This window comes from Chitinophaga horti, assembly GCF_022867795.2.
Classification (GTDB): domain Bacteria; phylum Bacteroidota; class Bacteroidia; order Chitinophagales; family Chitinophagaceae; genus Chitinophaga; species Chitinophaga horti.
In genome coordinates, this window is record NZ_CP107006.1 from 518,248 (window position 1) to 633,590 (window position 115,343).

General features: G+C 50.2%; 103 protein-coding genes, 3 tRNA genes, 1 pseudogene and 1 riboswitch (2 of these 108 only partly in view). Of the genes and pseudogenes, 58 read left to right on the forward strand and 49 right to left on the reverse strand.

Annotated elements, in window-relative coordinates; all coding sequences use genetic code 11:
- The 9 genes from MKQ68_RS02330 to MKQ68_RS02370 form a co-directional block, all read left to right on the forward strand.
- Positions 1–1,779 carry the 3' portion of a glycoside hydrolase family 95 protein gene (locus MKQ68_RS02330; protein WP_264281911.1) on the forward strand. The gene continues 603 nt to the left of window position 1, outside the view, so only the last 1,779 of its 2,382 coding nucleotides appear in the window; the start codon falls outside the window, past its left edge; the stop codon is at positions 1,777–1,779.
- 10 nt (positions 1,780–1,789) lie between these two features.
- Positions 1,790–3,271 (forward strand): alpha-L-fucosidase, encoded by a 1,482-nt coding sequence (locus tag MKQ68_RS02335; RefSeq protein ID WP_264281912.1) that lies wholly within the window; start codon positions 1,790–1,792, stop codon positions 3,269–3,271.
- A gap of 161 nt (positions 3,272–3,432) precedes the next feature.
- Complete coding sequence (locus MKQ68_RS02340) at positions 3,433–5,106, forward strand: sodium/sugar symporter (RefSeq protein WP_264281913.1); 1,674 nt, start codon at positions 3,433–3,435, stop codon at positions 5,104–5,106.
- Between the two features lie 121 nt (positions 5,107–5,227).
- A complete protein-coding gene (locus MKQ68_RS02345; RefSeq protein ID WP_264281914.1) occupies positions 5,228–6,706 on the forward strand; it encodes a xylulokinase in 1,479 nt (492 codons plus the stop codon).
- A 37-nt stretch (positions 6,707–6,743) separates the two neighbouring features.
- The gene (xylA, locus tag MKQ68_RS02350) at positions 6,744–8,072 is read left to right on the forward strand and encodes a xylose isomerase (RefSeq protein ID WP_264281915.1); all 1,329 of its coding nucleotides are present in this window, start codon (positions 6,744–6,746) and stop codon (positions 8,070–8,072) included.
- Positions 8,073–8,323: 251 nt separating this feature from the next.
- Positions 8,324–9,256: an aldose 1-epimerase gene (locus MKQ68_RS02355; RefSeq protein WP_264281916.1), complete on the forward strand. Its 933-nt coding sequence runs from the start codon at positions 8,324–8,326 to the stop codon at positions 9,254–9,256.
- A 72-nt stretch (positions 9,257–9,328) separates the two neighbouring features.
- Positions 9,329–9,514, forward strand: coding sequence for a CsbD family protein (locus MKQ68_RS02360; protein WP_244836968.1), 186 nt, complete (start codon positions 9,329–9,331; stop codon positions 9,512–9,514).
- A 120-nt stretch (positions 9,515–9,634) separates the two neighbouring features.
- Positions 9,635–10,366: a carboxypeptidase-like regulatory domain-containing protein gene (locus MKQ68_RS02365; protein WP_264281917.1), complete on the forward strand. Its 732-nt coding sequence runs from the start codon at positions 9,635–9,637 to the stop codon at positions 10,364–10,366.
- Positions 10,366–10,743 carry a carboxypeptidase-like regulatory domain-containing protein gene (locus MKQ68_RS02370; protein ID WP_264281918.1) on the forward strand — a complete coding sequence of 126 codons (378 nt, stop codon included), beginning with the start codon at positions 10,366–10,368 and terminating at the stop codon, positions 10,741–10,743. Before MKQ68_RS02365 ends, MKQ68_RS02370 begins: the two co-directional genes overlap by 1 nt.
- A 61-nt stretch (positions 10,744–10,804) precedes the next feature.
- Here MKQ68_RS02370 and MKQ68_RS02375 read toward each other — a convergent pair whose 3' ends face one another.
- Together MKQ68_RS02375 and MKQ68_RS02380 are read right to left on the reverse strand one after the other, a co-directional pair.
- Positions 10,805–11,884, reverse strand: coding sequence for a S1C family serine protease (locus MKQ68_RS02375; RefSeq protein ID WP_264281919.1), 1,080 nt, complete (start codon positions 11,882–11,884; stop codon positions 10,805–10,807).
- Positions 11,885–11,916: 32 nt separating this feature from the next.
- Positions 11,917–12,483 carry an RNA polymerase sigma factor gene (locus MKQ68_RS02380; RefSeq protein WP_264281920.1) on the reverse strand — a complete coding sequence of 189 codons (567 nt, stop codon included), beginning with the start codon at positions 12,481–12,483 and terminating at the stop codon, positions 11,917–11,919.
- A gap of 132 nt (positions 12,484–12,615) precedes the next feature.
- Between MKQ68_RS02380 and MKQ68_RS02385 the strand changes: the two genes are divergently transcribed.
- The 8 genes from MKQ68_RS02385 to MKQ68_RS02420 all read left to right on the forward strand — a co-directional run bounded on the left by MKQ68_RS02385 (position 12,616) and on the right by MKQ68_RS02420 (position 21,096).
- Complete coding sequence (locus tag MKQ68_RS02385; RefSeq protein ID WP_244836963.1) at positions 12,616–12,828, forward strand: hypothetical protein; 213 nt, start codon at positions 12,616–12,618, stop codon at positions 12,826–12,828.
- Positions 12,829–13,744: 916 nt separating this feature from the next.
- The gene (locus MKQ68_RS02390) at positions 13,745–14,572 is read left to right on the forward strand and encodes a prephenate dehydratase (protein WP_244836962.1); all 828 of its coding nucleotides are present in this window, start codon (positions 13,745–13,747) and stop codon (positions 14,570–14,572) included.
- Positions 14,573–14,582: 10 nt separating this feature from the next.
- Complete coding sequence (locus tag MKQ68_RS02395; RefSeq protein ID WP_244836961.1) at positions 14,583–15,743, forward strand: pyridoxal phosphate-dependent aminotransferase; 1,161 nt, start codon at positions 14,583–14,585, stop codon at positions 15,741–15,743.
- A gap of 11 nt (positions 15,744–15,754) precedes the next feature.
- Positions 15,755–16,597, forward strand: a complete 843-nt coding sequence (locus MKQ68_RS02400; RefSeq protein WP_244836960.1) for a prephenate dehydrogenase — start codon at positions 15,755–15,757, stop codon at positions 16,595–16,597.
- Between the two features lie 52 nt (positions 16,598–16,649).
- On the forward strand, positions 16,650–17,738 hold the full coding sequence (locus MKQ68_RS02405) for a bifunctional 3-deoxy-7-phosphoheptulonate synthase/chorismate mutase type II (RefSeq protein ID WP_264281921.1): 1,089 nt from the start codon (positions 16,650–16,652) through the stop codon (positions 17,736–17,738).
- Between the two features lie 8 nt (positions 17,739–17,746).
- Positions 17,747–18,775 (forward strand): 3-dehydroquinate synthase, encoded by a 1,029-nt coding sequence (aroB, locus tag MKQ68_RS02410; protein WP_264281922.1) that lies wholly within the window; start codon positions 17,747–17,749, stop codon positions 18,773–18,775.
- A 22-nt stretch (positions 18,776–18,797) separates the two neighbouring features.
- Positions 18,798–20,084, forward strand: coding sequence for a 3-phosphoshikimate 1-carboxyvinyltransferase (gene aroA / locus MKQ68_RS02415; RefSeq protein WP_264281923.1), 1,287 nt, complete (start codon positions 18,798–18,800; stop codon positions 20,082–20,084).
- 16 nt (positions 20,085–20,100) lie between these two features.
- Positions 20,101–21,096: a chorismate synthase gene (locus MKQ68_RS02420; protein ID WP_264281924.1), complete on the forward strand. Its 996-nt coding sequence runs from the start codon at positions 20,101–20,103 to the stop codon at positions 21,094–21,096.
- Positions 21,097–21,336: 240 nt separating this feature from the next.
- Here MKQ68_RS02420 and bamJ read toward each other — a convergent pair whose 3' ends face one another.
- The 4 genes from bamJ to MKQ68_RS02440 all read right to left on the reverse strand — a co-directional run bounded on the left by bamJ (position 21,337) and on the right by MKQ68_RS02440 (position 25,173).
- On the reverse strand, positions 21,337–22,047 hold the full coding sequence (gene bamJ, locus MKQ68_RS02425) for a BamJ family beta-barrel-assembly machinery protein (RefSeq protein WP_349773805.1): 711 nt from the start codon (positions 22,045–22,047) through the stop codon (positions 21,337–21,339).
- Between the two features lie 55 nt (positions 22,048–22,102).
- Positions 22,103–22,816, reverse strand: a complete 714-nt coding sequence (locus MKQ68_RS02430; RefSeq protein ID WP_264281925.1) for a DUF4488 domain-containing protein — start codon at positions 22,814–22,816, stop codon at positions 22,103–22,105.
- A gap of 102 nt (positions 22,817–22,918) precedes the next feature.
- The gene (locus MKQ68_RS02435) at positions 22,919–24,808 is read right to left on the reverse strand and encodes a CocE/NonD family hydrolase (protein WP_264281926.1); all 1,890 of its coding nucleotides are present in this window, start codon (positions 24,806–24,808) and stop codon (positions 22,919–22,921) included.
- 77 nt (positions 24,809–24,885) lie between these two features.
- Entirely contained in the window at positions 24,886–25,173 is a 288-nt protein-coding gene (locus MKQ68_RS02440) for a hypothetical protein (protein ID WP_264281927.1), read from the reverse strand.
- A 61-nt stretch (positions 25,174–25,234) separates the two neighbouring features.
- Between MKQ68_RS02440 and MKQ68_RS02445 the strand changes: the two genes are divergently transcribed.
- The gene (locus tag MKQ68_RS02445) at positions 25,235–25,741 is read left to right on the forward strand and encodes a DinB family protein (RefSeq protein WP_244836955.1); all 507 of its coding nucleotides are present in this window, start codon (positions 25,235–25,237) and stop codon (positions 25,739–25,741) included.
- Here the strand turns inward: MKQ68_RS02445 and MKQ68_RS02450 are convergent, their stop codons facing one another.
- Positions 25,742–28,579 (reverse strand): TonB-dependent receptor family protein, encoded by a 2,838-nt coding sequence (locus MKQ68_RS02450; protein ID WP_264281928.1) that lies wholly within the window; start codon positions 28,577–28,579, stop codon positions 25,742–25,744.
- Between the two features lie 296 nt (positions 28,580–28,875).
- Between MKQ68_RS02450 and MKQ68_RS02455 the strand changes: the two genes are divergently transcribed.
- Both MKQ68_RS02455 and MKQ68_RS02460 read left to right on the forward strand, forming a co-directional pair.
- Positions 28,876–29,874, forward strand: coding sequence for an SPFH domain-containing protein (locus MKQ68_RS02455; RefSeq protein WP_264281929.1), 999 nt, complete (start codon positions 28,876–28,878; stop codon positions 29,872–29,874).
- A gap of 23 nt (positions 29,875–29,897) precedes the next feature.
- On the forward strand, positions 29,898–30,995 hold the full coding sequence (locus MKQ68_RS02460) for a hypothetical protein (RefSeq protein WP_264281930.1): 1,098 nt from the start codon (positions 29,898–29,900) through the stop codon (positions 30,993–30,995).
- Between the two features lie 76 nt (positions 30,996–31,071).
- Here MKQ68_RS02460 and MKQ68_RS02465 read toward each other — a convergent pair whose 3' ends face one another.
- The 3 genes from MKQ68_RS02465 to gcvP form a co-directional block, all read right to left on the reverse strand.
- Positions 31,072–31,572 carry a hypothetical protein gene (locus tag MKQ68_RS02465; protein WP_244836950.1) on the reverse strand — a complete coding sequence of 167 codons (501 nt, stop codon included), beginning with the start codon at positions 31,570–31,572 and terminating at the stop codon, positions 31,072–31,074.
- A gap of 647 nt (positions 31,573–32,219) precedes the next feature.
- The gene (locus MKQ68_RS02470; protein WP_244836948.1) at positions 32,220–32,954 is read right to left on the reverse strand and encodes a hypothetical protein; all 735 of its coding nucleotides are present in this window, start codon (positions 32,952–32,954) and stop codon (positions 32,220–32,222) included.
- 134 nt (positions 32,955–33,088) lie between these two features.
- A complete protein-coding gene (gcvP, locus tag MKQ68_RS02475) occupies positions 33,089–35,947 on the reverse strand; it encodes an aminomethyl-transferring glycine dehydrogenase (RefSeq protein WP_244836947.1) in 2,859 nt (952 codons plus the stop codon).
- Between the two features lie 1,049 nt (positions 35,948–36,996).
- On the opposite strand from gcvP, the gene MKQ68_RS02480 reads away from it, so the two are divergent.
- Positions 36,997–37,488, forward strand: coding sequence for a YkgJ family cysteine cluster protein (locus tag MKQ68_RS02480; RefSeq protein WP_264281931.1), 492 nt, complete (start codon positions 36,997–36,999; stop codon positions 37,486–37,488).
- On the opposite strand, the gene MKQ68_RS02485 is transcribed toward MKQ68_RS02480, so the two are convergent.
- Positions 37,485–38,744, reverse strand: coding sequence for an MFS transporter (locus tag MKQ68_RS02485; RefSeq protein ID WP_244836945.1), 1,260 nt, complete (start codon positions 38,742–38,744; stop codon positions 37,485–37,487). The genes MKQ68_RS02480 and MKQ68_RS02485 overlap by 4 nt on opposite strands.
- A gap of 349 nt (positions 38,745–39,093) precedes the next feature.
- Between MKQ68_RS02485 and MKQ68_RS02490 the strand changes: the two genes are divergently transcribed.
- Positions 39,094–41,229 (forward strand): carboxy terminal-processing peptidase, encoded by a 2,136-nt coding sequence (locus MKQ68_RS02490; RefSeq protein ID WP_264281932.1) that lies wholly within the window; start codon positions 39,094–39,096, stop codon positions 41,227–41,229.
- 71 nt (positions 41,230–41,300) lie between these two features.
- Here the strand turns inward: MKQ68_RS02490 and MKQ68_RS02495 are convergent, their stop codons facing one another.
- Together MKQ68_RS02495 and MKQ68_RS02500 are read right to left on the reverse strand one after the other, a co-directional pair.
- Complete coding sequence (locus MKQ68_RS02495; protein WP_264281933.1) at positions 41,301–42,248, reverse strand: hydrogen peroxide-inducible genes activator; 948 nt, start codon at positions 42,246–42,248, stop codon at positions 41,301–41,303.
- Positions 42,249–42,351: 103 nt separating this feature from the next.
- Complete coding sequence (locus MKQ68_RS02500; RefSeq protein WP_264281934.1) at positions 42,352–43,476, reverse strand: hypothetical protein; 1,125 nt, start codon at positions 43,474–43,476, stop codon at positions 42,352–42,354.
- A 457-nt stretch (positions 43,477–43,933) separates the two neighbouring features.
- On the opposite strand from MKQ68_RS02500, the gene MKQ68_RS02505 reads away from it, so the two are divergent.
- Entirely contained in the window at positions 43,934–44,674 is a 741-nt protein-coding gene (locus tag MKQ68_RS02505; protein ID WP_264281935.1) for a glycosyltransferase family 2 protein, read from the forward strand.
- 10 nt (positions 44,675–44,684) lie between these two features.
- Positions 44,685–45,479, forward strand: a complete 795-nt coding sequence (locus tag MKQ68_RS02510) for an O-methyltransferase (protein WP_264281936.1) — start codon at positions 44,685–44,687, stop codon at positions 45,477–45,479.
- 146 nt (positions 45,480–45,625) lie between these two features.
- A riboswitch (TPP riboswitch) is annotated at positions 45,626–45,719 on the reverse strand.
- A 24-nt stretch (positions 45,720–45,743) separates the two neighbouring features.
- Here the strand turns inward: MKQ68_RS02510 and MKQ68_RS02515 are convergent.
- Positions 45,744–46,373 carry a DUF4142 domain-containing protein gene (locus tag MKQ68_RS02515; protein ID WP_264281937.1) on the reverse strand — a complete coding sequence of 210 codons (630 nt, stop codon included), beginning with the start codon at positions 46,371–46,373 and terminating at the stop codon, positions 45,744–45,746.
- A gap of 250 nt (positions 46,374–46,623) precedes the next feature.
- On the opposite strand from MKQ68_RS02515, the gene MKQ68_RS02520 reads away from it, so the two are divergent.
- Together MKQ68_RS02520 and MKQ68_RS02525 are read left to right on the forward strand one after the other, a co-directional pair.
- Positions 46,624–47,415 carry a hypothetical protein gene (locus MKQ68_RS02520; protein WP_264281938.1) on the forward strand — a complete coding sequence of 264 codons (792 nt, stop codon included), beginning with the start codon at positions 46,624–46,626 and terminating at the stop codon, positions 47,413–47,415.
- 157 nt (positions 47,416–47,572) lie between these two features.
- Entirely contained in the window at positions 47,573–49,171 is a 1,599-nt protein-coding gene (locus MKQ68_RS02525) for a hypothetical protein (RefSeq protein ID WP_264281939.1), read from the forward strand.
- A gap of 118 nt (positions 49,172–49,289) precedes the next feature.
- On the opposite strand, the gene hemL is transcribed toward MKQ68_RS02525, so the two are convergent.
- The 7 genes and pseudogenes from hemL to hemA form a co-directional block, all read right to left on the reverse strand.
- Positions 49,290–50,576 (reverse strand): glutamate-1-semialdehyde 2,1-aminomutase, encoded by a 1,287-nt coding sequence (hemL, locus tag MKQ68_RS02530; protein WP_264281940.1) that lies wholly within the window; start codon positions 50,574–50,576, stop codon positions 49,290–49,292.
- Between the two features lie 29 nt (positions 50,577–50,605).
- Positions 50,606–51,577, reverse strand: a complete 972-nt coding sequence (gene hemB, locus MKQ68_RS02535) for a porphobilinogen synthase (RefSeq protein ID WP_255859547.1) — start codon at positions 51,575–51,577, stop codon at positions 50,606–50,608.
- A gap of 25 nt (positions 51,578–51,602) precedes the next feature.
- Positions 51,603–52,523, reverse strand: a complete 921-nt coding sequence (gene hemF / locus MKQ68_RS02540) for an oxygen-dependent coproporphyrinogen oxidase (RefSeq protein ID WP_264281941.1) — start codon at positions 52,521–52,523, stop codon at positions 51,603–51,605.
- 2 nt (positions 52,524–52,525) lie between these two features.
- Positions 52,526–53,555 (reverse strand): annotated as a pseudogene (hemE, locus tag MKQ68_RS02545) (uroporphyrinogen decarboxylase).
- 3 nt (positions 53,556–53,558) lie between these two features.
- Positions 53,559–54,269, reverse strand: a complete 711-nt coding sequence (locus tag MKQ68_RS02555; protein WP_264281942.1) for a uroporphyrinogen-III synthase — start codon at positions 54,267–54,269, stop codon at positions 53,559–53,561.
- On the reverse strand, positions 54,253–55,179 hold the full coding sequence (gene hemC / locus MKQ68_RS02560) for a hydroxymethylbilane synthase (protein WP_264281943.1): 927 nt from the start codon (positions 55,177–55,179) through the stop codon (positions 54,253–54,255). Before hemC ends, MKQ68_RS02555 begins: the two co-directional genes overlap by 17 nt.
- 7 nt (positions 55,180–55,186) lie before the next feature.
- On the reverse strand, positions 55,187–56,440 hold the full coding sequence (gene hemA, locus MKQ68_RS02565) for a glutamyl-tRNA reductase (protein WP_264281944.1): 1,254 nt from the start codon (positions 56,438–56,440) through the stop codon (positions 55,187–55,189).
- 292 nt (positions 56,441–56,732) lie between these two features.
- Between hemA and hemH the strand changes: the two genes are divergently transcribed.
- Entirely contained in the window at positions 56,733–57,755 is a 1,023-nt protein-coding gene (hemH, locus tag MKQ68_RS02570; protein ID WP_264281945.1) for a ferrochelatase, read from the forward strand.
- A 58-nt stretch (positions 57,756–57,813) separates the two neighbouring features.
- Here hemH and MKQ68_RS02575 read toward each other — a convergent pair whose 3' ends face one another.
- From MKQ68_RS02575 to MKQ68_RS02590, 4 genes are read right to left on the reverse strand one after another with little or no spacing between them, the layout of a single operon-like run.
- Entirely contained in the window at positions 57,814–59,430 is a 1,617-nt protein-coding gene (locus tag MKQ68_RS02575) for an arylsulfatase (protein WP_264281946.1), read from the reverse strand.
- 24 nt (positions 59,431–59,454) lie between these two features.
- Positions 59,455–61,149, reverse strand: coding sequence for an arylsulfatase (locus MKQ68_RS02580; protein ID WP_264281947.1), 1,695 nt, complete (start codon positions 61,147–61,149; stop codon positions 59,455–59,457).
- Positions 61,150–61,160: 11 nt separating this feature from the next.
- Complete coding sequence (locus MKQ68_RS02585; protein WP_264281948.1) at positions 61,161–62,588, reverse strand: RagB/SusD family nutrient uptake outer membrane protein; 1,428 nt, start codon at positions 62,586–62,588, stop codon at positions 61,161–61,163.
- 10 nt (positions 62,589–62,598) lie between these two features.
- On the reverse strand, positions 62,599–65,661 hold the full coding sequence (locus MKQ68_RS02590; protein ID WP_264281949.1) for a SusC/RagA family TonB-linked outer membrane protein: 3,063 nt from the start codon (positions 65,659–65,661) through the stop codon (positions 62,599–62,601).
- A gap of 597 nt (positions 65,662–66,258) precedes the next feature.
- Between MKQ68_RS02590 and MKQ68_RS02595 the strand changes: the two genes are divergently transcribed.
- Genes MKQ68_RS02595 through MKQ68_RS02615 form a run of 5 tightly spaced genes read left to right on the forward strand, consistent with a single transcriptional unit; the run spans position 66,259 to position 71,795 of the window.
- Positions 66,259–67,377 (forward strand): Re/Si-specific NAD(P)(+) transhydrogenase subunit alpha, encoded by a 1,119-nt coding sequence (locus MKQ68_RS02595; RefSeq protein WP_264281950.1) that lies wholly within the window; start codon positions 66,259–66,261, stop codon positions 67,375–67,377.
- A gap of 2 nt (positions 67,378–67,379) precedes the next feature.
- Entirely contained in the window at positions 67,380–67,697 is a 318-nt protein-coding gene (locus tag MKQ68_RS02600) for an NAD(P) transhydrogenase subunit alpha part 2 (RefSeq protein WP_264281951.1), read from the forward strand.
- 10 nt (positions 67,698–67,707) lie between these two features.
- Positions 67,708–69,261, forward strand: a complete 1,554-nt coding sequence (locus MKQ68_RS02605; RefSeq protein WP_264281952.1) for an NAD(P)(+) transhydrogenase (Re/Si-specific) subunit beta — start codon at positions 67,708–67,710, stop codon at positions 69,259–69,261.
- A gap of 23 nt (positions 69,262–69,284) precedes the next feature.
- Complete coding sequence (locus tag MKQ68_RS02610) at positions 69,285–70,700, forward strand: methyltransferase RsmF C-terminal domain-like protein (protein WP_264281953.1); 1,416 nt, start codon at positions 69,285–69,287, stop codon at positions 70,698–70,700.
- A gap of 51 nt (positions 70,701–70,751) precedes the next feature.
- A complete protein-coding gene (locus MKQ68_RS02615; RefSeq protein ID WP_264281954.1) occupies positions 70,752–71,795 on the forward strand; it encodes a LysM peptidoglycan-binding domain-containing protein in 1,044 nt (347 codons plus the stop codon).
- 235 nt (positions 71,796–72,030) lie between these two features.
- On the opposite strand, the gene fmt is transcribed toward MKQ68_RS02615, so the two are convergent.
- Positions 72,031–72,966 carry a methionyl-tRNA formyltransferase gene (gene fmt, locus MKQ68_RS02620; RefSeq protein ID WP_264281955.1) on the reverse strand — a complete coding sequence of 312 codons (936 nt, stop codon included), beginning with the start codon at positions 72,964–72,966 and terminating at the stop codon, positions 72,031–72,033.
- Positions 72,967–72,998: 32 nt separating this feature from the next.
- On the reverse strand, positions 72,999–74,153 hold the full coding sequence (locus tag MKQ68_RS02625) for an exo-beta-N-acetylmuramidase NamZ family protein (RefSeq protein ID WP_264281956.1): 1,155 nt from the start codon (positions 74,151–74,153) through the stop codon (positions 72,999–73,001).
- Positions 74,154–74,252: 99 nt separating this feature from the next.
- On the opposite strand from MKQ68_RS02625, the gene MKQ68_RS02630 reads away from it, so the two are divergent.
- The 4 genes from MKQ68_RS02630 (at position 74,253) to MKQ68_RS02645 (ending at position 77,307) form a co-directional block, all read left to right on the forward strand.
- Positions 74,253–74,711: an FKBP-type peptidyl-prolyl cis-trans isomerase gene (locus tag MKQ68_RS02630; protein ID WP_349773807.1), complete on the forward strand. Its 459-nt coding sequence runs from the start codon at positions 74,253–74,255 to the stop codon at positions 74,709–74,711.
- 82 nt (positions 74,712–74,793) lie between these two features.
- Positions 74,794–76,047, forward strand: a complete 1,254-nt coding sequence (gene pepT, locus MKQ68_RS02635) for a peptidase T (RefSeq protein WP_264281957.1) — start codon at positions 74,794–74,796, stop codon at positions 76,045–76,047.
- A 101-nt stretch (positions 76,048–76,148) separates the two neighbouring features.
- Positions 76,149–76,868 (forward strand): MotA/TolQ/ExbB proton channel family protein, encoded by a 720-nt coding sequence (locus MKQ68_RS02640; RefSeq protein ID WP_264281958.1) that lies wholly within the window; start codon positions 76,149–76,151, stop codon positions 76,866–76,868.
- Between the two features lie 67 nt (positions 76,869–76,935).
- The gene (locus MKQ68_RS02645) at positions 76,936–77,307 is read left to right on the forward strand and encodes an ExbD/TolR family protein (protein WP_432803731.1); all 372 of its coding nucleotides are present in this window, start codon (positions 76,936–76,938) and stop codon (positions 77,305–77,307) included.
- 81 nt (positions 77,308–77,388) lie between these two features.
- Here MKQ68_RS02645 and MKQ68_RS02650 read toward each other — a convergent pair whose 3' ends face one another.
- From MKQ68_RS02650 to prmC, 3 genes are all read right to left on the reverse strand, one after another.
- Positions 77,389–77,637, reverse strand: coding sequence for a hypothetical protein (locus MKQ68_RS02650; protein ID WP_264281960.1), 249 nt, complete (start codon positions 77,635–77,637; stop codon positions 77,389–77,391).
- 287 nt (positions 77,638–77,924) lie between these two features.
- Positions 77,925–79,037 carry a TlpA disulfide reductase family protein gene (locus tag MKQ68_RS02655; RefSeq protein ID WP_264281961.1) on the reverse strand — a complete coding sequence of 371 codons (1,113 nt, stop codon included), beginning with the start codon at positions 79,035–79,037 and terminating at the stop codon, positions 77,925–77,927.
- Between the two features lie 70 nt (positions 79,038–79,107).
- Positions 79,108–79,959 (reverse strand): peptide chain release factor N(5)-glutamine methyltransferase, encoded by an 852-nt coding sequence (gene prmC, locus MKQ68_RS02660; RefSeq protein ID WP_264281962.1) that lies wholly within the window; start codon positions 79,957–79,959, stop codon positions 79,108–79,110.
- A gap of 54 nt (positions 79,960–80,013) precedes the next feature.
- Here prmC and ribD point away from each other — a divergent pair, with 54 nt between their 5' ends.
- Both ribD and MKQ68_RS02670 read left to right on the forward strand, forming a co-directional pair.
- Positions 80,014–81,048 (forward strand): bifunctional diaminohydroxyphosphoribosylaminopyrimidine deaminase/5-amino-6-(5-phosphoribosylamino)uracil reductase RibD, encoded by a 1,035-nt coding sequence (gene ribD, locus MKQ68_RS02665; RefSeq protein ID WP_264281963.1) that lies wholly within the window; start codon positions 80,014–80,016, stop codon positions 81,046–81,048.
- Between the two features lie 10 nt (positions 81,049–81,058).
- Entirely contained in the window at positions 81,059–81,661 is a 603-nt protein-coding gene (locus MKQ68_RS02670; RefSeq protein ID WP_264281964.1) for an IMPACT family protein, read from the forward strand.
- On the opposite strand, the gene MKQ68_RS02675 is transcribed toward MKQ68_RS02670, so the two are convergent.
- The 3 genes from MKQ68_RS02675 to MKQ68_RS02685 all read right to left on the reverse strand — a co-directional run bounded on the left by MKQ68_RS02675 (position 81,651) and on the right by MKQ68_RS02685 (position 84,319).
- Entirely contained in the window at positions 81,651–82,577 is a 927-nt protein-coding gene (locus MKQ68_RS02675; RefSeq protein ID WP_264281965.1) for a DUF6786 family protein, read from the reverse strand. The two genes, MKQ68_RS02670 and MKQ68_RS02675, sit on opposite strands and share 11 nt — an antisense overlap.
- Before the next feature lie 141 nt (positions 82,578–82,718).
- Complete coding sequence (locus MKQ68_RS02680; RefSeq protein WP_264281966.1) at positions 82,719–83,609, reverse strand: 3-hydroxyacyl-CoA dehydrogenase family protein; 891 nt, start codon at positions 83,607–83,609, stop codon at positions 82,719–82,721.
- A 71-nt stretch (positions 83,610–83,680) separates the two neighbouring features.
- A complete protein-coding gene (locus MKQ68_RS02685; protein ID WP_264281967.1) occupies positions 83,681–84,319 on the reverse strand; it encodes a carboxypeptidase-like regulatory domain-containing protein in 639 nt (212 codons plus the stop codon).
- Positions 84,320–84,402: 83 nt separating this feature from the next.
- Between MKQ68_RS02685 and MKQ68_RS02690 the strand changes: the two genes are divergently transcribed.
- Positions 84,403–85,500 carry an Mrp/NBP35 family ATP-binding protein gene (locus tag MKQ68_RS02690; RefSeq protein WP_244845295.1) on the forward strand — a complete coding sequence of 366 codons (1,098 nt, stop codon included), beginning with the start codon at positions 84,403–84,405 and terminating at the stop codon, positions 85,498–85,500.
- A 218-nt stretch (positions 85,501–85,718) separates the two neighbouring features.
- The gene (locus MKQ68_RS02695; RefSeq protein WP_264281968.1) at positions 85,719–86,339 is read left to right on the forward strand and encodes an FMN-binding negative transcriptional regulator; all 621 of its coding nucleotides are present in this window, start codon (positions 85,719–85,721) and stop codon (positions 86,337–86,339) included.
- Positions 86,340–86,392: 53 nt separating this feature from the next.
- Here MKQ68_RS02695 and MKQ68_RS02700 read toward each other — a convergent pair whose 3' ends face one another.
- Positions 86,393–87,754, reverse strand: a complete 1,362-nt coding sequence (locus tag MKQ68_RS02700; RefSeq protein ID WP_264281969.1) for a Gfo/Idh/MocA family protein — start codon at positions 87,752–87,754, stop codon at positions 86,393–86,395.
- A gap of 5 nt (positions 87,755–87,759) precedes the next feature.
- A complete protein-coding gene (locus MKQ68_RS02705; protein ID WP_264281970.1) occupies positions 87,760–88,620 on the reverse strand; it encodes a sugar phosphate isomerase/epimerase family protein in 861 nt (286 codons plus the stop codon).
- Between the two features lie 166 nt (positions 88,621–88,786).
- Here MKQ68_RS02705 and pyrF point away from each other — a divergent pair, with 166 nt between their 5' ends.
- Entirely contained in the window at positions 88,787–89,596 is an 810-nt protein-coding gene (pyrF, locus tag MKQ68_RS02710; RefSeq protein WP_264281971.1) for an orotidine-5'-phosphate decarboxylase, read from the forward strand.
- 93 nt (positions 89,597–89,689) lie between these two features.
- Here the strand turns inward: pyrF and MKQ68_RS02715 are convergent, their stop codons facing one another.
- A complete protein-coding gene (locus MKQ68_RS02715; RefSeq protein WP_264281972.1) occupies positions 89,690–90,118 on the reverse strand; it encodes a YciI family protein in 429 nt (142 codons plus the stop codon).
- 152 nt (positions 90,119–90,270) lie between these two features.
- Here MKQ68_RS02715 and MKQ68_RS02720 point away from each other — a divergent pair, with 152 nt between their 5' ends.
- The gene (locus tag MKQ68_RS02720; RefSeq protein ID WP_264281974.1) at positions 90,271–91,449 is read left to right on the forward strand and encodes an acyl-CoA dehydrogenase family protein; all 1,179 of its coding nucleotides are present in this window, start codon (positions 90,271–90,273) and stop codon (positions 91,447–91,449) included.
- On the forward strand, positions 91,436–92,449 hold the full coding sequence (locus tag MKQ68_RS02725; RefSeq protein WP_264281975.1) for an FAD:protein FMN transferase: 1,014 nt from the start codon (positions 91,436–91,438) through the stop codon (positions 92,447–92,449). The genes MKQ68_RS02720 and MKQ68_RS02725 overlap by 14 nt, the downstream gene beginning before the upstream one ends.
- A gap of 129 nt (positions 92,450–92,578) precedes the next feature.
- Here MKQ68_RS02725 and MKQ68_RS02730 read toward each other — a convergent pair whose 3' ends face one another.
- From MKQ68_RS02730 to MKQ68_RS02740, 3 genes are all read right to left on the reverse strand, one after another.
- Positions 92,579–93,199, reverse strand: coding sequence for an outer membrane beta-barrel protein (locus MKQ68_RS02730; RefSeq protein ID WP_244845286.1), 621 nt, complete (start codon positions 93,197–93,199; stop codon positions 92,579–92,581).
- A gap of 13 nt (positions 93,200–93,212) precedes the next feature.
- Positions 93,213–93,854, reverse strand: coding sequence for a DUF4136 domain-containing protein (locus tag MKQ68_RS02735; RefSeq protein WP_264281976.1), 642 nt, complete (start codon positions 93,852–93,854; stop codon positions 93,213–93,215).
- Between the two features lie 167 nt (positions 93,855–94,021).
- A complete protein-coding gene (locus MKQ68_RS02740; RefSeq protein WP_244845283.1) occupies positions 94,022–94,888 on the reverse strand; it encodes a dienelactone hydrolase family protein in 867 nt (288 codons plus the stop codon).
- 109 nt (positions 94,889–94,997) lie between these two features.
- Between MKQ68_RS02740 and proB the strand changes: the two genes are divergently transcribed.
- Positions 94,998–96,026: a glutamate 5-kinase gene (gene proB / locus MKQ68_RS02745; protein ID WP_264281977.1), complete on the forward strand. Its 1,029-nt coding sequence runs from the start codon at positions 94,998–95,000 to the stop codon at positions 96,024–96,026.
- Positions 96,027–96,029: 3 nt separating this feature from the next.
- Entirely contained in the window at positions 96,030–97,274 is a 1,245-nt protein-coding gene (locus MKQ68_RS02750; RefSeq protein ID WP_264281978.1) for a glutamate-5-semialdehyde dehydrogenase, read from the forward strand.
- A gap of 123 nt (positions 97,275–97,397) precedes the next feature.
- Here the strand turns inward: MKQ68_RS02750 and MKQ68_RS02755 are convergent, their stop codons facing one another.
- Both MKQ68_RS02755 and MKQ68_RS02760 read right to left on the reverse strand, forming a co-directional pair.
- Positions 97,398–97,595 carry a hypothetical protein gene (locus MKQ68_RS02755; protein ID WP_264281979.1) on the reverse strand — a complete coding sequence of 66 codons (198 nt, stop codon included), beginning with the start codon at positions 97,593–97,595 and terminating at the stop codon, positions 97,398–97,400.
- Between the two features lie 47 nt (positions 97,596–97,642).
- Positions 97,643–98,683: a glycosyltransferase family 2 protein gene (locus MKQ68_RS02760; protein WP_264281980.1), complete on the reverse strand. Its 1,041-nt coding sequence runs from the start codon at positions 98,681–98,683 to the stop codon at positions 97,643–97,645.
- Between the two features lie 140 nt (positions 98,684–98,823).
- Here MKQ68_RS02760 and MKQ68_RS02765 point away from each other — a divergent pair, with 140 nt between their 5' ends.
- Positions 98,824–99,972 carry a sensor histidine kinase gene (locus tag MKQ68_RS02765; protein WP_264281981.1) on the forward strand — a complete coding sequence of 383 codons (1,149 nt, stop codon included), beginning with the start codon at positions 98,824–98,826 and terminating at the stop codon, positions 99,970–99,972.
- Between the two features lie 75 nt (positions 99,973–100,047).
- A tRNA-Leu gene (locus MKQ68_RS02770) sits at positions 100,048–100,131 on the forward strand.
- A 216-nt stretch (positions 100,132–100,347) separates the two neighbouring features.
- On the opposite strand, the gene MKQ68_RS02775 is transcribed toward MKQ68_RS02770, so the two are convergent.
- The 3 genes from MKQ68_RS02775 to MKQ68_RS02785 all read right to left on the reverse strand — a co-directional run bounded on the left by MKQ68_RS02775 (position 100,348) and on the right by MKQ68_RS02785 (position 101,675).
- Complete coding sequence (locus tag MKQ68_RS02775; RefSeq protein WP_244845273.1) at positions 100,348–100,782, reverse strand: hypothetical protein; 435 nt, start codon at positions 100,780–100,782, stop codon at positions 100,348–100,350.
- Positions 100,754–100,972, reverse strand: a complete 219-nt coding sequence (locus MKQ68_RS02780) for a hypothetical protein (protein WP_264281982.1) — start codon at positions 100,970–100,972, stop codon at positions 100,754–100,756. Before MKQ68_RS02780 ends, MKQ68_RS02775 begins: the two co-directional genes overlap by 29 nt.
- Before the next feature lie 151 nt (positions 100,973–101,123).
- On the reverse strand, positions 101,124–101,675 hold the full coding sequence (locus tag MKQ68_RS02785; protein ID WP_264281983.1) for an SHOCT domain-containing protein: 552 nt from the start codon (positions 101,673–101,675) through the stop codon (positions 101,124–101,126).
- A 434-nt stretch (positions 101,676–102,109) separates the two neighbouring features.
- Here MKQ68_RS02785 and MKQ68_RS02790 point away from each other — a divergent pair, with 434 nt between their 5' ends.
- The 4 genes from MKQ68_RS02790 to MKQ68_RS02805 all read left to right on the forward strand — a co-directional run bounded on the left by MKQ68_RS02790 (position 102,110) and on the right by MKQ68_RS02805 (position 104,399).
- Positions 102,110–103,348 carry a DUF2130 domain-containing protein gene (locus tag MKQ68_RS02790; RefSeq protein ID WP_264281984.1) on the forward strand — a complete coding sequence of 413 codons (1,239 nt, stop codon included), beginning with the start codon at positions 102,110–102,112 and terminating at the stop codon, positions 103,346–103,348.
- A 67-nt stretch (positions 103,349–103,415) separates the two neighbouring features.
- On the forward strand, positions 103,416–104,033 hold the full coding sequence (locus tag MKQ68_RS02795; protein ID WP_264281985.1) for an HAD family hydrolase: 618 nt from the start codon (positions 103,416–103,418) through the stop codon (positions 104,031–104,033).
- Between the two features lie 170 nt (positions 104,034–104,203).
- Positions 104,204–104,276 (forward strand) — tRNA-Gly (locus MKQ68_RS02800).
- Between the two features lie 50 nt (positions 104,277–104,326).
- Positions 104,327–104,399 (forward strand) — tRNA-Gly (locus tag MKQ68_RS02805).
- Between the two features lie 194 nt (positions 104,400–104,593).
- Here MKQ68_RS02805 and mgrA read toward each other — a convergent pair.
- From mgrA to MKQ68_RS02820, 3 genes are all read right to left on the reverse strand, one after another.
- Positions 104,594–105,586 carry an L-glyceraldehyde 3-phosphate reductase gene (gene mgrA / locus MKQ68_RS02810; RefSeq protein WP_264281986.1) on the reverse strand — a complete coding sequence of 331 codons (993 nt, stop codon included), beginning with the start codon at positions 105,584–105,586 and terminating at the stop codon, positions 104,594–104,596.
- 154 nt (positions 105,587–105,740) lie between these two features.
- Positions 105,741–106,193, reverse strand: a complete 453-nt coding sequence (locus tag MKQ68_RS02815; RefSeq protein ID WP_244845267.1) for a hypothetical protein — start codon at positions 106,191–106,193, stop codon at positions 105,741–105,743.
- 331 nt (positions 106,194–106,524) lie between these two features.
- On the reverse strand, positions 106,525–107,652 hold the full coding sequence (locus MKQ68_RS02820; RefSeq protein WP_264281987.1) for a glycoside hydrolase family 18 protein: 1,128 nt from the start codon (positions 107,650–107,652) through the stop codon (positions 106,525–106,527).
- 72 nt (positions 107,653–107,724) lie between these two features.
- On the opposite strand from MKQ68_RS02820, the gene MKQ68_RS02825 reads away from it, so the two are divergent.
- Positions 107,725–108,897, forward strand: a complete 1,173-nt coding sequence (locus tag MKQ68_RS02825) for an acetyltransferase domain-containing protein (RefSeq protein WP_264281988.1) — start codon at positions 107,725–107,727, stop codon at positions 108,895–108,897.
- A 158-nt stretch (positions 108,898–109,055) separates the two neighbouring features.
- On the opposite strand, the gene MKQ68_RS02830 is transcribed toward MKQ68_RS02825, so the two are convergent.
- Positions 109,056–109,373 (reverse strand): hypothetical protein, encoded by a 318-nt coding sequence (locus MKQ68_RS02830; RefSeq protein WP_244845265.1) that lies wholly within the window; start codon positions 109,371–109,373, stop codon positions 109,056–109,058.
- Between the two features lie 259 nt (positions 109,374–109,632).
- On the opposite strand from MKQ68_RS02830, the gene MKQ68_RS02835 reads away from it, so the two are divergent.
- On the forward strand, positions 109,633–110,388 hold the full coding sequence (locus MKQ68_RS02835) for a LytR/AlgR family response regulator transcription factor (protein ID WP_264281989.1): 756 nt from the start codon (positions 109,633–109,635) through the stop codon (positions 110,386–110,388).
- Here MKQ68_RS02835 and MKQ68_RS02840 read toward each other — a convergent pair whose 3' ends face one another.
- A complete protein-coding gene (locus tag MKQ68_RS02840; protein ID WP_264281990.1) occupies positions 110,389–111,189 on the reverse strand; it encodes a Cif family virulence factor in 801 nt (266 codons plus the stop codon).
- Positions 111,190–111,303: 114 nt separating this feature from the next.
- On the opposite strand from MKQ68_RS02840, the gene MKQ68_RS02845 reads away from it, so the two are divergent.
- The 5 genes from MKQ68_RS02845 to MKQ68_RS02865 form a co-directional block, all read left to right on the forward strand.
- On the forward strand, positions 111,304–112,164 hold the full coding sequence (locus tag MKQ68_RS02845) for an AraC family transcriptional regulator (RefSeq protein WP_264281991.1): 861 nt from the start codon (positions 111,304–111,306) through the stop codon (positions 112,162–112,164).
- A gap of 449 nt (positions 112,165–112,613) precedes the next feature.
- Positions 112,614–113,189 (forward strand): ankyrin repeat domain-containing protein, encoded by a 576-nt coding sequence (locus MKQ68_RS02850; RefSeq protein WP_264281992.1) that lies wholly within the window; start codon positions 112,614–112,616, stop codon positions 113,187–113,189.
- Between the two features lie 194 nt (positions 113,190–113,383).
- Complete coding sequence (locus MKQ68_RS02855; RefSeq protein WP_264281993.1) at positions 113,384–114,301, forward strand: YheT family hydrolase; 918 nt, start codon at positions 113,384–113,386, stop codon at positions 114,299–114,301.
- A 68-nt stretch (positions 114,302–114,369) separates the two neighbouring features.
- Positions 114,370–114,753, forward strand: coding sequence for a group III truncated hemoglobin (locus tag MKQ68_RS02860; RefSeq protein ID WP_264281994.1), 384 nt, complete (start codon positions 114,370–114,372; stop codon positions 114,751–114,753).
- A gap of 230 nt (positions 114,754–114,983) precedes the next feature.
- Positions 114,984–115,343: the 5' portion of a MerC domain-containing protein gene (locus tag MKQ68_RS02865; protein WP_244845256.1), read on the forward strand. The gene runs 66 nt beyond the window's last position; the window shows 360 of its 426 coding nt (coding positions 1–360); the start codon lies at positions 114,984–114,986; its stop codon lies beyond the right edge, outside the window.

The window sequence follows — 115,343 nt, forward strand, 5'->3', positions numbered from 1 at the left end:
TCCCGCCACTACGTTGACTGTACCACCCGCACACTCAGTCCTAACCTGCTGCTGCTTTCCGGGCAGATCAACGATAAAAATACCACGACCAAACGCGGCCCCGAAGGCTTACATATGAAGTTTGCCGGTGCGGTGTATGCCGTTAACACCGGTGGTAAACTGGTACGCACGAAGGATGCGATCAAAGTTGAACACGCGGAAGCGGTGGTACTGTATATACAAGGTGCAACCAACTACGACTTCGCCCGCCTTGATATGAATCGCGCAGTCGATCCGGTCGCTAAGGTGCAACAACTGGTGAACGCATCCCGCTTAAAACCTTATGCTGCGCTAAAAGCAAAACATGTGGCCGATCATGCAGGCTACATGCAGCGCGTACAGCTTACACTCACCACCACCGCCACCGAAACTCCCACCGACGAGCGCCTGGCGAATGTAAAAAACGGTGCGGAAGACCTGGAACTCATCACCCTCTATTATCAATATGGCCGTTACCTGCTGCTCGGTAGCTCCCGCCGCCCGGGTTTGCTGCCGGCTAACCTGCAAGGCATCTGGAACCATCATATCGATGCACCCTGGAATGCGGACTTCCATACGAACATCAACCTGCAAATGAATTACTGGCCGGCGGAGATGTGTAACCTTACGGAAACCACCGCTCCACTGTTTGCTTTCCTGAATAACCTGCGCGAACAAGGTCGCATCACCGCTAAAAAGATGTACAACGCCCGTGGCTGGCTGGTACACCATTGCACCGATGCTTTCGGCAAAACCGGCGTGCAGGCTAACGCATCCTTCGGAACTTTTCCTTTGGCTACCGCCTGGATGTGCCTCCATTTTTACGACCACTTCGCGTTCACACAGGATTACATGTTCCTGAAGCAGCAGGCATATCCTATTATGAAGGAGCATGCGTTGTTCATTGAAGATTACCTCGTAAAAAGTCCGGAAGGCTACCTGGTCACCGCACCTGGCTCTTCCCCGGAGAATAAATATAAACACCCGGTAACCGGCGAGCCGACCGGCATTTCTTATGGCCCTACGATGGATAACCAGATCGTGCGCGAGTTCCTGACAAAATGCATCGAGGCAGCGACTATCCTGCGTACCGACTCGGCCGCCGTATCTGCCTGGAAAAATATCATTGCACAATTACCGCCCACGAAGCTGACCGTTGATGGCCGCATCATGGAGTGGATAAAAGATTATACAGACGTAGATCCCGGTCACCGGCACATTTCACACCTGTTCGGACTGCACCCAGGTACACAAATCTCGGAGCAAACGCCTTCCTTGTTCGAAGGCGCCCGACGCACACTTGCTGCCCGTTTAAGCAGCGGTGGCGGCCATACTGGCTGGAGCCGCGCGTGGATCATTAACTTTTACGCCCGGTTGAAAGACGGCGCGAAAGTGAGCGAACACCTGCAATTGCTGTTCACGAAATCAACCCTCACCAACCTTTTCGATAATCATCCGCCCTTCCAGATCGATGGTAACTTTGGCAGTACAGCCGGTATTACGGAAGCTTTGCTGCAAAGTCATACCAACTTCCTGGAGCTGCTGCCCGCACTGCCGCCCACCTGGAAAGAAGGTAAGGTGAGTGGGCTGCGTGCCCGCGGGGGCTTCGAAGTGGAAATGGAATGGAAAGAAGGGGAGTTGCAGCTGGCGAAGATCAAAGCGCTGACAGGCAATACCGCGATTATCAAATATAAAGACAGACTTTTCCCGGTGTCGCTGGCAAAAGGCCAGGTGATGGAACTGGGCGATCAATTGAAATAAAAATCCACGCATGAATACAACTATCAGGAATCTCCTGCTTGGCCTGGCCCTGTTACCCGCCACCGCCAACGCACAGCAAAAGTACCAGCCCACCTGGGCGTCTATCGACAGCAGACCCGTACCGGCCTGGTTCGAGAATGCCAAATTCGGCATCTTCATCCACTGGGGTGTATACTCCGTGCCTGCCTGGGCGCCCAAAGGCGTTTACTCGGAATGGTACCAGTACTGGTTGCAGAACCGCCAGGTATCAGGGAACAACAACCCGCAAAAGGATATGGTATACAACTACCATAAAAACCGTTTTGGCGATAACTATTCGTACTACAATTTCGCCGACCAGTTTAAAGCAGAAGATTACGACCCGGCCGCCTGGGCAAATGTGCTGCAAAAGTCTGGCGCAAAATACGTGGTGCTCACCTCCAAACACCACGACGGCTTCGCCCTTTGGCCCAGTAAAGAGGCCAGTAAAGCTTTCGGCCGCCCCTGGAACGCTGTGGATGCTGCCGCCAAACGCGACTTGCTTGGCGATCTGACCACTGCCGTGAAAAAGACCGGCGTGAAGATGGGTTACTATTATTCATTGTACGAGTGGTACAACCCTGTGTATAAAGCGAAAGACTATAATAAGTATGTAGATGAACACATGTTCCCGCAAATAAAAGAACTGGTGAACAACTACAAACCCGATATGATCTGGACTGATGGCGAGTGGGAACAAACCGACACCACCTGGAAGGCCCGCGATATCATTGCCTGGATGTATAATGAAAGCCCGGTAAAAGACAGCATCGTCATCAACGACCGCTGGGGCAAAGGCATCCGTCAGAAGCACGGCGGCTTTTATACCACCGAATACGAGGCAGGTGCCAGCTTTAACCGTCCGTGGGAAGAGTGCCGGGGAATGGGTTTTTCGTTTGGGTATAACCGTAATGAAGACATAGAAGATTACAACTCCGCCCAGGCCCTGGTATTACTATTGGTAGATGTAGTAAGCAGTGGCGGCAACCTGCTGCTGGATATTGGTCCGGATGCGCATGGTAAAATTCCTCCTATCATGCAGGAGCGCCTGTTGCAGATTGGCAAATGGCTGTCTGTAAACGGAGAAGCCATTTACGACACGCGCAAATGGAAACAGGCTGCCCAGTGGACTTCCGGCGACCGCACCTACAAACAGAAAGGTGGTCATATGGCGAGCGGCGAGTACATCATCAAACAAACCATCGATCCCGATCCGGGATTTGCGGTGAAACAGGCGTTTTTCACTACGAAAGGCACCACGCTGTACGCCATCGCCCCCGAAATGCCCGAAGGCAAATGGTTACTGCGGGATGTGATGCCTGCTGCCAACACCACCGTAACCTTGCTCGGTTCCGATAAAAAAATCGGCTGGAAGAAGGTGAAGGACGGCATTGAGCTGGACGTACCCAGGATGACCGCAAAGGAGCTACCGGGCGATTACGCTTACACATTTAAGATCACTTCCGCCAAATAAGCGGCTTACATTAACAAAAAAGGACGGTACTAAAGGGTAACGTCCTTTTTTTTATCTTCCGGGAGAAAAAAACAATAAGGGTATATTATACCTTTAAAATTAAATCCTATCTTGAAAGCCTAAAAATATTTTCCATTTACCACGTTCAATGAAAAAATAAAATGAACAGCTCATTGCACTTTTACGACTACTTAGTATTCCTCTTTTATTTCATCATCGTTGCAGGCTACGGCTTCTTTATTTACCGCCGCAAGAAAAAAGCAACCACCGACACCAAAGATTTCTTTTTGGCTGAAGGTTCCCTTACCTGGTGGGCTATTGGCGCTTCGCTGATCGCTTCCAACATTTCCGCAGAGCAGTTCATAGGCATGTCGGGCAACGGCTTTTCCATCGGGTTGGCCATTTCCACGTACGAATGGATGGCAGCTGCCACACTTATAGTGGTGGCGGTGTTTTTCCTGCCCATCTACCTGAAGAATAAGATTTATACCATGCCGCAGTTTTTGTCGCAACGGTATAATGAAACGGTGAGCCTTATTATGGCGGCCTTCTGGCTGCTGTTGTATGTGGTGGTAAACCTTACTTCTATCCTGTACCTGGGTGCGCTGGCGATTACCACCATTTCCGGGGTTAACTTCTACGCCTGTATGGTGCTGCTGGCAGTATTCGCCATCTTCATTACGCTGGGCGGTATGAAAGTAATCGGTTATACAGATGTGATCCAGGTGTTTTTCCTGATTCTCGGTGGTTTGGCCACTACTTACCTGGCCCTCAACCTGGTGGCAGAAAACTACGGTAGTTCCGGCACTATTGCTGGTTTTAAACAGATTATGTCGCAGGCGCCCGATCACTTCCACATGATTCTCGACAAAGATGATAAGAACTACTTATCGCTACCGGGGCTATCGGTATTGATTGGCGGTATGTGGATCGTGAACCTGAATTACTGGGGCTGTAACCAGTACATTACGCAACGTGCGCTGGGCGCCGATCTCAAAACCGCCCGTAACGGCCTGCTGTTCGCCGGTTTCCTGAAACTGCTGATGCCGATCATCGTAGTATTACCGGGCATCGCTGCTTACGTACTGCACCAGAAAGGCATGCTGCAGGCAGAAATGCTGAAAGAAGGTAAACTGAACCAGGACAATGCCTACCCGGTACTCCTGAACCTGCTGCCCATTGGCCTGAAAGGTTTGTCGTTCGCCGCGTTGACTGCCGCGGTGGTGGCATCACTCGCCGGTAAAGCCAATTCCATTGCTACCATCTATTCCCTGGATATCTATAAAAAACTGATCAAGAAAGACGCGACAGAACAGGATGTGGTGAAGACCGGCCGCATCGTAGTGGTAGTAACTATGTTGTTCGCGATCGTGATCTCCAACTTCCTGGGTATCGATAAAGAAGGTGGCTTCCAGTTCATACAGGAGTACACAGGCTTCGTTTCGCCAGGTGTATTTGCCATGTTTATCCTTGGCTTCTTCTGGAAACGCACCACTTCCCGCGCGGCCATGTTCGCCATGATAGGTGGTTTACTGCTGTCTTTCGTACTGAAGTTCCTGCCAGGATGGATAGATCTTGCACCTTTATACGACATCGCGCTGGCAGTGCCTAACAAAGATGGTGTTTTCGAGATTCCGTTTCTCGATCGTATGGGTATCGTATTTGTATTTTGCCTTATCGGTATGGTGCTTATTTCACTGGCCGACCCAAAGAGCAAAAACAACCCGAAAGGTCTGGAAGTGGATGCTTCGATGTTCAAAACATCACCGGCATTTACCTTTGGCGCCATCGTTACGGTATGTATCCTGATCGCACTTTACACCATATTTTGGTAAATAATAGGGTATGATTCGTTAAATCGTATCCCGATGTTTCTTATTCTGACTGTCCCTTTGTATTTTTTCAAGCGAAATACAAAGGGACTTTCTTTTTTAACTGGATTATAAATTCTGCGAAATGTATTTTTTAGGATTGGATATTGGTTCCTCTTCCATTAAGGCCGCCCTGCTGGATGCAGTTTCTGGTAAGGCGGTGGCCTCGGCCGCCAGCACGGATAAGGAACTGCCTATACACGCCCCTCGCGCCGATTGGGCAGAGCAGGACCCGGAGTCGTGGTGGCAGGAGGTGCAAAAGGCGGTAGCCTTACTTAGACAACAACAACCGTTTGCGCCTGATGATATTAAAGCCATTGGCATCGCTTACCAGATGCATGGTTTGGTATGTGTGGACAAGGACCAGCGCCCGCTGCGCCCTTCTATTATATGGTGCGACAGCCGCGCCGTAGAAGTAGGGGACAGGGCCCTGCAGCATTTAGGGGAGGATTATGCGTTACAGCACCTGTTGAACGCCCCCGGCAACTTCACCGCCTCCAAACTCCGCTGGGTACGCGAGAACGAACCGGAAACTTACGCCCTGATCGATAAGATCATGCTGCCCGGCGACTTCATCGCTATGCGCCTCACCGGCGAAGCCTGCACCACATTGTCGGGCTTGTCCGAAGGTATATTCTGGGATTTTAAAGAACAGGCGATCTCTAAACCCTTGCTCGACTTCTATGGCATCGACGAAAGCCTGCTATCTAAAATAGTTCCTACATTCGGTGAACAAGGCTTCGTAACAAAACAGGCGGCTGAGCTCCTGGGCATCGCCGCCGGCACGCCGGTCACCTATCGTGCGGGCGACCAGCCGAACAACGCCTTCTCCCTGAACGTACTGCAACCCGGCGAAGCAGCCACCACCGCCGGCACATCGGGCGTGGTGTACGCAGTCGGCGATCAACCTGCCTACGATGCGCAAAGCCGGGTGAACTCATTCATTCATGTGAACCATACAAAGGAGCAGGTGCGAAACGGGGTGCTGATGTGCCTGAACGGGACGGGCATCCTCAACAGCTGGCTTAAACACCAGGTGAGCGGCGCCAGCTACGAAGAGATGAATGCCCGTGCCGCCAAAGCTCCGCTGGGCGCCGACGGACTAAGGGTATATCCTTTCGGTAACGGCGTAGAACGTATACTCGCCAACAAACCATTCGGCGGCACCTTCCGCCACCTGAACTTCAACGTTCACGAGCAGGCACACCTGCTGCGTGCCGGCCAGGAAGGCATCGTGTACGCGCTGACGTATGGTATAGATATTATGCGCCAGATGGGGCTGAAGATAGAACGGGTGCGCGCCGGTAAGGCAAACATGTTCCTGAGCCCCCTCTTCCGGGAGGCTTTTGCGAATGCAGGCAACGTCACCATCGAGTTATACAATACGGATGGCGCACTCGGCGCAGCAAGGGCTGCAGGCATAGGTGCTGGTTACTACAAGGAGATGCGTGATGCGTTCAACGGTATGGAATGCCTGTCCACCATCACCCCCGATCCCACCCTGCAGCAGGCTTACGGGAACGTTTACGCAGATTGGAAAGCCGGTCTGGAAGAAATGCTTTAATTTGATTGTCAATAGAACACTAAAAAATAGTAGTATCATGGGTATCACGTTAGGAAATACAGAATACTTTAAAGGTATTGGGCAGGTAAAGTATGAAGGGCCCCAATCCGACAATCCATTTGCTTACAAATGGTACAACCCGGACCACCAGATCAATGGTAAGTCCATGAAAGAGCTGTTCAAATTTGCCGTATCGTACTGGCACACGTTCTGCGGAACAGGCGGCGATCCGTTTGGTCCGGGTACAAAAAACTTCCCCTGGCTGGTATCGCCAGATCCGGCGCAAAGTGCAAAAGATAAGATGGACGCAGCGTTCGAGTTCATCACCAAGCTGGATGTGCCTTACTACTGTTTTCACGATATCGACCTGGTTGACGAAGGCGACAGCCTGGCAGAATACGAAGCGCGTTTGCAGATGATCGTAAATTACGCGAGCCAGAAGCAGGCGGAGAGTGGCGTAAAACTGCTCTGGGGCACTGCAAACGTGTTCAGCAACCCGCGCTACATGAACGGGGCATCTACCAACCCGGACTTCTCTGTTGTAGCCTACGCAGGTACACAGATCAAGAACGCGATGGACGCAACGATCGCACTCGGCGGTGAGAACTACGTGTTCTGGGGCGGCCGCGAAGGCTACATGACACTGTTAAATACAGATATGAAGCGCGAGCAGGAGCACCTGGCCCGTTTCCTCACCATGGCCCGCGACTATGCCCGCAAACAGGGCTTCAAGGGTACCTTCTTCATTGAGCCTAAGCCTTGCGAGCCTACCAAACATCAGTACGATTACGACTGTGCTACGGTAATCGGCTTCCTGCGTCAGCATGGGCTGGACAAAGACTTCAAAATTAATATTGAAGTGAACCACGCTACCCTGGCCGGTCACACCTTCCAGCATGAACTGCAAACCGCTGCCGACGCCGGTATGCTGGGCAGCATCGATGCCAACAGGGGCGATTACCAGAACGGCTGGGATACCGACCAGTTCCCGAACAACCTCAACGAAATGGTAGAAACCATGCTCGTTATTCTGGAAGCAGGTGGGTTTGCAGGAGGCGGTGTTAACTTCGACGCCAAGGCCCGTCGTAACTCTACCGACCTGGAAGATCTGTTCCATGCGCATATCGGTGGTATCGACAACTTTGCCCGCTCGGCCATTATTGCAGACAAAATACTGAGGGAGTCGCCGTACAGGCAGTTCCGCAAAGACCGCTACGCTTCGTTCGACAGCGGCGAGGGAAAAGCCTTTGAAGAAGGTAAACTTACCCTCGAAGACCTGCGCGAGTTCGCGATCGCCCATGGCGAGCCGAAACAAACCAGCGGTCGCCAGGAATGGCTCGAAAACCTGGTGAACAAGTACATCTAAGTAACCGGCATATTTTTAAAGCGGGGAAGAGGGCAACCTTTTTCCCGCTTTTTTGTTGTGCATATCATGGGTTTGGTGGCCGGAAGAAATTTCTTGAAAGGTGATTGTTAATGGTCTTAAATCTATAACTGTCATGGGTTTCGGAGGATTTAGGGGCCGTATTAACTTATTATCTTTTATATATTTATTGCTGCTGTTGCCGAAACTTTCTAAAACAGTTCGTAATTTAACCGCACAATTCAGGAAAGACAATGGGCTTTAGCATTAATCGAAATGAAGAAAACGGTTTCTATGTTATCACGTTAAAGGATAATGTTAACAACACACAGGTAGATATCGTTCCGAATTATGGCGCCATGTTGCATGGTTTTAAAATACAGCACGACGGCAAACTGCTTAACCTGATTGATAATTACGACGGTCTGGACCACTTCAACGAAGACGTGAACACCAGCTTTAAAAACGTAAAACTCAGTCCCTTCGCCTGCAGGCTCAAAGACAGCAGCTATACTTTTAACGGCGCGGAATATACCATTCAAAAATCTCCCATCCACGGTCTTTTATACGATGCGAACTTCGAAGTGATCGAAGAAGAGATCACTGGCCGTTTTGTATCTATCACCCTGGAATACGAATACAACGGAGAAGATCCGGGTTATCCATTTCCTTACACTTGCCATGTGCATTATAAACTGATGCCCTGGAACGAGCTGAAAGTGATCACCCGCTTCACCAACCGCCACGATGGCCCTATTCCCGTAATGGACGGCTGGCACCCTTACTTTACTACCGGCACGCCGGTGGATGAGCTGGAGCTGCAGTTCGCTTCCAATGAAATCGTGGAGTTTGATAGCAGCCTCATTCCTACAGGCCGCCTTGTTCGCTACAACACATACAAAAAACTCACTTCCCTCAAGGATGTGCAGATGGATAATGCGTATACCCTCAACTTCATTCAGCCGCAGCCGCTGTGCCGCCTGTACGACCCGGTGAAAGGTATTACCATTGCACTTTCTCCTGAAGAGAGTTACCCGATATTGCAGGTGTACATTCCACCGCACCGTAACAGCATTGCCATCGAAAACCTGAGCGCACCTCCCGATGCGTTCAACAACGGTATCATGCTCAAAAGACTGGCAGCCGGTAAAAGCACCGATTTTACCACTACCATCAAGGTGAACTGATCCGTTTGGCACGAAATTGGCCATTTGGTAGAAGATTATCCCCTGATTGTTCACGCTTAATCCTGTGCAATTATGGACACTTTAATCATCAGAGGCCAGTGGAATGACATCAAAGGGCAGCTTAAACAACTGTACGCCGAGCTAACAGATGATGACCTCCTTTTCGAAGAAGGTAAGGAGGATCGCCTGATAGGTCGGATACAAATCAAGCTTGGCAAGTCACGCGATGAAGTGATTTCCTTACTGAGATCCTTTTAAAGAACTGCAAAAATCCGGTCCGCTGAAAGTTGGCCGGATTTTTTTATGATACATTTAACACGGTGTTTATTAACCCCGGATGAGCTTTAACTATTTTGTAATGAATTTGTTTAGTTTGGTATGAAATCCTGTTTGTCTTTATTTATCGCCATTTTCGCCCTGCTCCACGCCGGCGGAATACAAGCACAACAACTTAGGCCAGTAACCGTTCGCGGCCAGATGGTAGACAAGGATAGCCGCCTCGTGCTCTATCCCGCATCCGCACGTAATCTTTCCAGCCGGCAGAGCGTATTTACTGATAAAGGCGGTTACTATAAACTGGATGGCCGTCAGAACGATACCATTGTACTTTCGTATATCGGTTACCACGCCGATACGTTTGTAGTTAGGCAGCTGAGTGGTACTGAAGTGCATAATGGCGAACTGCGGATAGAAGAACACTTCCTGCAGGGCGTAGAAATCACCTCGCGATACAACGCTTACCAGCTCGACTCCATCGCCCGCGCCAACGAGTTCCGCCACATCCTGGAACTGCCCGACCGCGACCTCGTCGATAAGTCGAAACGTGCCGAAGGCTTCGGTATCATCTTCAGCCCATTCACCCGCTATTCTCAAAAGGAAAAAGATAAACGGAAATTCAAGGAACAGTTTAGCCAGAACGAAATAGATGAGTACATCGAGTTCCGTTATTCCAAACAATTCGTGAGTAAGGTCACTGGCCTTTCCGGCGATTCGCTGTTGAACTTCATGAATAAAAATACGCCCAGTTACCAGCAATTACGGGTGATGCCTAACGAGGACCTGATTTACTGGACGACCGACCGTTACCGCACCTGGGTGAATAAAAAGTAATGATAAAAGCCTTCGTTCCCTACAGCCTGTTGTTACCTGGTATGCTGTTTTTCGCGCAGCGCACGCAGGCACAACTGCTACGTCCAGTGCTTGCTACCGGGCAGGTGACGGACAGGGAGAGGCACCTCGTGTTATACCCGGCTTCCGTTCGTAATATATCGGCCGGCTTAGGTGTATACACCGACAAGGGCGGTTACTTCCGCATTGGCGCCAGCCGGCGCGATACGATTGTGATTACGTTCCTCGGTTATCATCCTGATACGATGATCGTGAACCAGGCCTCCGGGGAAGCACACGCCGCCGTACGAGGAACTACGGGTGATGAGCAACCTCGATCTCGTTACCTGGACGACCGCACAGTACCGCGACTGGGTTAAGAAATAAAAAAGCATCCCAAGCGGGATGCTTTTTCGTTATTAGCCATGTCGATCGTTATTTTCAGTTGTATACTTTAACCATGTATACATAGTCCTCCAGTTTCTTCAGCTGGTCCTCGCGGCTAAGGCCGTCGAGCGCGCAAACGTTAGACTTAATTTCTTTTTTCGCTTTCTGATTGATGCTTTCTTTAGGCATTTCTTCCAGCAGGCGTTTATTAGCGGATTTGATCGCGAAAGCAATACCATCCGAGGAACGTTGTTTACCGGTAATGATACCGATAATTTGTCCTTTACCGTCGAGCAATGGTGCGCCGCTGTTACCGGGGCTAACCGGGATGGATACCTGGTAGGAGATCGTATCGCCGTTGAAACCTGTTTGGGCGCTGATATAACCTCTGCCATACACCACTTCATCGCGTGGAAAGCCCATGGTGAATACCTCTTCGCCGAGACGGGCTGCTTTTGGTTTAAGCGAGTAGGGAAGTGGAGCGGTGCGGAAGCTTGAGTCTACGATCCGGATCACTGCCAGGTCGCTGGACACATCTTCGAACACGCTGATCGCCTTGAAGGCTTCGCCCCTGTTATTTTGAATATAGATAGAATCTGCATTTGCGATTACGTGGCGGTTCGTCAGCATATAACCGTAACGGTTAATGGCGAAACAAGTACCGCCATAAGTGCCCGGATTGATAGGAGCGCTCCTTTTATCTTTAATGTCACGGATAAGATCGTTCTGAGAACGTTGTATGTTATCCACTTTACGCCTTACATCTTCATATTGCGCTTCATTCGTTTTCTTCGCAGCCTTCTGCATCACTGCGATTGTGCCAAGCGAAGTAACCAACGCTACACACGCCGCTGCAGCAACAGCCACCAGCGTCTTCCTGTTCAGGAAACGGATCTTCGCAGGTTTAGGTGCAAATTCGGCACGCAGACCGGTAAGGTCTGTCTTCGCATGAAGAGCGTTGAGTTTGCCGGTCAACTCCTTCCTTTGGCCGAAAGCCTCCAGGTTTTTAACGAGCAGCTGATGCGCCACCACTTCCTGATCTATTTCAGGATGGCTGCGGCGCTTCGACTCGAAGGCGGCGGCTTCTAACGAGCTCATTTCGCCAGCGAGGTATCGCTCAATTTCTTGTATCAAGTGGATATCGTTCATCACTAATGACCCCCTTCTTATTTATATTGTGCAAAAAATAATTTCTTCAATCGCATCAGGCACTTATACTTCTGGTTCTTGGCGTTCTCCGCATTCGTGTAACCGAACTTTTCCGATATTTCCTGCATGGAGCGTTTATGCAGGTAATAATCTTCGAGAATCGTGCGGCAGGGTTCCCCCATACTGCCCATTGCCTTTTCCATGATAGTGAACTGCTCGTCCCGCTTCTCATGCTCTTCTATCGTGTCTTCCACCGGCGTTACGGCTTCCAGCTCTTCACTGATGGTACCCTGCCAGGCTTGTCCCTGCAATTTTTTCAGCCAAAGGCGGCGGCAAACTGCATAAATGTAGGTTTTAAGCCTGCTCGTGAGTACAAATCCCCCTTCCTGCACCTTTTCATATAATATGATCACCGATTCCTGGAAGAGGTCTTTGGCATCATCTTCTGACCCGTTATTTTGCAAAACCATCCTGTAAATCATGGGGAAGTTCTCTGAGTAGATGATTTCCAATGATTTATCGTCGCTTTTAGCTAAGCCTTGCAATAATTCCTGGTCCCTTTCGATATGTTGATAGTTATTCACTTATTAATACGGTTTACTGCATTTAGTAACCCAAAGTAACCGAAAAAAATATTTTTTCAAATCCTGGGTTACCTTTCTTTTGATCCGGTATAAAGGTTAAATATTATTTCTAAAACACTAAATCTTATTATCATGAAAAACGTACTGAAAGCTTCTTTCTTCGCTCTGGCTCTGGGTCTGTTCGCTGCATCTTGCAACAACGCTTCTAAACCTGCTGAAGATTCTACAGCTGTAGCTCCAATCGACTCTGCTGCTGTAACTCCAGTTCCAGTTGATACTGCTGCTGTTGTTGACACAACTACTGTTGTTGATTCAGCTGCCGCTCCAGCTCCTGCTGCTCACTAATTATCAGCAAGCATAAAGGTTTTATAAAGCCGCTTCCCTCCGGGAGGCGGCTTTCCTTTTTAAGAGATCTTAAAAAGTAGCCGGTTATCCTACTGTTAGTACGTTTAAACGCCTTTTGTTCGCCGTCAGTACCTCTTGGCGTACCCGTCGAAAGTAGCCAGTTATCCTACTGTTATCCTACTGTTAGTGCGTACAAACGCCTTCTGTTCGCCATCGGTACCTCTTGGCATGATCGTCGAAAGTAGCCAGTTATCCTACTGTTATCCTACTATTAGTCCGTACAAACCCCTTGCTTACACCTTCTATCCGCCACTGGCACCCTTGCTTCGAACAAAGACACCCCATCAATCAAGCCTCTGCCCCAAATAATTGATCCCCATCCCATTAGTTGCTGTAACAACTGATGTATTGGCATCAATTTTAATTTAAGGAACCCTGCCATAAATACAAGAGTTTTTGAAATAAATCTATCTATTTGCTGAATCGATTGAATGAAATTTAATTTTTTGGCTAGTGGTTGAAGATTTCAAATCGTGGCTTACATTTGTAACGCAATCAAAAGAAAGCAAACAATCATGCAAACGCAAACGACCTTTGGTTACTTTTACGGTTTTTACTTTTTCTGGTATCAGAAATAGCCGGGGTTCCTTTGCATAAAGCAGATAAAAATATAAGAAAGGGCCTCGGGTAAACCGGAGGCCTTTTTTAATGCACTTTAGCCAATAGATATGTCACACAAGAGCTGCCTTTATTTCTTTTACTTTTTCTTTTACTTCTTTTATCAGGAGAAGCAGGGGACTCTTTTGTAAATATCTGGCTAACATAAAAGCTGAATAACATGAAAGGGTCCCGGCTCAGGGGACCCTTTTCTTTTGTCTTATCCAATACCTATCATTAAACAACAACAAACTAAACAATGCGTATCGCAATCCAGGGATTTGAAGGATGTTTTCATCAGCAGGCCGCCCAGCGGTATTACGGTAAACAAACCGAAATAGAAGCCTGTTCCTCCTTCCCCGAACTCGTTAAAAAGGTGAAGGTGGGCAAAGAGGCAGATGCTGGCATGATGGCCATCGAAAACTCCATCGCCGGCAGCATCCTGCCTAACTACAGCCTGTTAAAAAACTCCGGACTGCACGTAACCGGCGAGGTTTACCTGCAGATCAACCAGCACCTGATGGCGCTGCCCGGCCAACGCATTGAAGATATAAGAGAGGTACACAGTCACCCGATGGCATTGCTGCAATGCGCCACCTTCCTCGAAAAATACCCGAACATCAAACTGGTAGAGTCGGAAGATACGGCCCTCAGTGCGAAGAATGTACACCAGCGTAAATCAAAGACCATTGCCGCCATCGCGAGCAAACTGGCCTCCGAGATCTATGAGCTGGACATCATCGCGCCAAATATTCACACAGCGAAGAACAACTATACGCGCTTCCTCGCCATCTCACGTAATGGGGTGGAGCCGGCGGAAGATGCCAATAAGTCATCTGTATACTTTCAAACACCTAACGAAAGCGGTAGCCTGGCTAAAGTGTTGAGCATGATCGCCGCCGAAGGTATCGGTCTTTCCAAAATTCAGTCTTTTCCGATTCCCGCTAAAGAGTGGACGTACTACTTCCATGCGGATATGGAGTTCGAAGACCTGAAACACTTCCGTAAGGCATTAAAACGAATCGAACCACTAACAGACCAGCTGACGATTTTAGGGATCTACAAAAAAGGATTAACACACGCATAAAGCTTATTACATGCAGATATCAGTAGCCAGCAGATTACAGCATACAGAGGAGTACTACTTCTCTAAAAAGCTGCGGGAAATAGAAATGATGAACAAAGCAGGCGCCAACGTGATCAACCTTGGCATCGGCAGTCCCGACCTGCCACCCCATGCTTCTGTGGTAGCGGCACTCAGCGAACACGCGCAGCTGCCTAACACCCACGCCTACATGGGTTATAAGGGCGTTCCCGCACTGCGCCAGGCGATCGCTGACTGGTATCAGAAGTTTTATGATGTGCAGCTCGATCCTGAAACGGAAGTATTACCGCTGATCGGTTCCAAAGAAGGCATCATGCATATTTGTATGACGTTTCTCGAAAAGGGCGACCAGGCGTTGATTCCTGATCCGGGTTATCCCACGTACCATTCGGCCGTACAGCTGAGCGGCGCGACACCGGTAACTTACAAGCTGTCGGCTGATAACAACTGGGAGCCGGACTTAGCGGCACTCGCCAAAACAGACCTGAGCAAGGTGAAACTGATGTGGGTGAACTACCCGCACATGCCCACCGGCGCACAGGCTACACCCGGCTTCTTCGAAAAGCTGATTGCCTTCGCCAAAGCACATAACATACTGCTGTGCCACGATAATCCGTACAGCTTTATTTTGAACGATCAGCCGAAAAGCCTCCTGTCTGTACCCGGCGCCCGCGAAGTGGTGCTGGAGCTCAACTCGCTCAGCAAATCCTCGAACATGGCAGGCTGGCGCGTAGGTATGCTCGCCGGTAAAGCGGAGTGGATCGCCGACGTGCTGCGTTTCAAGAGCAATATGGACAGCGGCATGTTTCAACCAGTACAAATGGCAGCGGTAAAAGCGCTGGAGCTGGGCAAAGAATGGTATGACGAGCTGAATAAAATATACCGTGGCCGCCGCACCAAGGTGTTCGAACTGCTGGACCTCATCGGCGCAAAGTACGACACCAACCAGGTAGGCATGTTCGTTTGGGCGCAAATCCCGGCGGGTTATGCAGATGGTTACGCGGTGAGCGACGAAGTGCTGCAAAAGGCGAAAGTGTTTATTACGCCGGGCGGCATCTTCGGAGAAAATGGCAAAGGCTACATTCGCGTAAGCCTTTGTAAAGGCGAAAAAGTATTTAGCGAAGCCATTGAGCGTATCAAGGCATCAAAATAAAAGAAAAAGAAATGATCGCAACCGTAGTAGGAGTAGGTTTAATAGGCGGCTCGCTCGCCCTCAGCCTGAAGGAAAAAGGGCTGGCCAACTGGGTGATCGGGGTAGATAACAACGAAGAAAACCTGCGTAAAGCGCGCGAGTTGAACATCGTTGACGAAGCCACCTCACTCGAAGATGCGATGAACCGCTCGCAGCTGATCGTGCTGGCCATTCCGGTGGATGGTTTGCTGAAACTGCTGCCTTCTGTACTCGACAAAGTAAAGCCCGACCATGTAGTGATGGATGTGGGATCCACAAAAGATATTATCCTGCAACTCGTTGCCGGTCATCCCCAGCGTGGCCGCTTTGTAGCCGCTCACCCGATGGCCGGCACCGAGTATAGTGGTCCGGAAGCCGCCGTACGCAACCTTTTCACCAACAAAACCATGGTACTGTGCGATGTGAAGAACAGCGCAGAAGATGCCCTGGAGGTGATCGAAAATATGGTCGACAAGATAGGGATGCGCCTGGTGTACATGAATGCCGAAGAGCATGACCTGCATACGGCTTACATCTCCCACATCTCTCACATTACTTCTTTTGCTTTGGCGCTGACGGTGCTGGAAAAAGAGAAGGAACACGGCCGCATCTTTGAACTGGCCGCCGGTGGTTTCGAAAGCACGGTGCGACTTGCGAAAAGTTCTCCGGATATGTGGGTGCCTATCTTCAAACATAACCGCAGCAATGTGCTGGACGTGCTGGACGAACACATTAACCAGCTGCAACAGATGAAAGGATTACTCGAAAGTGAAGACTACGAAGCTTTTTACAAGCTGATCCAGAAATCGAACAAGATCAAAAAGATACTTAAGTAAGCATAAACCTTTAATAACAAACACTTTTCTTAAATTACACACACTTTTTCATATGGAACAGATCTTAGCTAACACGAAATTCGGTGATCCTACTTCTGATAAAAAGCCGCTGATCATTTCAGGTCCGTGCAGTGCAGAAACGGAAGAACAAACATTGGCCACAATGCAGGCCCTCGCAAAAACTGGTAAAGTAGACGTTTTACGTGCCGGTATCTGGAAACCCCGCACCCGTCCCGGTTCTTTCGAAGGCATCGGTACAAAAGGTTTGCCCTGGTTACAGAAAGCGAAAGAACTGACAGGTTTGCCGGTAACGGTGGAAGTAGCTACCGCTAAACAAGTAGAAGATGCCCTGCACTTCGGTGTTGACATCCTCTGGATCGGTGCGCGTACTACGGTAAACCCATTCTCCGTACAGGACATCGCCGACGCGTTAAAAGGCGTAGACGTTCCCGTACTGATCAAAAACCCCATCAACCCTGACCTGGAACTGTGGATTGGCGCAGTAGAAAGGATCCAGAAAGCGGGTATTAAAAAAGTCGGCCTGATTCACCGCGGCTTCTCCAGCTACGGTAATACTGAATACCGCAACGCCCCCATGTGGCACCTGGCGATCGAACTGAAACGCCGTCACCCTGAATTACCGATGATCTGCGATCCGAGCCACATCAGCGGCCGCCGCGACATCCTGCAGGCTGTTTCGCAGGAAGCGATCGACCTGGATTACGACGGTCTGATGGTAGAAACACACGTTGATCCGGATGCAGCCTGGAGCGATGCGAAACAACAAATCACACCAGAGAAATTTGCAGAACTGCTGGACGGTATCGTATGGCGCCGCGAGCACACCGACCGTAATGAGTTCAACTCCGCGCTGGATAAACTGCGTGCGCAGATCAACCAGATCGATGATGAGATCATGCTGCTGCTGGGCAACCGTATGAAAATCGCTGAGAAGATCGGTGCTTACAAAAAAGAAAATAACATCACTATCCTGCAAACGAACCGCTGGAACGAGATCCTGGAGCGCAACATCACGAAGGGCGATAAACTCGGCCTGAGCAAAGATTTCATCCTGAAATACTTCGATGCAGTACACCTGGAATCCATCAACCGCCAGAATAAGGTGATGAACGAACAATAAATCAACAAATGACAACAACGTTATCATACAAGTTCCAAACACAACAGACAGACTATTACCTAAACGCTGATTTGCAGCAACTGGACAAATACGTGGATAAAACACGCAGCATCCTGTTACTGGACGAAAATGTGGACGAGCATTATGGCGAAACGCTGAAGGGCTGGCGCAAGCTGGTAATTCCCGATGGCGAGGAGCATAAGTCGATGGAAGTAGTGGAGCAGGTGATTAACGGACTGATAGAACTGGAAGCCGACCGTAAAACCATGCTGATAGGCATCGGTGGCGGTATGGTGACCGACATGACAGGATTTGCCGCCAGCATTTATATGCGCGGCATTCCTTTCGGGTTTGTGCCTACCACGCTGCTGGCGCAGGTAGATGCAGCTATCGGCGGCAAAAACGGGGTAAGCCACGGCATGCATAAAAACATGCTGGGTACGATCAATCAACCCAAATTCATTTTCTTCGATTATTCGCTGCCTTCTACCATGCCTGATGATGAATGGCATAACGGTTTTGCGGAGGTCATTAAGTACGCGGCCATACAGGACGCAGCGCTGTTCAATTACCTGGAAGAGAACAGGGAACTGGCGCTGAACCGATCTGTGGAAGTGCTGCAGTTTTTGGTAGAACGTTCCGTTCAGATCAAAACGAAAATTGTACTGGAAGATGAGTTTGAAAACGGATCGCGCCGCTGGCTGAACTTTGGTCATACGTTAGGCCATGCAGTGGAAAAGATCGAAGGCATTGCGCATGGACGGGCTGTGGCCATTGGGATGGTGGCTGCCGCCAAGTTTTCGGAGAAGCTGAAAGGCTTGCCTACCGAACATACCAACCGGCTGATAAGGCTGATCAACGATTACCATTTGCCGGTAACATTAACATCGGACAGGGAGCAGGTGTTTAACATCTTTAAGCTGGACAAAAAGCGGGAGAAGGATTTTATCCATTTCATCCTGCTGGAAGAGATCGGGAAGGCGGTTACGCATCCTATACTGATCGACGACCTGAAGCAACTCCTGGACGAATTGTAAAGCGTAACACAAAAACACAAGCATGAAAGTAAAAGTATCACCCGCAGCCATCAAAGGTATAGTGACCGCCAATCCCTCCAAAAGCGCTATGCAGCGTGCGGTAGCGGCGGCTTTGCTGGCTAAGGGCACCAGCATTATCCGCAACCCGGGCCTCAGTAACGACTGCCTGGCCGCGTTGGACGTAGCGGGCAGGCTGGGAGCCACCGTGGTGAAAAAAGACGATCATTATGAAATTACGAGCAACGGTGTTGCCCCCGTATCTGCCGAAATCAATTGCGGCGAATCCGGTTTGGGCATCCGTATGTTCACACCCATAGCCGCGCTGGCGACGCAACCTCTCACCATTGTTGGACATGGCAGCCTGGTAACAAGGCCTATGGACTTCTTTGAAGAGGTGTTGCCGAAGCTTTCGGTAGACTGTAAAACGAATGATGGTAAACTGCCGCTCAACATCACTGGCCCGTTGAAGGCAAATGATGTGGAGATCGACGGTTCACTCAGCTCCCAGTTTCTCACCGGCCTGCTGATGGCCTTTGGTAGTGTAGCCGAAAAGGCGACCATTACGGTGAAAGACCTGAAGAGCAAACCTTACATCGCACTCACCCTGCAACTGATGGAGCACTTTGGTGTGAAAGTGGAAAATGACAACTTCGAACGTTTCCATTTTACCAGCAGGCAATCATATAGCGCTGTTGAATACACGGTGGAAGGCGACTGGAGCGGTGCGGCTTTTCTGCTGGTAGCTGCAGCCGTAGCCGGTAGGGCAGAAGTAAAACACCTGAATACACAGTCGGCCCAATCGGACAAAGCGATCATCCAGGCGCTGGAAAGCGCGGGTGCGCAGATCATGCCCGGGCTGTACACGGTGATCATTGCCAACAACGGCGAGTTAAAACCTTTTGAGTTTGATGCGACCGATTGTCCGGACTTGTTTCCGCCGCTGGTGGCGCTGGCAGCGAACTGCAAAGGCGTAACCAAAATTGCGGGTGTAAGCAGGCTGGCACATAAGGAGAGCGATCGTGGACTTACCCTGCAGGACGAGTTTGGCAAGATGGGCATCCGCATCGACCTGGATGGTGACCTGATGTACGTGCACGGGGGTACCGGTATTAAAGGTGCAGCGGTGCATTCGCGCAACGATCACCGTATTGCCATGGCTTGCGCTGTTGCTGCGTTAACAGCCGATGGCGATGTAGAAATCGAGAATGCGGAAGCGATTAATAAGTCGTACCCCGAGTTCTTCGATCACCTTGCGCAGTTGGGTGCAAAGGTAGAAGTGACCAGCGCGGAAAAGGCATTGAACCACTAAAAACAAAGAGATTAGTATGAACAGTTTTGGCAGAATATTCAGGGTAAACGTATTCGGCGAATCGCACGGCGAATGCGTAGGTGTAAACATCGATGGCGTACCGGCCGGCCTGCCGTTAAAGCAGGAAGACTTTCTGCCGGACCTGGAGCGTCGTAAAGCGGGTGCAAAGGGTACTACGCCGCGTAAGGAAGATGATTTGCCGTTCCTGAAATCCGGTGTGTTTAAAGAACATACGACCGGTGCGCCGATCACGATCTTGTTCGAAAACAATAATACGCGCAGCACCGACTACGACAAGCTGCGCGAGTTTCCGCGTCCCGGCCACGCCGACTTTGTAGCCAGCCATAAATACGGCGGCTTCGAAGACTTTCGTGGTGGCGGACACTTTAGTGGTCGTTTGACCCTCAACCTGGTAGCAGCCGGTGTGATCGCTAAAAAGATACTTGGCGACAACATCCAGGTGAAAGCGACGATCAAAGAGATTGGCGGCCTGCCCGATCCTGAAAAGGGGCTGGAAGCTGCTATCGCTGCCAAAGACTCTGTAGGCGGCATCGTGGAGTGTGTGGTAGAAGGGTTGCCTATGGGACTTGGCGAGCCATTCTTCGATTCGGTGGAGTCTAATATTGCGCACGCCGTGTTTGCCATCCCTGCGATCAAGGGTATTGAGTTTGGTGCAGGCTTTGCCGCGGCGAAGATGAAAGGTGTTGAGCATAACGACGCCATCATTGACCCCAGCGGTAAAACGGCCACCAACAATGCCGGTGGCGTGGTAGGTGGTATTACGAATAACAATCCGCTCGTATTCCGCGTAGCTGTGAAGCCTACTTCCAGCACGCCGAAAGATCAGCAAACGCTGAACATCACGACCGGTGAGGTAGGTACTTTCAGCGTAAAAGGCCGCCATGACCTCTGCATCGCTTTGCGTGTGCCTGTGGTATTGGAAGCCGTAACTGCAATGGTACTGGCCGATTACATGTTACTGGACCAGCAACGGCCCAGGATCTGGAAATAAGAAAAGTGTTTGTAAATAGCAAAGGCGCCTGGTATTAACCGGGCGCCTTTTTTTGATGGGGGAGAGACGAAGACTGAGGCGGATGTTTGCTTCGCGCTGCTCGCAATGAAGGGGGCAGGCGTTCGTCTTTTTTACGCGTCATTGCGAATGAAATGAAGCAAACCTCCGCTTCCGTCTTCGCTATAAAAGAAAAAACCGCCTCCCTTCCGGAAAGCGGTCTCCTATCGTAATAACGTTCATTTACTTCACGATCTCCAGCAACTCCACCTCGAATACAAGGGCGCTGCCGGGCTGGATTTTCGCGCCTGCCTGGCGTTCGCCATAGGCGAGGTCGGCGGGCAGGAAGAGTTTCCATTTAGAGCCTACGGGCATCAGTTGGAGCGCTTCTGTCCAGCCGGCGATTACGCCATTCACCGGGAAAGTAGCGGGTTCGCCTCTTTCTACGGAGCTGTCGAACACGGAGCCGTCAACCAGCATGCCATGGTAGTGCGTTTTAACGCGGTCGGTCGCCTTTGGAATAGCGCCGGTGCCGTGTTTAATAATGGAATATTGCAGGCCGCTTGGGAGTGTGATTACACCCGCTTTCGCCTTGTTTTCCGCCAGGAATTTTTCGCCGTCGGCTTTGTTTTTGGCTAATTTCTCCGCTTTCATTTTCTGCAGGTATTCTGATATAGACATAGAAACTTGTTGTTGCGTAAGCAGTGTATCCTTGCCCGCCAGGCTGAAGTTAAGTGCTTTAATAAACACGTCGACGTTCAGGCTGTCGAGGCCCTGGTTTTTAATGGAGGCACCAATATCCTTGCCAAGTGCAAAGCTAAGGGTATCCATACCATTTTGAAGCAGGGGTTTAGGAGGCTCGGGAGCCACGGTGGCTGCCGGAGTGATCTTTTTTGTGCAGGCTTGCAGGGATAGTACGCTAAGGGCGCCGATAATCAGGCTATTCTTAATCATAAGGTGATAAAATTTCGGTGCAATATAAGCGCAAAATCCAATATTAGCCAGCCTTTTACTTTGTACGCGTCCAGATCTCCGAAATTTTATCCCCCTTGGAACTCAATCCGCTATGATGCCAGTTGTCGCCATCGAGCTTGCCGTCGAAGCTGAGCGACATGCCTACACGGCTGCTGTCGCGGGAGAAGAACTCAATATTTTCGGTGTATTTGCCGTCTTTGAACGTATACGTGCCGCCGCCCGTACCGAAGAACTCACCCGTTTCAATATTGATCGCCGCCCACTGGAAGCGGCTGCCGGAAAGTATTTTCAAGGTCCTGCGCGGTGCCAGGGTGATCGGGTTCATTTTGCCTTCCTGCTCGCGTTGTGAGATGCGCCAAACACCCTGTAATGGTGCTTTGCCGTCGTCAATACGCGTCCATTCCTGGGTGTCGCCGTCTACGGTGATCTGCAGGTCGCTGCCCGTTACTTTAAAGCCCGCCTGGAAGGTTTGTCCGACGAGGTTTTTATCCTCGGTGTTGAATTCCATTACCACTTCCAGCATACCATTCCCTGCATCTTTATACTTGCCGCCCAGGCTGCTGTAAAAGGCTTTGGAGTCTTTGTCGAAGGCACTTTGCATAAAGTAATCGTCAGTGATAACGAGCGTTACGGTAGCACTGCCACCGTTTTTCATTTGCCAGGCACCTTTGATGGATTGCGCCGTAGCAGCATGCGTGAATAAAAGTGTGCACAGCAACAGGCACAACATGGAGAAAATGCGTTTCATGCGTTTATGGGTTTTAACGTGAATAGACTAAAGATACATTAAACCAAAAGAAAACAGCCCTTCACCGGGTGGCAAAGGGCTGCATTTCACGATTATTTATCATCACTTCAGGATGGGGAGTATAATGCGGGATGGATGCACTGCATCGTGCAGGATGCGTACCTGCGCTTTGCGGAAATCGCTGTCCTTCGCGGTGTATATGTCCATAAACTGTTGTGGGTTGCGGTCTGCGATCGGGAACCAGCTGCTTTGCACCTGGATCATGAGGCGGTGGCCTTTTTTGAAAGTGTGCGCTACGTCCGGCAGGGTGAACTTCACCTCCGAAGGTGTGTTGGGCACAAACGCTTCCGGCTTTTCGAAGCTGTTACGGAACTTGCCACGCATGATCTCACCGCGAACGAGCATCTGGTAACCGCCCACCGGGTAAGTGCTGGAAGGTACGCGACGGTGTTCGCTGTCGGCATCTTCCGTATAACGGAAATCATCCGGGAATACGTCGATAACTTTTACTACGAAATCGGCGTCGGTGGTGCTGATGCTGGCGAACAGGTCGGCCACTACCGGGCCTGCCAGGGTCATATCTTCAGTGAGGATGTCTGTCTGAAACACCAGTACGTCCGGCCTGCGGGCAGCGAAGCGCTGATCGTCGGTCATGTAATTGATGGTGCGGTTAAAATGCACATCCTCCGTATATGGTACGGGTTTGGCCGGATCGCTGATGTATTCGGATGCGCTGTTCGCTGCGGTAGGTTTGGAGAAAGAGAGCTTTCCGTTCTCGCCAAGATAAACCGGTTGAGATGCCTGCGCCATTGGCCATTTCGGTAACTGGCGCCATTCGTTTTCGCCGGTGAAGAAGATTGTCGCTTCGGCAATCTTTGGCTCGGTGCCTTTGCCTTTCAGGTAGTAGTTGAAGAAGGGTACTTCCACGTTCTTTTGATACCATTCGGCGGTGTTGCTGCCGAAACGCACATTACCGAGGTGACCGCCATCTGCAGATGCCCACTGACCATGATACCAGGGGCCCATCACGATACGGTTGTTCGTTTTAGGGCTCAGTTGCTCAATGGCCTGGTAAGTACTCCAGGCGCCGAAGCAGTCCTCCGCGTCGAAAGTACCGCCTACCGTGAGCATCACCGGTTTAACGTCTTTGGTGAAGTTACGCACGTTGCGCGCTTTCCACCAGGCGTCGTAGTTGCCATGGGCCATCAGGTCTTTCCAGAACAGGATGCTGTCGCCCATCAGCTTTGAAAAGTTGCTGAGCGCACCGGTTTCCAGGTAAAACTTGTAGTTGTCGCGGTTCGGGAAGTTGAATCCGTCGGGGCCGGTAGTTGTTGGTGCGGGTCTTGGTTTGCCGAAGGAGCTGTAGAAGCTGAAAGCATCTGCCAGCATGAAGGCGCCGTTGTGGTGGAAGTCGTCGCCCTGGAACCAGTCGGTTACCGGTGCCTGCGGGCTTACCGCCTTCAATGCCGGGTGATTGCTGAGCGCAGCCATGGTGGAGTAGAAGCCGGGATAGGAGATGCCGAATACGCCTACACTGCCATTGTTCCCTTTGATGTTTTTCATGAGCCAGTCGATCGTATCGTAAGTATCGCTGGCCTCGTCTATATCTTTTTTAGATTTTTTATTCGGGTTGAAGGGACGCACATCTTCGAACACCCCTTCACTCATCCAGCGGCCACGTACATCCTGTGAAACATAGATGTAGTTTTCGCGCAGATACGTGTTTAAGTAGCGGCGGTACAACGGGGCATACTGGTTTTCGCCGTATGGCGCGCAGGAATAGGGTGTGCGCGTCATCAGCACCGGGTGTTTTTCGCTTTGATCTTTAGGCAGATAAATAGAGGTGAACAGTTTTACGCCGTCGCGCATGGGGATGTACACTTCCTTCTTCGTATAATGTTCCCGGAACCAGAGGGAATCCGCGTTTACCTGTGCGGTAACGGCGGGGGTGAGGCTTAACAGCCCTGCGGCTGCGAGCAGCCACTTCTTCATAAACAGCATGTTTTAGATTTTGCCTGCACAAAATAGACAAAAGCGTTATGGCAGCCCCGCGAATTTATATGAATGGCTTATGGCTTTTTATCACTGCGCGTGAGCAGCAGGATAATACGGAAGATGATCAGATATACGAAATGCGCAACCAGCGCCAGCATAGGCACGCCCATGATTAAAAACATGATGGCCATGTAAGCAGGTAAACTGGGCCACAGTACGATCGTGAAAAAGATCCAGTAACCAAACAGCGACAGCATGAATGCTTCCGACATCATCCGTTGTTTTTTGCGCAGCAGGAAAAAGATCACCAGGTGTACCAGGAACGGGATAAGAAAGATGAAATCGAAAGTGATAAGGTCCATATGCTCAAAGATAGGCGTTTACACTTCTTGTAAAACGCGTAAATTCGCAAAAAATTGAGTCATGCCCAAACCATTGCCAACAGACTTTAACCCCTTTTACGGCACTTATGTACACCTCGTACCCCAACACGAAGCCCTGGAGGCCATCGTTACCAATACTTCGCAGGTGGTACGATTCTTTCAATCCATACCGGTAGACAAACAACATTACGCTTACGCGCCCGGCAAGTGGACGATTAAACAGGTGCTGCAACACATCACCGATGCGGAGCGCATCTTCGCCTATCGTGCTTTACGGTTTGTACGTGCCGATGAAACCCCGTTGCCCGGCTGGGAAGAGAACGATTATGCTGCCCATGCGCGGGTAGATCATCTTCACTGGAACGACATGATCGACGAGTTTTTACATGTGCGCAAGGCGTCCGAGCATCTTTACAAACATCTGAACGAGGCGGAATTGGCGCGCAGTGGTACCGCGAACAATAGTTTCATTACAGTGAATGCGCTGGGGTTTGTGATACCGGGGCATGCGCTGCATCATATGAAAGTGATCGAAGAGCGGTATTAATCAGAACCGCATATTCCGTCCGCCCTTGCCTGCTTTACGCGCAGGCGCCACGCCACCAAAGCTGCTGATGTTATACGTGAACGACAGCATAAAATACTGCTGCACGATCATGACCTGGGAATCTTCAATGTAGTCCTGCGTGATGTTCCGGCGTGCCGCGATGTTCTGGTTCAGCAGGTCATATACACTTACTTTCAGCGTGCCCCGGTCATTCTTCAGGAACATGCGCGATACAGACATGTTCCATAAAGTCACGTCTTTACGGTAACCGGGAGCCATGTTGGTATTGTACGTATAGTTCAGGTCATTTTCCCATACAAACTTTGCAGGCCAGAACAATGCGGAATACAGCGTAACCCCATGCACCAGCGCATCACCGCTTTGCAGGTTGCTGATGGAATAATCAGTTTTACGATAATTAATGCGATAGCCGGGGCTAAAGTCGAGCACTTCTTTATAAGTATAACTTACGTTCAGGGAAGCGCCAGGATTGATGGTTGTGGTCTCGTTACGGAGGATAGGCTTACCGGGCTGGCTGCTGAAGCTTACACTTTTATTTACCGACGCGTTCAACGAGCCGTTGATGCGCAGGGAGTAATCTTTCTTCCTGATAGATTTGGATGCGTAAGCCCACATGCTCGATGAGTACGTACCACCCACATTCACCGGGCGCGCATACTGCACAAAAGCGCTATCGTACGTGGTTTGCATCACGATCGCATTACTGGTGGGAGAGATGCCGAGGTTAAGGCCATAATTGAATCCCTTGGCAGGCGAAAAAGCCGTCATGCCGGTAGAAAAGTTATGCGTGAACGCAGTCTTAAGGTCCGGGTTACCGAGGTTCACAAACAAACGGTTCGTATTATCGCGCACAGGTTGCAACTCGTTGATGGTAGGCTGCCTGCTGTAAAAGTTATAGCCGAAGTTGATCATGAGCCTCGGAGAAAACCGGTAACTGAATCTGGTAGTAGGCGTAAATGTTTGCTGGCGCTGTGTAATAGAATCGTTACGGGTGTACGAGTAATTCTTTAATGTATTATACTGCATCCCTCCACCAATCGTAGCATTAAACTTTTCACCACTGTAGTCGAACGATAACTGAGGCCGTTGCTGGATGTTGATGTTACGGAACTTATCGCTGAAGGCAGAGTCCAGGTTGTCGAACTTGCCCGTATTCTCATCCAGGTTATACGTTTGCCGGTCCGACCGGTTAAGGCCGTAACTGAAACGGTAGGCGACGATCATCTTCCAGGTCTCGCTCAGTGGTTCGGTATAGGTGACGTTGGCCGTGTAGCCCTGATTGTTACCTGTGCTGCGCGTATGCTGGTTGCTGATGCCCGTGGAATCACGGTCCGGGTAACGGAAAAAGTTCTCCGATTCGAGGTACTGGTCATTGTTGTTATTGCTGTACGTTTGCCCCAGTTCCACCGACAGGTTACGCCCTTTGCGGTTTAGTATTTTTACCAGGCTGATATTGTTGTTGAAGTTAAGTACATCGTTGATCGAGCGGTTTTGCATGTCCGATGAGTTGGCGAGTGAGCCGTCGGACTTATGCGTGGAGCTCCTGCTCAGCGACAGGCCCGAGCCGTAGGTGCGGTCCAGGTTGGGCGTCAGGATGAGCGTGGTAAACGAGTCGATCGAGTACGTAAAGGTCATGTTGAGCCGGTCATTGTTCGCATACGAGCGGCGGCTGCGCGTTTCATCAAGCGTATTTGCATTTTCGGTATTGGTAAACTGGCGGCGTGAGGAGCTTTCGGTACGCGTATCCGCATAATTATAAAAGTAGCTGCCGCCCACCTGAAGGCTTTTGCTCCACTCGTCGTTGTAGTTCACACCGGCCATTGCGATATTACGTACGCCGTCTCCACCAACACCGCCTACATTCAACCCATTCACGTTAACGGAAGCCGAACCGGACGTGCTCGTATTTATACTTACAGAACTGCCGCCAGAGCGTTTACCGCCCTGCAGGCCCATCAGATCTTCAATGGAAAACCCCGTATTATTCAGGTTATTGCTGGAGGCCAGGAAGCTTAACTGCTGCTTCGGTGAAAACCGGTTGAGCAGCGTATTTACATCGTACCGGTGCTGCGTGCCTGCGCCGGCTGTGATGCGGCCGAACAATCCTTTCTTTTTATCTTCCTTTAAGGTGATATTGATCGTTTTATCTTCCCCATCCGTTTTTTGCCCGGTAAGCTGTTGTACTTTGGATTTCGTATCTACCACCTGTATCTTATCTACAATCTCTTTGGGAAGATTCTTCGTAGCGATCTTCGGGTCGTTACCAAAAAACTCTTTACCATCCACCAACACCCGCGATACCTTTTTGCCATTTACCTTGATGGAGCCATCAGCCTCCACTTCCACACCCGGCAGCTTCTTAAGCAGGTCTTCCACCACCGCATTCGGTTTGGTTCGGAAGGAAGATGCATTGAACTCCAGCGTGTCGTTCTTGATCGTGATTGGGGGCTTTTCGCCCTCTACCACCACTTCGCCCAATGCACGGGAAGAGGGGGCAAGAATGATAGTGCCCAGGTCTGCCGACGCATCACCTGTCTTCATCACCTTCCGGTACTGTTTATAACCTGTGTACGATACCAGGAATACGAACGTCTGCCCCTTGGGTAACGACTCCAGCTTAAACACGCCCTTGTGATCGGTGAGGGTATAGGTGAAAAGAGTACTGTCTTTCGCATCATTGACCGCCACCGTGGCCAGTTCAAGTATTTCCTTCGTGGTAGAATCGACGACCTTTCCGGTCCAGCTAACTTTGGATTGCGTATACCCCTGCAGATGCAGGAAGAGGGACAGGATAACAAGGAGGAAAAAACGCGGCATGTGTTTAGACTGGTTTGTGTTACAATATTACGAACTTTTCGTAATAATCCTATTTATTTAGTTGGAAGGAGTTTTTAAGGGATGATCGGATTACGAATTATGCTAATAACGCGCTTTAGGAAGCGGCATTGCGTTTCACGTGTTTATTTTTAACATAATTAGTTTGAATGGCCCGCCTGACGTGTCGAAGCGATATGAAGCCGATACTATACGGGTAAAAAACATCTCATCAACACACAACTTATTCGTATATTTTCACGCGTTTGTTTACCATTAAAATCTAAAACCTCCGCACCATGGGCATCTTTGATTTTATCAAGAATGAATTTATAGAAGTCATCGACTGGGTCGATGATACGAACGATACGGTGATTTATAAATTCCCTGACAAGGGCAATAAGATCATGAATGGCGCGCAGCTCACCGTGCGGGAAAGCCAGGTGGCCGTGTTGATGAACGAGGGGGAATTTGGGGACGTGTATATACCGGGCAGGCATGAACTGCGCACGAGCAACATGCCCATCACCACTACGCTTAAAAGCTGGAAGTACCTGTTCGATTCGCCTTTTAAGGTAGATGTGTTCTTCGTGAGCACAAAGTTTTTTACTAACCTGAAATGGGGTACATCGAACCCTGTGATCGTGCGCGACCCGGTGTTTAAACAGGTGCGCCTTCGTTCGTTTGGTACCTATACCATGCGCGTGGTCGATCCTAAAAAGTTTATCAGCCAGTTCGCAGGTACGCATCCATGGGTGCGCATCGATACGGTGAGCGAGCAGCTGCGGAATACGATCATCAGCCGCCTGGCGGAGGGACTGGCAGAAGCGGGTATTTCCGTGTTAGACCTGGCCGCGAACTTTACAGAGATCGGTGAGAAGCTGAAGCCAGTGTTTCAGACAGAGTTTGCACAATGGGGAGTGGAGCTGGGACAGTTCTATATCGAGAACGTTACGTTGCCGGAAGAGGTGGAGAAGATGCTGGACAAAACGACGCAACTCAACATGCTCGGCGACGACCTGCAGCGTTTTAACCAGATGCAGGGCGGTATCGCGATCGAGAAGATGGCAGATAATCCGGGTGCTGCCAACACTGCCGGCTTAGGCGCAGGGGTGATCCTCACGAACATGTTACAACAGCAGCAACAGCAACCCGCACAACCGAATGCGGGACCTGCCGGCGAAACGAAAGAGCAGCTGGTAGAACTGCTGAAGAAACTGGGCGAACTGAAAGCCTCCGGGTTACTCACAGAAGAAGAATTTAACCAGAAAAAGGCCGACATCCTGGGACGGCTGTAACACGCTTATCCCTGTTAAATATCATGGAACAGCCATCTTTAGAGAAAAAAGATCCATTGCTGTTGTTTCCCTGCCCGGGTTGTAACGCGCAGTTACATTTCGATCCGGGTGGGCAGCAGCTGGAGTGCGAACATTGTGGAACACGGGTAGCCATCGAGCGGGGCACAGACCAGATACGGGAAAACAACCTGCATCGCCAGATGGTAGAGAATACCGATCCTGCCACCACCATCGAGCAGCAGGTATATAAATGCAACCGCTGCTCGGCCGAAACGATCTTCACGTCCGAAACGCCTACCTTCATTTGCGCCTTCTGCAACTTCGAGGTAGTGAACCCGGTGGCGTATAAAACGCGCATCATTCAGCCTTCGGGGATCATCCCGTTCGTGGTCGACAAACAACAATCCGTTTCCATCTTTAAAACCTGGTTGGGCAAAGGCTTCTGGGCACCCAATGACCTGGCGCAATTTGCCAGGCAGGATGCGCTGCACGGCATGTATCTCCCGTTCTGGACGTACGACGCGCAAACCAATAGTCACTGGACGGGCTACGGCGGCCGTTACTACTGGGAAACCGAATATTTCAACGATGCACAGGGCAAACGCCAGAGCCGCCAGGTCCGTCGTACCGAGTGGATCTATCGCAGCGGCACATACGACCGCTTCTTCGACGATGTGCTGATCGGCGGCACCAATGAACTCACGCAACAGGAGTGTTACAGCATCTTTCCCTACGACCTTAAAGCGCTCATCAACTTCGATGCCCGTTACCTTTCCGGCTGGCAGGCCGATGTGTACGATGTGGCTGTCGGGGAAGGCTACACGCAGGCGGAAGCCATCATGCGCGATGCGATCCACGACGCCTGTGCCGAACAATGCCGCATCGATACGTACCGCGATCTGAATGTGAACACGCAGTATTCCGCACAAACCTATAAACATGTATTGCTGCCGATCTGGCTATGCTCTTACTTCTATAAAAACAAAAAATACCACTTCCTGGTAAACGGACAAACAGGCCGTATTCATGGTAAGAAGCCGGTATCTGCAGGGAAGGTAGTGTTGGCGGTGTTGCTGGCGCTGATTGTTGTTGCTGGTATTATTTACGCGGGGAATCAATAGTAAGATGACTTGTCTGTTCGCAAGGCATTGTTGCGCTTAGGATATGGGCGAAAACGTAGTAGGGGAGGATTGGTGGTTAAAGCTTCTCCGAAGCAACCAGTTCGGGGTTAAGTTCACTTATCGAAATTGAGTTATTAGTAATCGCATCTTTTATCAGGTCTTTGAGTTGTTTCCTGGTATAGGTCTGAAAGGTTGTAGGTGAACTAAAGCAATGCAATATCAGATCTTTCACTGCGCCAAGTTTGTTATACGTTAATGAAGAAATGTCCTGATGAAGTTTTACCAGTGAGGTAATGGTTGTATCTCCATCAGTCGGGGTTAACTGTAACCCTTTGTTTTTGATGTCGTCTTCGTTGATTACAACTATATAAATAGTACTTAGTTTTACCGCGCAGGCTCCCGTAACCAAGGCAAGTATAGCTTTTTCAAGATCCGAAAGACTATCTATCCGCCACACGGAAAGGTCATTGTTGGTGGTCTTAAGGCAAATGGTGATCGCATCAGCTGATACATCTCCATTCGCATCTTTTAGCTGATCCCATTTTGCGCGATTAATTCTCCTTACTACGAACGGCATAGAAGTTCTTCTTCAATGTCTTTAATGACTTGATTTATATAGTTTTGAAGCCACTCGCATTCCACGGACGTCTTACGCAGAATGTCCAAACTAGTTTCTGATCCCCAGTTTTCAAGTATCCTCACGCCGAGCTCCTTTGCCTCAAGGTTTTTGTGAGTTAGTGCGGAAAGAGCCATGATTTGTCCGATTGATCCAATTATCTCTTCATCCAGGCTCTCAAGCACCCGTAATATTCCGAGAAATATTTTTTCATCACTCGCAAAATATCGGGTGTATAAATTACTAAACCAGATGGAAGTAGCAGCAGCATTTTTTGAATAGTGTTGCTGGAATATCTTTGAGCATTCTGTTCGCCGCCCATATTCTACATCTTCATACTTTAAGAGATACGAACATGGGCGTTACATGCTCGTCCAGGAATTGGATTTGTTTATTGTTTAAATAATTTAAGTCCGGGATATAGTTGGTGGCGTAGTCATTAGGCTCGTTTGCGACAGGTAAGGAATAAGTACCCGGTGAGCCCGTTTCATTAGGTGCCGACCAGTTGTAAGAAAAACTTGAAGGAAAAGCGTCATTCAGCTGCGTTAATCGCTCAGCATGCGTAATTGTTGGCTGCAAATTCAAGTTTGTATAATGATAGAAGTTCATTATTCTGATAATGTTTGTATATGTTCCGAAACGATTTTTTCTTCCGTGGTAAGCACCTGTTCTAGGAAGCTTACGATGTTTTCCTGACTGAATCGGTATCCGTGATTATCCTGGTGCGTATTGATATCAACTATTGTTAGCAGCCCGTCAACCATAACATCCTGATTATTCTTCCTCATCATAGCTTTCTGCCAAAGCGACTCTACAGAAATATTGAGTCGTTCAGTAGCGGGTATATTGATGGTATCCCTGACTACAATTTTATGAACGCATTCGACGGGTGGTTTTTGCTTTAAAAAAGGAAGCGTATTTAATGCCTTATCTGTAAAAGATCTAAGGTCGATAGAAGTGATGGCTGTTTGCGTCACAAATCCTATCCGCTTATGGGTTTTATTAAACTTTGAGTTTATCCTGGCAATCATTTCAATCGTTTCCTTAATAAAAGTAGACTTGTCCGGCATCTCCATCGTCCCAACATTGACATTCGTTTGATAGATGTCTATCCGTTCCACCCCAAAAATTATCTGTACGCCTCTGTCGGTTGAAATCAGTTGAAATCTGTTTGCATTTTGACCAAACTGATTTTCTCCATGTCTGATTTCACTATAGTAACTCGGCAATAAACCTTTGTCCTTAAATGCATCTAAAAAGTATTGAATGTTATCAAGACTAGGCGTAATATCCTCGTAGCTACCGAAAAGAGCAACCTGGTATCTTATATTTTGAACGTCCATTGGGAATGTTATGTGGCTAGAAACTAAAGTTATCGAAATTTAATGAATCCCTGACACGCATTTCGCGTTACTTTCGTCAAATAAAAAAGGGGCTGACCACACGGTCAGCCCCTCTTTTATTATAACTATTTTAATTACGCCTCCGCATACGCACTCACAGGCTCGCAAGTACATATCAGGTTCCTGTCGCCATGGGTGTTATTCACACGGCTTACAGATGGCCAGAATTTATTCACTTTTACATACTCCAGCGGGAACGCTGCCTGTTGGCGGCTGTACGGCTTGTCCCACTCGTCAGCAGTAATTACGAACTGGGTGTGAGGCGCGTTTTTCAGCACGTTGTTGGCTTTGTCTGCACGACCTTCTTCAACCGCACGAATCTCTTCGCGGATAGACAGTAATGCGTCGCAGAAGCGGTCCAGCTCGTCTTTATCTTCAGACTCAGTAGGCTCGATCATGATGGTGCCGGCCACCGGGAAGCTCATGGTAGGAGCGTGGAAGCCATAGTCCATCAAACGTTTTGCTACATCTTCTGCCTCGATGCCTGCCGTAGCTTTGAACGGACGCAGGTCCACGATGAATTCGTGTGCGCAGGTACCGTTAACGCCGGTGTACAGGATGTCGAAGTCGTTCTGCAACCTCGCTTTCATATAGTTTGCATTCAGGATCGCGTATTCAGTGGCTTTGCGCACACCAACGTTACCGAGCATACGAATATATGCGTAGGAGATAAGCAGGATGCTCGCACTGCCGAACGGCGCTGCGGATACTGCGTTACCGGCTTTACCATCCTGCAGGTGCACGTGCGAAGGCAGGAACGGTGCCAGGTGTTTCGCTACACAGATAGGGCCCATGCCAGGACCGCCGCCACCGTGAGGAATTGCGAAGGTCTTGTGCAGGTTGAGGTGACAAACGTCGGCGCCAATGAGGCCGGGAGCCGTTAAGCCTACCTGTGCGTTCATGTTCGCACCATCCATATATACTTGTCCACCATGCTGGTGAATGATGTTGCAGATGTCTTTTACACTCTCTTCGTAAACGCCGTAAGTGCTCGGGTAAGTGATCATGATACCGGCCAGGTTGGCGGCATGCTGTTCAGCCTTCGCTTTAAGGTCAGCTACGTCGATGTAACCGTTGTCGTGTGCTTTTACGATCACCACTTTAAAGCCGGCCATCACCGCGCTCGCAGGGTTGGTACCGTGTGCGGAGATCGGGATCAGCATCACGTTACGGTGACCTTCGCCGCGGCTTTCGTGGTATTGTTTGATCACCAGCAGACCCGCATACTCGCCCTGTGCACCACTGTTAGGTTGCAGGCTGCAGGCGTCGAAGCCGGTAATGACAGAAAGGTATTGGCTCAGTTCATCTACGATCTGCATGTAACCAGCTGCCTGTGCGATAGGCGCAAACGGGTGCATTTTGCTCCAGTGTGCCCAGCTCAGGGGAATCATTTCGGTCGCTGCATTCAGTTTCATGGTGCAGGAGCCGAGGCTGATCATGGAAGTATTGAGGGAAAGATCTTTATTCTCAAGGAACTTGATGTAACGCATCATCTGCGACTCGCTGTGGTGAGTATTAAACACCGGGTGCAGCAGGTAAGCGGAAGTACGGATAAGATCAGCAGGAATCACCGCTTCGTTCTTCGTATCCGAAACACCAATGTGGCCACCGTTAAACAATGCCAGTACATTGTTCAGGTCTTTCAGGCTGGTGGTTTCGTCCAGTGAAATGCCTACAATGTTGCCTTCATAACGGAAGTTGATGCCGGCTGCTTCTGCTTTGCTGCGCAGGGCGGCAACGTCGGCTATTTCCAGGCTGATGGTATCGAAGAAAGTATCGTTCAGCACTTTAACGCCGGCAGCTTTCAGTTTGGATGCCAGTGCGGCGGTGAGCAGGTTTACACGGGTAGCGATGTGCGCCAGGCCTTTAGGACCGTGGAACACAGCGTACATAGCGGCCATGTTCGCCAGCAACGCTTGTGCTGTACAGATATTGGAAGTTGCTTTTTCACGTTTGATGTGCTGCTCGCGTGTTTGCAGCGCCATGCGCAGTGCGCGGCCACCGTTAGCGTCGATGCTTACACCAATGATACGGCCGGGAATGGCACGTTTAAATTCATCTTTGGTAGCAAAGAACGCAGCGTGCGGTCCGCCAAAGCCCAACGGAACGCCGAAACGCTGAGCGGAACCGATAGCAGCATCGGCACCCAGTTCGCCCGGAGGCGTGAGCAGTGTAAGCGCCAGCAAGTCGGTAGCCATGGCTACGTAAGCGCCTGCCGCGTGTACGTTATCGATAAAGGTGCGGTAGTCGTGTACGTTACCTTTAGTGTCAGGATATTGCAACAGTGCGCCGAAGTAAGTTTCGTCGATGCCGGCAGTAGCGAAGTCGCCTACCACTACTTCGATGTTCAGCGGCGTAGCGCGGGTTACCACTACGTCGAGCGTTTGTGGCAGCACGTTCGCATCTACAAAGAATTTCGGACGTACGAGGTGGTCATGATCGCGGTTTAATGCGCTGAAGAACATGGCCATCGCTTCAGCCGCAGCCGTAGCTTCGTCCAGCAGGGAAGCGTTGGTGATCGGCAGGGCCGTCAGGTCGCTTACCATGGTCTGGTAGTTCAACAGGCTTTCGAGGCGGCCCTGGGAAATTTCGGCCTGGTAGGGCGTGTACTGCGTGTACCATCCCGGGTTTTCGAACACATTACGCAGAATTACGCTGGGCGTAATGGTGTCGTAATAACCCTGACCGATATAGTTTTTAAATACCTTGTTTTTGAGGGATACTTCTTTTAGGTGGCTCAGGTAATCGTGCTCACTCATCGCATGCGGAATGTCCAGCGCACCTTGCATACGAATAGACGCCGGTACTGTTTTGCTCACCAGCTCCTCAATGCCCGCTTCCCCAATCGTATGGAGCATTTTACGGGTTTCTGCTTCGTTCGGACCGATGTGACGGTGAACAAATTCATTTTGTTGAATATCCAATAAATTCATTATACAAGCAGGTATTATTAGAAAAGAATGCGCAAAGCTATAACCTTTTTACCCAACAGCCAAAAGGCGCCCCGCCATGTGGAAACAGTGGTGATAAACCGATTGTTCGGCGAGTGACTTTTGTCATAGAAGTGTTATTGGGCCCTTACCGTCACCGCTCTCCCCAGCCCCCGTTGTGTCACTCCCTTGTACCCCATCTCTACATTCTCCCGCTCATATGTTAATCAAAACCCAGGTCAACCATAATATTTAAAGGGCAACGAAAGGGCAACGAAAGGGGTAGGAAAGGGAAATGGTCGGATTTTGGGTTAAAATACTATCAGGTTACGCGCCTCCGCTTACCCGTTCCCGTCATCGCGAATGCCGTTTAAGCGAACCTCCGCATTAGTCTCCGACCATTTTCCCGTCATCGCGAATGCCGTTTAAGCGAACCTCCGCATTAGTCTCCGACCATTTTCCCGTCATCGCGAATGCAATGAAGCGAACCTCCGCTTTAGTCTCGGTGGCAGTAAGGCTGGCAGCCTGAACTACCATTGCGAAGACCGCACACGAGGGTGGCCGCGCTTCGCTCGCCATGACGGATATTGAGAATCCCATGAAGGGTAGGGAGCATCCGATGATGATATGGCGATCCCATGTCGCAAACGGAAATCGCTACGCCGGGAAGGGGAAATACCGCTGAAGGGAGTGACCTTTACATTTGTGCCGATGAGGCGAATCCACGAAGTGGATAGCATCGCTTCCTCCGTCATCGCGACTGCAATGAAGCGAACCTCCGCGTTAATCTTCGCGGCGATAGGTCGGCAGCCATTAACTACTTGTACGAAGACTGCATACGAGGGTGGCCGCGCTTCGCTCGCCATGACGGATATTGAGAATCCCATGACGGGTAGGGAGAATCCCATGATGATATGGCGATCCCATGTCGGAAAGGGAAATCGCTACGCCGGGAAGGGGAAATACCGCTGAAGTGAGTGACACAACGGGGGCTGAACAGAGAGGCAAAAGCTGGTGCCATAATTTATTTACCTTTGCACAAAATCTGGTTAATGTCGGGCATATTGGACAAGTGGGAGCTGCGTGCGAAGGAGCAGCAGAAGGCTAACAAGCAGTTCCTGCAAAAAATGCAATTGAAAAAGGGAAAGGGGGCGGAGCGACTGCTGCCCGATCTGCATGAGGAGGCGTTCGAAAAGATCGACTGTCTGCAGTGTGCCGGGTGCTGTAAAACCATTAGTCCGCGCTTCAAAACGCCGGATATTAAACGCATTGCCAAATACCTCGGCCTCAAAGAGTCGGTGTTCATCGAAACGTACCTCCGCCTCGACTCCGACGGGGATTATGTGGTGAGAAGCAGTCCCTGCCCGTTCCTGGCCGCCGATAATACCTGTAACATCTACGACATGCGCCCCGGCGACTGCCGCAATTACCCCTATACGGACAGTGATGAGTTCTTCAAACGTCCGACCACGACTTATCTGAACAGCACGATTTGTCCGGCTGTATTCTACGTACTGGAGCGGCTTCGCGCCAAAGTCGGTTAATCTTTCTTATCAGGATGTAAATCGAGGTTTCGCATGGCGGGCGATATGATGTACGTGGTAATCACTACGCCTAACGTCACGCATCCGCCAAATACCACCGACCTTACCGTACCCAGCAACTTCGCTGCGAGGCCACTTTCGAAGGCGCCTAACTCGTTACTGCTGCCGATAAACATCGAGCTTACGGAGGATACGCGGCCGCGCATGTCGTCGGGTGTTTTCATCTGTAAAATGGTTTGGCGGATGTTTACGCTGATGCCATCGAGCATGCCGCTCATAAACAGCGCCAGGAGCGAAAGCGGGAACCAGGTGGATACGCCGAATACGATCATCGCAATACCAAACCCAAACACGGCTGCCAGCAGTTTAATACCGGGTTTGTTAACCAGTGGCCGGTAGGCGAGGATCAACATCGTAAGACAGGCACCTACAGCCGGCGCGGCGCGCATCAGTCCGTACCCTTGCGGGCCTACGTGTAAAATATCTTTCGCATAAATGGTAAGAATGGCCACGGAGCCTCCGAACAGCACGGCGAACATGTCGAGCGTCATGGCGTTGAGTACGACTTTGGTCTTCCACACGAACTTTAATCCGGCGCTGAGCCGTTGTGCTACCGATTCGCCGGTTTCCTTGTAGTGTACGGGTTTGGGTTTGATTTGCAGGAGCGACAGGAAGGGGAGCAGGAGGATGCCGACGACGAGCAACATGGTCCAATGCACGCCCATCCAGAAGATGCACAGTCCGCCGAGTGCAGGCCCCATAATACCGCCCACCTGCCAGGCGGAGGTGCTCCAGGTAATGCCATTGGTAAGCGCTTCGCGCGGTACCACCAGCGATAACATGGTGAAGGTGGCCGGTGCCACGAACGCGCGTACAATGCCGCCGCAGAAAACCATCAGGTATACGAGTAATACTACATGCTGTTTATCGATCCCTGCCACGGCACGGTCCCAGGTGAGCAGGAACAACGAGGTACTGATAACGAAGTAGGCGGCCAGGCATTTGAGCAGGATGCCGCGCTTCTCCCGTTTGTCGACAATATTACCGGCAAACAGTGCCAGGCTAAAGGAAGGAATGATTTCGGCCAGACCGATGAATCCCAGCGAAAGCGGGTCGTTGGTGAGTTCATACACTTTCCATTCTATCACAGCGAATTGCATCGAGAGGGCAAAGATCACGGCAAAGCGGATCACCAGGAAGTACTTGAATTCAGGCACTCTTAACGATGCGTACGGGTCTCGTTTAATCGTCTCCAATCTCTTAGTTTTTACTTGAAAGGGCTGCTGCAAAGATAGTTTACCAGGACTTGCCACAACGTGCAGGCATCCATGATTAATCAAAATTTAAGCCGTGGGTTTGCCGGTTGTCAACTTTTTGCACAGGGTATAAGGGCATTTTTTACTTTTATGAGGACGAGCCACCATGTTTAAGCTAAAAATCCGGCCGCGTTTTTGCATCTTGTCTACGCCGCTGTGTTGTACCCGAATCTTGGATAAATTCGTTAAATTGTTAGCAATACAGCGTAATATTTTGTTAAAACGCCATGCGTCGTACGAGCGACGCTTTGAATTGGCCTATATTTGAGAACGTTCAATTAGGATGAATATGAGAATGAAACTGAAAGTGATCATACCGGTGTTGCTGATTACAGTGTCTGCCGGGGTATTTGCCTTTAACAGGTACGGTGCCGGAGACCCCCCGGGCCGCTATGAAGCAGTGATGTCGCTGGTAGGGCAGATACTGAAGGAGGGTCACTACCAACCGAAAGACATAAACGATGCTTTTTCTAAAGAAGTTTTCAATAAATACCTGAAGAGCCTGGACCCGGAGAAGAAATTCCTGTTACAGAGTGATGTGGTGAAACTGAGAACATTGGAAACACATGTGGACGACGAACTGATGAACGGCGCGCCGCTCGAACTGTTTGCCGCTACTACAGAGGTGATCAAGAAAAGAGTAGCAGAAGCAGCAGCGATTTATCCTGCATTGCTTGAACAGCCTTTCGACTTCGCTAAAAACGAAAAGGTAGTGCTGGACCCCGAGGTGCTGGACTTCCCGAAAGATGAAGCCGCCCGTAAAGAAGCATGGCGCAAAGTGTTGAAATATCGCACACTCGAGAAGTTGGTAGACCTGCAGGAAATACAGGAGAAAGAAAAAGGTAAGCCGGACTTTAAACCGAAAACAGATGCTGCGATGGAAATCGAGGCACGCGCCAAGGTGAAAAAGATCTACGACCGCTACTTCGAGCGTCTGCAAAGCAAAAAAGAGAACGACGACGACCGTTTCGCTATGTATGTAAATGCGATTACCACTACGATGGACCCGCATACCGACTACATGCCGCCGGCGGATAAAAGATATTTCCAGGAGATGATGGCCGGCAAGTTCTACGGCATCGGCGCACAGCTGCTGGAAGAAGACGGCAGGATCAAGATTACGAGCATCGTAACCGGTAGTCCCAGCTGGAAGCAAGGTAAACTGAAAGCGGGCGACGTGATCATGAAGGTAGCCCAGGGCGATAAAGAGCCGGTGGATATTACCGGTTACGCCGTAGAAGACGCGGTGAAACTGATCCGTGGTGCGCAGGGTACCGAAGTGAGAATGACCGTGAAAAGCACCGACGGTACGGTGAAAGAAGTAGCGATCATCCGCGACGAGATCATCCTCGACGAAACATTTGCAAAGTCTGCCATCATCAACGGCGAACATAAAATCGGCTACATCTACCTCCCGGATTTCTATGCTGACTTCAATGACCGCGACGGCGCATCCTGCGCGAAAGACGTGGCCAAAGAAATCAAGAAACTGAAAGCCGAGAATGTAGAAGGCATTATCCTCGACCTGCGCTTTAACCCGGGGGGTTCATTGCCAGATGTGGTAGAGATGGCCGGCCTGTTCGTTCCGGACGGCCCGATGGTACAGGTTCGCTCCCGTGGCGGCCGCGTACAGGTGCAGAGCGATCGCGATAAGAGTGTGCAGTACGACGGCCCGCTCGCGATCATGGTAAACGAATACAGTGCTTCCGCTTCCGAAATCATGGCTGCGGCTATGCAGGATTACAAACGTGCGGTGATCATCGGCAGCACCAGCTTCGGTAAAGGTACCGTGCAAAGGCTGCTGGAACTGGACGGTTTCGTTAAAACAGACGCCCTGGGCAGCCTGGGTGGCCTGAAGCTGACCGTACAGAAGTTCTATCGCATTAACGGTGGTTCTACCCAGCTGAAAGGTGTGGAAGCTGACATCCAGCTGCCAGATCCTTACTACGAAGTAGGCGAACGTAAAGATAAAGACGCGCTGAAGTGGGACGAGGTGCCTAAAGCGAACTACGCTACCTGGGGCTACCCTGTGGACGTGAACGCGCTGAAGAAGAAAAGTGAGGCACGCGTAGCGAACAACGAAGCGTTCAAAATGATCAAAGAAAATGTGGGTACGTTGAAGAAGCTGGACCAGCAGAAGGATTACTCTCTCAACCTCCAGACCTACAAATCAGAACAAAAGGCGAATGCCGCCGCACTGAAAAAGTACGATACGGCGAATGATAAGGTAAAAGACCTGAACATCACCAGCCTCAAACAGGACCTTGACCGCCTGTCGGGAGACTCCGCCAAGCTGGCACGCAACAAGGACTGGTTGCGCCTGCGTACCAAAGACGTGTACCTGGACGAAGCCGTGAACGTAATGAACGACCTGATCGGCATTTCTTTTCCTAAGCTGAAACCAGCTACCTCCGCAGCAAACTAAGCGTATTTTAGGTTTAATCATAAGAAAAGAGGCTGTCTCATTGGATGAACAGCCTCTTTTTATTTTGTGGGTTATTTCTCTGCGATAATATCTACCACCTTCTTCGTTTTCTTCACCTTCATCTTATCTGGCACGCTGTCGAGTATTTCTTTCTTAAAGGCCTCGATTACCGCCTGTTTTATAAAGTAGCGGTGCGTTACCAGGCTGATTTCCCTCACGGGCTCCGGCGCCTTAAAAAAGCGTACCATATTCATTTGCCGGGAGCTTAATTCCTGTAAAGATAATTCGGGCAGGATGGTATAACCTTCATTCAGTTCCACCATCTTCTTCAACGTTTCCACACTACCGGTGTTGTATTCCAGGTTGCGGAACTCGCCCATCGTAAACTTATCGCGGCAGATGTTGAGTACCTGGTTGCGCATGCAATGGCCTTCATTCAGCAGCCAAACCTCTCGGATGTCCAGCTCTTCGGCGCTTACCACCTTCTTTTCGGACAGTTTGTTGTTCTTGGCTGTGAACACCACGAAGTTTTCATAGAACAGCGGATGTTCTTCCAGGTGCTGGTTGTGAAGCGGCGTGGCGAGCAGGCCGCAGTCCAGCTGCTCCTGCCGCAACAGCTGAATGATCTGTTCTGTAGGGTATTCCCATATTTCCAGCTTTACCTTCGGGTATTTCTTCATGAAAGCCGTGAGTACGCGGGGCAGCAGGTAAGGCGCCAGGGTAGGGATGATGCCTACCTTCAGGATGCCTTGAATTTCTTTTTTCTGGTCGGATATAATTTCCCGGATGCGGGCGTTCTCTTTAATGATGGTGCGCGCCTGGGTGATAACGGCGGTGCCGATCTCGGTGGGTACCACCGGCAGCTTACTGCGGTCGAACAGTTTGATGCCCAGTTCATCTTCCAGCTTTTGTATCTGCATGCTTAACGTGGGTTGGGTAACGAAGCATTTCTCAGCGGCAGTCACAAAGCTGCGATAGGTATCTACGGCGACGATGTATTCTAATTGTACGGTAGTCATGGTCTTACAAAGGTATTGATGAAATCTATTACTTTGCCACCGCCTATAAAGAAAAACGCCTGCTGTGTGTACAGCAGGCGTTAAACAATTATTTACCAGGCGATTATAATACGCGGTAGCGGTATTTGATCTTTTCCACGTTCGTGTACAGTTCGCGGATGTTGATAGAGGCCTGTATCTCGTTCACAGCTTCATTTTTGAGGCCGCGGAACTCATTCTGCTTTGTTTCGATGATGCCCTTCTCTGCCAGGCCGTTATCCTGCGCCAGTTTGAGTGAGTTATTCACCTTCGTATGGTAACTGTCGAGCATACTGAAGTACTCATTGTACAGGTTCTCGAAGCGTTTGGTTTGCAGTACCAGGTCTTCCAATTGGTTGTTCGCCTCTTTCAGGCTGGCATTTTCCTGCAGTAGTTTTTCGTAGTTCAGCTTACCCCTGCTGGTGTACTTCTCTTCCAGTTTGGTAAAGTAGTCGATCACCTTTTCCTTTTTGAAGTCGATGAAAAACTCGTTCAGCGTTTCGGCAATGGTTTTATTGCCACGGTTAGGCGGCGTCATTTTCAGGGCCGTAACGGTGAACAGGAGGTGATCGTAGAGGTTGTCCTGCAACAGGTTCAGCTGGTCTTTATTGAAGTTCAGTCCGAACTCGAACTTCTGGTTCGCGTCGTTCAGGGCTGTGTAATAGATAACATATTTATTCAGTTCCTTTCCGAAGTCCTGCAGCGACTTTTTATTGATCGCTTTGTTGCTTTGCGCCACGCTGTGTAAAAACGTCATCACTGAGTTAGCGATGGCCAGGGGAGGCGTAAGCGAGGTAAAGCTTTTGAAGATCGGGCTGTTGATGATCGACTTGGTAGACTCGATAATGCCACCGTTACGGTCATTTTTATCGGCCTTACCCTTCAGGATGATCTTTTCTACCAGTTCCACGATGCGGTCGCTGAGCGAAAAGCCCAGTTCTTTACTCTCCGGGTTGTTGAGGGAAGTAATGAACACGTCCAGGTTATTGGTCGTGGTACGCGATTTCAGGTCAATTATCTTTTTGTTAAGCAGGTAGTAAGTTTCGCTTGCATTGATAATATTATCCTTGATGAGGGTGTATTTCGTCTGGTTATCGATTTCGCGGCTCTGCATTAATACCTGTATCGTATTGGAGTTCTGCTTATCGCTGTCGGCCACCTTCTGTAATTCTTCAAGGATTTTCTTGATGGTAGTATCCTGCGCCTTCATAACCGGCGGTTTGATCTCACCGGGGGCGTAGTAGTGGTGGGATCTTGTGCCATTGCCGCCATGGAAGTGAAGAACAGCAGTAGTACCGGTAATACGAATCGAGATAATTTCATGTGTTGTATTTTGTTCAGACTTGGTTTTTCGTGCGACCCTGATGTAGTTACTAAGGTATTCAACATCAATGTTTCCGCTGGTTTATGGAAAAGCATGAAATCAGGCCTTTTAAAGTTTCAAAAGTTAAGAAAATATGATGCCAAAAACTTCAAGCCACAAAGATAAGAATTAATACTACTGCATAAGCGTTTCTCTGCAAATCATTAATGTGACGGGCGGCGAACCGTGCGGATGTCCGGGCAGCAGTCAGCTAATAATATGTAAGATTTTGGAGCTGAGGGATAAATTACTTCTTCCTTTGAAGCCTTTTCTTATTTTTGTTGCCTAAAATGAAAAATCCTGCATGTTAAATAACAAAAAGGTAGTCGTAGTACTACCTGCCTACAACGCCGCCCTTACCCTAGAGAAAACCTGGAAAGAAATTCCGTTTGATATTGTTGACGAAGTAGTACTGGTAGATGATGCAAGTAAGGATAACACCGTAGAAGTTGGCCGTCAGCTCGGTATTAAACACATCATCCGCCACGACAAAAACAAAGGTTACGGTGGCAACCAGAAGTCCTGCTACAACAAAGCGCTGGAGCTGGGAGGCGATATCGTGATCATGTTACATCCTGATTATCAATATACGCCGAAGCTGATCATCGCGATGACCAGCATTATTGCCAATGATTTGTACCCGGTAGTTTTTGGCTCCCGCATCCTGGGTAAAGGTGCCCTGAAAGGCGGCATGCCCATGTATAAGTACATTGCCAACAGGGTATTGACCGCGACGCAGAACATGCTGCTTGGTCAGAAATTAAGCGAGTACCACACGGGCTACCGGGCGTTTTCTGCGGAAGTGTTGCGTAACGTAGACTATATGGCTGCAAATGACGACTTTGTGTTCGATAATGAAATGGTATCGCAGATCTTCATGAAAGGTTATGAGATCGCCGAAGTAACCTGCCCTACGAAGTATTTCGACGAGGCATCGAGCATCAACTTTAAACGCAGTGCGATTTACGGTTTAGGCGTATTACGTGTATCGCTGCAGCACCGTTTGCATAAGTGGGGACTGATCAAGGCGAAGATTTACAAGTAAAAAAGAGATAGTGAGTATACAGCACCAGATTGATCTTGCGAAGAAATACCTCCGGTACTACCTGAGCGCCGGCAACCGGCACGACGTGCATTCCCCTTTCGTGTTTTCGCTGATAGAAGAGGTTTTGAATAAGAAGGCTGCCCGTCCCGAGTACGCACCCATGGAAACACTGCGGGAACAACTGCTGCAAAGTAAGGATATCGTAAACGTAACCGACCTGGGTGCCGGCTCCCTCACGGGGGCAGGCACCGAGCGTAAGATCAGCGACATCACCCGCCATGCGGCTAAACCGCCGAAGTTCGGTCAGTTGTTTTACAGGCTGGTACAGTACTTTAAACCGGCCTACGTGCTGGAATTGGGCACCTCTATGGGAATGAGCACTGCCTACATGGCCAAAGGCCGCCCGGAATCAACGATCTACACCATCGAAGGCTGCCCTAACATCACCGCGAAGGCGAAGGCAAACTTCGCATCGCTGGGGTTAACGAATGTGCGCCAGTTTACAGGCAACTTTGACGACGTATTACCGCAGGTGCTTGCACAGGTAACACCCGATTTCGTGTACATTGACGGTAACCACCGCAAGGAGCCAACACTCGATTACTTCCGCCAGTGTGCCGCAAAAGCCTCCGAACATGCCGTATTCATTTTCGACGATATTCACTGGACGCCCGGCATGGAAGAAGCCTGGAAAACCATCCAGGACGATGAGCGTGTAACGCTAACGATCGACCTGTTTTTCATCGGGCTCGTCTTCTTCCGAAAAGATTTTAAAGTGAAGCAACACTTCACCATCAAGTTTTAACAAATGCCGGTCAGTAAGTTGACCGGCATTTGTTTTTAGTATAGTACCTGGAGTTTTCAACGATAGCCATCGAAGCCGCCCGTCGGAACTATTTAAGGTGAGTAACAATTACTAAAATAAAAAAGGGGCTGCTTTCTTAAAAGCAACCCCTTTGCTGTTTCTTTTCCTTCGCCGGCATTACCCGGATCAGGTGTTAAAGGTTTAATCTCAGGCTTGTTACAGCCACCCTTGAAAGAAACAGTGTTCTGCACTAGCGTTGATTAATTATTTTTTCGCGTCCAGCTTTTCTTTCAGCGTTTTAGCATGTTCCAGGTGTTTGCGCAGTTCTGGCAATGCATCTGTAAATGCTTTCTTTACATCAGGATCTTCGGCTTTTTCTGATGATTTCTCGAACATGTCGATAGTTTTCTCGTGTTTATCGATCAGATCATCTACATACGCTTTGTCAAAATCCAGTCCAGATTTCTCTGCTACCTTGTCGATGTCGTTCTGCTGGCCCTGATCAACGCTTTCAGGCAGTGTGAACGATTTCTTAGCAGCCAGGTCACGCAGCTGTTTGTTCAGCTTAGTGTGTGCAGTTACCATCATAGCAGCTGCTTTTTTAACGTCTGCATCGGTGGCTTTAGCTTTCGCACCTTCAGAAGCTTTTACTTCATACAGGCCGGAGGCGTACGCCTTAACTACCCTTTTAGAATCATCTTCCAGGGAGTCAGTCGCAAATTTGTCCTTATTCATATCTATCGCGTCACTTTTAGTAACGGCAGAATCAGGAATCTCGGTGTTTGCGCTGTCCGAGTTGTTTGTTGTGGTGCCGGAGTTACATGCATTTACCATCACAAAAGAACCAATGATCAATGCCATGCCGGGGAGCGTCTTCAATTTCAGAGTTTTCATGGTGTCCGATTTTTTCAGGAGTAGGGTTGAAAAGATTGTGCCAATGATGTAACCCCTTCATATTCTAACCTTTACCGGCAAAAGTTGTGGATGTGTATCCCCGATGCGGTGCCTCATGTGCATAAAAAAGCTGTGGAAATCCCAGATAAGTGCAGGTTAGATTAACTATTATTTATATATTTATGCCTGTTTCAGATTATCCTTATTACCGATACTATTTATCCTTTTATCCGGCCGAAGAGCAACACCTATGAAAACCGCCTTCACCATCGCCGCATTGCTGGTAGTGCAGTTATTGCATGCCCAGGGACCGCACATTAAAGCCGAAGCGCCGCTTCCGATACAGGAGAAGCTGGGCGTGGCATCCTGGTTATGTACTTACGACAGCGTAGCTACATTTATATCTGATATTGCGATGACGATGCCTTACGATCAAAGGCAACGTATTGGTCGTCACTGGTTTTGCTACCAGGGAGTCGATCGCCTGTGGCATGCCGTATTCGGCAAGTTTAATGGTAGCCAGTACGATGTGGTGAGCCATTATAAGATCATTGATACCACTTTTATAGACCAGGTGTGTGAGCAGGATTCTGCATTGCTGATCAGCTATTCCCGCGTGATTGATAAAGCGTATGCAGAAGCAGCGAAGATATTAGGGCCGTCGCAGGTACGGTTTAATAAGTTCCTGAAAAGTAATGCCGACAGTACGATCAGCATCTGGCTAATGCCTTCTGTACAATCAGCAGACATTGCGATGTACGGTGGGGAGTTTTACTATAAATTTGATAAGCAGGGCAACGAAATACTTGATCGCACCGAATACTTCAGCGGGCGGTTCAGGGGTTTTAAGGTAGGTAGTCCGAGAGAGATCCATCTCGACTACAGCCAGGACGATTCGCCTACACTCGGAGCAGTATATTTTGCATGGCGCAACCGGAAAGTTTTTGGTGACATCCACATCCAGAACAGGGCAAGCAGTATGGTATTATCCTATAATGAGGATAAAGGGTACCATTGGGTTACGACCGGCAGGAAGAAATAGCAGAAACATATATTCGTTGAACCATTTACGTTATTGGTGAAAGACAGGTATCTTGTTCGCCGGACAACTGTCGTGTTGTATGTTGTATGTAATGTGCCTGGTATAGATCAAATGTTTTTTTCATTGGTAGTATGCCACTTATTAAACGGGTTTTTAAATGTTACACTGGATCAAAAGCATACTTGGCGCCAATCCCAGCCCTAAATACAACTGGGTAACGGCCAATTCACTTTTCCAGTTTGTTAGCGACCATATAGATCTCTCCGGCAAGTTGGATGAGAAAGCGCTCGTATTGCCCGACGAGGAGCCGCTGGCGGATACCGACTTACGCTACGCCGCCGGTTTGAAAGATGCTTTGGCTACCTCCACTGAAGACAACATGATCATTGAAGAAAAGGTTGCAGCCGTGGTACGCCTCGTGCAAAAGGTAGCCGCCCGTGGCGACTTAACGGCAGGTAATCAACTTTTCGAATTCCTGGTGGCCAACGGTGATCTGATGAACTATATCGATCCGGTGCTGGAGCAGATCGTAGATCTCAATATTGAAATAGAACCCCATTTATATCCATTCGCTAAAAGGCTCACGTTCGAATGCGCGCACCGCAACGGCGTAAAGTTCGGTATGGCCTTACTTGGTCTTTGCCGGCGTGATGAAGTATTGCCCATGTTACGCATGTTAGGTCTGCACGACGAGTTCACGATTTACAGTACTATCGCCATCATTTATTTATCTCCCGATCCGGAAACAGACCTCTGGAACCTGGCACGCCAGGTGCAGGGCTGGGGCAGGGTACAGGTAGTCGATCGCCTGGCTGCGCTGGTAAAGGACGAAGTGGTGAAAGACTGGCTGATACGCGAAGGGTACAAGAACAGCATCATGTATGAATATCTCGCCTACACCTGTGCGGTGCACGGCGGGTTGCATGAACGGCTGGAAGTCTTCACTATTGACCGACAACTGTTTGCTGCTGCCGGCGACCTGATAGAAGCGATGATCATGGGCGGACCGGCTGAGGATATTGATGCGTACGAGCATGCAGCCAGTACGGTGGAACATTACGTTCGCCACGCAAGCACCTGGGCGGCCGATGTGCATGACTTTTACATTCTGCACGCTGTAGGCAACTATATCGCCCTCGAAAGCCGGGACTGGAACCTGCTGCGTAGGAATGGCTGGTCGCAGGACCTTCGCTCTAACATTCTCATCGATATTATGGGCATTATCCAGCAACCAGGCTGGCATTCACGCGTTATACGTGGCCTGCAAAGCGAGGATACGCTGGAATACTACCAGGCCAAGGAAGCTGCTAAAATACTTCGCATCAATACCGAAGACATCTTCTGGCACCGCCTGCGGCTGGAGCCTACGAACAGTAACTATTGGCACGACGTGTTAGATCATGCCAACGGCGCCCACATCGACGATGCCATTCGTTTCGCAATGGAGATGTTGCTTCGCCGCCCTTCGGGCAATGAGGGCATACAGGTGCAGGCCGGTTTGTCGCTCGACTTTTTAGTGAGTGCACTGGCCAAACATCCGGGTAAGGGAGAAGCATTGCTACTGGCGGCCTTACAGAGCGGGCAATTGCGCAATCGCAGTATGGCTGTGCGTACGTTAAGCGTGTGGGAGCAGGACGAATGGACGCCCGCGCTGAGAGAGGCTTTGCTCCGTTTAGGAGCTACCGAATCATATGAAGGTTTGCGGAGCGATATTCGTAAGGTACTTGGCGGTGAGATATTAGATGAAGAGGACTAACAAGGTAGAAGTGTGCGACGCAAGGATGTTGAATAGTCATACCTGCGTTGACAACATAAAAAAAGCTGCCCCATTTACGAGGCAGCTCAGGATTGGAACGCTACGTTCCGTTCGTTAACTATATGATCGACTGCATTGCCGATTTTGCGGCGTTGACAGTAAACTCGATATCTTCTGTAGTTAGCGCATTACTTACGAACCAAGTTTCGAAAGCAGATGGCGGCAAGTATACACCGCGCTCCAGCATGGCATGGAAGAAGCGGCGGAACAGCTCATTGTTTGCTCCCGAAGCAGACGTGAAGTCGACGATCGGGTACTCTGCAAAGTGTACGCTGATCATGGAACCGATCTGGTTGATCTGGTACACCACGCCAGCCGCGCCAAACGCTTCGCGCAGGCCGTTTGCCAGCAGGGTGGTCTTCTCTTCCAGCTGGCTGTAGATCCGTGGATTGTCGTTCAACGCATTCAGCAAAGTATAACCGGCGATCATCGCGATCGGGTTACCGCTAAGCGTACCCGCCTGGTAAACTTTACCAGCAGGTGCGATGTGTTCCATCAGCTCGCGGCGACCTGCGAAAGCGCCTACAGGCATGCCGCCACCGATGATTTTACCAAACGTTACGAGGTCGGCCTTGATGTTCAGTAGCTCCTGTGCGCCGCCACGGGCCAGGCGGAAGCCTGTCATTACTTCGTCGAGGATCAGCAGGATGCCGTGCTCGTCGCACAGTGCGCGTAAACCTTCGAGGAAGCCTGGTTGCGGCAGTATACAGCCCATGTTACCCGCCACCGGTTCGATGATGATCGCGGCGATCTGGTCGGGATTGTCAGCAATGAGTTGTTGCACGGCAGGCAGGTTGTTGTAGGGCGCAGTGAGCGTATCTTCCGCTACAGTGGCCGTTACACCTGGTACCGATTGTATACCTAAAGTAGCCACGCCACTGCCTGCACTTACTAAAAATGCATCGGCGTGACCGTGGTAGTTACCTTCAAATTTGATGAACTTGTTTCTGCCGGTGTAGCCGCGTGCCAGCCTTAACGCTGTCATACAGGCCTCGGTGCCGGAGTTGACCATACGCACCATGTCGATGTTAGGCACCATGCTGATGATCAGTTCTGCTACTTTAATTTCCAGCTCCGTAGGCGCGCCGAAGGAAGTGGAGTAAGTGGCGTATTCCTGGATGGCATTCACCACCGGTTCGTAGGCGTGACCCAGTACCATTGGGCCCCAGGAGTTGATATAGTCGATATAACGGTTGCCGTCCACATCATACATATACGCACCTTTTGCCGACTTCATGAACACGGGTGTACCACCCACGCTGCGGAATGCACGAACGGGAGAGTTTACGCCGCCGGGCATCAGCGTTTGCGCTTTTTCGAATAATGATTTGCTTTGGTCAAACATGGCTTTATTTGTTCGTCAGATTGATTTAATTAACCGAGCAGTTTTACAGCATCTTTCGCGAAGTAAGTGGCGATAAGATCGGCACCTGCGCGGCGAATGCTGGTAAGACTTTCGAGTACTGCCTTTTCTTCGTTCAGCCAGCCCATTTTAGCAGCCGCTTTGATCATGGCGTACTCGCCGCTCACATGATACGCGCTTACGGGTACGGTTACACTGTCTTTAATAAGACGCATAATATCGAGGTAGGCCATTGCTGGTTTCACCATTACAATGTCTGCTCCCTCGTCAATGTCCATCAGGGTTTCCTTAATGGCTTCGCGGGCATTGGCGTAGTCCATCTGGTAGGTTTTTTTATCACCAAAGCCAGGGGCAGAGTCTAATGCATCGCGGAAGGGGCCGTAAAAGCAGGACGCATATTTAGCGCTGTAGGCCATGATGCCCGTCTTCGTAAAATTGTTTTCTTCCAACGCCTCGCGGATGGCCAGTATGCGGCCGTCCATCATATCGCTGGGCGCTACAATGTCCGCACCGGCTTCCGCATGGCTTACACTCATAGCGGCCAGCACTTCCACGGTGGCGTCGTTTACGATCTCTTCGCCTTCTACAATGCCGTCGTGGCCGTAGCTGGAGAAGGGGTCGAGCGCTACGTCGGTCATAACGACCATCGCAGGCACGGCGTCTTTCACGGTTTTAATGGCACGTTGCATGAGGCCGTTCGGGTTCAGTGCTTCGGTGCCTTTGTTATCTTTCAGGTGATCTTCACACTTTATAAAAAGTAATACGCTCTTAATACCAAGGTCCCACAGTTCTTTCACCTCTGTTTTCAGCAGATCGAGCGTATACCGGTAATAGCCGGGCATAGAAGATATTTCTTCCTTCTTATTGCTGCCTTCGATTACGAACAGCGGGGCAATAAAATGCTCGGGCCTTAAAATCGTTTCCGCCACCATAGCGCGGATAGCGGGCGATTGTCTGAGTATCCTGTTTCTTCTGATCATCATCTCTCCTTTATTTAAGATTGCTAATTTACTTTATATTGATCCAATCCTGCGGCTTTAAATGTTCTATCAGTTCAGCCTCGGCACTGCCTGCTGCAGGATGGTAGTCGTACTCCCACCTTGCACGCGGCGGAAGGCTCATCAGGATTGATTCTATGCGTCCGTTGGTCTTTAAACCGAACAGGGTGCCTCGGTCGTGGATCAGGTTAAACTCCACATATCGGCCACGACGATATTCCTGCCAGTCGATGTGTTGCTGCCCGTAAGGCAAGTCCTTCCGCTTTTCCACGATCGGCAAATACGATTGAATGAACGCATTCCCGTTCGCCATCGAAAAGGCAAGAACGTCTTCCGCCTTTTGATCCGCGTTCGGGCGCAGGTAATCGTAAAAGATGCCACCAATACCACGGGCTTCATCACCACGATGTTTGTTGATGAAGTATTCGTCGCACACTTTTTTGTACTTCGGATACAGCGCTGTATCAAACTGATCGCAGGCGTTTTTGAAAGTCGTATGAAAGTGTTTGCCGTCTTCTTTGAACAGGTAGTAAGGAGTAAGATCTGCTCCACCACCAAACCAGCTGTCGATGAATGTACCGTTCTGATCGTACAGTTCAAAGTAGCGCCAGTTGGCATGCACGGTAGGCACAAAAGGGTTCAGCGGGTGTATAACCAGCGAGATACCGGCTGCCAGGAAGTTACAGTCTTCCTGCACGCCAAAGTGTTTGATCATGGCAGGCGCCAGACGACCGTGTACCACGGAAGTGTTCACACCGCCTTTCTCAAACACATTACCCCCACTAATGACGCGCGTAATACCGCCGCCACCTTCTTCGCGCACCCATTTATCTTCACGGAACTTAGCCTTGCCGTCGATCTGTTCCAATGCAGCGCAGATGTCGTTTTGCAAGCCGTGAATGAATGATATGAACTGATCTTTTATTGCCATGATTAAATGCTGTATTCTTTAACGGCGTCTACAAAAGCACGGGCATGATCTACCGGAACGTGCGGTAATATACCATGACCCAGGTTCGCGATGTAACGTTGGGTGCCAAAGTTGTCGATCATGGTTTTCACCGACTGTTTGATCACCGGGATAGGCGCCAGCAGTTTAGCCGGATCGAAGTTACCCTGCAAGGTGATGTTATTACCAGCAAACTGGCGTGCCAGCTGTGGTTTGATTGCCCAATCCACGCCCAGACCAGCAGCGCCGGTAGCGGCCATTTCCTCCAGTGCAAACCAGGCACCTTTGGCAAATACGATCACCGGGCAAACGTCTTTCAACGCAGCCACGATCTGGCGGATGTATTTAAGCGAGAAGTTCTCGAAGTCTTCGGGGCTTAACAGTCCGCCCCAGCTGTCGAACACCTGCACGGTATCTGCACCTGCTCTCACTTGTTCTTTCAGGTAAGCGATGGTGGTGTCGGTTACCATTTGCAATACCTGGTGTGCCGTTTCGGGTTGCGTGTAGCAAAACTCTTTAGCGGCGTCGAAGGTTTTAGAACCTTTACCTTGTACCATGTAGCAGAGCAGCGTCCATGGAGCGCCGGCGAAACCGATCAACGGTACGCGGCCGGCGAGTGTTTTTTTTGTAAGTGCCAGCGCATCGAATACATATTGCAGTGATTCGTTCACGTTAGGCACGTGGATACGTTTTACGTCTGCCGCAGTCTTGATCGGCTCTGGCAGCAGCGGGCCGAGTTTTTCCACCAGCTGTACTTCCATGCCCATGGCCTGTGGCACGACCAGAATGTCGGAGAAAATGATCGCGGCGTCCACACCCACCTGGTCAACCGGCATAACGGTAATTTCGGTGGCCAGTTCGGGGTTCTGGCAGCGCTCGAAGAAGGAATACTTTTCGCGCAGTTTGATGTAGTCGGAGGTAACGGCCTGCCTGGCGCATCATCCATACCGGTACGCGTTCTGTTTTTTCACCCTTCAGGGCCCTCAGCATGAGATCATTCTGTAATCCGCTCATTCTTTACGATTGATTGTTGAAATAATGTATGGCTGTGTTGACAAGCCCGTCCGCCGTAGCGGCTTTGCTTACAACGATTGTGTTTTTTGTGTATTCGCGCAGTACGCCGGCCGTAGTATCACCGATCGCGAAGCAAATTACTTCGGGGGCGGGCGTATTGGCGGTGAAGTAACTGCGTATCCCACTCGGACTGTAAAACAGTATCCCGTCGTATTGTCCTATGACGGTGTTTTGCAGTTCTGTCGTTTCATACACCGTTACCTCTTCGAAAGGCTGCTGGTGTTGTGTCAGCAGCGTAGGAAGCTCGTCGCGGCGGATGTTGCCGCAGAAAAATACGATATCCGTTGCTTCCTTTTGCAGTAGTATCGTAGCCAGTACGGCGCTGCTGGGTGCATGGGCGATTACCCGGCTGTTCGGGAAGTACTCCTGTACGGCGTCGATGGTGGCGCCGGGCAGGCAGTAGAGGTCCCAGGTGGCCGTGGTGGTATCGCCTAATGCGGCTACTGCTTTTACGGCATTGGCGCTGGTAAATACCGCGCTGATGCGGCGGGGCAGTAATGTTGCAAGACGGCTGCGCAATTCGGGCGTATCCTTGTAATCGACGCTGATAAAAGCGCGGGGGATTATAAGGATGCCGTTATCCGCGGCTGCCTGCAGCAGCGCGGCGTCAATTCTTTTGGTACTGAGTACGCGGTATTTATAAGGCGCCAGCATTCCTGATTTGTTCAACGATGTGCGCACCGCCCTGTTGCAGTACTTCCTGTGCGGCATCCTGGCCCAGCGTAGCGGTTTGGGCTACGGGCAGGGTCCTTTCTACGGTGTAAGACACCAGGCCGTCCAGGCTGCACAGGTTACCCTCGAACCACAGCGTATCGCCTTCGATGCGGGCAAATGCGCTGATCGGAGTAGTGCATCCGCCCATCAACGTCCGCAGGAAGTCGCGCTCGATCTTCGTACACAGGGCCGTGGTATCGTGGTTAATGGGGGTGATGGCTTCGCGGCAGTAATCGTCGTTGTCGCGGCAAACCACTACAACGGCGCCTTGTGCGGGGGCGGGCAGCATCCAGTCCAGTTCTACGGACTCCGGAGGTCGTACCCCGATCCTTTCCAGTCCTGCAGCCGCGAAGATGGCGCCATTCCAGTTTTCGGCCGACAGTTTCTGCAGGCGGGTGTTTACGTTACCGCGCAGGTTGTGCAGCTCGTGGTTCGGGAAACGACGCAGCCACTGTGCCTTACGGCGAATGCTGCTCGTCGCAATATGTGCAATGCCCTCCTGGTCGTCCAGGAAGGAAAGGTCGTTTTTATATACCAGTAAATCCTTAACAGGACCGCGCTCCAATACCGCAGCCTGCATAATACCCTTAGGCAGTTGAGTAGGAACGTCTTTGAGAGAGTGTACGGCAATATCTATTTTACCGGCCAGCAAGGCAATGTCCAGGCTTTTAGTGAAGATGCCCTGTACGCCGATCTCGTATAACGGGGTTACGAGATCGATATCGCCATCGCTTTTTATGGGAACCAGTTCTGTTGCGTATCCTTGTTGTGTAAGCAGGTCTTTTACCTGGTTAGCCTGCCACAAGGCGAGCTGGCTTTCCCGGGTACCTATTCTGATCGTTTTTTGCATGAGCTTATTAATCCTGATGAACGCCAGTCTCGAAAATATCGTTGATCATGGCTATGTACTGGTCGCTCTTGTCTGTTTCTTTCCGCACTTTACCCGCCATGAGGTTGATCATTTTCTGGATAATGCGGGAAGATACTTCTTCCACATCTTCCAGTTTATACGCATTGCCGTTCTTTTGCTGCGCGATTTCACGTGTGTGAATCTCCTGCAGTTTATCTTTCACCGCTTTTAACACCACGGCGTGTTTACGCATTTTATGCCAGTACAAAAACTCCTGCATATGCTCATCGATGATGGATTGCGCTTTCGGTACTTCCGTTAACCTGTTCTGCAGGGTTTCGTCCTGTACCTTGGAGAGTTCGTCTACGTTCACCACTTCTACGTGCGACAATTCATTTACATCGTTCGCTACGTTAAACGGAATGGAAAGGTCGATCACCAGTTTGGGAGATGTGTTTTCCAGTTGTGATTTAACGATGGTAGGTTGGGTGGCATTGGTGGCTACAAGGATTACGTCGGCATCTTTTAACGCGCCGCCCAGTCCGTCGAACGGTACATATTGCAAACCATGTGCGGTGGCAAATTGTTCCGCCGCAGCAATGGTGCGGTTTACGAGTAAGATGTTGCGGGTGCCGAGGTAGTCCATCATGTTTTTCGCAGTGTTGCGGCCTATCTTGCCTACACCGAGTAACACGATCTTTTTATCTTTGATATCGGTGATCTTACGTTCGAGCAACCTTACAGCGGCAAAGGCCACAGATACGGTGCCGGAGCTAAGGCCGGTTTCATTCTTGATTAATTTAGATACCTGCAATACGCTGTTTACCAATCGCTCCAAAAAACTTCCGATGCAGCCATTTGCTTTCGCAAACTTAGCCGCAGTTCTGATCTGCCCCACGACTTCATAGTCGCCGAGGATCTGCGAATCCAGACCGGTACCTACCTGGTAAAGATGCCTGATGGCCGCTTCGCCGGATTTAACGTAGGCTACCTGTTTGAAGGAATCGAGTGAACCTGCTGTTTGTGTACAGAGTAACGCCATCAACTGTTCCGGGTCCGTTGCAAAGCCATAAACTTCGGTCCTGTTACAAGTTGACAGAATGAAAAGGTCATTCAACCGCGCACTTTTCGCTTCTTCCAGAACGTGTTGATATTGTTCCTGGTTAACCGCGAATAATCCTCTGATGGCAGCGTCTGTTTTCTTATAGTTGAGTCCAACGATATGAAAATGTGATATGTCTCTAGGGTAGTTGACCTGCATTTTATTTTTTCTAAGCTTCCGGGTGCAAAAATACTGGCATACACTTCAAAAGCGGGCAGCACGACGTCATTAGTGTGTCATTTCTCCAATGGTGGCGGATCTTACGAAAAAATGACTTTCATCATCTTTAAAAAAAGATTAGTGTACATGTGCAGGTAAAATTCCTTTTATTCAACAATTATATGACATATCTTAGGATATGGTGCGGTGAAATGAGAGTAGCTTTGCATCTTCAAATCTAAAGGTCAGTATTAAGGTCATGAGCTCAACTTCTGAAACAGGAATCATATTGATGAACCTGGGATCTCCCGATTCCACCGCCGTTCCCGACGTAAAACGTTATTTATCTGAATTTCTGATGGACAAAAGGGTGATCGATTATCCCTGGCTGATCCGTAAGATCGTGGTAGATGGTCTTATCGTTCCCCGTCGTTCACCCAAATCGGCGGAAGCTTACAAATCAATATGGTGGGAAGAAGGTTCTCCGTTGATCGTACTGACAAAACAATTACAGGCGGCCGTTGCTTCGGTAGTGAAAGATATGCCGGTAGAGATCGCGATGCGGTACGGGCATCCTTCGCCGCAGTATGCCTTCGGCAAAATGCTGAAAGAAAACCCAGACCTGAAAGAAGTCGTGTTGCTGCCATTGTACCCGCACTACGCTATGTCCAGCTACGAAACGGCGGTAGAATATGCAAAAGATATCTATCAGAAGAAACAATATCCGTTTAAGCTCACGATCATTAAACCGTATTATAATGACGAAGCTTATATCGATGCACTGGCCGACAGTATGCGTCCGTACGTAGAACAGGAATACGATCACCTGCTGTTCAGCTACCACGGCGTACCGGTAAGGCACATCCGCAAAGGAGATATTACCGGTCAGCATTGCCTGAAGGTGAATGATTGCTGCAACGTGGCGAGCGAAGCGCATAAACAATGTTACCGTCACCAGGTTATCACTACATCGATGCTGGTAGCGCAAAAACTTGGCATCCCGAAAGATAAGTGGAGCGTATCCTTCCAAAGCCGCCTGGGCCGCGAGGAGTGGATTCAACCTTATACCGCCAACGAGTTCCTCGAACTGCCTAAACGTGGTAAGAAGAAACTGCTGGTGGCTTGTCCCGCCTTCGTAAGTGACTGCCTGGAAACATTGGAGGAGATTGGCGAAGAAGGTAAACACTCCTTCCTGGAAGCGGGGGGCGAAAGTTTTACCATGATCCCGTGCCTGAATACGCACCCTGCCTGGGTTAACACCGTGGCGAAATGGGGTACGGACATTCGCGAGGGGCAACGTGAGATGGCGGTGTAACGCATCTGCATAAAGAAATTAAAAAGGCTGTTGCAATGTCGCAACAGCCTTTTTTGTCTTAAGATCCTCGTTTGGGTAACAACGGACTGGCCGGCTTAATCTTATCGTAATCCACCACATCGTTCTTCTTCGCCCAATCGAAATACGCGGCGGATAATTCATTCACCACCTGCGGATATCGGGATGCCACGTTCTGCGTTTCGGCGCGATCGTTGGCAATGTTGTACAATTCCCATTGGTAGGAGGGATAGATAGACACCAGTTTCCATTCGCCGCGACGTACCGCACGATTACCGGCGCGCTCCCAGAAGATGGGTTGCTGACGGCTTACCGGCGTTTGATGCAGCAAGAGGTTCACCAGGCTCACACCAGGCAATGGCGTTACCGCCTGTCCTTTATTGGCCGCCGGGTACTTTGCACCCGCGATTTCATACAAAGTAGGCGCAATGTCAATCAGGTGTGCAGTGCCTGTTTCCAGCGCGTTAGCTTTGATCTTACCCGGGAACCAGGCGATGAACGGTGAGCTGATACCGCCTTCGTATGCATTACCTTTAAACGAACGGAAAGGTGTGTTACTCACATACGACCAGTTTTTACCCTGCGCTTCAAAAGAACCTGCGGTGCCTACCGGACCGCTATTACGTCCTGCCCGCACGCCGAAGTGGGCTACGTCTTCCGCCGGTGCACCGTTATCAGAAATGAAGACGATCAGGGTGTTCTCGTCTTGCTTTAATGCCTTTAAGGCTTGCAGGAGCTGGCCAATGCCCTGGTCCACATGGTCGAGCATGGCTGCATATACTTCCATTTTTGCTTTCCAGAGTTGTTTTTCGTTCCAGCCAAGGTTGTTCCATTCCGGAACGCTGGAGTCGCGCGGCGCCACATTTTCCTTACCGGTAAACAAGCCCAGCGCCTTCTGACGCGCGAGCCTTTCGGTACGGAGCGAATCCCAGCCAATATCGTAACGGCCTTTGTATTTGGCAATGTCTTCCGGTAACGCCTGTAGCGGCCAGTGAGGCGCATTGTAAGCCAGGTAAAGGAAAAACGGTTGCTCCGTTTTCTGCTCTTCTTCAATGAAACGAATCGCATGTTTAGTGATTTCATCGGTGAAGTAATAAGAGTTCGCGGCCGGACGAATACGCTGGTTATCTTCCAGCAGTACTACGGGGTAAGCCCTGCCGCCTAGAGGCATCGGCTCTGCATCGAAGTAGTTGGCGCCACCGCCGATGACGCCATAGAACCTGTCGAAGCCACGCTGTCTGGGCCATGAAGCGCTATCGTTCCCCACATGCCATTTGCCGGACAAGTACGTACGATAATTCGCTTGTTTCAATACCTCGCCCAATGTAAGCGACGATTGATTTAAGAAGCCCTGGTAAGCGGGTAGTCCGAGATTCACATCAAAATACCCAATGCCCGCTTTGTGCGGATACTGCCCTGTCAGCAACGATGCGCGTGTAGGGGCACAGATGGAGTTGTTATAAAATTCCTTCAGTCGCAGACCTTCGCGGGCGAGTTTGTCGATGTTGGGTGTTTTGATTTCGGAACCATAGGCGCCGAGGTCGGAGTAGCCCATATCATCTACCATCACGAGAATGATGTTCGGCTGTTTTGTTTTTTGTGCTTGCAGCGGCAGCGCGAACAGGCTGGCCGCCAATGCGAAATATGTTGTTTTCATGAAATCGTTTATCTGTGTTGATCATTAGTTTCCTGCACCGCGTCTTACCGGTTGTACTGTTGCGCCGCCGCTGCTTCTGCCGCCGGCACCGCCACTTCCGGGTCCGCTACCGCCGGTGCCTGGCAGTCCCTGGAAGGCCGGACGCAGTTTCTCAAAAGGTTCTACGTCATTTGCTGCCGCCCATTTCGCATAATCATCTGCCAGCTCTTTCACCACTTCCGGACGGGCAGCTGCGAGGTTCTTCGTTTCACCCCTGTCGGTAGCAATATCATACAGCTCCCAGGTTTTTTCCGGGAAGGTAGATACCAATTTCCATTGACCTTTACGCACTGCGCGATTGCCCGCACGTTCCCAGAAGATCGGCGTACCGCGGTCGATCGGTGTGCCGTTGAACAACAGGTGGCTGAGACTCACACCCGGTAGCGGGTTGGTGTTAACACCTTTGAACGAAGCGGGGTATTTGGCGCCGGCCACATCGTAGAACGTGGGGGCGATGTCAATGAGATGTGCGGTGCCCTGCGCAATGGTGCCCGCTTTGATCTTCTTCGGGAACCAGGCGATAAACGGCGCGCTGATGCCGCCTTCGTGCATATTGTTTTTGTAATTGGTATGTGGCGTGTTGCTTACATACGCCCAGCCCTGCTCCTGGTATTCGTAGGAGCCTGCTGTGCCGATAGGGCCTGAATTACGTTGTTTACGTCTTGCGCCCGATGTGGCAAAGCCGCCCTGTGCACCGTTATCGGAGATGAACACGATGAGCGTGTTATCGTCTTTTTTCAACTGTTTGAGGGTAGCGAGCAATTTGCCGATGTTCTCATCCACACGATCCAACATTGCGGCATATACTTCCATCTTTTTCTCCCAGAGAATTTTTTCATCGTAGGTTAAACTCTCCCAGTAAGGCACAATGCTGTCTCTTTTCGCAATGGCTTGGGCCGGATTGGCAATACCCAATTGCCGTTGTCGCGCAATCCTTTCATTACGCAGCGAGTCCCAGCCAATGTGGTATTTCCCTTTGTACTTCGCGATGTTTTCCGCAGGTGCCTGTAGCGGCCAGTGCGGCGCATTGTAGGCGAGGTACAGAAAAAACGGTTTAGAATTTTTCGCCGATTCGTTGATGTACGTAATCGCGTGATCGGTGATTTCGTCGGTGAGGTATTTGTCCGGTGCGAGCTGTATTTTTTTGTTGTTCTCTACCAGTTCCACCGGAGGAGCTTTGTCGGTGTAATTACCGATGTCGTAATAGTTGCTCGCGCCACCGATGAAGCCGTACGACTTATCAAACCCGCGCTGCGCGGGCCAGTAAGCGCTATCGTCGCCTACATGCCATTTGCCGCTGATGATGGTGTTATAACCGGCTTGCTTCAATACCTCTGCAAACGTGAGTGATTGCTGGTTCAGGTAGCCCTGGTAGGCCGGCAAACCCAGGTTCACGTTGAAATAACCGATGCCGGCTTTGTGCGGGTACTGTCCGGTTACGAGCGAGGCGCGGGTAGGGGCGCAAATAGAGTTGTTGTAAAACTCGCGCAGGCGCAGGCCTTCATGCGCAAGTTTGTCGATGTTGGGCGTGTGTATCTCAGAGCCGTAAGCGCCAAGGTCGGAGTAGCCCATGTCATCAACCATCACAAGAATGATGTTCGGTTTCTTTTGTGCATGGGCAGGCAATACACCAAGCGCGTATAGTAACAAAAGGAGGGCGATATTACGTGTTGCGTACATGGGAGTTGATTTTAGTTTTTCCACAAGTCTTGTTGTTCCAGCTTTTTATTGAGGTCGATCTCCCGTTGTGGGATCGGGTAGAGGTAGTGTTTCTGCGCCGCATTTGGCTTACCCTGGCGGTGTAATTCCGTGAGCAGTTTGCCAGTGCGGATCAGATCGAACCAGCGCTGGTGTTCGTACACGAACTCCAGGCGGCGCTCGAGGTAAATGGAGTCGCGGAACTGCGACTGGCTAAGGTTTTCGAAGTAGGGTAAGCCTGCCCGCTTACGTACGCGGTTGGCGGCATTGTAGGCTTCCGTATTAGGGCCTACATCTTCATTTACCGCTTCTGCATACATCAGTAACACATCCGAAAAGCGTAGTATAGGAAAGTTTACACCCGACTCAGAAGGATTGGTATACACCGCCGGATCACGGTACTTGCCGAATTGCGGTGCAAAGGTGTATGTCTTATTATCGGTCGGACTCACGAGTGTCGTGTAAAACGTAACCGCCTTCCGTTTGTCGGTATCGCGGAACAAAGCATATACGCCTTCGTTCGGAATATCTGCATTATCACCATTAATACCCGGAACGCCGTTCGGTGTAGAACGCCCTGCAAGCGAGTTGCCACGGCTGTTTGAATTACTTTTGAATTGTGCGCTGAAGATATGCTCCTTGCCGTTTTCCGTTGCCGTATTAAACACATCCTGGAAGTTGTCGAAGAGGTCGTAACCGTAAGGCCCCGTTATCACTTCAGATGCTTTGGCAGCGGCTTTTTTCCAGTCTTTACGGGTGAGGTATACTTTGGCCAGCAACGCTTTCGCGGCCCCGCCGGTAGCGCGGCCGGCATCTGACGCGCCGTAGGATGGTGGCAGGTTGGACGCATCTTCCAGGTCGTCGATGATTTGCTGATACACTTCCGCTTCGGGTGTACGGACCACCAGTATGCCATCGCCACCAAGTGTGGTAGGTTCATGTAGCACGAGCGGCACCGCACCATACAAACGAACGAGATTGAAGTAATATAATGCCCGAAGGAACTTAGCCTCATTCACCAGCCGCGTACGAATGGTCGCATCGAAATCAATACCGGGGATCTTGTCGATCGCTACGTTGGCCCTATTGATGGCGGCGTAGTGTTGTTTCCAGATTTCTTCCACGCGGTCGTTGGTCGGCGTGTAGTTCAGCGCAGCGAGTGCCCGCACATTTGCATTACGCGCACGGGGACCAGGCAGCGCATCGTCTGAAGCAATGTCTACACCGATCTGGAAAAGGCTGTTGTAAATCGTTTGTCCGCTCGCGTTAAGTGCGGTGTACACGCTGTTAACAGCTGCCTTTGCATCGTTTTCGGTCTGATAAAATTGTTCGCCGGTAAGCAGTGCCGGCGGATTTTCATCCAGGCTGGTGCAGGCGCTTAGCAGGATTATCGTTGATAAAAGATAGGTGATCTGTTTCATCTGTTCCATTTTAAAAAGTGATGCCAATGCCTGCAACCCATGATTTTGCAGAAGGATACGCGCCGTAATCAACGCCCTGTGTAAGCGTCGCCTGTTCGTTACGACTTACTTCCGGATCATAGCCGCTGTAGTTCGTCCAGGTGAACAGGTTGCTGGCGGTTACATAAAAGCGTAACTGGTGCAGGTGTACACGGTTCAATAAGGAGAGGGGGAGGGTGTAACCGAACGTCAGGTTTTTTAGTCGCAGGAAAGACGCATCTTCCACATAACGGCTTTCTACAATCGGGGCCGGATCTTCTTTTGCACGTTGTATGGTCGTGTTTTCGTTGGTGGCCGTCCACCTGTTTAATGCGCTTGTAGAAACGTTCTGCTGACCGGAAAACAGCTCCAGTTGTTGTTTGTTCTGGTTAAACAACCTGTTGCCGTAAGAGGTATACAGGAAGAACGACAGATCAAATCCTTTGTAGGCAAAGTTGTTGATCAAACCTGCGAGGAACTTGGGTTGCGCACTGCCGATGTAATTACGGTCCGCTGCCTGTGTGATGGAGCCATCGCCGCTCACGTCCACATACTTACGGTCGCCGGGTTTGGTAACAGTCGGGCCGAGGTAGGTAGGCAGGGATTCTATCTTATCGGTGCTTTTAAATACGCCATCGGAGATGAGCCCGTAGAAGGAGCCGAGTGGCTGTCCTACCGCGGCAATCGACGGATCGCTGATCAGGTATTGTACGCCTTCGCCCAGACTGATCACTTTATTGCGGTTCAGAGAAAAAGTGAGGGTGCTCGTCCAGCTCACTTCCTTATCCACCAGGTTCTGTGTATTCAGAGCCACTTCTACGCCTTTGTTCTCCACGGTGCCGTAGTTCTTTAACGCCGTGCTGTAGCCGGTCGTATAAGGCACGGGAACGGTGAGTAACAGGGCGCTGGTACGTTTCAGGTACGCATCCACCGTAAGACTGATCCTGTTATTGAGGATGCCCACATCAACACCTGCATCATACTGAGTCGTTTTTTCCCAGCCCAGTTGCGGGTTGGCTAGATTCGACGGATAGAAGCCGGTCGTGAGATTATTACCAATGATGTATACGCTGTTGGTGAGGGTGCTGAGTGATTTATACTGACCAATTTCCTGGTTGCCTGTAATCCCAGCACTTACGCGCAGTTTCAGGTTGTCTATCCAGGTGACGTCCTGTAAAAAGTTTTCGCGGCTGAGGGTCCAGGCCAGGGCAGCAGAGGGGAAGAAGCCCCACTTGTTATCCTTCCCGAAACGGGAAGAGCCGTCTGCACGGGCGGTAACGGTAACGTAGTAACGCTGATCGTACGAATAGTTCACCCTGCCCAGGTAAGAGTTTAACGCCCATTCAGCCCCGCCGGATGAAGGTATAACGAGTATCGATCCGCTGGACAGGTTATTATACGTGAGCTTGTCGCTTACGAAGCCTTGCCCGCCCGCTATCACGCTTTCGTTACTGTACGATTGCTGCGTGAAGCCTGCTACTGCATTGACGTTATGTTTTCCGAAAAGTTGCTGGTAAGTAAGTGTGTTTTCGTTCAGCCAGGTGTTCACGAATTTCGAACCGACAGATGCAGAGCCATTGGTTTGTTGTGCCTCATATAAAGTAGATGGAATATAGCGGTTCTGTTTGTTGGCAATGATATCCGCCCCCACCGAAACCCTTGCTGTGAGGTGTTTACCAAGACTCAGATCGCCATACACATTACCGAGTACGCGGTAAGTATTGGTACGATTGATCTCCTGGTCCAGCGTAGCGATTGGGTTGCCGAGCGATACTTCAAACGGGCTGCGCCTGATATAATCTCCGTTCTCGTCGCGGATCGCCACGGTAGGCGGTAATAGTAACAGGGTGCTGACGATATTGGAGTTGGCTTCCTGCGCAGATGTCTTGCTCGCAGTGAGGTTCACGCCGGCTTTAAATCGGCTCGTTACATTCCTGTCCAGGTTGATGCGCAGCGCATAACGCGAGAAGTCGGTATTCTTCACCACGCCATCCTGCAGGAAGTAATTCAGGCCGATGCTGTAGCGCGTTTTATCATCGCCACCACTGATGTTGAACTGGTGATTTTGTTGCGCCGCTTTACGAAAAGCAGCGTCCTGCCAGTCGGTACCACCGGTTAAAGCGGCGAGGTCCGCATCTGAGTAATAGGGTGCCTTGCCCGCGTTGATCAGCGCTTCGTTCTTCAACAATGCCCAGTCTCGTGAAGAGGTTAACACATCTATCTTTTTGATCACATCCTGCTGGCCGTAATAACCTTCGTAAGTAACAGTGTTTTGTCCGGCCCGGCCTTTCTTCGTCGTGATGATCACCACACCATTCGCACCGCGGCTTCCATACACTGCAGTCGAAGAAGCGTCTTTTAGTACATCGATACTCTCAATGTCTCCCGGGTTCAAACTCGCCAGGGCATTGATGCTTGGGCCACTGGTAACGCCGGCACTGGCATCTGAGTTATCGTTGTACACGGGGAAGCCATCGATTACATACAGCGGTTCATTACCCCCTGTAATCGAATTGCCGCCACGAATGCGGATGCTCACAGCTGCACCCGGTTGCCCGGAAGTCTGCGTTACCTGCACGCCGGATACAGCGCCCTGCAACACCCGGTCGAACGAGCTGCCGACACTTTGCTTAATGATCTTGCTGTTCACGGAGCTAACCGATCCCGTGAGGTCGGATTTCTTTTGCGTGCCGTAACCTACCACCACTACATCGTTGAGCTGACTACTCCCTTCTGTTAAACTGATCTGGATGTTCAGCGGATCGCTGGTGATGAGGATTTCCTTGGTTTGATACCCGTTTAGGCTGACGTTAAAAACGACGGGCAGCCGTTGCCCGGTGAGGAACTTGAATTGTCCCTTTACATCTGTCCGTACTTCGTGTGTTGTGTTCTGGATGTGAATGAGCACGCCAGCCAGCGGAATGCGCGTTTTTGAATCCACCACTTTACCGGCGAGGTCGATATTGTCCTGCTGCGCCTGTGCCGCCAGCGGCAGGGTAGTGGTAAGCAGCAGTACGGCGAGTAAGCGGCTGCGTAATTGGTAAATAGTATGCATACATTAAGTTTAGTCGCGGTTAAACGACGGTCGAAAAACACCAGTAATGCACCTACAATCTTTATATTTGTAGCTGCGTAATAGCAAAATGAGGTCCCCCGGAAAGCTGCATAAGCAGTTTTCCCAATACAACCAAGGGCCTTGTTTCCAGGCCGGAACTGCTCCACCAGTTTTCCGGCCTATTTTATTTGGCTAAGTAAAGTGTTGGTGATGGTCCTGCGCGGGCGTGCCTGCGGCATATGCGCAATCGAATTATTTGGTCCGGCATGTAAATATATTTAGCATGATGATGACGACTTGCTACTTAGGTTCTTCAATGAATGTGCGGCTGCGATGGATTGATATATTACTGGCGACAGCGCGCCATATTGCTGCGACAACAACAAGTAAGAAGGGTGTATGTGTGTGACGATTGCATCGATCGATTTTGGTTGTGTGATGTTTTACAATGCGAAGTAAATGTAGTGATATTTGTTTAGTCCACAAAACAAGTGGACTATTTATTTTATTGCTGATGAGGGGAAGTAAAAAATAATACGGGTTCTGCCGTCTTTGTATCACTTTTTCAATTAAATTCACATTATAAATCTCCTTAAGATGATTCTGGGTGTCTTAAAAGAGCAGGCAGGCGAAAACAGGGTATCGTTGGTACCGGATGTAGTTAAACAGTTTGCGCAATTAAAAGTGCGGGTGCTGGTAGAGCCGGATGCTGGTGTAACGGCGTTTTACAGTGACGGTGCTTACCAGGAGGCGGGCGCGGAGATTACTTCCCGTACGCAGATCCTGCAACAGGCAGACGTGCTGTTAAGTATACACCCGCCAACTGCCGATACCTGGCAGCAGGCGCGTAGTCAGGCTACGTGGACGGGTATATTTCAACCGTTATTTAATACTGCGCTCATGCAGGACTGGGCCGCTAAAGGTTTTACCGTGTTCAGCCTGGATACGATTCCCCGTACCACCCGTGCGCAGAGTATGGACGTGCTGAGTTCGCAGGCAAACATTGCCGGGTATAAGGCAGTGCTGCTCGCAGCGTATAGCTATAGCCGTTATTTCCCGATGTTCACGACCGCGGCAGGCAGTATTCCGCCCGCCAAGGTGTTGGTACTGGGCGCAGGCGTCGCCGGTTTACAGGCGGTGGCTACAGCACGCAGGCTGGGGGCAGTAGTAGAGGTGTTTGATACACGGCCTGCTGTAAAAGAAGAGGTGATGAGCCTGGGTGCGAAGTTCGTGGAGGTAGAAGGTGCGGCAGATGCGTCGAAGGCAGGCGGTTATGCGGTTGAACAATCAGAAGAATATAAACAGAAACAGGCGCAGAAGATCGCGGAGAGTGCTGCGAAGGCAGATATCGTGATATCGACGGCACAAATCCCCGGCAAAAAAGCCCCCACATTAATACCGGCTACTACGCTGGATAAAATGAAGCAAGGCTCCGTCATCGTTGATCTGGCCGCATCCACCGGCGGTAATACAGAAGTAACGAAGAATGATGAAACGGTGCAATATAAAGGGGTGACGGTCATCGGCAATTCTTCCCTGCCTTCGCAAATGGCGTGTGACGCAAGTAAGTTGTACGCGAAAAACGTACTCAACTTCCTGAAGCTGGTGATCGACAAAGAAGGTAACCTGCACCTGAATTTTGAAGACGATATCGTAAAAGGTGCCTGCATTACGCACGGCGGCGACATTGTAAACGAACGTGTAAAACAGTCATGATCATGGATACGCTCTTAAATTTTTTATCGGACCATATTGAGCTGGTGTACATCGTGATCCTTTCCATCTTTCTCGGGATAGAAGTGATCGGTCGTGTACCATCTGTACTGCATACGCCGCTGATGAGCGGCGCCAACGCCATTCACGGCGTGGTGATCATTGGTGCGATCATCGTGATGGGCAAGGCGGAGAGTGATAATTACGCGGCGCTCATCCTCGGCTTTCTTGCGGTGATACTCGGTACGCTCAATGTTGTCGGCGGTTTCATGGTCACCGACCGCATGCTCGAAATGTTCAAAGGAAAAAAGGACCGGAAATAATATCGATTCTATGGCTTACAGTCTGCTTCACCTTGCTTATCTTATTGGTTCCATCACTTTTATCGTTGGGCTTAAAATGTTAAGTCACCCGGCTTCCGCGCGTAAAGGCAACCTGATTGCGGCGGCAGGTATGGCGATCGCGATATTCGGAACGATCTTTCTCTACGAGGATACGTCAGATATTCATGCGGACGGGCATTTGCGTAACTACGCCTGGATATTTTCTGGGCTGGCGATCGGCTGTGTCGTTGGTGTGCTGGCGGCAAAGAAGGTGAAGATGACAGCCATGCCGGAGATGGTAAGCCTCTTCAACGGTATGGGCGGCGCTTGTGCCATGCTGATATCGATAGTGGAGTTCAATCATTTGTTAGGTCCAGTTTCTTTTACGATTTCACTGAATGATACCATTGGCTGGAGCAACAATGCGAATAACTTGCTTCAATCGTTACAACATCTGATCAACGGCGTATCCCCGGCAAATGCCGCCGGTAAGCTGGTGATCATTATGCTCGGTATGCTGATCGGCACCGTGTCGTTTACAGGCAGCGTGATCGCCTGGGGCAAACTAAATGGGCGTATTAAAGATGCGTCGTTTAAAGGGCAGCATATCATTAACCTCTCGCTGCTCGGACTGCTGCTCGTATTAGTCATCTACGCTGTAGCGGCGTACTACAAAATGGTGGACATGTCATCCTCCAGTACCAATCCGCAACTCGTGATCCGGCTGCTGTTCTACAGTGTATTGGTATTGTCTGCTCTCTACGGCATCCTTTTCGTGATGCCGATCGGTGGTGCAGATATGCCGGTAGTCATATCGCTCCTGAACTCCTTTACCGGTGTAGCCGCGGCTTTCGGCGGATTCCTGTACGATAACCCGGTAATGCTTACCGGCGGTATTCTCGTTGGTTCTGCCGGCACGATCCTCACCATCCTGATGTGTAAGGCCATGAACCGCTCTCTGAAAAATGTACTGATAGGCTCCTTCGGTGGCGGTGCTGCGGCTTCCAACGGCGGCGCATCCAAAGAACAAGGTCACTATAAAGAAATCTCTTTGCCAGATGCCGCTGTGGTGTTATCATACGCCAACCGCGTGATCATCGTACCCGGTTACGGATTGGCGGTAGCACAGGCCCAGCACGCTTGTCACGACCTGGAAAAGTTACTGGAAGATAAGGGGGTTGAAGTGAAATATGCCATTCACCCCGTAGCCGGACGCATGCCCGGACATATGAACGTATTACTCGCGGAAGCCGATGTGCCGTACGACAAGCTCGAAGAAATGGAACAGGCGAACGACCAGTTTGCCACCACCGATGCGGTGTTGATCCTCGGTGCCAACGACGTGGTAAATCCTGCGGCGAAAAGTGATCCGGGCAGCCCGATCTATGGTATGCCCATCCTCGAAGTGGAACTGGCGAAAACAGTGATCGTGAATAAACGAAGCATGAAGCCGGGATATGCTGGCATTGAAAACGAGCTGTTCTTCCAGCCCAAAACATCCATGCTTTTTGGCGATGCGAAGAAGGTACTGCAACAGCTGGTGGACGAAATCAAACAGATCTGATTATTTTTGCCGGAAAAAGAAATTTGCCGGCACTACCTTCCATACTACTCGACTCCCTGCAAAATGCGCCTGGTTTTAACCGGGATGCATTTGCCAAAGTGCATGCAGAAGCGCATAAACTTACGTCTGTCCGCCTGAACCCCGCGCGTTTAACACCGTCGCAGCAGGAGGAATTGCTAGCAGCATGGGCGCCCATCACCGCAGCAAAAGTGCCCTGGAGCCAGGCGGGCTACTATTTATCAGCACGCCCATCTTTCACATTCGATCCGCTTTTTCATGCTGGCGCGTATTATGTGCAGGAAGCATCTTCCATGTTCCTCGAGCATGCAGTGAGATCGGTATGTAATTTGCAAGAACCGCTGAAAGTGCTGGACCTCTGCGCCGCGCCCGGTGGTAAAACAACGCTGCTACAATCCATCATTTCAGGAGATAGTTTGCTGATCGCCAACGAAACGATACGTGCAAGGGCCGCCCTGCTGGCGGATAATATCACCAGGTGGGGCGCGACTAATGTCGTGGTCAGCAACAACGATCCGCGCGACTTCGCCAGGCTGGAAGGTTATTTCGACCTGATGGTGGTAGACGCTCCCTGCTCCGGCTCGGGCCTCTTTCGCCGAGATCCGGAACTGGTAGTGGAGTGGTCGCCAGAAAATGTTGCGCTCTGTTGCCAGCGCCAGCAACGCATTTTAGCCGAAGCCATTCCCGCACTGAAAGAGAACGGGGTACTCATCTACTCCACCTGCTCTTACTCGCAGGAAGAGGATGAAGAGATTATGCAATGGCTGATGAGCAACTTTGAAGTAGAGAACCTGCCGCTTGCGATCGATCCCTCCTGGGGCATCGTTACAACGAAGGTGGATGGCGCGGAAGGTTATCGTTTTTACCCGGACCAGGTACAGGGAGAAGGCTTCTTTATCACCTGTTTCCGGAAAAAGAACGGCGCCGAGTTTTATCGCAAACAGAAAGATGTACTGGCGCGCCTGCCCAAAAAAGACGTCGAGCGCCTTGCGAACTGGGTTACAGACGCAGACCAATACGCTTACACCGATCACCAGGGCACCGTGCTGCAACTGACGCCGCTACTGGCGAGTGAACTCACGATCCTGCAGAAGTCACTTTACATCCGCAAAGCCGGTGTAGCATTGGGACAATTGACGCCGAAGGAACTGATACCTGATCACCAGCTGGCATTGAGTGTATCGGTAAACAAAGACCTGCAGGCCGTGGAGCTGGAGCCGGAACAGGCGATCAAGTATCTTCGTAAAGAAGATGTGGCGCTTAACGTGGCATACAAAGGTTGGGCATTGATGCGTTTTAAAGGCATGAACCTCGGCTGGGCGAAATTACTGCCCAATCGAATGAACAATTATTACCCGAAAGAATTACGTATACTCAAGGCTACAGACGGTAACAGGGGCAATGCCGGCGAAGAGGAGTAAGGAAAAAATCATTTATAACATTTATATTCGTCCCTTAAAGTATTAGAGATTATGTTAAAGTCAGTAATGTTTGGTGTGTTGTTAACCTGTTCAACGCCGCTGTTCGCGCAGGACACGCTGCTCGTGCAGGGGAGTGGGCCTGATCTGCATGTTGTACATACCGTGAAGAAGGGAGAGAATTTTTACAGCCTGTCCCGCGCTTACGGTCTGCCGCCCAAAGAAATTGCCGCCAAAAACCATATTTCTATGGAGCAGGGTTTGCAGTTGGGACAAAAAATCAATATCCCCCTAAGTAAAACCAACTTCTCACAGGGCAAAGATATTCCAGCCACTGGCTACCGCCCCGTGTACCACGTGGTAACCGAAAAAGAAACGCTCTACCGCATCAGCACCAATTATAATAAAGTAGCGATCGACAACATCCGCCAGTGGAATAACTTTTCCGGCGACGGAGTTAAAAAGGACGCCTACCTGGTAGTAGGATGGGTAAAAGGAGCAGGCGCTGCGCCCGTTATGGCCAAAGCCACGCCGGCTGCAACAGCTGCACCTGCAACGCCGGTAGCGCCACCACCGCCTCCGGTTGAAACGACCGCTCCGGTTACAGCTCCCGTTACACCGCCGCCTGCAGAAGGTTTGCCGCCCGTTCCCATTGTTGGCGATGCCGCGCCGGTAAAAGAGACACCTAAAACGGAAGCGCCGAAAACCGAGGCTCCTAAAACGGAAACGCCTAAAGAAAGCGCCCCTGTTGTAAGCAATGTAATATTACCCGCCCCGCCCGATGAGTCATTCGAAAGAATCTACGACCAGCAAACAGAAGGCGGCCGCGACGTAACCAGCGAAAAAGGTCCGGGTACCTGGTTTCGCGCCAACGCTCAGAATAAATACTACGCCCTGCATAAAAGCGCCCCTCGCGGTACGATCATCAAGGTCACCAACCCGCTGAACGGCCGCTCCGTGTACGCCAAAGTGCTGGATGCCATCCCGCAGTCCAAAGGCAATGCAGGTGTGATCGTGAAACTAAGTAATAGTGCGCAGGAGGCACTCGGTATCACCGAAGCCCGCTTCTTCTGCGAGTTACACTACGAAGGACAATAGTCGAAAAGGGGCTGTCTCAAAAGTAGTTTGATGGTCATGAGAATCGCGTAAACGAAAAATTTCTCCATCAGGTACCCGTATAAAAACGGGTAGAAATTACTTTTGAGACAGCCCCTTTTATTTTTGTAGCCATCCTTCGTTCATTTCACATGCTGGTCTTATGAAAGCTGCGCGCTGCTGAATAAAAAACAGGCCCCATGTTCCGGGGCCTGCGTAAGGGAGGAGTATAATGCGTTTATTGCAACCGGAATCCCCGCAGGAACTCCTGTACGTTCATGCGCTTCTTACCTTCCAGCTGGATCTCCTCAAGGGAGATGTAACCTCCGTCTGCGGCAAACTTCAGGTAGGTTTTGTGGTCGGTGAACACTTCGCCGGGCTGTGCGTTATGCGCGGCTAATTCTTTCGTCGCTTTAAAGATTTTTAACGTCTTCCCGTTCAGCACGGACCATGCAGTCGGGTAGGGACTTAATCCGCGGATGAGGTTGTATACGTTGGAAACAGGCTGCGTCCAGTCGATTTTGCAGTCGTCTTTAAAGATCTTGGGCGCGTGTTTCAGCGTGCTTTCGTCCAGGTGCGCTTGCGGCGTGCCCTGGAGATTATCTTCGGCCAGCGCGGTGACTGTCTTTACGAGCAGTTCGGCGCCTGTAGCCATCAGTGTATCGTGCAGTTCGCCGGCGGTTTCATCTTCGCGGATGGGAACTTCGGCGGAAAAGAGGATGTTGCCCGTATCGATCGCGTGCTGCAATTTGAACGTGCTCACCCCCGACACCTTCTCACCGTTGATCACCGCCCAGTTGATGGGGGCAGCGCCACGATAGTTCGGCAGCAGGGAAGCGTGCACGTTGATCGTACCCAGCGGCGGCATGTTCCACACCACCTCGGGCAGCATGCGGAAGGCGACTACTACCTGCAGATCGGCTTTCCAGGCGGATAACGCCTCCAGGAACTCTGGGTTTTTAAGCTTCTCCGGTTGCAGTAATGCCAGGTTATTCGCCACGGCGTATTGTTTCACGGCACTTTGCTGTAACTGTAAGCCACGGCCCGCAGGTTTGTCCGGCGCAGTAATAACACCCACTACATTATAGCCGGCCTTCACCAGCGCATCCAACGATGCTACGGCGAAATCGGGCGTGCCCATAAATACGATCTTCAAATCTTTCCTTGCTGTCATGCTATAAAACTAAGCTTCAAATATAGGGTCAATTACTCAAAATCCTTGTACAGCAGGTATTTCTTGCGAATGGACTTGAACTTTGACAATGCCGGTTCCCAGCTCTTCCTGATCTCGGCTTCGCTTTTACCAGCTTTGATCTGCGCCTGTAAAGCGCTGTTACCGGCCAGGGTGTTGAAGAACTTCGTGAAGAACTGGTCTTTCTTCGGGAATAGCTGATAAGCCTTTAATACAGGCTGCAAATCCAGTTTGGCGGCAGGTTTCACGGCCGAAAGGTCATATCCGTAGCAAAGCTTGTTCAGCAACGGCGGGTTCTTGGCGCCGGGTACACTGCGGGGTGTAAACTGGTATAAGTTTTTAGGCAGATCCGGATGCCCGTACACCTGGAAAGGCTTGTCCGTACCACGCCCCAGGCTCAACGGTGTACCTTCGAAAAAGCAGGTGCCGGGGTACAGGTAGATGGACTGCATGTTCGGTAAGTTAGGCGATGGCTTTACGGGAAGTTTGTACATCGTGTTATGGGTATACCCTGTGCAGGTAATCACTTTCAACTCGCAACGCTGCCCGTTGTTCAACCAACCTTCGCCATTCAGCATCTGCGCGTACTCGCCAACAGTCATACCATGTACCACGGGGATCGGCTGCATGCCCACGAACGACCGGAAAGCGGTGTCCAGTACAGGGCCATCAACGTAGTGTCCGTTTGGATTAGGGCGGTCGAGCACGATAAGCAGCTTATTGTTATCTGCGGCGGATTCCATCAACTCCTGTAAAGAAGAAATGTAGGTATAGAAACGTGTGCCTACATCCTGTATGTCGAAGATCAGTACGTCTACGTCTTTCAGATCGGCTGCATCTGCTTTGCGGTGTTTGCCGTACAGCGACACGATCGGCAAACCGGTAGCGGCATCTTTGCTGTCGCCCACCTTTTCACCCGCGTCCGCATTACCGCGAAAGCCGTGTTCGGGACTGAAGATCTTTGTGATCTTTACTTTAAGTTTCAGCAGGGAATCTACCAGGTGTGTTTGCCCGATAGTAGCGGTCTGGTTAACGAGTAAGGCTACGCGCTTTCCCTGTAAAAGCGGCAGGTAATCTTTGGTACGGGCCGCTCCGGTGGTAACAGACGTGGTTTGGGCCTGTGCTGCAAAGCTGATCAGCAACAGGACGAAAGCAATGGTTTTCTTCATGTCTTAAAGTTGGGAAATATCCCGAATAATCCCAAATCGGCCGTGAATCCTAACTTTTACTTACCTTAGCGCGTATTAATTAACATTTAAATCGATTTTATGCAAGCAGTTAAAAGCGGAGATACCGTAAGGGTGCATTATCATGGTAAGCTGACAAACGGTACCACGTTCGATTCATCCGCTGGCCGCGAACCCCTGGAATTTCAAGTTGGCGCAGGTATGGTGATCAAAGGTTTCGATAACGGCGTGCTGGAGATGAAAGTAGGCGATAAAAAAACCGTGAATATCCCCGTAACCGATGCATACGGTCCTAAAAACGAGGAAATGATCATGGAGTTCCCACTCTCTAATATTCCTCCGGACCTGAACCCACAGGTAGGTATGGAGCTGCAGATGAGCAATCCGCAGGGCCAGGTATTCCCTGTTAAAGTAGCTGCTGTAGGTACAGAGTTCATCACCCTGGACGCTAACCATCCGCTGGCTGGTGAAGACCTGGTTTTTGACATCGAGCTGGTAGAAATTAAGCCCGGTGCATCTAAAATCATCACCGATTTTTAATCCGCTTTACTCAGATTGAAAATATAGAAAAGATCAGGCCCGCTTAAAGCCTGGTCTTTTTTTTAATCATACCCGAAAAGATATGTTCTCAGATTATACTTTTACCGCTGCCCACCGATTTATGGAGTATGTGCAGGTAGATACGGAATCGGACCCGTTAAGCAACACTTTCCCATCCACCGAAAAACAAAAGAATCTCGCGGGCATACTGGTGGCCGAGCTACAGGATATGGGCATTACGGATGCGCATATGGACCAACACGGTTATGTATACGCCACGGTGCCTTCCAATGTAACCCATGACGTTCCTGTGATCTGCCTTTGCTCACACATGGACACGTCCAGCGATTGCAGCGGTCATGGTGTGAAGCCCATCGTACACAAAAACTATGATGGCAGCGACATTGTTCTCCCCGACGATACTACGCAAATATTACGCGCCTCCGATCATCCTTACCTGAAAGAAAAAATTGGCAACGATATTATCACCGCAAGCGGCACCACCCTGCTGGGTGCTGATAACAAGGCCGGTGTAGCAGAAATCATGGACGCGGTACATTACCTCACCACGCATCCGGAAGTAAAACACGGCGCCATCCGCATCCTGTTTACGCCCGATGAGGAAATTGGTCAGGGTGTGAAATATGTAGACATGCAGAAGCTGGGCGCGCAATTCGGCTATACGCTGGATGGCGGCGAACTCGGCTCGCTCGAAGACGAAACTTTCTCTGCCGATGCGGCAAAGATCATCATAGAAGGCATCAGTACCCATCCCGGCATGGCAAAAGGCAAACTGGTAAGCGCCATCAAACTCGCTGCCGAAATCGTGGACAGTCTGCCGAAAGATGCCCTGAGCCCTGAAACGACTGAAGACCGTGAGGGTTTTGTACATCCCGTGCGTATGCAGGGTGTCGTGGAAAAAGCGGAGATAGACTTTATTGTTCGCGACTTCACCACCGATAAACTGCAGCAGCACGAAGCCTTCCTGCAACAGCAGATGGATAAAGTGGTGGCGAAGTATCCCGGCGCAAAAGGCACTTTGCAGATCACGGAGCAGTATCGCAACATGAAAGAAGTGCTGGACCAATATCCGCAGGTGAGTGCTTATGCAGAAGAAGCTATCCAACGCGCCGGCGTAACACCCTTGAAAATGAGCATTCGCGGTGGCACCGATGGCTCCCGCCTGTCCTTTATGGGATTACCTTGCCCGAACATCTTTACCGGTGAAATGGCTTTTCACAGCAAGCTGGAATATGTAAGTATACAGGATATGCAGAAGGCCGTGGAAACGGTGGTTCACCTGGTAATGATCTGGGAGGAAAAGAGCCGTTCATAATAATTTGCGACCGCCGCCGTTCTTAGTTTAGCAATTAATGCTTACTTTAATCCCTTGTTGCAGCTGAAATTAATACATTTGCAAGGTTTAAAATTTTATACATGTTATTAGGACTTGTTACGCTTATACAGGATTCATTACTCACACCAAGGCCCGATACCGTAATCGCCGGGGGCACAGCTACCGCACCGCCGGTAGATCAACAGATCCACCTGCTGGACATGCTCATGAAAGGTGGTGTGCTGATGATCCCGCTGGCCATCCTCTCGCTTATCGCGGTGTACTTCTTCGTTGAGCGTTATATTACGATTTCAAAAGCAGGCAAAATTGAAGATAACTTCATGCCGATGGTGCGCGACCACATTACCAGTGGCAACATCGTGGCCGCCCGCTCGCTTTCTAAAAATACCAATAACCCGATCGCCCGTGTAATCGACAAAGGCATTCAACGCATCGGTAAACCGATCGAAAGCATCGAGAAGTCGATGGAAAATGTTGGTAAACTCGAGATCTATAAGCTGGAAAAAAACCTGGTGGTACTCTCCATCATCGCCGGTATCGCCCCGATGTTCGGGTTCCTTGGTACCATCGCCGGTATGATCCAGACCTTCTTCAACATTTCCATTACATCAGACATTACGCTGAGCGCCATCGCGAGCGGTATCTATGTAAAGATGGTAACTTCCGCAACTGGTCTGATTATCGGCCTGGTGGCATACGTAGGTTACAGCTACCTGAACGCGCAGATCGATAAGGTGGTGAACAAAATGGAAGGTGCATCAGCGGAGTTTGTAGACATCCTGCAGGAGCCTACCCGCTAATCATTACAATCAGCATTAATTATATCATTGCATGAATTTAAGGAGGCGAAATAAGCGGCATGTGGAGATGCACAACTCAGCACTGAACGATATCCTGTTCATCCTGCTGTTGTTCTTCCTCATCGTGTCTACGCTGGCCAACCCGAACGTGATCAAACTCACGCTGCCCAAGGCAACCAGCAATACCAAAGCCACGCAAACAGTGGTCGTGAGTATTGACCAGTCGCGCCAGTTTTTTGTAGGCACCGGCAAGGTTGATTTTGCCCAGCTGCGCGAAGCACTCATGCCACGACTGGCCAACGCGGACGTGAACAATACGATCGTGATCAACGCGGAAAAGAGTGTGCCTATTGAGGACATTGTGTCCGTAATGGAAATTGCCCGCGAGCTGAATGCCAAGGTGGTATTGGGTACCGCTAAACCAGGGACTAACAGGTAATTTACTTTTATAGAGATATAAAAGGCCGGGCTGTGAAGTCCGGCCTTTTTATGCTTATAACCCGAGTAAAGTTGGGTTGCTTCAGCATTCGGAGTAGTCGGCAGAGAAGGTGCCGTTCACCGCATATAGTTTGTCGATCGGTATCTCCGTATCACCATTCACCTGCATCCATTGCCTGCCGTCTTTCTCGTACATCGCGGTAATGAGGCCATTGGCGCGGGTAACGCCATTGTCTTCGTATAACAGGGAGGCGTTTTTCTTCTGCTCAAACAGTTCAAGTACAAGCGGGTAGAAAGTGCCGCCGGTGGGGATGGTTATTCTCTGGTCCATGTTGTGAGATTTATGAGATAAAGGTAAGGATTAAATGGGGCTGCAGGAGTAGGGGCGATAGGGTGTACGAGAGGATCGATGGGATGTACATTTTGCAGGCTGCCTGGAACCATTACGGTTCTGTACATACCAGCACTAAGCTGTAAGAGCCCTTTATGCTTGTATATGAATGGCTACGCTTAGCTACCTGCGCCATTTAGTGGTTTATACACCCGCGCCCGAATGTGCCTGTATAAAACAAAAAGCCGCCCTGTTACAGGCGGCTCTCTATCAATATTTAAACCTGATTATCCTTTCTTGAATACTTCTTCCAGCTTCTTCTCCAGGTCTTCGCCACGCAGGTTTTTACCTACAATCTTACCGGTTGGGTCGATGAGCAGGTTAGCAGGTACGGAACGGATGCCGTATTGCACCGCTACCGCGTTTTCCCAGAACTTCAGGTCAGATACATGGTACCAGTCCAGCTGATCGTCAGCAATAGCTTTGATCCATTTGTCTTTTTCACGGTCCAGGGAAACGCCCAGGATGGTGAAGCCTTTGTCTTTATAAGCGTTGAAAGCTTTTACCACGTTCGGGTTTTCTGCGCGACACGGTCCGCACCAGCTTGCCCAGAAGTCAACCAGTACATATTTACCGCGGAAAGAAGCCAGGCTTACGTCTTTATCATTCTGGTCTTTCTGGGTGAAGTCCATCGCTTGTTTACCAACACTGGTTTTTTCTGCCAGTTCCAGTGCTTTTCCGATCGCTTTACCGGTAGCAGTACCTTTTACTTTAGTGGAAAGCGCGGTGTATAGCGGGTTTATTTTTTCAAAATCCGGGCTGCCGCCTGCAATCTGGCTCAGGTAGTACATGCTCGCATAAGAATCAGGATTTGCTTTGATGGTCGCCAGCTGTGACTCCTGCACTTTTTCATACAGGCCCATATAAGTATCGCGCAGGGCGTCCATGCTATCTTTAGGCGCGTTTTCGCCCATAGCCATTGCGCGGGTGCGCAGTGCGTCCATTTCCGCCATCAGGCTTTTGTTACCTTTTTCGGTAGCCGTAAAAACAGCATGCGAAGGTGCGTTTTTCACTTCCGCATTAGAGATAGAATCTTTTACTACCAGCACGATACCAGAAGGTTCTGCAAACAGGCTAAGGCTGTTAGCGCGGCGGGTGCCGGGCGTTTTTACAGATACGTTTACCAGTTTAGGTTCAGGCATTTTCGTTTTTACTTCGAAAGCACCTTTCACGATCAGGGCGGAGTCAACGACTACTTTAGACCTGCTCATTTGGGTAACGTATGCATAAGAATTGGCCGGAGCGTTTTTGTAGGTGCCCTTGATAACCACTGTAGCGCTATCCTGCGCCATGGCACACAATGGGAGCAGTGCAATGCTGCTGAAAAGGAGTTTTTTCACGTGTTGTCTTTTATGATTGGTGATTGATTACTGTAAAAATAAGGGAATGGGAGAGATATTCTGTTACCGTTTATCCTTTGGTGGCGCTCACCATCCGGTGTTTGCCGAACAAGTCGGCGCGAAGGGTAACATCTGTAAAACCCTGTGATTGAAGTAGTTCCACCACTTCGTTGCCCAACGCCTCGTTGATCTCGAAGTAGAGTTTACCCCCTGTTGGCAGCTTTTGCAGGGCAAGTGTACCGATGTAGCGGTAAAACAGCAGTGGATCGTTATCGGGTACGAACAGCGCAAGCGATGGCTCATAGTCGACCACCTGGTGCTGCATGTCCGCCTTTTCGCGCTGGCGGATGTATGGCGGGTTGCTTACGATGATGTCGAAGGGGGGTAACTCCGCCGTGGCAGCGGTATCCAACGCACTCATGACTGCGAATTGTACAGGCGTTTGTTGCCGGGTAGCATTACTTTGCGCAACGGCCAGCGCATCTTCACTAATATCAATACCCCACACCTTTGCCTGCGGCAGTTGCTTTTGCAGGGCGATGGGGATACAGCCGCTACCCGTACCAATATCCAGGATGTGCGCCTGTGGGTTTGTGTTTTCGCTCAGTATCCACTCTACCAGTTCTTCTGTTTCCGGGCGGGGGATGAGCACGTGTTGGTTAACGAGCAGTTCCATACCATAAAACCAACTGCTGCCGATGATGTATTGGATGGGACGTTTAGCCAGCAAAGCCTCGATGCCTGCCTGCAAACCCGCCAGCTGCGTATCGTCCAGCGGTTTGTCTTTGTACACAATGCGGTCCATCTTACCCATGCCCGTAATGTGCTCCAGCAGCATGTGCGCAATGTTGGCCGCTTCCCTTTCTTCATAAAGCGGTTGAATTGATTTGATAATATGTGCAAATGCTGCCTGTATGGTCATGGTTATATGAAAGATGAAAGATACTTTTGCAAACATATCATTTTCAAACGCTTCATGGACGGCACTCACGAAATATTTATGCAACGCTGCCTGCAGCTGGCCAGCCTCGCCAGCGGCTTTACTGCGCCAAACCCAATGGTAGGCGCTGTATTGGTTCACAACGGCCGCGTGATCGGGGAAGGGTTTCACCAGATTTACGGCCAGGCCCATGCGGAAGTTAACTGTGTGAACAGCGTATCGCCTGAGGACAGGCAGTTGATCCCCGAAGCGACCATGTATGTAAGCCTGGAACCTTGTGCTCATCATGGTAAAACGCCGCCCTGTGCAGATCTCATCATACGGGAGCGTATTCCGCAGGTGGTGATCGGTTGTGTAGATACGTTTTCTGCGGTATCCGGCAAAGGTATTGAGAAGCTGGAAGCCGCCGGGGTAAAGGTAGTAACGGGTGTGCTGGAGCAGGAATGCCGCGAACTGAACAAACGTTTCTTCACGTATCACGAGAAAAAACGCCCGTATATTGTACTAAAGTGGGCGCAATCGCCGCAAGGGTATATAGCACATGATAACGCGCCGGCCATGATATCGAACGAGGTCACGAACCGACTCGTACACCGTTGGCGCAGTGAAGAAATGAGCATCATGGTGGGCACCCGCACCGCCCTCATCGATAATCCGCATCTTAACAACCGGCTATGGACGGGCCTGTCGCCCATCCGCCTGATACTCGATCCGCATCTGAAAGTGCCGGCAGATTATAACGTGCACGACATGAATGCACTTTCCTTTTTTATTACAGACAAGCAAACACCTGTACCAGACAGGGTGAATGTAATCCCACTCGACTTTACCGCAGCATTGATCCCGCAACTGATGGAAGTACTTCATCAAAGGCAGATATTGAGCGTGCTGGTAGAAGGCGGCGCTAACCTGCTGCAACAGTTTATCGACGCAGGCTGTTGGGACGAAGCACGGGTCATTACCGGTAAGCGGGGCCCGCAATCGGGTTTACGCGCACCACAATTGAAGCAGGGCGTCCCCGGCGAAATCATTACGCTTGATGGCGACGCGATCATCACTTACAGAAATTGAGACAACTTTTATGGAGGTATTTTACACGATAGAGAAGAAAGCTAACGCGGAGTTTAAAGACAAAGGCAGCAAATTCCTGGCTTACGCTTTCCCCGTGAAATCGACGGAAGAGGTGAAGGAATACCTTGCGGAAGTTAAAAAAGAACACCCGAAAGCCACGCATCACTGCTACGCCTACCGCCTCGGCACCGATGGTACACAGTTCCGTGCCGTAGACGACGGCGAACCCGCAGGATCGGCCGGTAAACCCATCCTGGGGCAGATCGACAGCAAACAACTCACCGATACGGCAGTCATCGTGGTACGTTATTTCGGCGGCACCTTACTCGGTGTACCCGGACTGATCAACGCCTATAAAATGTCGGCGGCGATCGTGTTGCAGCTGGTGCCGTCGGTACAAAAGAACGTGGAAACGGCCTATGACCTCACCTTTGATTATACCATCCTGAATGAAGTAATGACGGTGGTGAAGCAGCAGAACTGCACGGTGGCGTCGCAGGAGCTGCAGTTGTTCTGCACCATGCGCATCGGCATCCCGAAGGCGAATGAAGAATTATGCCTGTTACGTTTAAAAGATATTTACGGGCTGGAAATTGCGAAGGTTAAAAAGTAGCATCCAGCTGTTTCATTGTAACACCAAAGATCTTTTTCATTACCGGCTCCAGCCGTTTAGGCGTGCCGGACAAATGAATGGTACGATGGAAGTGTTGTAAACCGGCGCCAGGTTTCAGCTTACTGAAAGGTGACCGGCTGCCGAGTACCAGGGCGTTTTCGTTCCGCGCATCTATCGCCGGCCCGTTGTAAGTAACTTGCCCGCCAGGCATCGTAAATTGAATAATTGTCAGCACTTCCTGTTCCGCATCGTAATACCCGAAATAGTTCGCCGCATTATTAAACATTACCCCGGTTACTTTCCCCGGAGAAAAGATGTTAAACCGTTTCGCCGCCTTATCCGGCAACAACACCCGTATATCATCCGTCGCCGGGAACCGGCCGCTGATTTGTATAAACACGGAATCTGCAGCCGTTGCGCCTTTATTAACAATGTTATTCTCCGATTCAAATGCAATGGCCTGTATGCTTCTATGGAGCGTTTGCCCGCCCAGGTAATTAGGAATATCGCGCCGCGCGATGAGGCGTATACGGCGTTGTAGTGTAAAGTTTCCACTATCTTTTTCCAGCAGGATGCTGTGCTTCGATACCGATATCTGCCTGAACTGGCCGCTGTTCGGATGATCTTCACCATCCTCTTGCGTATACCCGGCAGCGTGATGCGCGTCTTCTTTCTCATTTACCGTGCAGGCGATCACCTGTGCGTTCCAGTCTGGTGTGATCACGATAGCGCCTTTGCTGGTGCTGTCTTTGAATACGAGGATCTTTGTTTGTCGCGATAAATGTTTGACGAGGTTATTGAATTTACGCAGACTATCGCCTTTAGTGACGGGCGTATGGTGATACCTGGCGTTATGCCGGGGCCTGCCGGTGCAGGCAAGCAACAGGAGCAGCAGTGGCAGCAGATATGGTTTCACGATCGGTGTATTTGCATCAGGGGGGCTGACCAAAAAGTAATGGTCAGCCCCTGTTTATTCAGATAGCGGATGGAGATCATCCTGGTTTTAAGCAATTCTCAAAGCCTTCATTTGACTTTGGTCAGTTCCCTGCAAAAGTTATCAGGAGTCGAAGCGTGGGCTTACTACCAGGTCTTTACTGCCGGCCTGGTATTTGTAAAATCCTTCCCCGCTTTTTACGCCAAGGAAGCCCGCATTCACCATGTTCACCAGCAGCGGACATGGCGCATATTTCGGGTTGCCCAGTCCTTCGTGTAAGACCCGCATAATGTACAGGCATACGTCCAGGCCTATGAAGTCGGCCAGTTGTAAAGGCCCCATCGGGTGCGCCATACCCAGTTTCATCACCGTATCGATTTCGGCTACGCCGGATACGCCTTCGTGCAGGCTGATGATGGCTTCATTGATCATTGGCATGAGAATACGGTTGGCCACGAAGCCCGGGTAATCGTTTACCACGCAAGGGACTTTGCCGAGCTGGCGGGAAAGTTCCGTGATTTTATCAGTTACGCTTTTATCCGTCGCATAACCGTTGATAATTTCCACGAGCTTCATCACCGGCACCGGGTTCATGAAGTGCATGCCAATCACCTGTGCAGGGCGTTTGGTAGCGGCGGCGATTTGTGTGATGGAAATGGAAGAAGTATTGGTAGCGAGGATCGCATCGGCCGGAGCCAGGCGGTCCAGGTCGGCAAAGATCTTTAGCTTGAGTGAAAGGTTTTCGGTGGCAGCTTCTACGACGAGTGAAGTGTTTTTAACACCTTCCGCCAGTTCGGTGAAAGTGGTGAGGTTCGCAAGCGTTTGTGCTTTTACCTCGGCCGTAATACTTTCTTTGGCCAGTTGCCTGTCCAGGTTTTTCTCAATCGTGGCCAGCGCTTTTTCCAGGGCAGGGGCAGATACGTCGATCAGGTTTACTTTAAAGCCGCCTTGTGCAAAAACGTGGGCAATGCCGTTACCCATGGTACCGGCGCCAATGATGGCTACTTGTTGCATAATTCGTGGTTGTTTTTGGTGAACCGCTCACTGGCGGATCAGGCAATTTAAAGATTTATGCGTAACAGGCCTTAATCTTTATTCTTGAAGTCGCCCCGCTTCCAGGACTGTATAAACTGTGCCCATGCCAGCGGGTTGAAGATGTTTTGCGGCGGCACCTGGCCGGCGTAGTACAGCGATTGCTGTTGTTTCTTCATGTAGGAATTATATGCTTCACCGCCATCTGCAGGCGTAACACGTTGCAGCGCGCGTAAGTGGTTGGCCTCGGTGTTTTTACGGGCGATCTCGTATTGATCGTTCGGAATATCCATGCTGACGAACATTTTCTCAAACTCTTCCCGGGTGGGGTAAGGTTTGATGATCGTTACCGGCAGATAGGTGGTATCCTCTACGAGCAGCTGGATCATAGAAAAGTTATTGCCTCTCAGGTCAGGCGGGATTTTATATTCTTTTTTACGGAAACCTACCGCACTAAAGGAAAGTGTATCGCCTTTAAATGCTACGATGGAAAAAATACCCTGGCTATTGGAGATCGTACCGCGGTTTTGCCCGCGAACAAGAATACTTACTGCCGGAATGGCACGAAGACTATCGGCCGTCATCGTTACCCCAGAGATCTGTATCACGCTGTCTTTGAACGCAGTGAGCTGAGCTTTAAGTAAAAATGGCAGGCATAGCAGTGCAACAAGTATGTAGATTTTTTTGATCATGCGTCCGACGAAGATAAACAGCATCAAATTAAACATCAATTAGGTTAACTTTGCAGAACGGAACTCATTTTTAACAACAATTTATGATGACGAAAGAGCAGATAATTCACGCCCTGAGCCATGTTGAGGAGCCTGACCTGGGAAAAGACCTGGTGACGCTTAACATGGTGAAGGACATAGAGATAGATGGCGAAAAAGTAAGTTTCACGGTAGTGCTCACCACACCTGCCTGCCCGTTAAAGGACCTGATCCGTAACGCCTGTATCAACGCGGTAAAACACTTTGTAAATAAGGAAGCGGTAGTAACCGTTAACATGACCGCCAACGTAAACTCCACCCGTAAAGACGCGAAAACCGTGTTGCCCGGCGTGAAAAACGTAATTATGGTGGCTTCCGGTAAAGGAGGGGTAGGTAAATCTACCGTAGCGGCTAACCTGGCAATTTCGCTCGCCCAGGGTGGTGCGGAAGTAGGTTTGATGGATGCCGACATTTACGGCCCATCTGTACCCATTATGTTCGGCGTACGCGGCGAACGCCCGATGATGGTTTCGGTAGATGGTAAAGGTAAGATCGCTCCCATGGAGAAGTTTGGGATCAAGTTTATGTCTATCGGCCTGCTGGTAGATGAAAAACAAGCCATCGTATGGCGCGGCCCCATGCTGAGCAGCGCTTTGCGCCAGTTCGTAACCGACGTACACTGGGGCGACCTCGATTACCTCATCATCGACATGCCGCCCGGCACCGGCGACGTGCAGCTTACACTGGTACAAACCGTTCCGGTAACAGGCGCTGTAATCGTCACTACGCCACAGGAAGTGGCCCTGGCAGATGCGAAGAAAGGTATTGCGATGTTTGCCAGCCCCGCGATCAATGTACCGGTAATTGGCCTGGTAGAGAATATGGCTTATTTCACACCGAAAGAACTGCCGGACAATAAATACTATATTTTCGGCCGCGAAGGTGGTAAACGCCTCGCCAGCGAACTGGATATTCCATTTCTCGGACAAATTCCGCTGGTACAGGGCATCCGCGAAGGTGGTGACTACGGTCAGCCGGCGATCACCGGCGATGACGAGATCACTAAAAAAGCATTTATCGACTTTGCCGGTGCTACTGCGCGCGGCATCGCGATGAGGAATGCGAACCTTGCGCCTACGAAGATCGTAGAGGTGATGGTGTAGCAGACGCGCCTTTGTTGACCTTGTTCATCGGGTAATGCGTTCGCGCGTAAAAGTGATGAGAAAAGCTGATTTGTAAGCCCGCGGCTGAAGTGTGCGACGCAACGGCGGCTGAACAGCGGGTTACAGACGGGCTCATAATAAAAGCAATCAGGAGAGGTGTATATACCGTTCAGCATATGGCGCGGTGTATACACCTCTTTCTTTAATAATTTTGCGCTATGTATACTCCAAAAAAATACCAGGAAACAGACTGGCAACTGATTTCCGGCTTTGTACGGGAGAACAGTTTTGGTATGCTGGTGAGTGTGCTGGACGGTCGGCCCGCGGGTACCCACCTGCCGCTTGAGCTGCAGGAGAAAATGCCCGGTGAATGGGTGCTGGAAGGGCACCTTTCTGCCGCTAATCCCCAACGGCACACGTTTGCGAGCGGGCAACCCTTCCTGGCTGTGTTTACCGCTGCACACAGCTATATTTCGTCTTCCTGGTACGAAAAAGAAAAGATCCCCACCTGGAATTATATGGCCGTGCATATTTACGGCCAACTGCGCATACAGACCGAATCGGAATTACGCGCGTCGCTGGAGCGGCTAATGGATACCTACGAAGCTGCATCCCGTTGCCCGGTGCATATTTCGGACGTAGATCCAATCGAGCTACAGAAGAATATAAAAGGGATTGTGGGGTTTGAACTGAAAGTGGAAGAAGTGCAAAGCACCTTTAAACTGAGCCAGAACCGGCACGATGCCGATTACTTTTCTGTGGTGACCCACCTGAAAGCCAAGGGTGACGAGCATTCGCGCCGAATTGCCGAAGAAATGGAGAACCGGCGCCCACAGTAAACAAACAGGCCGGCATGGGAGCCGGCCTGCGTTAGTTCTCAAGGATGTGGCATTTATAAGGTAAAGACTTTTCCACCCACCATTACATCTTGTTTCGCTTCGTCGAAGGTCGCCTTCATACCGGTGCGGTATGCCGCATTACCCATGATGAGCGCGATGGAGTGAGAGTAGGCCGCTTCGATAGGCGCGTTTGTTTCCTTACGGTCACGTACACACTGCATCCAGTTGCGCATGTGTGAGTAAGTAAGCGGATCGCCGCCGGTATTGGCCGACGTAGCAGCCGCTTCACCATCCAGTGACATCGCAGGCAGCAGGTTTGCATGCAGTCCCATCGCCTTGCCTTCATTTTCTGTCATACCGCCGGTGGGTGATATTTTATTGGTGCTCATGTCAATCATGCCGCCGTTAGAGAAATACAGCTCTTTTGTGCCGCCAGCCGAGTTGTGGAAGCGGGAGCTGTACATCACCTGGAAGCCGTTGTTCGGATCGTTCGCCGGACCGTAATCAAATACAGCCGTTAACGTATCCGGGTTGGTACGGCCATCTTTCCACTGGTAGATGCCGCCGTTAGCTACCGCGCTGCGCGGATGTTTGAGGCCCGAGAACCAATGTACCGTATCGATCTGGTGTGTCATCCACTGACCGAAAATGCCGGAGGAGTATGGCCAGAACAGGCGGTACTCCAGGTATTTACGTGGGTCCCAGTTATCTTTCGGCCTGTTTACGAGGAAGCGTTTCCAGTCAACGTCCGATTCGCGGATGTCCTTCACCAGGGCGGGACGTCTCCAGCGGCCCGGCTGGTTTACGTTCCAGGTCATTTCCACCATAGTGATATTACCAAACTTACCTTCTTTAATAAATTTGGCAGCGGCGTGGTAACCAGGGCCGCTACGGCGCTGTGTACCTACCTGGAATATCTTTTTAGACGCTTTCACGGCTTTCAACGCAGCACGTGCATCGCCCATCGTTTCTGCAAAAGGCTTTTCGCAGTATACGTCACAGTTAGCGGTAACCGCCTCAATTGTATGGTAAGCGTGCTGGAAGTCCGCGGTAGCAATGATTACAGCATCGATATCCTTATTGCGATACAGCTCGTCGTTATTGGCATAAGCAGTTACATCGTGGCCCAGTTTGCCGGAAAGCACCTTTTTACCTTCGTCCCGACGACGGTTCCAGATGTCGGACACGCCGATGATATCGAAGTTGAGTTCCTGGCGATTGGCGAGGAAGGTAGGCATGAGTGCCTCCCGGAAGCGGTCGGAAAAGCCGACTACGCCTACGTTCACACGGTCGTTGGAGCCCATAATACGGGCATAGCTGCTGGCGGGTAGTCCCATCGCACTGATAGCAACTCCCGCACCACCCAAAACAGACTGTTTCAGAAATGCACGGCGGGATTTAGTGGAATGCGTCATAAAATTCAAGGTTTTGTATTGTAAGCTTGGTTTAACTGAGTAACGAGATATTCACGCGCGGCCAAAGCCTGCGTGGGCAAGTCTTTCCAACGGCATTCGATGCTGAGGAGGCCCTTGTAATTGATCTCCTTTAATGCTTCGAAGTAGGGTACGAAATTCTCCTGGTTCGTACCCGGAACGGCGCGGCCTTCTTTTTCGGCAATGTGGCAATGCACCAGGTTTTTACGCGCATTGATGATGCTTTCCGGCGACTCGTTTTCCATCAGCATATGATAGATGTCGGCCGTTAGTTTGAAGTTTTTATGATTAATACGCGTAGCCAGTTCATTTGCAAAGGCTAAAGTAGTAATGAAATTATCTTCTGTCTTATTCAGACTCTCCATTGCGATGGTGATATCGTGTTTTTTTGCTACCTCGGCCATTTTGCGACCGATGTATACAAATTCTTCGATGGCTTTGTTGCGGTCATAACCCTCCGGCAGCCTGCGGGAGGCGGAGCTGCCCAGTACGATGATATTTACACCGGCTTGTTTGGCATGGCGGAACACGGTATCCACATAACCTACTACCCAGGCTTCGTTTACATGCGGACCAATGAGCATGAGGCCGGGCGGAAGGAAGGAGTTAGCTGCTTTTACCGGGCGGCGCGTCTTTTTCAGCTTTGCGAGGTTTTTAGCGAAGGCGCTGTCGGACATATGAAACAGTTTCCGGGTATTTTCTTCAATATAATCGTAGCCAGTGGCGGCCAGCAGACTGTCGTTATCCATGGAAGTGTTCACGCCGATACGTATCGGCAGCTTTTGTGCATTCGATTGCACTACGCTTGCAATCAGGAGGAATGTAACCAGGTATAATGTCTTTTTCATCAACGGGAACCAGTTTTTTATCAGAGGAAGGACAAAAATTAAGAACTTAATTCGGAAATTCAAAATTCCCGGTTTGGAAAAAATGGTAGAACTTTAAAAGGAGGGTGAATCAACCGAATATTACCGTCAACTATTTCACTAACTTTGCGCCCCTAACAATAATTATATGAACAGACAGGAACTGGTGAACTTAATCCGGGAACGGAAATCGTATTTGTGCGTTGGTCTCGATACCGATATTCAGAAAATCCCCAAGCATTTGCTGTCGCTCCCGGACCCGATCTTTGCTTTTAACAAGGCGATCATCGATGCCACAAAAGACCTGTGTGTGTCTTACAAGATCAATACTGCCTTTTACGAGTGCCAGGGCATTCGTGGCTGGGAAAGCCTGCAACGTACGGTGGAGTATATACCGAAAGGCATTTTTACCATTGCAGATGCGAAGCGCGGTGATATCGGCAACACATCTACCTATTACGCTAAAACTTTCTTCGATACCTATGGGTTTGATTCTGTGACGGTTGCGCCTTATATGGGCCGCGATAGCGTGACGCCGTTCCTCGGTTTTTCAGAGAAGTGGGCGATCGTACTGGGACTCACCTCTAACGAAGGCAGCCAGGATTTTCAGCAACTACAGACTTCCGAAGGACTTTTATATGAACAGGTGATGAAAACCACCGCCAGCTGGGGCAGCCCGGATAATATGATGTTCGTAGTAGGTGCTACCCAGGCAGATTCTATTGCTGCTATCCGCCGCATACTGCCGGATCACTTCTTTCTGGTGCCAGGAGTAGGAGCCCAGGGCGGTAGTTTAAAAGAAATTTCAGAGAAAGGGTTGAATAAAGATGCCGGTTTGTTAGTGAACGCCAGCCGTGCGATCATTTATGCGGGTAACGACGAGCGTTTTGCAGAAGATGCGCGTGAAGCGGCAAAAGCTTACCAGGCGGAGATGGCAGAATACCTGTCGGCATTGTAGCCTTCAAATATTATTTGGACGAGAGGCACTCCGTACGGGGTGCCTTTTTTTGTAATAAGAAACGATATACAGTTACAGGATAGTGAGGTTGGCCTATTTAGTCTGGCCGTTGTTCATGGCGTACCAGCGTTTCAGCTCGTAGCTGTAAATACCGGTTGTAATGGCGGTGTCGCGTTGCATCAATTGATCTGCCTCCAGGCTGTCCATCGCGTTAAGGACAAAAATTTCCTGTAAGTCCGGGTTTTTGTCAGCAAATGGACCGGCGGCCAGCGCGTTGCCATTTAGCGTAAGTTGCTGAACCTGATGGAAATGTGCCTTAAGAATGCCATTGGTTTGTTGTGTGGTGAACGACTGGTTAGGGCCTTTCGTCAGCAACACCAGCCAGCATTGTTTAAACTGAGGTTGGGCAGAGCGTTTCGCTGGCTGGGACGAATTGATGGCTACCGAAGTGCGGGGCGGAACGACGGCCATTATCAGCACCATGAAGGAAAATAATAAAAACGCGGGTAGCAGTTTTGTCATAGTTGATCTTTTGGTTCCGGGCCCGAAGGTAAACAGTTTCGCCATACTTGCGGACGTTTGCGGCATAATTTAGTATCTTGCTAATGGTGTGCCTGTGCTGAAATGTTTGACAGTGAAGGTTTTTAGCCCGAATATATAATTAAACGAAATATATGCGACAAGACCTGTTCCAATCGCCCGATTACTACCAGGTAGACGATCTGCTGTCAGAAGAACATAAGTTAGTCCGTGAGGCGGTGAGACAATGGGTGAAACAATCGCTCAGCCCGATCATCGAAGAACATTGCCAGCGCGCCGAGTTCCCGAAACATTTATTACCCGGATTAGGCAGTTTAGGCTGCTTCGGCCCCACTATTCCCACCGAATACGGCGGCGGCGGGCTGGACCAGATTGCGTACGGGCTCATGATGCAGGAGCTGGAGCGGGGGGATAGCGGGATACGTTCTACTGCTTCGGTACAGGGTTCGCTGGTGATGTACCCGATTTTGCAGTACGGCAGCGAGGAACAGAAACGTAAATATCTTCCTAAACTGGCTACGGGCGAGATGATGGGCTGCTTCGGCCTCACAGAGCCAGATTTCGGCTCCAACCCCGCCGGTATGCTTACTTACTTTGATGAAGACGGCGACCATATTATCCTCAACGGCGCGAAGATGTGGATTTCCAATGCGCCCTTTGCAGATATAGCTATTGTGTGGGCCAAAGACCCCGATCGCAAAGTGCGTGGCGTGATTGTGGAGCGCGGCATGGAAGGCTTCTCGACCCCGGAAACAAAAGGTAAATGGAGCCTGCGGGCGAGCGCCACCGGCGAACTGGTGCTTGATAATGTACGCATCCCTAAATCCAACATATTAGCGGAGGCCCGCGGGTTAAAGGCGCCGCTGTCCTGCCTGGACGCTGCCCGCTACGGCATTGCCTGGGGCGCTATCGGTGCGGCGATGGATTGTTACGACACGGCTTTACGTTATGCGCAGGAGCGGGTGCAGTTCGACAGGCCTATAGCGGGCTTCCAATTAACACAAAAGAAACTGGCCGAAATGGTGACCGAGATCACCAAGGCGCAGCTCATGAACTGGCGGTTAGGCGTGTTGAAGAACGAAAACAAAGCGCGTCCCGAACAGATATCCATGGCTAAACGAAATGCCTGCGAAACCGCGTTGAAGATTGCACACGATGCCCGTCAGATACTGGGTGCCATGGGCATTGCGGGCGAGTATCCCATCATGCGGCACCTCATGAACCTGGAGAGTGTGGTGACTTATGAAGGCACCCACGAAATTCATTTACTGATCACCGGTATGGATATTACCGGCCAAAATGCGTTTAAATAGACTGATGTTCCGCGCTTTCCTTTTAATCGCCTGCCTGTGCGGCAGCCTGCACAGCCATAGCCAGCGACTAGTCACGTTCGAGGGTCAGGCACAGGGTACTTATTACATTGTAAAATATCTTTCGGAGGATACTGTTTCGCTGCAACCACAGGTGACTGCCTTGTTCCGGGAGATCGATGCTTCGCTTTCGCTATGGCAGCCGGCATCTTTGATCAACCGCTTTAACGAAAGCGAGCGTGGGGTGTTGATGGATGCGCATATGCGTACGGTGGTCAAACGTGCGCAGGAAGTGAGCAGGGCGACAAAGGGCGCATTCGATATTACCGTTAAGCCACTGGTAGATCTCTGGGGATTTGGGGTGATACGGCATCAGCGTAAGCCATCGGCCGATAGTATTCGTTACGCGCTGCAATTCACCGGTTACAAGCTTTTACAGGTGAAAGGCGATTCGTTGATAAAAAAGAAAGCGCAGGTGCAGATCGATGCAAATGGTGTGGCACAAGGGTATACAACAGATTGTGTGGCTCGTTTGCTGGAAAGCTGTGGAATTGCGAATTACCTGGTAGATGTGGGAGGGGAGCTGCGTGCCAAGGGTGTGAATGCCCGCGGTAATAGCTGGAGTGTGGGCATCGAACGCCCGTCCGGCGCAGCCGCCCGTCCGCAACAGGCACTCCTGTACCTCGCGCAAAAATCCATTGCGACCAGTGGCAACTACCGCCGCTTTTTCGATGAGGGCAAAACAAGATATGCGCACACGATCGATCCCAAAACGGGTATTGCGTTGCATAGTAACGTGATCAGTGTAACAGTGGTGGCCGACGATTGCATCACTTCCGACGCATTTGATAATGCATTGATGCTCTGGGGGCCGGAGAAGGGGTTGAAGTTTATTCGCCAACACCCGGAACTACGTCTTGAAGCGGCTTACATCTTCACCAAAAAAAAGGGCGAAACGAAAGAAGCGTATTCGCCCGGTTTCCTGGAGATGATGAAAAAATAAGCGCAATGTAATGTAAAAAATGAGGTCACTCTCATGCGATGAAAAAATGAGGCCGCCCCTTTTCGGGAGCGGCCTTCCGCCATTCTCACACTTCACTATTGGAAAACAGTCCTGTGTATGCTAAGTTTTTTAATGGATATGTACTTTGATACCTATATTTCCTTGCAACGAATTGAAGCCGCTGATCTCGCTGAAGTTGTACGGCGCATAGTTATACTGTACGCTCGCATTGAACATCACCGGTGAGTATTTACCGAAAGGCACGTTAATACCCAGTTCCGGACTCACCAGGAACGACCATTTGTTCGATTTGTCCACGAACTCGCCCCAATATTTTTCGTAATTCATGTTCGCCGCACCAATGCCCAGGCTACCATAAGGAATCACCTTTGCGTCTGCTTTCGCGAAATTATATTGACCTACAGCCTGTATCGGCAACACCTGCAGCGTACGTTGCTGCACCGCGGAAATGTCGGATCCTTTATCGGGATACACCATACGGTCAGTTTTTTCGTAGAAGTCGTTAAAACCAAAGCCTAAACCCAGGCTGAACCGGTCGTTCAGCGAGTAGTTGATGCCTGCCTTCCAGCCGCGGAAGCTGGTGTTGCCGGCATAATCGCTGAGGGAGCCGTTAGGTTGTGCGATGGAATAATTGAAGTTTACGGATAACGGAGACCTGCTCTGCGCGGCGGCTTTGTGAAGACCGGCACCAGCGGTAACGAGCAGTAACATTATTGCGATCTTTTTCATCTTCATCCTTTTTTTAATTGAGTGTTTGCAGGTAAGCCGACTGGTCGAACACTGCTTTTACCATACTGCTGATATTATTGCTGCTCCATACCCCACTGCCACGCAACATAGCGTTCCATACGGCGGTCAGCTGGTTGCCTTCCTTACCGGCGCTGTTTTTCAGGTCAAGCATATCGATGCTGACAGAACGTTCGCGGTTTTGGAAAACCGTGTAGTAAGAAGGCCAGTAGTAGCCATAGCCAGGGAAGCCCCAGTAGCCGGTGTCCCAATAGCCGGGCCAGCCGCTCCAGTAGCCGGGTGTCCAGGCGGCGGAGTAAGAAGTATTATCGATGCGGCTAAGGTTTACCGCAAGGTCTGGTTTAGCTTCTTTGCCCACGGCCGTATAGCCGCGCGCTTCCAGCTGTGCTTTTACCGCTGCGATCAATTGCTGATCATAACTGGTCAGTTCTTTTTTCGCCCCGGCGTTGCTGATCACCGCTACAGAGTCGACGATGCTGAACGTTGCATACGTTTTAAAGTCAGCTGTTTCGTCATGGTTGGTGATGTAAATTCTTGATTCCTCTTCTGTGAGATTGTCCAGCGGTTGCTTTCTGCAACTGGCGAGCAGAACTGTTGCCACTACCGCCAAACTCATAAACATGGTTACTCTTTTCATATATCAGGCGTTTTTTAATCCACGCCTATTAGATATAGAAAGAAATGCCAGGTTTACTGGGGTTTTGTTAATGTAATTCTAAAGTTTTGTTAAGGAAGCTTGCGAAAATGAGGAAAAGTATAAGCGATAAATGTCCTGGTGGCAGTGAAGCCACCGCGACCGCTTTATCAGAAGATCGTTTCTTTGAACAACTGTAGCGTACGCGCCCACGCCTTTTCCGCAGAAGCCTTGTCATAACGCGGCCCTGCGGTATCGTTATGAAAAGCATGTTGCGCGCCGCCATAAATGAATACTTCGTAGTTGATGTTAGCCGCTTTTAGCGCCTCCTCGTAGGCCGCAATGCCCGCATTCACCCGCTCGTCTTTTTCGCCATAATGCAATTGCAAGCGCGCTTTGATCTTCGGCACATCTGCCGCAGCGGGTTGCATGCCGTAAAAGGCAGCACCTGCGTCGAGGGTAGGATCGTTTACTGCCAGCTGATTGGTGAGCGCGCCGCCCCAACAGAAGCCAACAGCGGCTGTTTTGCCGTTGCTTTCTGGGAGCGCTTTCAGGTAATCGAACCCTTTGATGAAGCTGTTCAGGTTCTGTTTGGCGTCCAGCTTGCCAAACAGTCCGCGGGCCTCATCTTCATTGGCCGGCGTACCGCCGAAGGGCGACAGTGCATCCGGTGCCAGCGCGATGTAACCGGCGGCGGCTACGCGACGGGCAACGTCGCGGATATGCGGGTTGAGGCCGCGGTTTTCGTGGATGACGATAACGGCGCCGCGTTTTTCACCAGCTTTGAGGTTATCTGGTTTAACGAGGTAACCTTTCATGGTCACATTATCGCCCGGGTACGTAATATCTTCTGCGGTGATGCCTTTGAACGTATCCGGAACAGTGGCGGCATGTGCGTAATTAGCCTCCAGCAAGGGGAGTATGGTCATAGCCGCGGCCACGCTGCCGGTGATTTGCGCCAGGCGGCGGAGGAAGTCCTCCCGTTTGAGCGGCTTATGGGTATATTCATCAAAAAGGTTGATAATTTTCTGGTCCATGTGATGGGGAATTTAGCTGAATAGAAAGATACGAATTTTTAAAGATGACGGAACGCTAAGAAAAACCGCGCTTTTTCAATATTTTGTTGGCTCTAAATGAATGTGAACTTTGAACAAGCCTATTGTAGTTATTAAGTTTGGGACCGCCTCCATCACCAAAGAAAACGGTGAACTCAACGAAGCCGTGATCGCCGAAGTGGCGCGGCAGGTAGCAGCTATTCATGCGCAGTACAATGTAGTGCTGGTCTCATCCGGCGCGGTGGCTGCAGGCAAACGTTTCATCCGCGATTATGGCGGCACCATCAGCGAGCGTAAGGCCGCCGCATCTATCGGTAATCCTATCTTACTGAATAAATATTCCAGGTACTTCGAGCCGTACGGTATTTCCATTGCACAAAGTCTTTGCGAGCGTCAACACTTTTCTAACCGCGACCAGTTTTTGCAGTTACACAAAACATACGAGGAGCTGTGGGCCAGCGGCATCATTCCCATTGCGAATGAAAATGATGTGGTGAGCAGCCTGGAACTAAAGTTTTCCGATAACGACGAGCTGGCGACCCTCATCGCGGTTGGTTTTGGTGCATCGATGCTGTTGTTCAGTACTTCTGTGGCGGGTGTGCTGGATAAGGAAGGCAACATCGTACCGCAGATCGATGTAATCGACAAAGCTGCGTTTTCGCTGGCAGATAAAAGGAAGTCATCGCTCGGATTGGGCGGGATGGTGTCTAAACTCACCTTCGCGCGTTTAGCCACTAATATGGGTATACAGGTGGTGATATTTGGTGTAAGCACGCCAGACGGCATTTTGAAAGCGATCGAAGGCAAAACAGGTACACTGTGCCTGCCGCAGCCCAATAATATGTCGGCCCGCCGTAAATGGCTCGCCAGTGGCAGCCTCGCGATTGGCAAGGTGCAGGTGGACAGCGGCGCACAAAAGGCATTGGAGAAACGACATAGCCTGCTGGCGGTGGGCGTAAAAGCCGTATTGGAGAAGTTTGAATGCGGTGAAGTAATCGAAATTGTAAATGAAGATAACGCGGTAATCGCCGTAGGCAGGGCCAAAGTGGCTTCGGATGCGGTGGACAGCAAAGCACAGAACCTGGAAGTTGCGCACGCCGACGAGATCGTATTATTGTAGCATATGTCTATTCAACTTTTACTGGAACAGGCCCAGGCCGCCACAGCCGCCATACGCGCGCTGGAAGACGGCAAACGCCAGCAACTGCTGCGCCATTTGTCGGCGCGCATCCTGGAACAAACCGAAGCCATTATCATCGAAAATAAAAAAGACCTCGACCGCATGCCGGATGCCGATCCTAAAAAGGATAGGTTATTACTGGATGCAAGCCGTATAGCCGGACTGGCGACGAGTCTTAACGAGGTAGCCGACCTGCCGGATCCCGCTAACCAGGTGTTGCTGGAGCGCCGGATGGACAATGGCCTGTTTATCCAGAAGAAATCCGTGCCATTGGGCGTCGTGGGCGTTATTTACGAATCGCGCCCGAACGTGACGGTGGATGTGGCGGCCTTATGTATTCGCTCGGGCAACGTATGTTTATTACGCGGCGGCTCCGACGCATTTGATACCAACACCATCCTGGTAAGTCTCATTCGCGAAAGTTTGGGTTTATTTGGGGTGGATACGAATGCGGTACAACTGTTGCCGCCCGACCGCAGCCTGGTGGCCGACCTGCTGGCAGCGGAGAAGTACGTGGATATTATCATTCCGCGTGGCTCCCAGCAGCTGATCGAGTATGTGCGTGAAAACTCGCGTGTGCCCGTGATCGAGACCGGGGCAGGCGTTTGCCATACTTACGTGGAAAAGACAGCCGACCAGGAAAGGGCCGCCGCCATTGTAACGAACGCGAAAGTTTCCCGTCCGTCGGTGTGCAATGCGTTGGATACCGTGCTGGTGGATGAGGCCGTAGTGGCGGATTTTTTGCCATTACTCGCGCCGCAGCTGGCCGCCTGGAACGTGGAGATCTACGCAGACGAAATCGCTTATCCCTTGCTAAAGGCAGCGGGGTATGAAAAGCTGTTTCCCGCCACGCCGGAGGATTTTGGCCGTGAGTTCCTGGATTTTAAATGTTCCATTAAAGTGCTGAACGGGCTGGACGAGGCGCTGGCACATATCCGCCGGTATTCTTCGAAGCATTCGGAGGCCATCGTGTCGCAGGATGCGGCGTTGAGTGAGCGGTTTTTGAATGAGGTGGATGCGGCAGCGGTGTACGTAAATGCCTCCACCCGGTTTACCGATGGCGGTGTATTTGGGTTAGGAGCGGAGATTGGTATCTCCACCCAAAAGCTGCATGCCCGCGGACCGTTTGCGTTGGAAAAGCTGGTAACCGAAAAATGGTTTGTGAGGGGAGAAGGCCAGGTGCGTTAATACGGTTGATGTGTGCGACGCAACGGCGGATGAAGAGCGTGATGAGGCTAAGGCCAAAAGAAGAAATAAAAAAAGCCATCTTGATGACAAGATGGCTTTTAAACGATATACTATTACAGAAAACTATTTATACTTTGGATTGTATAAGGTGCTTTCAGGGATTGTTACTTTGGGTTTGCCTTTATAACGGTGCGTGAACAGGCCATAGCAGCCGCCCAGAGACATTGCAACGATACAACCGATCATCACATAAAAAAAGAAACGGGAAGATGTTACCCAGTTGGTCGTAATGTCCTTGCTATTTTCAACTGTATTCTCCATATAATTATTTTTCGCGTTGCAAACTTACAAAGGAAAATTTTGAATCCCTACTTTTTTTTGCCTGCCAGGTCAGAAAATTTATTGCGCCCGAGGAAATAGTAGCGCCAGATCATGATGCCCGGGAAAACGCCGTTGAGGCTCAGCAGCCTGGGGCGGGGCAATCCATCGTCCTCGTACCCCGGCCATACCTTACGCCGCCAGCTGCGATAATGACGATACGCCCTGAAAATGGCCCTCGCATCGTTCGGTTTGCCCGCGGCCAGACTTTTAGCCGCCGCCAGCAGATCGAGGAAAAAGCGCTGGGGTAAAATGATCACCTTATCGCCCGCGTGCAGGTTTTTATACAACATGATGAGGTTGTTCCGGAAATTGAGGTACAGCTTACGCGGGTTGCCCTGCGGCAAACTGCCTCCCCCCACATGGTACACGCGGGATTCCGCACAATAGCAGACCCGGTAACCGGCGCGTTGCAGGCGCCAGCAGAGATCTACCTCTTCCATATGCGCAAAAAAGAATGGGTCGAAACCGCCTACCTCGTGAAAACAGGCGGAGCGGATGAACAGCGCGGCACCCGTAGCCCAGAACACATCCTGGTCGTCGTCGTACTGTCCGTAATCTTTTTCGGTTGTATAAAGAATGCGGCCGCGGCAGAACGTGTAACCGAGAACATCCATCCAACCGCCGGCAGCGCCTGCATACTCGAACTCGTCTTTGCTGGCGTAGGCGCGCAGTTTAGGTTGACAGGCGGCGATTTTTGCGTCGCTTTCCATCAGTTTGATGACTGGTTCGATCCAGTTGGGTTCCACTTCCACGTCCTGGTTCAGCAGCACGTAATAATCCGATTTTACCAGCTGCAGGGCCTCGTTGTAGCCACCTGCAAAACCGCTGTTTTTTTCATTGCGAATGATCTCTACCTGTGGGAAGTGCTGCATGGTAAACGCAACGCTGTCGTCTGTAGAGGCATTGTCGGCCAGTATGATGCGCAGGTTACCGTACGTGGATGCACATACCGAGGGCAGGAAGCTTTCGAGGAAGCTTCTGCCGTTCCAGTTAAGAATAACTACCGCTACTGATGGCAATACAGGCAAACGTTTGATCGTTTAACGCGTGAAAAAGGATTTTTAGCGCTGCAAATATGCAACAAAGCCATTTAATAATGCAATTAAGTTCCGGGGCTCCCGCGAAAATATTCCTATATTTAAAACGTTAAAGAACCTGTATACACAGCATGTTTAAACAATACCTGGGATGGAAGTTCATACTGGTGGCCGTAGCCGCCGCCATTATTGCCGCTACCATCTGGTTTGCCACCAACCTTTCCGAAAAGATACAGCAGGAAGAAACGAAGAAAGTAGCCAATTGGGTGGAAGCCAATAAAGAGCTGCTACAGGCCTCGTCAGACGCGAACCTGAACCTGGCCGTAGAGATCGTGACCAATAATACCACCATTCCCCTCATACTTACCGACGAAAAAGGCAATATCCTCGACCATCGTAACCTGGACTCCAACGCCGTGGTGCAGCAACCAAACTACCTGAAGGAACAGCTGATCATTTTCCGCAAGCAGCACCAGCCCTTCGCTATGCAGATGGACACCGCGCAAAAAATGTACAGTTACATCTATTATGGAGATTCGCTCATCCTGAAGCAGGTGCGGTATTATCCTTACATACAACTGATGGTGGTGGCACTGTTCATTGGCGTAGTATGGTTTGCGCTATCCTCCACCAGTAAGGCCACGCAAAACCAGGTGTGGGTAGGCATGGCCAAGGAAACCGCGCACCAGTTGGGAACGCCCTTATCCTCGATCGAAGCCTGGCTGGAAATCTTGAAGGACAAGGAAGAGAACCGCGCATTTGTGGTAGAGCTGACAAAAGACGTGGATCGCCTGAAACTGATCACCGACCGCTTTTCGAAGATAGGCAGCGTGCCGCAGCTGGAAGAACGCGACGTGGTGCAACAGATCACGAACATGCTCGACTATATCCGCAAACGCGCCTCGCAGAAGATACAGTTCACCATGGAAAGCAGTGCACCCGACATTCCGCTGATGATATCGCCGCCGCTGTTTGACTGGGTAATAGAGAACCTGTTGAAGAACGCATTGGATGCGATGGAAGGCAAGGGAAGTATACATGTGCGCATCGATAATCACCCGGCGCATGTGGTGATTGATGTGAGCGATACCGGTAAAGGCATCCCGAAAGGCTATCATGAAAAAGTTTTTCGGCCCGGTTTCAGTACAAAAAAGCGGGGCTGGGGATTAGGTCTTTCGCTGGCGAAACGTATAATAGATGAGTATCACAAGGGACGATTGTTCGTAAAATCGTCGGAAGTAAACAAGGGTACGACGTTCCGGATTTTGCTGCGGAAATGAGACAAATTTCAAAAAAGTTAAAAACAAATTTGCTGGTTATAAAAAACAGTTTATTTTTGCACACCCTAATCAGCCGCGGAGGTGGCGAAATTGGTAGACGCGCTACTTTGAGGTGGTAGTGCCCGAAAGGGCTTGAGAGTTCGAATCTCTTCTTCCGCACAACGGTATTACAAACCCGCTCTTAGAGCGGGTTTTCCGTTTTATATACCCTACGGGGACGGAAAAGGGACAACGCTAAGTTTCAAAGTGCAGCGCCGGGTATGAATAGTCAACTTGACAGATTTTTAAGAGACTACTCGTCTAAATAATAGATCAACGACGAGTACAGTGATTATCAATCGATGAAACATAAGACACTTCCAAGGCGGTGAATATTTAATCCTGCGGAAGGTCATCTGACGGACCGCCACCCTTTTTCTGTTTCGCGTTTTTACCCGCAAAGTAACCACCGCCACCGCTAAGAATTGCGGTCGATACGACTTCTAGGATGCGCATAGCAATATCGGCCTTACCCAGATAAACGCAATATCCCATAAATCCGACTACAATTAAAAGTATGATGGTGAAGAAACCTAACACCAGAAAATTCCGCTTGAGAAGATGTCGGGGTGCATCTTTCATATATTCAGCCTGAAGCTTTAGGTTTTCTTTTGCCAGCTCGAAAGTTTTCTGGTTTTCATCCTTTTGGATTTCGAGTTCTAATTGCTTCGTTTTTTGTTCTTCTTTTTGATTCTGCAGCCATTGCTGCATGATTTCGGTAGTAGGGAGGTTATTGTTGCCGTTATTTGGTTTTGAGCTTTGTGAAGTCATAGTTTACGCGCGGTTTTTGCTTGAATTTAACTCGCACATAACCGGCAATATTCTCACTTCCAAGTTTAGGAGCAATGAATTTGGCAGATTCAATAGCATGTCTGTCACGCTCAAACAGCTTTACAAAAGCCGCAGCTGACAATATACGCTCATCATCGAGCTTAGGGAGGCTTGGCTTAATTTCAATCATAACAGTTCGATTCAACTTGTTCGGATGTAATAATAGCAAATTGTGTGCAAATATAAATATAGTTATGGTTTATTTTTATAACATGTTTTGGTTTTAACCATCCTATTACAGTTTTATGGTGTTTGTTAAATTCCCGTAAGAAATTAGTTGGTTAGTCAAGAAGTTTTTTCTTTTGGTCATCGTATTCCGCTTGCGTAATCGCGCCAGCATCCAGAAGTTCTTTGAGCTTTTTTAGTTCGTCGGCCACTGATCCTCCGGTCGAGGGCGACTTTTCTTTGTTTTTAGCAAATTCAGCAGGAATCAGGATTTCTTCATCTTCAATTGCATTATCTATCTCTACCCAGTAATTGACCATCATTGCTACATTAATTACAAGGATGACTGAAAATCCTGATCGTTTGGAGCCATTGTATGTGATGTTCCTTACAGTCGCAGATTTGCCTGACCAGTTGCGTTCCATTGGGGTCTTACTTAAGTCGAGGGCTAATCCCGGAGCATTATAGATATATGCAAAGCGCTTCTCGCCAGTAGCCGGTTTTCCAATATTTATTCTGTCTCCTTCCCTGATAACCCAGCCTGACTTAGTTTTATAACCATTCTTTGTAGCCTCCTTCGCTTCTTTAAGCGTAGGGAAGTTTTGAGTTTGAGCTACTGTATTTACCGATGCCACGAGAAGAGATAATACTGCAACAATTTTTTGCATAGTCTGAGGTTTAAGAATGATATTTATTGTGTGTGACATATGCTGTCACGATAAGCAAACTCGCAATTTGCTTTCGTTATGAAAACGGTATTGTCGGAGGGGAAACGGTCTTTTGGGTTGGCCCTAAAGGGTGCTGTTGTAGCCCTTAATTAATAGGCCTTTATGAAGCTCGTTTTCGAAAAATTGGAGGCTTCAAAGATAGCTATTTAGAGTATATGAGCCAAATGCCTACCATCGTTAGTATTTGATTCGCTCTTTAATTAAGCGTATCTCATCGCTCCTTTATACAAGATTTATTTTCAATCCCATTTTGCTTTACCTTTACCACATGCGCAAATACAATGCGCTAACTGTGCCTAGTTTTAAATTGCTTTTAACATCATGTGAATATGGGAACTTCAATAACCTGTCCTAATTGCAAACATCACTTTGTAATGGAGGATGCATTTGCGGCTGATATAGAAAAGGAGATGCGTGGCAAAATGGAAGCCGAATGGAGACGACGCACAGATGCGCTGAACCAGGAAAAACAACAGCTTGCCCAGAAGCAACAACAACTCGAACAGGAACGCCTGAAACAAAGCGAAGACTTTAGCCGTAAACTACAAACCGAACTACAACTCGAGAAACGCCGCCTGCAGGAAAGTCTGTCGGAGGATATTCGCCGTACCATGGCAGCGGATTTCGAGAACCAGTTGCAACTACTTAAACAATCCAATCACGATAACGAGGAGAAATTAAAAGAGGCCAGGCAAAAGGAACTGGATTTCCTGCGCAAGGAGCATGAACTGAAAACGAAGGAAGAAGAGCTGGAACTGACGCTTCAGAAAAAGATGCTGGAGGAGCGCGGGCATCTTTCGGAAAAAATACGCCGTGAAGAAGCGGAGCGTACTGCCTTGCGGGAAACAGAGTTCCAGATGCGGTTAAAGGAAATGGAAAAACAGCTGGACGATCAGCGTAAGCTGGCCGAAGAGATGAAGCGGAAGGCGGAACAAGGCTCCATGCAGTTACAGGGAGAGGTGCAGGAACTGGCACTGGAAGATATGCTGCGTGCAGCTTTCCCTTTTGATACCGTAAGTGAAGTGGGTAAAGGTGTGAAAGGGGCCGACTGTTTCCAGACGGTGCGCAACCAGTTCGGGCAGGAGTGTGGAAAGATCATCTACGAGAGCAAACGCACCAAGGAGTTTTCGCCCCAGTGGGTAGAAAAATTAAAGGCCGATATGCGTAGCCAGGGAGCCGACGTAGCCGTACTCGTTACACAAACTATGCCCCGTGATCTCGATCGCTTTGGGGAGAGAGAGGGTGTTTGGATTTGTACGTTCGCCGAGGTGAAAAGCCTGGCGTACGTATTGCGTGCGGGCGTGCTAAAGGTATTCGGTGTGCAGAAAACACAGGATAACAAGGGAGATAAAATGCACTTGTTATACCATTACCTCACGAGCAGCGAGTTCGCAGAACAATGGAAAGCGATCCGCGAGGGTTTCATGGCCATGAAAATATCGATCCAGAAGGAAAGGGATGCGATGGAGAAACTGTGGAAGGCCCGCGAGAAGCAACTGGAGAAGGTGTTGCTTAACGCCGCCCACATTAAAGGCTCCATCGAAGGCATTGCCGGTACTGATTCAGTGGATCTGCGACTGCTCGAAGATGCTTCCGAAAACTACCTCGATTAAATCTATTTAACATTATTTTCAATGCCGCTTTTTTGATCCTTCGAAAGCGGCATTGTATTTTTAGAACATGGAGCATAAAACATATCACACCATCATCTTCGATCTTGGGGCAGTACTCGTGGACTGGAACCCCAGGTATCTCTACAAAAAGATATTTACAGACGAAAAGGAGATGGAACACTTCCTCGCGAACGTGTGCACTTCCGATTGGAACGAGGAGCAGGATGGCGGCCGTCGCTTGCAGGAAGCCACAGACCTGCTGGTAGCGCAGCACCCAACGTTCGAGACGCAGATACGTGCGTTTTATGGCCGCTGGCCCGAAATGCTGAACGGCGCGCTGGAAGGTACGGTGGAGATATTCAGGCAGCTGAACGAAAGTGGTAAGTATAAGATTTATGCGCTCACTAACTGGTCGGATGAAACTTTCCCGATCGCGATGGAAATTTATCCGTTCTTTAAGTGGTTCGATGGGATATTGGTATCGGGCACGGAGAAAATGCGTAAACCGCATGCGGCATTTTATCAATTACTGCTCGACCGTTTCAGTATCGATGCCAAGCACGCGATCTTCATTGACGATAACCTGCGCAACGTAAAAGCGGCGGAAGACTTTGGAATAGAATCGATCCATTTCACTTCGCCGGAGGCACTGGAAACGGTGTTGAAGGAGAAGCAGATTTTGTAAGCGAACGCCTGTTTTTTATCATACGCATTCGTGTGTTAACGCAGTGTGGCCGGGCTTTTCAAAGAACGGCTTTGTTCTTATTGCAGAGAAATTCAAAAAAATATTTGGAGGAATTGATCTCTTTCCTATCTTTGCAATCCCAAACAGGGAAACAGTTCTTAAAAACACCCGCGGAAGTAGCTCATTTGGTAGAGCACGACCTTGCCAAGGTCGGGGTGGCCGGTTCGAGCCCGGTCTTCCGCTCAGCAAAAAAGCCTGATCAATGATCGGGCTTTTTCATTCACTACCACCACGCGGAAGTAGCTCATTTGGTAGAGCACGACCTTGCCAAGGTCGGGGTGGCCGGTTCGAGCCCGGTCTTCCGCTCAACACAAAAAAGCCTGATCGATTGATCAGGCTTTTTTGTTTCGGCGAGGCAGTGAGAAAAAACGCATCACATCGTTAAAAGTGAAAGCCGATCAGTCGACCAGGCTTTCTACCTTCTATATCGCTTCAAGCGCATCATGGCCAGCGCCCGAATAATTTAAGGTGTTCAACGACACACGACTGTCATCTAACCGTTACTTCAATATCGCTTCAATCGCATCCAGCTCAGCACTCGTATAATTCAAATTATCCAACGACGCCAGGTTGTTATCCAGCTGCTGTACCGAGCTGGCACCGATCAATACCGTGGTGATCCGTTTATCTTTCAGCAGCCACGATAGCGCCATCTGAGCGAGCGACTGTCCGCGTTTGCCGGCGAGGTCGTTCAGTTGGCGGATCTTCAAAAGTTTATCTTCCGTGATCTCGTTTGTTTGTAAGTGACCTGTGGTGCGGCCCGCGCGGGAGTCGGCGGGAATGCCGTTCAGGTAGCGGTCGGTGAGCATGCCCTGCGCCAGCGGTGAGAATGGTATACAGCCAATACCGTATTTCTCCAGCACATCCAGCAAACCATTTTCCACCCATCTTTCGAACATGCTGTATTTAGGTTGATAAATGAGGCAGGGCGTGCCGAGCGATTGCAGCACTTTTACCGCTGTTTCAGTTTCAGTGGCAGAATAGTTGGATAGGCCTACATACAAAGCTTTGCCGGAGCGCACGATGCTATCCAGCGCGCCCATCGTTTCCTCGATCGGCGTTTCCGGGTCGGGACGGTGGGAATAGAAAATGTCTACATAGTCGAGGCCCATGCGTTGCAGGCTTTGGTCGAGACTTGACACCAGGTATTTGCGGGAACCCCAGTCGCCATAGGGGCCAGGCCACATGGTGTAACCGGCCTTGGAAGAGATGATCAACTCATCACGCAGGTAACCACCAAAGTCTTTTTTCAGGATCGTGCCGAAGTTTTCTTCTGCAGATCCCGGCGTTGGTCCGTAGTTGTTAGCCAGGTCAAAGTGGGTGATGCCTTTATCGAAGGCACGACGCACGATGGCGCGGCCATTCTCGAAAACATCTACAGAGCCGAAGTTGTGCCAGAGGCCCAGTGAAATGGCCGGCAATTTGATACCGCTTTTGCCGCAGCGGTTATATGGAATTTGTTCGTACCTGTCGGTGGCGGGTGTGTATTGCATTGCTGTTCAAATTTGGAGCGGCAACAATATAGTAATTAATTCAACAGCAAAACGGCCGCCTTGATGGGCGGCCGCTCGTTTTACGCGTCTCCTGTAAATTGGAACTCGAACCCCTCCGCAGACGCGGAGCGGCATTTTCATTAAACGTTAACACTTACCTTCGCTTAAGTGTAAGTGTAACCGTCACTTCACCAACATCCTCCACCTCTCCGGTGGTAGATACTTTCAGCGTAGAGCCATCTACGCTAATGAGTTTATAAACTTCTTCATCGATAACTATTTCGGTGCCATCTAATGACCATTCGCCAGCGTATATCTGATCATCGTCCGGATCGCATTTGGTAGGGCCTTCGTTTTCCTGCATGACGTTGTCGGCTTTCAGCTCGAGGTAGTTGTCTTTGATGCAGGCGGCCATATTAGCCATACCGTCAGTAGTGGCGGTTCCGCCATCTTCCCAGATAAAAGGTTTGTCGGAGGTGATGCTGTGGTAAGACCACTTACCGATCAACTTTTCTTCGGTCGTTTTGGGTTTAGCATCTTTTTCCTTGTCGCATGCGAATGCAAACAATGCGAGGGCCAGGGGCATGGCCAGCTTCAACTTGTTCATAACAATTGTTTAAGGTAAATATGTTTCCAGGCGCATCATGGGGGAGATGGATAAAATATTCGGGGTGTTATTAACGGGCACAAACATAATACAAGCCTGCGTTTGCGGCAAGCATACAGCATTGAAGTGAAAGATTAGATGCCCGAGTTGGAAGTATTACCACATGGGCTGTTGCGAAGTAGCTCGTAGCGTACTGCCGCAAGCTTCGTGAGGTGTCGGTACTTCGTTGAAGATGCCGCCATGAGCTGAAGTCCTAAAAATAAACAACGACTATTCCATTATTCGACTTGCAAAAACCCTTCGTCACGAATGTCGCCCGTGCAGACACCCGCTACCTGAATTGCTGATTGATCGTCGACAACAGGTAGCCTTTAAGATCGCTATTGTACTCCCAAAACATCACGCCGGCTAACCCATGTTGCTTCACATAATTGCATTTTTGGGTGACGGACGACTCATCATCATAACTCAAAAATATTTTTTTGTCAGGATGGAAAAGATAAGGCGCTTTGGCGCTATCGTCCCAGTGGCGAACATATCCCTCGGTGGTGAGTAGTTTATCTTTGATATCGGTGAAGCCGGCACCGCGTATTCCTGCTTTCGGTTTACGCAGCAGTCCATTGTTGTCGGCATCTGCCATTTGCCATGCGCGGCCATAAAAAGCAATGCCCATCACGATCTTACTAGCGGGTACGCCGGCATCCAGGTACAATTGTATGGATCGATGGGCGGAGGAGCCATTGGCCTCGCCGGTGGCGGGATACAGGTTGGTATGGTGGCCGGTGGTACGCGAACCTTCTGTACGGTAATCGTAGGTCATGATGTTTACATAATCGAGGTACTGCTGAGCCTTGTCCATTTCCGTATGATCTACGCAGGATTTGGAGCCGCCTACTGCGGTGGTGAGCAAATACCGTTTGCCGGTGCGTTGCTGCAGGCTGTCGAGCGAGGCGCGCAGGGCCTGGAACATGAGCGTGAAGTTTTGTTTGTCTTCCGGGCGATATACGTTGCCTTCTTCACCGGGAATGCCGGGATACTCCCAATCGATGTCTACTCCGTCAAGCTGGTAACGGGCTACGATGTCCGTTGCGCTGTGGGCGAACAGTTTACGGGAAGCGTCCGTGAGTGCGGCGTCGGAGAAGTTTTCGCTCCAGGACCAGCCGCCGATGGAGATAAGGATCTGCAAAGACGGGTTGATCTTTTTCAAGGCCACCAGCCGGCGAAAGTTGACCGTGTCGGTACGTTCGTTGGTGAGAAACGCTCGGCCCTTCTGAACATCGACAAACGCATAGTTAATATGGGTAAGGCCTGCGGCATTTATGACAGATGCATCTACCAGTCCGCGAAAGCCGCCGACGTAACCGATGATTACTTTAGAAGGGGCTGCCTGTTCGTGACGGAACGCTAAGCATACCAGGAGCAGGGCTATAATGGGGAAGCCGGTTTTTACATAACGCATATACTAAATATACTCAAAGAATTGCCGATTATACTGTATCTTTTATAAACGGCGCAGCAATGCCGTTTGTTTATGAGCATAACCCTTACCCCTGGTTCCCGTTATTCGTCTATCGACCTTTTACGCGGTATTATTATGGTGATCATGGCGCTTGATCATACGCGCGATTTCGTCCATGAAGATGCCGTCACCGGCAATCCGCTCGACCTTGCAACCACCACGCCGATACTGTTTTTCACCCGGTGGATCACGCACTATTGTGCGCCGCTGTTCGTGTTCCTTGCAGGATTGTCAGCCTACCTCGCCGGCCGCAAACGCCCGGTGGCAGCGCACAGTAAGTTTCTTATTACGCGCGGACTATGGCTGATCCTGGTGGAGATCGTCATCATGACTTTCATCTTTACCCTTGATCCAGGTTATCATGTGTTTTTCCTTGCGATCATATGGGCCATCGGGTGGAGTATGTTGCTGATGGGATTACTGCTACGTGGGGGCTGGCGTATAATGCTGGCCATAGGTTTAATCATTTTCTTCGGACATAACATCACGAACCTCATAAATCTGTCCAACGACGGCGTGGGCGGTGCCTTAAGGAATGTATTTCTCACCACGCCGGGAGCGTTGGTGCCGTTGCCTGGCGGTCGCAACGTATTGCTCGCGTATACCATTCTGCCATGGACGGCCGTGATGCTACTCGGCTATTGTGCCGGTCGTTTTTATGAGATGGATGTGCAACGTCGCCAGCGCTGGCTGGTAAGCCTGGGTAGTGGAGCAGTGTTGTTTTTCGTGTTGATGCGATTCATTAATATTTACGGAGATCCTGCACCCTGGAAGGAGCAGTCATCATGGTTTTACACGTTTCTGTCGTTCATCAATACGACTAAATATCCGCCGTCACTGCTGTTTTTGTGCATGACGCTCGGGCCGGGACTATTGCTGCTGGCGCTGTTTGAAGGGCGCACGAACGCGTTCCTGAGCGTGTATGGGCGCGTGCCATTCTTCTACTATGTGTTACATTTTGCGTTGATAAGATTGATCAGTGTCGTGATGTTTTTCAGCAGCGGCTATACGATGGATGATGTGAAAGGATTTCCGTTTTATTTTCGTCCGGAGGCGATGGGCGGGCCGTTGGAGAGTGTTTATTTAGTTTGGATAGGTGTGGTGTTGATGCTGTTCCTGCCTTGCAGGTGGTACGACCGGTATAAGCAACAACATAAGGAGAAGCGGTGGCTGAGTTATTTGTAGAAAAGCGTGTTGCCGTTGCAGTGAGTGACACAACGGCGGCTGAAAAATGTGACTATAGCTGGTTAAATAATTAGAAAGAAAATGCCGGGAAAGCCCGCCCGTTCCGTACGGTAGCGGGTTGGTCCCGGCGCTAAAATTGGCAAGCTAGTTGGAGATAATCAGGCTTCCAGCAGCCCGATCCGGATTAACCTTGATTTGATGGCGCCTGTGGTGCGGCCATGTATGCGGGCTAGTTCTATAATTCGTTTTCCATCGTTAAAGTGTTGTCTGAGTTGTTCTTCTTCGGCATTACTCCACTTGTTACCCTGGTTGCCACGTGCCTGGCTGATCTTCAATTCCTTTACGGCGTTAAATAATGCGCGTAATATAACGGGGTGTTGCATGCTGCTGCCCGCGGGGATCGGCGTGTTCGTTACAGGATCTGTGCCGTTCGCGAGGAGTTCCAGCACCGCAATGGTCTGTTCCATGTTCTGCATCTTAAGCTGTTTTGAGGGTCTGCCGTTCGCCTGGGTCGTTTAGAAAGGAAGTGGTTAGCGCTGCACTTGTTGTACAAATCTAAATCTTGCAACCGCAGTACGTTTGCGGTGCCCGAAAATGTTGCCGGGCGCAAAAGCTACGGTAAACGGAGTGGAAATCTCACATAAACATGTCAAGATAAGCTGAAAAAGGAAGTAACTGTAACCGAAATGCCGAATTTTACATCCGGATTGGTTCCCCTTAAACTTATACTGTGCCATGAAAGTGCTGATTATCGAGGATGAAGCCCTCTCTGCTCATCATCTCAAAAACATGCTCCGGGAAGTAGATCCCGATATTGAAGTGACTGCGGTGCTGGACAGCATTGAGTCGGCGGTACGTTACTTCGCTGCCCGTCCGCAGCTGGACCTCATTTTTATGGATATAGAACTGGGCGACGGACAAAGCTTCGAGATCTTCAACCGTGTAAACGTAGACTGGCCGGTGATTTTCACCACCGCTTACCAGGAGCATGCGTTGAAAGCATTTAAACTGAACAGCGTAGATTACCTCCTCAAACCCATGAACCGTGAGGAAGTGATGGCGGCCATTCTGAAGTTCCGTAAATGGCATGCCCATCGCGGTACGCCTAACCAGGGATTAAACACCATGCTAGGCGAGATGAACGGCGAAGCGTTTAAATCGCGCTACCTCGCGAAAAGCGGTACCCGCCTCATTTCTGTGTCTTTGCCAGATATTGCTTACTTCTACACGAAAGATAAATTACAATTCATTAAAACCCGTAGCAACCAGGATTTCATCATCGATAAACGATTGGATGAAATTGAGGGAGAAACCGATCCCAACGTGTTTTTCAGGGTGAACAGGCAGTTTATCGTGAACTATACCAACATCGAAAAAGTGCATACCTGGTTTAGCGGTAAACTGAAAGTACAGGTGCAACCTGCGGCTTATGAAGAGATTATTGTGAGCAGGCTGCGCGCCAATGAATTTAAGAAATGGCTCGGTGAATAATTACCAGTGCAGCACCTGTACGAGCAGCTTCCAGCCTTTGCTGGTGTGTGCCCAGATGCGCAGGTACGTTTCTTTACGCTGATTATATTTTACTGTTCCATACACATAGGCAAGGTCCTTACGCTGCGAGATGCCCCCGGCTACCGGCTCAAAACGCAGGCTGACCGGCACCTGGCGTAGTCCGTTCATGATATTTTCGATGCCTTGTACCGGCATAACCCCTTCGATATTAAACCAGGCACTGTCGGCGGCGGCGAAGCGGAAGGCTTCGTCGGCCAGTGAGTCGTGGGCCAGTATCAGTTTTTTCTCCAGCAGATAGATGGCCGAATCCGGCTGGCCCGATGGTACGAGGTCAGTGAAGTGTTGTAAGGATTGCTTACCATACAACGACTGCTCGTATCGCGTACCCATATCTGCCATAAATTTCCATTCGCCCTGCGCGTTCTTTTTCCAGACCGTCGTGTAGTGACCGCACACGAGTGGCGTGTCTGTGGCACTGGCTTTCACCTCGTAAGGCCCTGTCGTAAAGCCGAGATCACCAGCATACGACATGGCGGCAAAGGCCGGCTGCCAGTAGAAAAGCGGCATTTTATCCGGAAAGCTGCTCCAGGTTTTAATAGCCGGAAGAATGTTACCCTGATCGAACACTACACCGTTACTGTCGGCAAACCGCAGGAACGCCGTTTTTACGGAGCTGTCGATCGCCAGTTGCGCGAACGCCCGTTCGGCGGTAACCACGTCCTGTGCGTGCAGCAGGGGCGCAGTAAAAAGCAGCAATAGCAGGAGGGGCCAATGTTTCATCGTGGAATAAATTTAAGGTTTAGTGCACCGGTAAGCCCGCAAAATGCTCCGGAATGTCATTTTCCGGTGCCGGGCTGCGCAATCCATCCCGAAATAAGCTAAATTAGGCTTAAGATGTTAAACGAGCCTCAATTACCTGTTGTCGACCTCCATGAAATATGCAAGCCCCTTAAGGACGAGCAGTTCAGTCTCTTTCGCCACGAGCGGGAGGGGGTGTTCAACCTTACCCAGGCCCACAAGCATAACTTCTTCATGCTCTTCTTCGTTACAGCCGGCGGCGGTTTACATCACATCGACTTTACAAAATACGAGGTAACGCCCGGCTCTGTTTTCTTTCTGGCACCCGGACAGGCGCATAACTGGGACCTGCAAGCGGAAACTACCGGTTTTCAACTGATGTATGGTCCGGAGTTCTGCATCTTTCCTGCAAGACAATGGCCCTTCTTTTCCGCCGGTGCGCATCCTTTGATACAGCCTGCTGCCGCTGCTTTCGAAGGCATGCTGCAGGAGTTGACAAAGATGGAAGAAGAATACAGTCTGGCAGATATGTTTTCCATCCGCCTGCTTAATCATCGTTTATGGGTGTTGCTTACCCTGCTCGAGCGTAGTTACGAGCAGGTGTATCCCCTGGTGAATGCGTCGGGGGTACGCCTGGTTGTAAAAAACTTCCTGGAGCTATTGGAGCAACATTATAAAGACCAGGGCGCGGTGGAGTTTTATGCCGATCAGCTTCACATCACGCCTCAATACCTCAACATCGCCTGTAAAAAAGAAACCGGTTTAACGGCCGGCCATTGCATTCGCAGCCGCCTGGTGCTGGAAGCCAAACGTATGCTGTCGCTCACCGCGCAGGATGTAAAGGAGATAGCCTTTGACCTGGGCTTTTCTGATTCATCGTACTTCTCGAGGTTCTTCCGGCGGTATGGAGGTGTTTCGCCGGTGGAGTTCAGGAGGGCGGCGCAAAGGATGCCGTAGTATTGTAAAGGTACGATGCGGTATGTCGCCCGGGAAGTTGCGTGTCGTTTTTGTCGTATTTGTCGTTTTTATTTAACGTGCGGGTACGAAGCGTGCGGCTGTGCGTATCGTGCTTTGCTGTGGCCTTCTTTCATCAAGGACTGTTCGCGCTGATGGGAAGGATGATGTAAACCTGTTTCAGGACGACACGGACAAGGATGTAAACCTTGATCCGGATTATCTCGCACGGTGTAAGCTTGTTTTAGGACGTGACACCACTGAAATCCTACAGTAATCCCTCATTAATCCTACACAAACGCCATAAAAACCTGTCAGAAACCCCGATTCAAAAAGTACCATCATCCACACAACCAGCACCCTTACGGCGGGCCTCGCTGTACTACCTTTGCGTAGCAATGAACGATTATACCAGTGTTGATGGTGATTTGTGAAAAGAGGTACGATCATTTATGCAAGTGAGAATGAGCGATGAGGTTTTAGGTAAAGGCTGGTTGATGGGGCGGATGCTTTTAGAAACGACAGACGAAGATGGGAGAACGCCCCTGACCCTTGCCCTTTATCGCGGAGACACTGCCCTGGCGGCCATGCTGATTGTAGCAGGGGCCAATGTGAACAAACAGGATAAGTTAAGTAACTCGCCCTTCCTGCTGGCAGGGGCGAAAGGATATACGGAAATCGTAAGGCTGTGCATGCTGCATAGCGCAAATTACCGTGTATTTAACCGCTACGGCGGAACAGCGTTGATCCCGGCCTGCGAACGCGGGCATGTTGCTACGGTGGCGGCGCTGCTGACGGACAAAAGATTTCCCATCGATCATATGAATTACCTCGGCTGGACAGCACTGCTGGAAACCGTTATCCTCGGGGATGGCGGGCCGCAGTTCCAGGCAATTACACGGATGCTGGTACAGGCTGGTGCGGACGTAAACCAGCCAGACAAAGAGGGTTTTACCGCTTTGCAACACGCCGTGTCGCGTGGATGGACCGAAATAGTGCAGTTGTTGATACGAGCGGGTGCGAAGTAAGGTACTTGACCATTATCCTTTGAAATAGCCTGGTCTCCGGATCAGGCTTCTTTTTTTAACAAGGGTGAAACCTTCCTTGTTTATGAGAACGCGTCGCGCCTGGCTTTTAATGGCCGGGCGCCTTTTTTACGGAAACCGTATCTTTGTAACGTATGCCAGTTGTGAGTCAGTCAGCTTATTCAGCCCCGCGCCTTATGCGGAACGGACACATCGCCACCATTTACCCTTCGCTGTTCCGCCGGGTTAAAAGTGTGCCGTACAGTCGTACGCGCCTTCATACGCCCGATGGCGATTTTCTTGACCTGGACTTTAGCCGCACAGGCAGCGATCGCATCGTGATCATCCTGCATGGGCTGGAAGGGAACGCTGCCCGTCCGTATGTGCTGGGTATGGTCAACTCATTTAACGAGGGGGGATACGATACCGTGTCTGTCAACTTCCGCAGTTGCAGCGGTGAGCCGAACCTGTTGTTGCGCAGCTACCACAGCGGCGAAACCGGCGATCTGCATATGGTGGTAGAATACCTGGCCGCCTCCGGCCAATATAAAAGCATTAGCCTGATAGGTTTTTCATTGGGCGGGAACGTGACCCTCAAATATGTAGGCGAGCGGGGTAAAGACCTGCATCCGCTCATTAAAGGCGCGGTCGGCATCTCGGTGCCCTGCGACCTTAAAAGTGGCGCTATTGAGCTGGAAAGGCGGTCCAATTATGTGTACATGCAACGGTTCATCCGCGAGTTGGGGGAGAAGCTGCAGGCCAAGCAGGCGAAGTTCGATATCAACCTGGATGGATTTAATACCATCAAAACCTTCCGGCAGTTTGACGACCGCTTTACCGCGCCCATCCACGGGTATGAAAATGCCGAAACCTATTGGGCGGCGTGCAGCAGCCGGCAATTCATCCCGCAGATAAATATCCCGGTATTACTCGTGAACGCCTTGGATGATCCATTTCTGGGCAAAGGTTGTTATCCCTATGAAGAAGCGGCAGCGCATGACCTGTTTGTCTTCGAAGCCCCTAAATATGGCGGTCACGTCGGTTTTGCCGAATGGGGCGCCGGCAGGTACTGGTCCGAGCAAAGAGCTTTCCGGTTTATCGACGACCTGTACTAGGATGCTATAAGGACTACTTACGCCCGCTGCTATTGTGTATTTTGTACTTTTTAATCGACGAATTGAAGATGAATGATATTAGCACCCGTGAGGATTTACTATTGTTAGTCAATGAGTTCTACCGCAAGGCCACCATCGACCCGGTGATCGGGCACTTCTTTACGGAAGTGATCAAGCTGGATTTCAGCGAACATATTCCGCTGATCGCCTCTTTCTGGGAAAACATATTACTGGATGGCACTTCTTACAAGGGAGGTACCATGGTGAAACATATTATGCTCAACCGCCTGTCGCCCATGCAGCCCGAACACTTCGAGCGCTGGCTGGGCCTTTGGGAGCAAACCGTAACATCCCATTTTGAAGGACCGAAAGCCCTGGAGGCCGTCAACCGGGCGCACTCCATTGCAGGCATCATGCAATTTAAGGTCGGCGCACACGGTAATGCTGGTTAATTTGTTGTTAACAGATAATCAAATCTGTCGTTTACCAACAAAAATGCGGCGTTCACGAGTTGTGGGTTGACAAGAACGTAGCTGTTCCTATATTTGCATCGGTTTTTCATAGGATATGGTTAAAATAACTGAGGGTGGTATTCTTACCGCCCTTTCTTTTGTCCAATATTTATTTGCATCTTTGTTGCATAATGTCTTATATTTGCCCTCCGGCTTAAACGGAAGTGCATATGGAAACGAACAACAGGAAGATAGCTTACCAGCAAAAATGGGATATGATCAGCATTGGCGCATCGCTGGCCTGCGCGGTACATTGTGTGCTGTTACCCGTTCTGTTTACCACGCTTCCCCTCTTTGGCATGGAGATTCTCGAAAACATTTATTTAGAAGTGTTTACCATCCTGGTATCGCTGTTCGTAGGTGGGCGCGCGTTATGGCGTGGCTATCGTTTGCATCATGGCCGCAAGTCTTTGCTATACGTGTTTTTAGTAGGTATGTTACTGATGGTGAGCGGCAATTTACTGCATGGCAGCCTGGTGGAAGTCGGCTTTAAGCTGGGCGGCGCGGTGCTGGTGGTTTGGGCGCATGTG

What these genes read in the sequence shown, in the direction of transcription:
- MKQ68_RS02335 (WP_264281912.1), top strand. Translation starts at nt 1,790, where the DNA reads ATGAATACAACTATCAGGAATCTCCTGCTTGGCCTGGCCCTGTTACCC.
- MKQ68_RS02340 (WP_264281913.1), top strand. Translation starts at nt 3,433, where the DNA reads ATGAACAGCTCATTGCACTTTTACGACTACTTAGTATTCCTCTTTTAT.
- MKQ68_RS02345 (WP_264281914.1), top strand. Translation starts at nt 5,228, where the DNA reads ATGTATTTTTTAGGATTGGATATTGGTTCCTCTTCCATTAAGGCCGCC.
- xylA (WP_264281915.1), top strand. Translation starts at nt 6,744, where the DNA reads ATGGGTATCACGTTAGGAAATACAGAATACTTTAAAGGTATTGGGCAG.
- MKQ68_RS02355 (WP_264281916.1), top strand. Translation starts at nt 8,324, where the DNA reads ATGGGCTTTAGCATTAATCGAAATGAAGAAAACGGTTTCTATGTTATC.
- MKQ68_RS02360 (WP_244836968.1), top strand. Translation starts at nt 9,329, where the DNA reads ATGGACACTTTAATCATCAGAGGCCAGTGGAATGACATCAAAGGGCAG.
- MKQ68_RS02365 (WP_264281917.1), top strand. Translation starts at nt 9,635, where the DNA reads ATGAAATCCTGTTTGTCTTTATTTATCGCCATTTTCGCCCTGCTCCAC.
- MKQ68_RS02370 (WP_264281918.1), top strand. Translation starts at nt 10,366, where the DNA reads ATGATAAAAGCCTTCGTTCCCTACAGCCTGTTGTTACCTGGTATGCTG.
- MKQ68_RS02385 (WP_244836963.1), top strand. Translation starts at nt 12,616, where the DNA reads ATGAAAAACGTACTGAAAGCTTCTTTCTTCGCTCTGGCTCTGGGTCTG.
- MKQ68_RS02390 (WP_244836962.1), top strand. Translation starts at nt 13,745, where the DNA reads ATGCGTATCGCAATCCAGGGATTTGAAGGATGTTTTCATCAGCAGGCC.
- MKQ68_RS02395 (WP_244836961.1), top strand. Translation starts at nt 14,583, where the DNA reads ATGCAGATATCAGTAGCCAGCAGATTACAGCATACAGAGGAGTACTAC.
- MKQ68_RS02400 (WP_244836960.1), top strand. Translation starts at nt 15,755, where the DNA reads ATGATCGCAACCGTAGTAGGAGTAGGTTTAATAGGCGGCTCGCTCGCC.
- MKQ68_RS02405 (WP_264281921.1), top strand. Translation starts at nt 16,650, where the DNA reads ATGGAACAGATCTTAGCTAACACGAAATTCGGTGATCCTACTTCTGAT.
- aroB (WP_264281922.1), top strand. Translation starts at nt 17,747, where the DNA reads ATGACAACAACGTTATCATACAAGTTCCAAACACAACAGACAGACTAT.
- aroA (WP_264281923.1), top strand. Translation starts at nt 18,798, where the DNA reads ATGAAAGTAAAAGTATCACCCGCAGCCATCAAAGGTATAGTGACCGCC.
- MKQ68_RS02420 (WP_264281924.1), top strand. Translation starts at nt 20,101, where the DNA reads ATGAACAGTTTTGGCAGAATATTCAGGGTAAACGTATTCGGCGAATCG.
- bamJ (WP_349773805.1), bottom strand. Translation starts at nt 22,047, where the DNA reads ATGATTAAGAATAGCCTGATTATCGGCGCCCTTAGCGTACTATCCCTG.
- MKQ68_RS02430 (WP_264281925.1), bottom strand. Translation starts at nt 22,816, where the DNA reads ATGAAACGCATTTTCTCCATGTTGTGCCTGTTGCTGTGCACACTTTTA.
- MKQ68_RS02435 (WP_264281926.1), bottom strand. Translation starts at nt 24,808, where the DNA reads ATGAAGAAGTGGCTGCTCGCAGCCGCAGGGCTGTTAAGCCTCACCCCC.
- MKQ68_RS02440 (WP_264281927.1), bottom strand. Translation starts at nt 25,173, where the DNA reads ATGGACCTTATCACTTTCGATTTCATCTTTCTTATCCCGTTCCTGGTA.
- MKQ68_RS02445 (WP_244836955.1), top strand. Translation starts at nt 25,235, where the DNA reads ATGCCCAAACCATTGCCAACAGACTTTAACCCCTTTTACGGCACTTAT.
- MKQ68_RS02450 (WP_264281928.1), bottom strand. Translation starts at nt 28,579, where the DNA reads ATGCCGCGTTTTTTCCTCCTTGTTATCCTGTCCCTCTTCCTGCATCTG.
- MKQ68_RS02455 (WP_264281929.1), top strand. Translation starts at nt 28,876, where the DNA reads ATGGGCATCTTTGATTTTATCAAGAATGAATTTATAGAAGTCATCGAC.
- MKQ68_RS02460 (WP_264281930.1), top strand. Translation starts at nt 29,898, where the DNA reads ATGGAACAGCCATCTTTAGAGAAAAAAGATCCATTGCTGTTGTTTCCC.
- MKQ68_RS02465 (WP_244836950.1), bottom strand. Translation starts at nt 31,572, where the DNA reads ATGCCGTTCGTAGTAAGGAGAATTAATCGCGCAAAATGGGATCAGCTA.
- MKQ68_RS02470 (WP_244836948.1), bottom strand. Translation starts at nt 32,954, where the DNA reads ATGGACGTTCAAAATATAAGATACCAGGTTGCTCTTTTCGGTAGCTAC.
- gcvP (WP_244836947.1), bottom strand. Translation starts at nt 35,947, where the DNA reads ATGAATTTATTGGATATTCAACAAAATGAATTTGTTCACCGTCACATC.
- MKQ68_RS02480 (WP_264281931.1), top strand. Translation starts at nt 36,997, where the DNA reads ATGTCGGGCATATTGGACAAGTGGGAGCTGCGTGCGAAGGAGCAGCAG.
- MKQ68_RS02490 (WP_264281932.1), top strand. Translation starts at nt 39,094, where the DNA reads ATGAGAATGAAACTGAAAGTGATCATACCGGTGTTGCTGATTACAGTG.
- MKQ68_RS02495 (WP_264281933.1), bottom strand. Translation starts at nt 42,248, where the DNA reads ATGACTACCGTACAATTAGAATACATCGTCGCCGTAGATACCTATCGC.
- MKQ68_RS02500 (WP_264281934.1), bottom strand. Translation starts at nt 43,476, where the DNA reads ATGAAGGCGCAGGATACTACCATCAAGAAAATCCTTGAAGAATTACAG.
- MKQ68_RS02505 (WP_264281935.1), top strand. Translation starts at nt 43,934, where the DNA reads ATGTTAAATAACAAAAAGGTAGTCGTAGTACTACCTGCCTACAACGCC.
- MKQ68_RS02515 (WP_264281937.1), bottom strand. Translation starts at nt 46,373, where the DNA reads ATGAAAACTCTGAAATTGAAGACGCTCCCCGGCATGGCATTGATCATT.
- MKQ68_RS02520 (WP_264281938.1), top strand. Translation starts at nt 46,624, where the DNA reads ATGAAAACCGCCTTCACCATCGCCGCATTGCTGGTAGTGCAGTTATTG.
- MKQ68_RS02525 (WP_264281939.1), top strand. Translation starts at nt 47,573, where the DNA reads ATGTTACACTGGATCAAAAGCATACTTGGCGCCAATCCCAGCCCTAAA.
- hemL (WP_264281940.1), bottom strand. Translation starts at nt 50,576, where the DNA reads ATGTTTGACCAAAGCAAATCATTATTCGAAAAAGCGCAAACGCTGATG.
- hemB (WP_255859547.1), bottom strand. Translation starts at nt 51,577, where the DNA reads ATGATGATCAGAAGAAACAGGATACTCAGACAATCGCCCGCTATCCGC.
- hemF (WP_264281941.1), bottom strand. Translation starts at nt 52,523, where the DNA reads ATGGCAATAAAAGATCAGTTCATATCATTCATTCACGGCTTGCAAAAC.
- MKQ68_RS02555 (WP_264281942.1), bottom strand. Translation starts at nt 54,269, where the DNA reads ATGCTGGCGCCTTATAAATACCGCGTACTCAGTACCAAAAGAATTGAC.
- hemC (WP_264281943.1), bottom strand. Translation starts at nt 55,179, where the DNA reads ATGCAAAAAACGATCAGAATAGGTACCCGGGAAAGCCAGCTCGCCTTG.
- hemA (WP_264281944.1), bottom strand. Translation starts at nt 56,440, where the DNA reads ATGCAGGTCAACTACCCTAGAGACATATCACATTTTCATATCGTTGGA.
- hemH (WP_264281945.1), top strand. Translation starts at nt 56,733, where the DNA reads ATGAACCTGGGATCTCCCGATTCCACCGCCGTTCCCGACGTAAAACGT.
- MKQ68_RS02575 (WP_264281946.1), bottom strand. Translation starts at nt 59,430, where the DNA reads ATGAAAACAACATATTTCGCATTGGCGGCCAGCCTGTTCGCGCTGCCG.
- MKQ68_RS02580 (WP_264281947.1), bottom strand. Translation starts at nt 61,149, where the DNA reads ATGTACGCAACACGTAATATCGCCCTCCTTTTGTTACTATACGCGCTT.
- MKQ68_RS02585 (WP_264281948.1), bottom strand. Translation starts at nt 62,588, where the DNA reads ATGAAACAGATCACCTATCTTTTATCAACGATAATCCTGCTAAGCGCC.
- MKQ68_RS02590 (WP_264281949.1), bottom strand. Translation starts at nt 65,661, where the DNA reads ATGCATACTATTTACCAATTACGCAGCCGCTTACTCGCCGTACTGCTG.
- MKQ68_RS02595 (WP_264281950.1), top strand. Translation starts at nt 66,259, where the DNA reads ATGATTCTGGGTGTCTTAAAAGAGCAGGCAGGCGAAAACAGGGTATCG.
- MKQ68_RS02600 (WP_264281951.1), top strand. Translation starts at nt 67,380, where the DNA reads ATGGATACGCTCTTAAATTTTTTATCGGACCATATTGAGCTGGTGTAC.
- MKQ68_RS02605 (WP_264281952.1), top strand. Translation starts at nt 67,708, where the DNA reads ATGGCTTACAGTCTGCTTCACCTTGCTTATCTTATTGGTTCCATCACT.
- MKQ68_RS02615 (WP_264281954.1), top strand. Translation starts at nt 70,752, where the DNA reads ATGTTAAAGTCAGTAATGTTTGGTGTGTTGTTAACCTGTTCAACGCCG.
- fmt (WP_264281955.1), bottom strand. Translation starts at nt 72,966, where the DNA reads ATGACAGCAAGGAAAGATTTGAAGATCGTATTTATGGGCACGCCCGAT.
- MKQ68_RS02625 (WP_264281956.1), bottom strand. Translation starts at nt 74,153, where the DNA reads ATGAAGAAAACCATTGCTTTCGTCCTGTTGCTGATCAGCTTTGCAGCA.
- MKQ68_RS02630 (WP_349773807.1), top strand. Translation starts at nt 74,253, where the DNA reads ATGCAAGCAGTTAAAAGCGGAGATACCGTAAGGGTGCATTATCATGGT.
- pepT (WP_264281957.1), top strand. Translation starts at nt 74,794, where the DNA reads ATGTTCTCAGATTATACTTTTACCGCTGCCCACCGATTTATGGAGTAT.
- MKQ68_RS02640 (WP_264281958.1), top strand. Translation starts at nt 76,149, where the DNA reads ATGTTATTAGGACTTGTTACGCTTATACAGGATTCATTACTCACACCA.
- MKQ68_RS02645 (WP_432803731.1), top strand. Translation starts at nt 76,936, where the DNA reads ATGCACAACTCAGCACTGAACGATATCCTGTTCATCCTGCTGTTGTTC.
- MKQ68_RS02650 (WP_264281960.1), bottom strand. Translation starts at nt 77,637, where the DNA reads ATGGACCAGAGAATAACCATCCCCACCGGCGGCACTTTCTACCCGCTT.
- prmC (WP_264281962.1), bottom strand. Translation starts at nt 79,959, where the DNA reads ATGACCATACAGGCAGCATTTGCACATATTATCAAATCAATTCAACCG.
- ribD (WP_264281963.1), top strand. Translation starts at nt 80,014, where the DNA reads ATGGACGGCACTCACGAAATATTTATGCAACGCTGCCTGCAGCTGGCC.
- MKQ68_RS02670 (WP_264281964.1), top strand. Translation starts at nt 81,059, where the DNA reads ATGGAGGTATTTTACACGATAGAGAAGAAAGCTAACGCGGAGTTTAAA.
- MKQ68_RS02680 (WP_264281966.1), bottom strand. Translation starts at nt 83,609, where the DNA reads ATGCAACAAGTAGCCATCATTGGCGCCGGTACCATGGGTAACGGCATT.
- MKQ68_RS02685 (WP_264281967.1), bottom strand. Translation starts at nt 84,319, where the DNA reads ATGATCAAAAAAATCTACATACTTGTTGCACTGCTATGCCTGCCATTT.
- MKQ68_RS02690 (WP_244845295.1), top strand. Translation starts at nt 84,403, where the DNA reads ATGATGACGAAAGAGCAGATAATTCACGCCCTGAGCCATGTTGAGGAG.
- MKQ68_RS02695 (WP_264281968.1), top strand. Translation starts at nt 85,719, where the DNA reads ATGTATACTCCAAAAAAATACCAGGAAACAGACTGGCAACTGATTTCC.
- MKQ68_RS02700 (WP_264281969.1), bottom strand. Translation starts at nt 87,754, where the DNA reads ATGACGCATTCCACTAAATCCCGCCGTGCATTTCTGAAACAGTCTGTT.
- MKQ68_RS02705 (WP_264281970.1), bottom strand. Translation starts at nt 88,620, where the DNA reads ATGAAAAAGACATTATACCTGGTTACATTCCTCCTGATTGCAAGCGTA.
- pyrF (WP_264281971.1), top strand. Translation starts at nt 88,787, where the DNA reads ATGAACAGACAGGAACTGGTGAACTTAATCCGGGAACGGAAATCGTAT.
- MKQ68_RS02715 (WP_264281972.1), bottom strand. Translation starts at nt 90,118, where the DNA reads ATGACAAAACTGCTACCCGCGTTTTTATTATTTTCCTTCATGGTGCTG.
- MKQ68_RS02720 (WP_264281974.1), top strand. Translation starts at nt 90,271, where the DNA reads ATGCGACAAGACCTGTTCCAATCGCCCGATTACTACCAGGTAGACGAT.
- MKQ68_RS02725 (WP_264281975.1), top strand. Translation starts at nt 91,436, where the DNA reads ATGCGTTTAAATAGACTGATGTTCCGCGCTTTCCTTTTAATCGCCTGC.
- MKQ68_RS02730 (WP_244845286.1), bottom strand. Translation starts at nt 93,199, where the DNA reads ATGAAAAAGATCGCAATAATGTTACTGCTCGTTACCGCTGGTGCCGGT.
- MKQ68_RS02735 (WP_264281976.1), bottom strand. Translation starts at nt 93,854, where the DNA reads ATGAAAAGAGTAACCATGTTTATGAGTTTGGCGGTAGTGGCAACAGTT.
- MKQ68_RS02740 (WP_244845283.1), bottom strand. Translation starts at nt 94,888, where the DNA reads ATGGACCAGAAAATTATCAACCTTTTTGATGAATATACCCATAAGCCG.
- MKQ68_RS02750 (WP_264281978.1), top strand. Translation starts at nt 96,030, where the DNA reads ATGTCTATTCAACTTTTACTGGAACAGGCCCAGGCCGCCACAGCCGCC.
- MKQ68_RS02755 (WP_264281979.1), bottom strand. Translation starts at nt 97,595, where the DNA reads ATGGAGAATACAGTTGAAAATAGCAAGGACATTACGACCAACTGGGTA.
- MKQ68_RS02765 (WP_264281981.1), top strand. Translation starts at nt 98,824, where the DNA reads ATGTTTAAACAATACCTGGGATGGAAGTTCATACTGGTGGCCGTAGCC.
- MKQ68_RS02775 (WP_244845273.1), bottom strand. Translation starts at nt 100,782, where the DNA reads ATGACTTCACAAAGCTCAAAACCAAATAACGGCAACAATAACCTCCCT.
- MKQ68_RS02780 (WP_264281982.1), bottom strand. Translation starts at nt 100,972, where the DNA reads ATGATTGAAATTAAGCCAAGCCTCCCTAAGCTCGATGATGAGCGTATA.
- MKQ68_RS02785 (WP_264281983.1), bottom strand. Translation starts at nt 101,675, where the DNA reads ATGCAAAAAATTGTTGCAGTATTATCTCTTCTCGTGGCATCGGTAAAT.
- MKQ68_RS02790 (WP_264281984.1), top strand. Translation starts at nt 102,110, where the DNA reads ATGGAGGATGCATTTGCGGCTGATATAGAAAAGGAGATGCGTGGCAAA.
- MKQ68_RS02795 (WP_264281985.1), top strand. Translation starts at nt 103,416, where the DNA reads ATGGAGCATAAAACATATCACACCATCATCTTCGATCTTGGGGCAGTA.
- mgrA (WP_264281986.1), bottom strand. Translation starts at nt 105,586, where the DNA reads ATGCAATACACACCCGCCACCGACAGGTACGAACAAATTCCATATAAC.
- MKQ68_RS02815 (WP_244845267.1), bottom strand. Translation starts at nt 106,193, where the DNA reads ATGAACAAGTTGAAGCTGGCCATGCCCCTGGCCCTCGCATTGTTTGCA.
- MKQ68_RS02820 (WP_264281987.1), bottom strand. Translation starts at nt 107,652, where the DNA reads ATGCGTTATGTAAAAACCGGCTTCCCCATTATAGCCCTGCTCCTGGTA.
- MKQ68_RS02825 (WP_264281988.1), top strand. Translation starts at nt 107,725, where the DNA reads ATGAGCATAACCCTTACCCCTGGTTCCCGTTATTCGTCTATCGACCTT.
- MKQ68_RS02830 (WP_244845265.1), bottom strand. Translation starts at nt 109,373, where the DNA reads ATGCAGAACATGGAACAGACCATTGCGGTGCTGGAACTCCTCGCGAAC.
- MKQ68_RS02835 (WP_264281989.1), top strand. Translation starts at nt 109,633, where the DNA reads ATGAAAGTGCTGATTATCGAGGATGAAGCCCTCTCTGCTCATCATCTC.
- MKQ68_RS02840 (WP_264281990.1), bottom strand. Translation starts at nt 111,189, where the DNA reads ATGAAACATTGGCCCCTCCTGCTATTGCTGCTTTTTACTGCGCCCCTG.
- MKQ68_RS02845 (WP_264281991.1), top strand. Translation starts at nt 111,304, where the DNA reads ATGTTAAACGAGCCTCAATTACCTGTTGTCGACCTCCATGAAATATGC.
- MKQ68_RS02850 (WP_264281992.1), top strand. Translation starts at nt 112,614, where the DNA reads ATGCAAGTGAGAATGAGCGATGAGGTTTTAGGTAAAGGCTGGTTGATG.
- MKQ68_RS02855 (WP_264281993.1), top strand. Translation starts at nt 113,384, where the DNA reads ATGCGGAACGGACACATCGCCACCATTTACCCTTCGCTGTTCCGCCGG.
- MKQ68_RS02860 (WP_264281994.1), top strand. Translation starts at nt 114,370, where the DNA reads ATGAATGATATTAGCACCCGTGAGGATTTACTATTGTTAGTCAATGAG.